The organism is Pseudomonas sp. BTN1, assembly GCF_001907715.1.
GTDB classification, from domain to species: Bacteria; Pseudomonadota; Gammaproteobacteria; order Pseudomonadales; family Pseudomonadaceae; genus Aquipseudomonas; species Aquipseudomonas paracarnis.
In genome coordinates this window covers 1-114,880 of sequence record NZ_MPBM01000036.1, presented here as the reverse complement: position 1 = coordinate 114,880, position 114,880 = coordinate 1, and the positions used below count along the sequence as shown (strand labels likewise).

Genomic DNA, 114,880 nt, shown 5'->3' with positions numbered 1-114,880 from the left:
AGATATAATTCGCCGTCAACAGCTATTTCAGACTTATTCGGATTTGAGCGTAATTCGCGCAAATGCCTTCTTGCCCGCCTGGCAAACGTGAGTGGCGCCCAGCTCGTATATAAAGGTGCGATCAACCACCTCACCATCTATACGCACACCGCCGGCCCCCAAAAGATCACGCGCGACCGCTGAATTCTTCACCAGGCCAGCTTTATTAAGCACAGCGGCAATCGGCATCGCCTCGGCAGCAGTCAGCTCAATCTCGGGCAGATCGTCAGGCAGCTCGCCATCTTTCATGCGATTACCTGCCGCACGGTGAGCGCTGGCCGCAGCCTCCTCACCATGGAAACGCGCAACGATTTCTTCAGCCAGCTTAATCTTCACATCGCGAGGATTAGCGCCCGCCTCGACATCCGCACGCAGCCCATTGATCTCGTCCATCGAGCGGAAGCTCAACAGCTCGAAGTAGCGCCACATCAGCGCATCCGGAATAGATACTAGCTTGCCGTACATCACACCCGGCGCTTCCTGGATACCGACATAGTTACCCAGGGACTTGGACATCTTCTTGACGCCATCCAAGCCCTCCAGCAATGGCATGGTCAGAATGCACTGAGCCTCCTGACCATAGGCGCGCTGCAATTCACGCCCCATCAGCAGGTTGAACTTCTGATCGGTGCCACCCAGCTCGACATCCGCACGCAGCGCCACCGAGTCGTACCCTTGAACCAGCGGGTAAAGGAACTCATGAATGGCGATTGGCTGATTGGTCGAGTAGCGCTTGTCGAAGTCATCGCGCTCGAGCATGCGCGCCACAGTGTACTGGGACGTCAGGCGAATGAAATCTGCCGGCCCCATTTTGTCCATCCAGGTGGAGTTGAACGCCACCTCGGTCTTGGCTGGGTCAAGAATCTTGAATACCTGGGTCTTATAGGTCTCGGCATTATCGAGCACCTGTTCGCGAGTCAGCGGCGGGCGCGTAGCGCTCTTGCCGCTTGGATCACCGATCATCCCGGTGAAGTCACCTATAAGGAAGATGACCTGATGGCCCAACTCCTGGAACTGACGCAGCTTATTAATAAGCACGGTATGACCCAGGTGCAGATCCGGCGCGGTCGGATCAAAGCCAGCCTTGATACGCAGGGGTTGGCCACGCTTGAGCTTTTCGATCAGCTCGGCCTCGACCAACAGTTCTTCCGCACCACGTTTTATCAGCGCTAGCTGCTCTTCAACCGACTTCATAACAGACCCGCAAGGCTCAGATTCAAAAGGGAACCAACCATACAAGATCAGGGACTAATTACAAGTTTTGCCCTGCGCACGGACACCGTTCAGCAAGCCCAGCGTTCGCAAGCTTGCGCCACAGATGATTTGGTTATATTTTATACAGTTATTTCATCTTCATCATGTCATTCATCTTTTCCATTTCATCTTCAAAGTCAAAATTACTTATGACCACTGAACCGTCTAAAGCGCCGCCGCTTTACCCGAAGACCCACCTGCTCGCCGCAAGTGGTATCGCCGCCCTTCTCAGCCTGGCACTGCTGGTATTCCCTTCCAGTGACGTTGAAGCCAAACGAACATCCCTGAGCCTCGATCTGGAAAGCCCAGTTGAACAACTGACACAAGATCAAGACGCTTCCGACGCTCAACAAGCCACAAACACTGCAACTGAGTCACCTTTCGCACAGATCGAAAGCACTCCCGAAGACACCCAGCAAGCCGCCCAGGAAGCACCTGCAGCAGCCGCAGCCAAGAATCCCCAGCATCGCGAAGTCATCGTGGGCAAAGGCGATACACTATCTACCCTGTTCGAAAAGGTTGGGTTGCCTGCCGCCGCTGTAAATGAAGTGCTCGCCAGCGATAAGCAAGCCAAGCAATTCACTCAGCTCAAACGTGGCCAGAAGCTTGAATTTGAGCTGACGCCAGACGGCCAGTTGAACAACCTGCACACCAGCATCAGTGACCTGGAAAGTATCAGCCTGAGCAAAGGCGCCAAAGGCTTCGCATTCAACCGAATCACCACCAAACCCGTCATGCGTTCCGCCTACGTACACGGCGTGATCAACAGCTCCCTGTCGCAATCGGCCGCGCGTGCGGGCCTCTCGCATAGCATGACCATGGACATGGCCAGCGTATTTGGCTACGACATCGACTTCGCTCAGGACATCCGTCAAGGCGACGAATTCGACGTGATCTACGAGCAGAAAGTAGCCAACGGAAAAGTGGTCGGCACTGGCAACATTCTGTCTGCACGCTTCACCAACCGTGGCAAAACCTACACCGCCGTGCGCTACACCAACAAACAGGGCAACAGCAGCTACTACACAGCTGATGGCAACAGCATGCGCAAGGCCTTCATCCGTACCCCCGTTGACTTTGCCCGTATTAGCTCGCGTTTCTCCATGGGCCGCAAGCATCCAATTCTGAACAAAATTCGCGCGCACAAGGGTGTCGACTATGCCGCGCCGCGTGGCACGCCAATCAAAGCGGCAGGCGACGGCAAGGTCTTGTTGGCGGGGCGTCGTGGTGGTTACGGCAATACGGTGATCATCCAGCACGGCAACACGTACCGCACGCTGTACGGCCACATGCAAGGTTTTGCCAAGGGCGTCAAGACTGGCGGCAACGTGAAACAGGGCCAAGTGATCGGTTACATCGGTACCACCGGCCTCTCCACCGGCCCGCACTTGCACTATGAGTTCCAGGTCAACGGCGTACACGTCGACCCACTGGGCCAGAAGCTCCCAATGGCTGACCCGATTGCCAAGGCCGAACGCGCGCGCTTCATGCAGCAGAGCCAGCCGCTGATGGCACGGATGGATCAAGAGCGCTCCACCTTGCTGGCTTCGGCGAAGCGTTAAGGTATGCCGCTCTATATCGGTGTGATGTCCGGGACCAGCCTCGACGGCCTGGATATCGCCCTTATCGAACAAGGCGCGGCGATCAATCTGATCGCCACTCGCTATATCCCAATGCCCGACGCCTTGCGCACAGAACTGCTGAGCCTATGCGCCAGCGGCCCGGATGAAATCGCCCGTTCGGCAATTGCCCAGCAGCAATGGGTGACGCTCGCTGCACAAGGGATCATCGCCTTGCTGGAGCAACAAAACCTCAAGCCTCAGGACATTCGGGCGATTGGTAGTCATGGCCAGACGATTCGCCATGAACCCGCCCGAGGCTTCACCGTTCAGATCGGCAACCCTGCCCTACTCACCGAACTGACAGGCATCACTGTCGTCAGCGACTTCCGCAGCCGCGATGTCGCTGCCGGCGGCCAAGGCGCTCCTTTGGTTCCAGCCTTTCATGAAGCCTTGTTCGGCGAGCAGACGGGCAATCGCGCGGTATTGAATGTCGGCGGGTTCAGCAACCTCAGCCTGATCGAGACGGGCAAGCCTGTCGCCGGTTTCGACTGCGGCCCGGGGAACGTGCTGCTCGATGCCTGGATTCACCTGCAGCGCGGAGAACACTTTGATCGGGACGGGCAATGGGCGGCCAGCGGCAAGGTCCAGCCCCAGCTGCTCAATACGCTGCTCAGCGATCCGTTCTTCATGACCAAAGGCCCGAAAAGCACGGGCCGAGAGGTGTTCAACCTGGCCTGGCTGCAGCAGCACCTTGGCCGTTTGCCCACCTTTGAACCCCAAGACGTACAGGCCACCCTGCTGGAGCTGACGGCCCTGACCATCGTCGAGTCCCTGCAAAGCGCCCAGACTGACACAACAACCTTGCTGATCTGCGGCGGCGGCGCCCATAACGGGGCACTGATGGGCAGGCTGACAACGTTGCTGCCTTCTACCCATGTCAGCACTACAGCGGCCTATGGCGTAGACCCTGACTGGGTAGAGGCAATGGCCTTCGCCTGGCTGGCCCATTGCTGCCTTGAAGGCATTGCCGCCAATCGTCCCAGCGTCACTGGCGCACGTGGGCTTCGAGTGCTTGGCGCGATCTACCCCGCCTGAACCCCAGACAGCAAAACGCCGCTTGGCCCGTAAAAGCCAAGCGGCGTTTTTGTATCTGCTACCGATCAGATCGAGAACGAAGACCCGCAACCACACGTCGTGGTGGCATTAGGGTTCTTGATCACGAAACGCGAGCCTTCCAGACCTTCCTGATAATCCACCTCGGCACCTGCCAGGTATTGGAAGCTCATCGGATCCACGACCAGGCTTACACCCTCGCGCTCAACGATAGTGTCGTCATCGGCCACATCTTCATCGAAGGTAAAACCGTACTGAAACCCTGAACAACCGCCGCCCGTAACGAATACGCGCAGCTTCAAGCGATCATTACCCTCTTCATCGACCAGGCTCTTCACCTTGTGCGCAGCACCGTGGGTGAATTGCAAAGACGTGGGGGTGAAGGACTCAACGCTCATGCTGATAATCTCCCGGCGTAGCGCCGCCATATGCGTAATGGCGGGTATTATCCGCTTCTCCTAGAAAAGCGGTCAACTATTGTTACGGTATATCAATCCGCCCAGCGACCATTAAAAATGCAAAAGGCCCGATCAAAGGGCCTTTTGCGCAACGGTGATCCCGCGTTAAGGCAACATCCCCGCGTGGGACAGGCCCAACTTCTCGTCCAGGCCGAACAGGATATTCATGTTCTGCACCGCCTGGCCCGAAGCGCCCTTGACCAAATTGTCGATCACCGACAACACCACCACCAGGTCGCCATCCTGCGGACGATGCACCGCAATACGGCACACATTGGCACCACGCACGCTGCGCGTTTCCGGATGGCTGCCGGCCGGCATCACATCGACGAACGGCTCATTGGCATAACGTTTTTCAAACAACGCCTGCAGGTCTACCGAGCGATCAGTGACAGTCGCATACAGCGTGGAGTGAATCCCGCGGATCATCGGCGTCAGGTGCGGCACGAAGGTCAGACCCACATCCTGGCCGGCAGCGCGGCGCAGGCCCTGGCGAATTTCCGGCAAGTGACGATGACCTTTTACCGCATAGGCTTTCATGCTTTCCGACGTTTCGGAGTATAGAGAACCGACCGCCGCGCCACGGCCCGCACCACTGACGCCCGACTTACAGTCGGCGATCAGCCGCGACGCATCCGCCAGGCCAGCTTCCAGCAATGGCAGGAGGCCCAATTGCGTCGCCGTCGGATAGCAACCCGGCACCGCAATCAGGCGTGCTTGCTTGATCTGCTCGCGATTGACTTCCGGCAGGCCGTAAACCGCCTCTTCCAACAGCTGCGGCGCACCATGGGGCTGGCCGTACCACTTGGCCCACTCATCGGCGTCTTGCAGGCGGAAGTCTGCCGACAAGTCGATAACCTTGGTACCGGCCGCCAGCAACTCACCGGCCAGAGCATGGGCGACACCGTGAGGCGTGGCGAAGAACACCACGTCGCAGGCACCCAGAGTCTTGGTGTCCGGCACACTGAACGCCAGACCGTCATAGTGGCCTCGCAGGTTCGGGTACATATCGGCCACGGCCAGCCCGGCTTCGGATCGGGAAGTGATGACCACCACCTCAGCTTGCGGATGCTGAGCCAACAGACGCAGCAATTCGACACCGGTGTAACCCGTGCCGCCGACGATACCGACCTTGACCATAAACCTGCCCTCAACGAACCCACTGGAAAGCCGTCGATAATAGGGGCCGTATCGTCCTGCGACAACCGTCAACGTGACGTACGGGCGCATGAGCCACTACTATCTTCGCTACCGTGAACCTGGGAATAACTAAAATGCTCTATCTATGGGTCAAAGCCTTCCATATCGTCAGCATCGTTTGCTGGTTTGCCGGGCTGTTCTACCTGCCGCGCCTGTTTGTCTACCACGCCCAAAGCGAAGACACCGTCAGCAAGGAACGCTTCAGCATCATGGAGCGCAAGTTGTACCGGGGCATCATGGGCCCTGCGATGGTTGCCACACTGGTTTTCGGCATCTGGATGCTGGCCCTCAACCCCGGCATTTTCCAGTCGGGCGCCTGGATCCACGCCAAGTTGACCCTGGTCGTCCTGCTGATTGGCTACCATCACATGTGCGGCGCACAGGTAAAGCGCTTCGCCCGTGGCGAAAACACCCGCAGCCATGTCTTTTATCGCTGGTTCAATGAAGTCCCGGTTCTGATATTGCTGGCTATCGTAATTTTGGTCGTGGTCAAACCGTTCTAACGTCAATTACTCGGGGAACCTCCAATGTCGCTGCCCGCTCTGCTGGAACAACGTCTGCGCCTGCCCGTGGTGGCCGCGCCGATGTTTCTGATCTCTAATCCGCAACTGGTCCTGGCCTGCTGTCGCAACGGGGTAGTTGGGAGTTTCCCGGCGCTCAACCAACGCGAAAGCTGTGGCTTCAAGGCCTGGCTGGAAGAAATCGAAGCGGGCCTGGCTCAGTTGGACAACCCTGCGCCCTATGCCGTGAACCTGATCGTGCACAACAGCAACCCGCGCCTGGAGGCAGACCTGGCGATCTGCGTCGAGCACAAGGTGCCCATCGTCATCACCAGTCTCGGTGCGGTAAAGGAGTTGGTGGACGCGGTTCATAGCTACGGCGGCCTAGTATTTCATGACGTCACTACCCGACGCCATGCCGAGAAAGCCGCTGAAGCGGGTGTTGATGGCCTCATTGCCGTCGCCGCTGGTGCGGGTGGCCACGCTGGCACCTGGAGCCCCTTTTCACTGATTGCCGAAATTCGCCAGTTCTTCGACAAAACCCTACTGCTGGCGGGCTGCCTTAACCATGGGCACGAAATCCTCGCCGCCCAGGTGCTGGGGGCAGACCTGGCATATTTCGGCACGCGCTTTATCGGCACCACCGAAAGCCAGGCACCGGATGCGTATAAGGAGATGCTGCTCACATCGCGCGCCGCCGACATCGTGCACACTCCAGCAGTCTCCGGCGTACCTGCCAGCTTCATGCGCCAGAGCCTGGAAAATGCCGGGTTTGACCTCGCTGCGCTTCAAGGCAAAGGTGAAGTCAACTTCGGTTCCAAGCTCAAGCCATTGAGCGATGAGGCCAAAGCGTGGAAAACTGTATGGTCTGCTGGCCAAGGCGTCGGTGAGATCAATGATGTACCCAGTGTGGATGACCTCGTTGCCCGCCTGGATGCCGAATACCGCAAAGCACGCGAGCACGCCGCGCAACTGCGCTGGCCACGCTGACCCACTGGCAGGCCTGCCGATTGGACAGGCCTGCATACTCTCCCTGATTAAGTGACAAGGATGCCCGCATGAGCGACAGCCGTTTCAAGATTGTGTTTGACGGAGCCTTGCGCCCAGGTGTCGAAAGCACCACCGCCAAGCTGAACCTCGCCGAGTTATTCAAAAGCGATGTTGAAGCGATCGAAAAGCTCTTCACCGGCCGCCCCGTCGCGCTCAAGCGCGACCTGTCCCACCCCGACGCGCAAACTTACCTCACGGCACTGCACAACGCCGGGGTCGACGCTCGCATCGAGGCCGAACAACCTGTGGCATTCAGCCTGGCAGAAACCCACGAAACAAGCTCGTCAACCGCTGACCGCGCCGCCGCCTCACCTTATGCTCCCCCACGCGCTGCCGTTGGCGACGACCTGCCGGAGTTCGCAACCCTCAAGGTCTTCACCATCCACGGGCGCATCGGGCGCCTGCGCTACCTGGCCTGGACGCTGGCACTGACCGTCGCGATGTTGGTGGCAGCGGGCATCATCAGTACGGTGGGCTTCGCGGTGGCGACAGCCTCGCCAACCATCGCCATCATTATTGGCTCACTGCTGGGTTTCGCGCTGTTTGTGGCACTGGTAGTGGTGAGCGTGCAAATCGGCGTGCAGCGCCTGCATGACCTGGGCTGGTCTGGCTGGCTTTACCTGCTCAACCTGGTTCCGCTGGTTAACAGTGTTTTCCCGCTGCTGTTGCTGGTATTGCCAGGCAACACGGGCGCCAACCAATACGGCGCGCCACCACCACGCAACTCCACTGCGGTGAAAATCCTGGCCTCGCTGTGGCTGGCGTTCATTCCCTTGATGCTCATCATCGTCGTCACCCTGGGCATGAACGGCTACCTGGACCAGCTTGAAGCCAACATGGACAGCAGCTACGAAAGCAGCTCCATCACCTCCGATGCAGACGCCGATCAAAGCGCTATCGTTGACGAAGCCGCAGCGCAAAGTGCTGACGATGCAGCCGAACCTGTAGACTCTCCAGAACAGTGAAGAAACGCCCGCCGCCTGTGACGCACTGTCATGGGCCGGCGGCGTTGCGATGGAGAAAGGCATGACCCGTTACGCTCTGATCACCGGCGCCTCCAGTGGCATCGGCCTGGCATTGGCCGAAGCCTTGGCACGGCGTGGCCGTAGCTTGATTCTGGTGGCCCGCCAGCGTGATCAGTTGGAAAGCATTGCATTGGAATTGACCCAACGCTTCGGCGTCGAGGTACTGTTTCGCGCCTGTGATTTGGGCGAGCCGCTGCGCTTGTCCGGCTTTTTGCTGGAGCTCGAAGAGGGTGAGCGACAGATCGACCTGCTGGTCAACTGCGCCGGCATCGGCACCAGCGGGCCGTTCCTGGCCCAGGACTGGATGACCGAGCAGGACCTCATCGAAGTCAACATCCTGGCCTTGACCCGCATGTGCCACGCACTGGGCAATGCCATGGCCCTGCATGGCGGCGGGCAAATCCTCAATGTGGCTTCGGTCGCGGCCTTCCAGCCTGGGCCGTGGATGAGCAGCTACTACGCCAGCAAAGCCTACGTGCTGCACTTCTCCGAAGGGTTGCGCGAGGAATTGAAGACCTGCGGCATCAAGGTTTCAGTGCTGTGCCCTGGCCCTACGCGCACCGCATTCTTCGGCACCGCGCAGATGGATACGGCGAAACTCGACCGCAGCCAGCAACTGATGAGCCCGGAAGAAGTCGCGCTCTACACCGTGCGGGCGCTGGAAAAGAACAAGGCCATCATCATTCCCGGGCGCCGCAATCGTTGGCTGACGTTCAGCCCACGCCTGAGCCCCCGCTGGCTGACCCGCAAAATTGCCGGAGCCATCAACAAGGCCTATTGCCCGCGCTGACGGCCTACGTACACTTACCTCACTTTTCACGATGGAGATACAGCTGTGGATACTGTGTTCACCAAGATCATCAACAGGGAAATACCGGCGAAGATCATCTATGAAGATGACCAAGTCCTGGCTTTTCACGATATCGCCCCCCAGGCACCAGTGCATTTCCTGGTTATCCCGAAAAAACCCATTCGTACCCTCAACGACCTGACCGAGGACGATAAGGCGCTGGCCGGCCATATCCTGTTCACCGCCCAACGCCTGGCCGTGGAACAAGGCTGCGAAAAAGGCTTTCGTGTGGTGATGAATTGCAATGAAGACGGCGGGCAAACCGTTTACCACATCCATATGCACGTGCTGGGTCAGCGCCAGATGAACTGGCCACCGGGCTGAGTGCACAAGGGCAAATTGACTCAGCACAAACGCTGGACGCTCTCTTGCGGTAAACTGGCCGCCGAGATTCTTCCCGGAGGTCAGCATGACTACCCAACGTCACTACTCGCCGATTGACCGTCTGTTGCTGCAAGCCGACATGGCCATGCGCACCCTGCTGCCGTTCAGTGGCCAGCCCTACCGCCCATCGCCCGCCATCGTGCAGCCGGATGTACAGTTGAGCGAGACCGACACCCGTCACGTCGCAGGCCTGATGCGCATCAACCATACCGGTGAAGTCTGTGCCCAGGCGCTGTACCAGGGCCAGGCGCTGACCGCCAAGTTGCCGCAAGTGCGCGTGGCGATGGAGCATGCGGCCGAGGAAGAGATCGACCACCTGGCCTGGTGCGAACAACGCATCCGCCAGTTGGGCAGCCATCCCAGCGTGCTCAACCCACTGTTTTATGGCTTGTCGTTTGGTATCGGCGCGGCTGCCGGGCTGATCAGTGACAAAGTCAGCCTGGGGTTTGTGGCCGCGACAGAACATCAGGTGTGCAAGCACCTGGATGAACACCTGGAGCAACTGCCGGCCGAAGACGAAAAGTCACGGGCCATTCTTGAGCAGATGCGCATTGACGAAGAGCACCATGCAGAAAGCGCGCTGGACGCGGGCGGCTTCCGCTTTCCAGCCCCGGTACGGTTCGGCATGAGCCTGTTGGCCAAGGTCATGACCAAAAGCACTTATCGAATCTGAACCGAAAAAAGGGCGCCCGAAGCGCCCTTTCTTTTGCCTGCTGTAATCAACCCAGCTCGATGATTTCGTAGTCGTGGGTAATGACCACGCCCGCAGCCCCCAGCATGATCGATGCTGAGCAGTACTTCTCTGCCGACAGCTCGATGGCACGCTTGACCTGGGCTTCTTTTAGCGCCCGGCCCTTGACCACGAAATGCATATGGATCTTGGTAAAAACCTTGGGGTCTTCAGTGGCGCGTTCAGCTTCCAGGAAGGCTTCGCAGCTTTCTACGGCCTGGCGGGACTTCTTCAAGATGCTGACCACGTCAAAATTGCTGCAACCGCCCACACCCAGCAGCAACATTTCCATGGGGCGTACACCCAGGTTACGACCGCCGGCTTCCGGCGGACCGTCCATGACCACCACATGGCCGCTGCCCGACTCACCGAGGAACATGGCTTCGCCCGCCCATTGGATGCGTGCCTTCATCGCCCAGACTCCACTGCTAAAAAAGGGTCGCCAGCTTAGCACAGGGCCTTGAAACAACAGCGCTCTGCATAAATTCGATAAATGACAGCGTTTGCCGCTAAATTGGCTAATCGCGACAGAAGGTGTCTGGTAAGCTGGCGCCAAATGAATGGCGCATTGCCATGACTTGTACAGCGTATATCAATGAGATGCCGCTGGATAAAAACAACGCCAACTACACCGCGCAGTCTTTTCGGGATACAACCATGGTTGCTCTTACTCCCACACCCAAGATCAAGAACCTCGACAAGCTGTTGCTGCATTGCCAGCGCCGACGTCATCCGGCCAAGCACAACATCATCTGCGCCGGCGAGCGCTCAGAAACCCTGTTTTTCATCATCAAGGGCTCAGTCACCATCCTGATCGAGGATGAGGATGGCCGTGAGATGATCATTGCCTATCTCAACGCCGGAGACTTCTTCGGGGAGCTGGGTTTGTTTGAACAAGCAGGCAAAGAGCAGGAACGCAGTGCTTGGGTACGAGCCAAAGTTGAGTGCGAAGTGGCCGAAATCAGCTATGCAAAATTTCGCGAATTGGCCCAGCATGATCCGGACATCTTGTACGCCCTGAGCGGTCAGATCGCCCAGCGCCTGCGCGACACCACCCGCAAAGTCGGCGACCTGGCGTTCTTTGATGTCACCGGCCGCGTCGCTCGCTGCCTGTTGGACCTATGCAAGCAACCCGATGCCATGACCCATCCCGACGGCATGCAGATCAAAGTCACGCGCCAGGAGATCGGACGTATTGTCGGGTGTTCACGAGAAATGGTCGGCCGCGTGCTCAAGGACTTGGAAGAACGCAACTTGGTGCACGTCAAAGGCAAGACGATGGTGGTGTTCGGTACCCGTTAAACCGGCAGGAAGCCAGCCAGCATCTGACGGTACAACGTGTCGAGCCGACGGATCGCATCCGGCGCCGTAAACGCTTCGTGCAGTGCGATATGGCTATCGGCGCGAACCCGCTGCTCCAAACCGCAGGCTTGATTGAAGCGGTTGACCGCCGCAATCAATTGCTCACGATCATTCTCCAGCAACATCGCCCCGTGCACCAACCCGACCGGGCGGCCACCGCTTTGTCGCCAACGCTGGGCAGTGCCCACCATTTTGCGGCCATTGAGGTTGACGTTGTAACGGCCGTCGCAAAAGGCACCGTCAATTTCGCCGACGGACGCATCGCCACCCAACTCGATCAACAGATCACAAATCGGTTGGCACAAGCGCTGATAGCCGGTTTCGATGCGCCCCTGGTCGCTTTCACTGCGCGGTGGGGCATAGACCAGGGCGATATTGACCGTGGCGCCGGACTGCGGCACCGGCTCACCACCGGTTTCACGCAGCAATACCGGCCAACCCGCATCGGCCGAAACCTGGCTCGCCACCGCGAATGCCGGCAGCCGGCTCAAACGGCGCGGCATGACCAGTGCTTGGTCACTGGGCTGCCAGAACAGCAATCCGAATGCCTGCTCACCCGCGCAAACGGCTGCCAATAGGTCTTGCTCGGCGGCAAGGCCTGCTTCGACAGTCATGATCACGGGCTGGAGCATCGAACACCTACCTACCTGAATAAACACAAAACCAATGTGGGAGCTGGCTTGCCTGCGATAGCGGTGTGTCAGCTACACAGAGGTTGGCTGACCCGCCGCTATCGCAGGCAAGCCAGCTCCTACAGTTCCGAGCGTATTTCAAATCAGTCTAGTGTCGAACCGCTGATCGTCGTACCGCGCTCCGGGAAGAACAAGCGCTGCAGCTCCGCCCCCGGGTTCTCTGCGCGCATAAACGTCTCGCCCACCAGGAACGAGTACACGCCACTGATTTCCATCAGTTCCACATCGGCGCGGTTGACGATGCCACTCTCGGTAATCACCAGACGATCGCGCGGGATACGCGGCAGCAGGTCGAGGGTGGTTTCGAGGCTGACGTCGAAGGTATGCAGGTTACGGTTGTTGACGCCCACCAGCGGAGTATCGAGGGTCTTCAATGCGCGCTCCAGCTCGTCGCCGTCGTGTACTTCGACCAGCACGTCCAGGCCGACGCTTTTGGCCACGGCCGCCAGCTCGGCCATCTTCACGTCATCCAATGCGGAGACAATCAGCAACACGCAGTCGGCACCCAAGGCTCGGGCTTCAACGATCTGGTACGGGTCCACCATGAAATCCTTGCGGATCACCGGCAACTTGCACGCGGCGCGCGCCTGTTGCAGAAACAGGTCTGAACCTTGGAAGTAGTCGATATCCGTCAGTACGGACAGGCAAGTCGCCCCACCCTTCTCATAACTGGCGGCGATCTCGGCGGGTACAAAGTTCTCGCGAATCACCCCCTTGCTCGGCGAGGCTTTCTTGACCTCGGCGATCACGGCCGGCTGCTTGAGCTTGGCCTGGGCGATCAAGGCATTGGCAAAGCCGCGTGGCGCATCGGCGCTTTTCGCCTGGGCTTCCAACTCGGCCAGGCCCACGCGGGCGCGGCGCTCGGCCACTTCTTCAGCCTTACGGGCCAGGATCTTTTCCAGAACGGTTGGCACACTCATCCTTCATTCTCCATCTTGAATACGGCGGTGAATGCTCCCAGCTCTTCGAGCTTCTCACGAGCCAGGCCGGTGTGCAGCGCATCGTGGGCCAAGGCGACACCTTCCTTGAGACTATAGGCATGGTCGGCGGCGTAAAGTGCTGCGCCAGCGTTGAGCACAATCATTTCCGCAGCTTTCTGACCGTTTTCGGTCTTACGACGCCCCAGAGCATCACGAATCAACTCCAACGAAGCCGCCGGGCTTTCCACCGCCAGGCCGTGCAAGCTCTGGCTTTTCATACCCAGGTCTTCAGGTTCGACCCAATATTCGGTGACCTCGTCGTTCTTCAGCTCCGCCACGAAGGTCGGCGCCGCCAGGCTGAATTCGTCGAGGCCATCCTTGGAGTGCACCACCAGCACATGCTTGCTGCCCAAGCGTTGTAATACTTCGGCCAGCGGCCGGCACAGCGCCTGGCTGAACACGCCCACCACCTGATGCTTCACACCGGCCGGATTCGTAAGCGGGCCGAGCATGTTGAACAGGGTACGCAGGCCAAGGTCCTTGCGCGGGCCGGCAGCGTGCTTCATCGCGCCGTGATGGGACTGAGCAAACATGAAGCCAATGCCAACGCTGTCGATGCAGCGCGCTACTTGCACCGGCGTGAGGTTCAGGTAAATACCGGCAGCTTCCAGCAAGTCGGCACTGCCGCTCTTGCCAGACACTGCGCGGTTCCCGTGCTTGGCGACGGTGCAACCAGCGGCGGCCACCACGAAGGATGAGGCGGTCGACACGTTGAAAATATTCGCACCGTCACCGCCGGTGCCCACTACATCGACGACGCCGTCGAGGGTCTTGAGTTCGACCTTGTCCGCCAGCTCACGCATCACCGACACCGCACCGACGATTTCGTCGATGCTTTCGCTCTTCATGCGCATCGCCATCATAAAAGCGCCGATCTGAGCATCGGTGCATTGACCGGTCATGATCTCGCGCATCACATCGCTCATTTCCGCGGTGCTCAGGTCCAGATGGCCGACGATACGGCTCAGGGCAGTCTTGATATCCATGAAAAGTCCTTAGCGCGTGCCGCCGCTCTGCTTGAGAAAGTTGGCGAACAGCTCGTAGCCCTGCTCGGTCAGGATTGATTCAGGGTGAAATTGCACCCCTTCGACGTTCAGTGTCTTGTGGCGCAGGCCCATGATCTCGTCGACCGAGCCGTCTTCCAATTGGGTCCAGGCGGTCAGTTCCAGGCATTCGGGCAAGGTTTCACGCTTGACCACCAGAGAGTGGTAACGGGTCACGGTCACCGGCAGGTTCAAGCCATGGAATACACCCAAATCCCGATGGAACACCGGGCTGGTCTTGCCGTGCATGACCTCGCGCGCGCGCACCACATCACCGCCAAACGCCTGGCCGATGGACTGATGGCCCAGGCAGACGCCCAGGATCGGCAGCTTGCCGGCGAAATACTGGATAGCTTCCAGAGAGATGCCCGCCTCGGTCGGCGTGCACGGGCCAGGCGAAACCACGATGCGCTCGGGGTTCAGCGCAGCGATTTCAGCAACGGTAAGTTCATCGTTGCGCACCACCTTGACCTCGGCACCCAGTTCGCCCAGGTACTGCACAACGTTGTAGGTAAAGGAGTCGTAGTTATCAATCATCAGCAACATGTGGGTTCAAACCTCTTGAATTCACTGATTTCAAATGACCGCCTTCCAAGCGTGTGACCCGCTGCCAGACGCACGTTCCGGTTGCCAGGGTGAGTTGGCAAGGGGCGTCAGACAACGGGTGAAGAAGGCAAATCGGTACAGGTCCGGCCAGGCCGGCAGAGAAAAATGTCAGGCGCGCCAACGCCAACGGGCGTGTGCCTTGACTACTCGCATCAAGAGTTTGCTGATGATCAACACGGGGAGGGTCTCATTCATACGTTCAGGCACAGTAACGTAGGCTCGCCAGCGGTGCAATATGGAGCCGCAAATACGGGGACGCAACGTAGGTGGATTCCGGATTTCCCTACAGAAAATGCCAGAAATTTTGCTAGTGTTTCACTTCCGACATAAAAACAACCCAATGGAATCTTGCATGCTCAGACCAGCGTTTTTCGCGCCCCTTGCCGGCTGCCTCCTGTCATTGGCCTGCGCCCAGGCGTTCGCAGCCCCGTCACCTTATTCAACCATGGTGGTTTTCGGCGACAGCCTGGCGGATGCAGGCCAGTTTCCCGACGGTTCGGCCGGCGCCACATTGCGCTTTACCAACCGAACCGGGCCGACCTTCCAGGGTGAATACGGCCTGGTCTCATCGACCCTGCTGGGCACGAAACTGGGCGTCGCTCCCAACGACCTGAATGCTTCCACCTCACCGGTTCGCGCAGCCCAGGGTTTGCCAGACGGCAACAACTGGGCAGTGGGTGGCTACCGTACCGACAATATCCTCGACTCCATTACCTCAGTCTCCAATGCTGCGATTCCCCCAGGCAACCCCGGGGGCGGCACTGTGTTGCGCAGTCGGCAGGGCTATCTGCCGGCTAATGGTGGGAGAGCCGACCCGAACGCACTTTACTTCCTTTCCGGTGGCGGCAATGACTTCCTGCAAGGCCGGGTACTCAGCCCCGCTCAAGCGGTCGCCGCCGGCGGCAGGCTGGCGGACAGCGCCCAGGCCCTGCAACAAGCCGGCGCGCGTTACATTATGGTGTGGATGCTACCCGACCTGGGCCTGACGCCGGCCATCAACGGCACCCCACAGCAAGCAGCGACTTCGGCCCTGAGCACTATTTTCAACCAGTCCCTGGTACAGCGTCTGTCACAAGTGGATGCACAGGTTATCCCGCTGAACATCCCGCTGCTGTTGAACGAGGCCTTCGCCGATCCAGCGCGCTTCGGCCTAGCCACCGGGCAGAACCTGACGGGCACCTGCTTCAGCGGTAACAGTTGCACCGCCAACCCAACCTATGGCATCGGCGGCACCAACCCGGACCCAACCAAGCTGATCTACAACGACTCGGTCCACCCTACCGTGGCCGGGCAACGCTTGATTGCCGACTACGCCTATTCGCTACTCGCCGCGCCGTGGGAACTGACCTTGCTGCCGGAAATGGCCCAAGGCACATTGCGCGCCCACCAGGACGAGCTGCGTAACCAATGGCAAGCAGACAACGGCAGCTGGCAAGCCGTCGGCCAATGGCGCGCCATAGTGGCCGGCGGAGGCCAACGCCTGGATTTCGATGATCAGAGCAGCTCGGCCAGTGGCGACGGCAGCGGCTATAACCTGAATATCGGTGGCAGCTACCGGCTCGATGAAAACTGGCGCGTGGGCGTTGCCGCCGGCCTGTATCGGCAGACACTCGAAGCCGGCGCCAATGATTCAGACTACAAGCTCAACAGCTATATGGGCACGGCATTCGCCCAGTATCAGCAGAACCACTGGTGGGCCGATGCCGCATTGACCGGCGGCAAGCTGGACTTCGACAGCCTCAAACGCAAGTTTGCCCTGGGTATCAGCGAAGGCTCGGAGAAAGGTGACACCGATGGCTGGCTCTGGGCCCTGAGCGGCCGCGTGGGGTATGACATCGCCGCGCCGGGCAGCGACTGGCACCTCTCGCCGTTCATCAGCGCCGATTACGCACGGGTTGAAGTCAATGGTTACTCGGAGAAAAGCAGCCGCTCCACCGCCCTGACCTTTGACGATCAACAACGCGACTCCAAGCGCCTGGGGGTCGGCCTGCAGGGCAGCTATCGCATCACGCCACAAACTCAAGTTTTTGGCGAAGTGGCCCACGAGCATGAGTTTGAAAATGACACCCAGAAGGTGAATATTTCGCTCAACAGCGTGCAGGGGATCGACTTCAAGCTCGACGGGTATACGCCTCGCAGTAATTCTGACCGCTTGAGCCTGGGTGTCAGCCACAAGCTGACTCAGGACCTGGCGTTGCGGGCGGCGTATAACGTGAGAAAGGATGACAACTTGACCCAGCAAGGCATCAATGTCGGAGTCAGTCTGGATTTCTAAACAAATCCCAAGACCGGTGAAAAACTAATGTGGGAGCGGGCTTGCTCGCGAATACGGTGTATCAGTCACACATGTATCGACTGACACTCTGTATTCGCGAGCAAGCCCGCTCCCACATTTTTTATTCCAGCTTCAGTCTTGTGGAGTTTGCTCTGCCAATGCCACGGCACGGAACATCGCCCGACGCTTGTTGAGGGTTTCTTCCCATTCAAGGGCCGGCACCGAGTCTGCCACAATCCCGCCACCGGCTTGCACATGCAGCTCGCCGTTCTTGATCACCGCCGTGCGGATCGCAATGGCGGTATCCATATTGCCGTTCCAGGCGAAATACCCGACGGCGCCGCCATAGACACCGCGCTTGACCGGCTCCAGTTCGTCGATAATTTCCATCGCACGGATCTTCGGCGCCCCCGACAATGTGCCCGCCGGCAAAATCGCTCGCAGGGCGTCCATCGCCGTCAGCCCGGCCTTCAGCTCGCCGGTGACGTTGGACACGATATGCATCACATTGGAATACCGCTCGATGACCATCTTCTCGGTCAGTTTCACCGAGCCGATTTCCGAGACACGCCCGGTGTCGTTGCGCCCCAGGTCGATCAGCATCAGGTGTTCGGCAATTTCCTTTTCGTCGCTGAGCAGGTCTTCTTCCAGCGCCACGTCGGCTTCTTCGGTCGCCCCACGGGGGCGCGTGCCGGCAATCGGGCGCACGGTGATCAGGTTGTCTTCAACCCGCACCAGCACTTCCGGCGAACTGCCCACGACGTGGAAGTCGCCGAAGTTGAAGAAGTACATATACGGCGTCGGGTTGAAGCAACGCAGTGCGCGGTACAGGTCAATCGGCGCCGCCTTGAAGTCGATGGACATGCGTTGCGACGGCACCACTTGCATGCAGTCACCGGCAAGGATGTATTCCTTGATGGTATCGACGGCGCGCTCGTAGTCATCCTGGGTAAAGCTGGAGCGGAACACCGGGTCGGCCGCCGGGGGGCGGCTGAGGTCCAGGCCGCGACGCGGGGTGATCGGCTGGCGAAGTTTTTCCAGCAACGCTTCCAGGTTGGCCTGACCTTGTTCGAAGGCATCAGCCTGGGCGGGGTCAGCGAGGACAATCGCATGCATCTTGCCGGCGAGGTTGTCGAACACCACCACCGCGTCGGACACCATCAGCAAAATGTCCGGCACCCCCAGCGGGTCCGGGTTCGGGCATTTGCCCAGGCGTTTTTCCACATAGCGCACGCAGTCATAGCCGAAGTACCCCACCAGGCCGCCATTGAAGCGCGGCAGGCCAGCAATGGTCGGCACGTTGTAGCGCGCCTTGAAGGTTTCGACAAAGGCCAGCGGGTCTTCTACGTCATGGCTTTCGATCTCCACGCCGTCATGGGTGATGCTCACATGATGGTCGTGCACCCGCAGCACCGTGCGGCATGGCAGGCCAATGATCGAGTAACGGCCCCACTTCTCGCCGCCTTGTACCGACTCAAGCAGGTAAGAGTTGGGCTCATCGGCCAGCTTCAGGTAGATCGACAGCGGCGTATCGAAGTCGGCCAGGGTTTCGCAAGCCATGGGGATACGGTTGTAGCCGGCAGCGGCCAAACGCAGGAATTCTTCGCGGGTCATGAGGTGCCTCGTGGTGTGAGGGTCAAGTCAGGTAGGCAAACGTGCCGCACACGCGGCCAGGATCAGTCAGGCGCGCCAACGCCAGCGGGCCAGGGCCTTGATGACTTTCATCCAGAGTTTGCGAGTGACCACCACGATGGAATTTCCAGAAGGGGACGAATCAATGTCGGGCAACGTTATCTCAGCGCCCGCGCCCAAGCAACCGGGGATTAGCAGTCGCAGGTCATCAATGACCAGAGCGGGGGACTCCTCCGCAATCGGCCGGCCATGGTTGTAACCATAACTCAAGGCCACGCACTGCACGCCCGCCGCTTTAGCCGCCAACACATCACTGCGCGAATCGCCGACAAACAGCGACTGAGACGCCGGAATATTGGCCATTTTCATTACGAAAAACAGGGCCGCAGGGTCTGGTTTTTTCTGCGGCAAGGTATCGCCGCCGATAATCCAGCGGAAATAGCGACCGATTTTCATCTGGTCCAACAACGGCGCAACGAAGCGCTCCGGCTTGTTGGTGATCAGGGCCATTTCCACGCCCTGCTTGCTCAACCACTTGAGGGTGTCACGCACGCCGGGGTAAACCACGGTCAGTTCGTGGCTGCTTTCGTAAGCGGCATTGAACAACTCCAAGGCATGTTCTGCCTCGACCTCATCCACGCCCGTGGCATCGATGTCGTTGGCCAGGGCCCGACGCACCAACATCGGCGCGCCATTGCCGACCCACTTGCGCACTGACTCGATGCCTGCCGGTTTGCGCCCCAGCTTGAGCAGCATCTGGTCCACCGCGGCCGCCAGGTCGGGCACCGAGTCGATCAAGGTACCGTCCAGATCGAACATCACCAGCCGTGGCAATTTGCCGGGGAACAACTGCTCAAAACCGCTCATGGACGCGCCAGCGCCAGTTCGGCACGCATCTTGTCAATGACGGCCTGGTAGTCCGGGGCATTGAAAATCGCCGAGCCGGCCACGAAGGTATCGGCACCCGCTGCGGCGATCTCACGGATATTGTTGACGTTAACGCCGCCGTCAATCTCCAGGCGAATGTCACGCCCCGATGCATCGATCAGCGCACGGGCCTCACGCAGCTTGTTCAAGGTGCCAGGGATGAACTTCTGCCCGCCGAAGCCTGGGTTGACGCTCATCAGCAAGACCATGTCGACCTTGTCCATCACGTACTCAAGCACGCTCAGCGGAGTGGCCGGGTTGAATACCAGGCCCGCCTTGCAGCCGCCTTCGCGGATCAGTTGCAAGGTGCGGTCAACGTGCAATGTAGCTTCCGGGTGGAAGGTGATGTAAGTCGCACCCGCCTCGATGAAGTCACCGACGATACGGTCTACCGGACTGACCATCAGGTGCGCATCAATCGGCGCGGTGATGCCGTACTTGCGCAACGCGGCGCACACCATCGGGCCGATGGTCAGGTTGGGTACGTAGTGGTTGTCCATGACATCGAAGTGCACGAAGTCGGCACCGGCGGCCAACACCTTGTCCACTTCCTCACCCAGGCGGGCGAAGTCGGCAGAGAGAATCGATGGAGCAATGACGAAGGGCTGCATGACGCACCTTTTTTGAGCTAAATCACGATGGCGCGCATTGTATACCTCATGCTTTGCTGCGCGCACCGTGACCTATCTCAACGGTTAGTAAGCTGCCCGGTAGATTTTTTCGATATCGGCGGCGCTGAGCTTGCGCGGGTTGTTACGCATCAAGCGTTCAATGCCTGCAGCTTCGCTGGCCATGGCCGGGATGGCGTCCTCGGGCACGCCGAAACTGCGCAGGCCGGACGGGATCTCCACTGCCGCACATAACCGCGTCATCGCCTCTACAGCCTGGTCGGCAGCGTCATTCACACTCAGCCCGGCGATATTGACGCCCATGGCCTGGGCGATGTCCTGCATACGCTCGACGCAGGCCAATTTGTTCCAGTGCATGACATACGGCAGCAACAGCGCATTACTGACGCCATGGGCAATATTGAAGCGCCCACCCAACGGGTACGCCAGCGCATGCACGGCACCGACGCCCGCGTTGCCAAAGGCCATGCCGGCCATCAGGCTGGCGGTGGCCATGTCGTCACGGGCCTGCAGGTTGGCCGGGTTGGCGTAAGCCTTGGGCAACGCGCTGGCAATCAATCTGATCGCACCGATGGCCAGGGCGTCGGTAATCGGCGAGGCATGCAGCGACAGGTAGGACTCGATGGCATGCACCAAGGCGTCCACGCCACTGGCGGCCGTGACACCTCGCGGGCAGGTCAAGGTCATTTGCGGGCTGATCAGCGCGACATCCGGCAGCAAGTAATCGCTGACGATGCCTTTTTTCAGCTGTGCAGCCTTGTCGGACAGTATCGCCACATTGGTCACCTCCGAGCCGGTACCGGCCGTGGTGGGGATGGCGATCAACGGCGGGCCTTTGCGCGGCACCTGATCGACGCCAAACAAGTCCGCCAGCGCGCCGTGATAACCGGCATAGGCCGCCACGCTCTTGGCGATGTCGATGGCACTGCCGCCGCCCACACCGATCAGGCCGTCATGCCCCCCTTCGCGGTACGCATGCATGCAGTCTTCGACGATGGCAATTTCCGGATCGGGCAGCACGCGGTCGAAGATTTCGTAGGCTCGATCACCCAGATGCTCCACGGCCAGCGCCACGGTACCGGACTGGACCAGCGCGGCGTCAGTGACGATCAGTGGGTTATCCACATCCAGGCGCGTGAGTTCGGCAGCCAGTTGTTCGATGGCACCTGCACCGGTCAGCAGTTTGTGGGCGATCTTGAATGAGGAAGTACTCATGTGCGCGGCCTCTTATGAATGATGGGCTGGCACAAGAATAGCTGCCCCTGGCGTGTTGTCTGCCATTCATTGGTTGAATGGCCGCGCCGCGACCATCAAGACAGCTAACAAACCGCCGATAGCCTGTCGATAGCGAGAACCGCGCCTCATACCCCTGACAAATACCGACCAACCCATTAGGCTGCTGGAATCACTTCTGGCCGGGAATCAACGATGCTTTTTCTTCACCGTTCGGCACTGCCAGCATTGTGCCTGTCACTGCTGTTTACCAGCGTCTTGCCTGTTCAGGCCGAGGATGCACCCTCGCCTGCCGTCGAAAAACCGGCTGAACGCCAGGCCTTGCCCGAGCGTAGCCAGCAAGAAGCCAGTGCGCTCGAACGGCAGGTGCCGCAGCAGGAGCAACAGCAATTGCAAGCTGGTAGCGATTCGTTCCTGGCGCTATGGAAACCCGCCAACAGCGCCGAAGCCGAGGGGGTGGTGATTCTCATACCAGGTGCCGGGGAGAACGCGGACTGGCCGCAGGCCATCGCGCCTCTGCGGCGCAAGTTACCGGACGCCGCCTGGGGCACCCTCAGCCTGTCATTGCCTGACGTCAGTGTGGACACCCTGCCGCCACGGCTCATCGAACCGCCGAAAGCGGCGGTCGATACCAGCAGCAAGGAAGGCAGCACCGCTGCCAAGCCGGTCGAACAGGCCGCCAGTGCCGAGGCCGAAGGCACTGACCCGGCGGTGGTGCCGGGGGCGGATGAGCAGGACAAGACCGACGCCAAGCGCATCTTCGACCGTATCGACGCCGCCGTCGCCTTCGCCCAGACCCAAAGCGCCCGCAGTGTGGTGTTGCTCGGCCATGGCACCGGGGCCTGGTGGGCGGCACGCTACCTCAGCGAGAAACAACCCTCCCAGGTGCAGAGGTTGGTGATGGTGGCCGGCAAGACGCCTGCGGCTCGCCAACCGGACCTGCAGCAACTGGCGCCGGCCTTGAAGGTACCCACGGCGGACGTGTTCTATCAAGAGGGCGCCCAGGATCGCAAGAACGCCCTGGAGCGACTCCAGGCGGCCAAGCGCTCGAAGAATGACAGCTATAAGCAGGTGTCGCTCACGGCGTTACCCGGCAATAGCGCGGCGGAGCAAGAGCAGTTGTACCGCAGGGTTCGCGGGTGGCTGAGCCCGAAGGGCAGCGCAGACTGATCACATAGTCGACCATGTCGCACAACGATGTGGCAGGGGCAAGCCCCCTCCCACATGGCGTTGAGTGGCGATAGTCTCAACGAAAATCCCGCCGCTCGCGAATCAGCGCATAGGCGTTATGCAACTCTCGGGTTCGTTCGGTCGCCTCCCGCACTTGCGCGGGGCTGGCACCCGTGCCGGCGATCTTGTCCGGATGGTGACGGCTGAGCAGGCGGCGGTAGGCGCGCTTGATCACCGAAGGCTCAGTGGTTGCCGTCACCCCCAGGATACGCAACGCCTCCTGATAGGCACCGCCACGATTGGCCAATGGCTTGCGCTCCGGCGCGTAATCGGTCGCCAATGCCTGAAGCTGCTGTGGCGTCCAGCCCAACCACTTGCCCCACTGGTCGATCAGGTCGCGCTCGGCAGCATCCGCTCGACCGTCCGCCCACGCCATGCGCCAACAGGCGCGCAGCACGCCTTCCGCCGCATGGGGCTGCGTCTTGAGCACCCGCAGGTAACGGCGAACCCGGTCGCTGCCGGACTTGCCACGGTTGAAGGCGCTGATCGCGCGGCGCTGGGCCGGCTCACTCATGTCCAGTGCGCGCATCTCCTGGCGCGCTTGCTGGATATGCCCATCGACAACCCGGCCATTACTCTTGGCCAGGCGTCCCAGCAGCACAAACAACAGTTCGTCGTTGCGCAAGGCCGGGCGCCCACCCAAGCGTTCACGTAACTGCGCCCAGCTGTGCAGTTGCAGACGGCGATCCAGCGCCTGCCCCAGCAATGCCCCCAACAGAGCCCCCGGGATACTGGCAATGGCAAAGCCAGCCCCGGCGCCGATCAGCGTCCCTGGCCACAACATCCTACTGCCCCGCTGTCAGCAAGGTTTCGACCTGCGCCAATCGCTCCAGCGTCCCTACATCCACCCAGCGTCCTGCCATGTGCTCCCCCGTTACCAAACCTTTGGCCATGGCCTCGCGCAACAGCGGGGCCAGCTTGAAGGCACCGGCGCTGCAACCCGCGAACAATTTAGGGTCGAGCACTGAAATGCCACTGAAGGTCAGGTTATCGGCACCGGGCGCGGCATCATGAAGCACACCGTGATCCAGGTAGAAATCCCCGCCCGAGGGGTGGTGTGCTGGGTTGTCGACCATCACCAAGTGCGCCAGGCCCCGGATCGGCTGCTTGAGGTGGATGAAATCGTAGTCAGTCCAGATATCGCCATTGACCACCAGAAACGGTTCGTCGCCCAGCAGCGGCAACGCCTGGAATATCCCACCCCCCGTTTCCAGCGGTTCACCCTCCGGCGAGTAGCGGATGCGCAGACCGAACTGGGCACCGTCGCCCAGGTAGCTTTCGATCTGCTCGCCGAGCCAGGCGTGGTTGATCACGATCTCGGTAAAGCCGGCTTTCGCCAAGGCTTCAAGGTGATACTCGATCAGCCGCTTGCCGCCGGCTTGCACCAGCGGCTTGGGCGTATGCAGGGTGAGCGGACGCATGCGCTCGCCCTTGCCCGCCGCCAGGATCATCGCCTTCATACGCTGGCCTCGGCAGGTTCGCGCAGGCTGGCGAGTAACTCGCCCAGGTCACTCAACTCGGGTCGGTCGGCCAGCACCGCTTCTATATAAGCAAAGAAACGCGGCACGTCGGCCAGGTAGCGTGGTTTGCCGTCGCGGTGGCAGATACGCGAAAAGATGCCGATAACCTTGAGGTGACGCTGCACGCCCATCAGGTCGCTGGCACGCAGGAACTCCTCAAAGTCGTCCTGTACTGGAATCCCCAACTGTCCGGCACGCTGCCAATAGCCACGCTGCCATTCGCGCACGCGGGCCTGGGGCCAACTGAGGAAGGCGTCCTTGAACAGGCAGGTAATGTCGTAGGTCACCGGGCCGTAGACCGCGTCCTGGAAATCCAGCACGCCAGGGCTTGGCTCACTGATCATCAGGTTGCGCGGCATGTAGTCGCGGTGCACCAGCACCTTGGGCTGGGCCAGGGCGCTGTCGATCAACTGCTGGCTGGCACGTTGCCAGAGGGCTTGTTGCTCAGGGTCGAGGTCGATGCCCAAGTGACGGCGCACATACCATTCCGGGAACAGTTCCAGCTCGCGACGCAATAAAGCCACGTCATAGCTGGGCAACGGTGCATCCATCGGCAATTGCTGGAAAGCCAGCAGCGCGTCGATGGCATCGGCAAATAATTGGTCGGCATTTTCACCGTCAATCACGTCCAGATAGGTTTTTGTGCCTAGGTCATTGAGCAAAAGAAAGCCACGGGGCAAATCTTCTGCATAAATTTTTGGCACATTTATTCCCGATTTCGCGAGCAAATGCGCAATATCGACGAAAGGTTTGCAGTTTTCCTGGGGGGGTGGCGCGTCCATGACGACGAACGTATGGGCACCGCCCTCCCATCGGAAGTAACGCCTGAAACTCGCGTCGCTGCTGGCCGCGGTCAATGTGGCCGGGGGCACGGGGCCCCAGTCCTGAGCGTTGAAAAGAATCGGCAACTGCTCATCCAGCCAGACTTCCAGCTGTTGTAAACGTAGATCGTGCTCGGGCATTACAAGGGTCTCCGACGGCGCTAGCCGTCAAGCGGGGCATGCTTTATTATCACGCATCTTTTTCAGACCATCGAGAGGCGTGCGGCCCAAACCGCGGGCAGATGGCACGCAGGAAGCCCGGACTAATAAGATGGCATTGAAATCCCCCGCGTTTCGTAGAAAATTTCCGTTGCTGGTAACCGGCAGTCTGCTGGCCTTGCAACCTTTCGCCACCTCATTCGTGGTCGCCGCGGAACAGTATGACTGCTCAGTCTCTGCTTCGGGTGCCTGGGATTGTGCGCCGAAGACGGCCGCCGCCCCATTGCCACCGCGCCCGGTGCATGACGGTGCTGCCGTCAGCTCGGCCAACAGCACGCCGCAAGGCAAAGCTGGCGGCAGCGTCGACGCCGAGCCCAAGACCATGCTGGTCACCGAAGCCAAGGGCCGTGGCCTGCGCTCGCGCAGCGCCGACTACAGCCACCTGGACTGGGTACCTCGCGACAAGCTGACCGCAGCACAGTTGGCCGAAACCGGCCCTTACTGCGGCGGCGCGTACATCGAGCCGACTCGTCCTGGCATGAACGACAAGACGAACAAGAGCGATGCGCCGACCTTCATCGGCGCCAAGGCCTCGCGTTACGAGCAGGAGCAGCAAGTCGCTACCCTGGCCGGTGACGTGGTCATGCGCCAGGGCAGCATGCAACTGGAAGCGGACGAAGCCAGCCTGTACCAGGCTGAGAACCGTGGCGAACTAAATGGCAAGGTGCGCCTGCGCGACAACGGCGCCCTGATCGTGGGTGACCACGCTCAAGTCCAGCTCGACACCGGCGCCGCCCAGATCGATAACGCCGAATACGTGATGCACAAGTCACGCATCCGCGGTAACGCGCTGTACGCCAAGCGTGCAGAGAATGCGATCATCCGTCTCAAGGACGGTACGTACACCACCTGCGAGCCGGACAGCAACGCCTGGCAGCTCAAGGGCAACAACATCACGTTGAACCCGGCCACCGGTTTCGGTACGGCGACCAACGCGACGTTGCGGGTCAAGAACATCCCGATCCTGTACACCCCGTACATCTACTTCCCGATCGACGACCGTCGCCAATCCGGCTTCCTGCCGCCGAGCTTCAGCACCGGTGGGGAAACTGGCTTTACGCTGGTAACACCGTACTACTTCAACCTGGCGCCGAACTACGATGCCACGTTGTACCCGCAGTACATGACCAAGCGCGGCATGTTGATGGAGGGCGAGTTCCGCTATCTGACCAAGTCGAGTGAAGGGCAGTTTGGTGGGGCGTACCTCAACGACGATAACGACGAGCGGAAGAACCAGACTGATTACGAAAAGACCCGCTATATGCTCAATTGGCAGCATAAGGGTGGGTTGGATTCACGTCTGACGTCGCAGGTGGATTACACCCGGATCAGCGATCCTTATTACTTCCAGGATTTGAAGTCGTTTGAGGAAGGGGTTGAGAGCCAAGACGCTCTGAACCAGCAGGGATCTTTGACATATCGGGGCGATTCTTATCAGGCCCGTTTGAATGTCCAAGCCTATCAACTGGCGACAATCACTCAGATCACACCGTATGACCGGTTGCCGCAACTCACACTGAATGGCCAACTGCCATTTCATCCGGGCGGGCTGGATTTCAGTTATGAAACCGAAGCCGTACGCTTTGATCGAGACTTGGAGAACGGTAACTTTACGGACGAAAATGGCTTGGTTTCGCGTCGTCTGGATACCAACGTTACCGGCCTGACCCGTGCAAACGGCACTCGTCTGAACCTTGCGCCAGCTGTCTCTTATCCGATGAACTGGTCCTACGGCTTTTTGACGCCGAAGTTGAAGTACGTTTATACCAAGTACGATCTTGACCTTGACGGTACAGGCAAGAGCCAAATGGCTGCAGGAGGTCAAACCTTCAATAGCTCACAGGACCGCTCAGTACCTATTGCAAGCATCGACAGCGGCCTGTACTTCGACCGTAAAACCAATTGGTTCGGCAAAGACTACAACCAGACCCTCGAACCTCGTGCGTTCTACCTCTACGTACCGAATAAAGACCAGACCGAGATCCCTGTCTTCGACACCAGCGAGAACTCGTTCAGCTACTCCTCGTTGTTCCGGGATAACCGCTTCAGCGGTTCCGACCGCATCGGCGACGAAAACAAGCTGTCCTTTGGTCTCACCAGCCGCTGGATTGAAGAGAACGGTTTCGAACGTCAACGCGCTTCCATCGGCCAAGCGGTGTACTTCAAGGATCGTGAAGTTCAATTGCCTGGCATCGACGCCAAGACACGTGATGACGCCCACTCGAACGTATCTCCTGTTGCACTGGAGTACGAGTTCCGCTTCAACCGCGACTGGCGCGCCACAGCCGACTACAACTGGGACACCGAGAGCCATAGCCCTCGCTCCGGCAGCGCGATGTTCCACTACCAGCCGGAAGACAACCCGAACAAGGTCGTCAACCTGGGCTACCGCTATCGCAACGACCAGGTTGTCTACAACCAACTGACCGGTAAATGGCAGTTCGGCGGAGACTTCGGCAGCCCGGGCCAAGAGAACTACGTGAAGGATTACTACAAAATCCAACAACACGACTTCTCGATGATGTGGCCGATTGTTCCCCAGTGGAACCTGATCACCCGCTGGCAGTACGACTATGCCCGCAACCGTACCCTGGAAGCCTTCGGTGGTTTCGAGTACGACAACTGCTGCTGGAAACTGCGCGTCATCAACCGTTACTGGGTTTCCAACGACGAATACACGCAGATCGCCCCTCAGAACGAAAAGGGTGACCACGGGCTCTTCTTCCAGATCGTCCTTAAAGGACTCGGCGGCCTGACCGGCGCCAAGGTAGAGAGCTTCCTCGACAAAGGCATTGAAGGTTATCGTGAACGTGAAGACAAAGCTTTCTGAGTGTTTGCGCCCGCTAGTGCTGGGCGCGCTGTTCCTGGGTACTGTTTCGGCACACGCCGCGGTTCAACAGTTGGATAAAGTAGCGGCCATCGTCGACAACGACGTGATCATGCAGAGCCAGCTGGACCAACGGGTCAAGGAAGTTCAGCAAACCATCGCCAAGCGTGGCGGTGGTGTGCCACCGAGCAGCGTCCTGGAACCCCAGGTGCTGGAGCGTCTGATCGTCGAGAACCTGCAATTGCAGATTGGCGACCGTTCTGGCATCCGTATTTCAGACGAAGAATTGAACCAGGCCGTTGGCACCATCGCCCAGCGTAACAACATGAGCATTGATCAGTTCCGCGCCGCCCTGGCTCGCGATGGTTTGTCCTACGAGGACGCCCGTGACCAGATCAAGCGCGAAATGATCATCAGCCGTGTGCGCCAGCGCCGTGTGGCCGAGCGGGTTCAGGTGTCCGAGCAGGAAGTGAAGAACTTCCTGGCCTCGGACCTGGGCAAGATGCAGCTCTCCGAAGAGTTGCACTTGGCCAATATCCTGATCCCAACCCCGGACGGAGCCAACTCTGAGCAGCTTAATGCCGCCGCCGCTAAAACCCAGGCGATCTATGAGCGCCTGAAAGCGGGTGCAGATTTTGCCCAGATGGCCATTGCTCAGTCCGGCAGCGACAACGCCCTCGAAGGCGGTGACATGGGCTGGCGTAAAGCCGCTCAATTGCCACCTCCGTTTGATCGCGAATTGAGCGCCATGGAAGTCGGTGGCATTACCCAGCCAGCGCGCACCCCGGGTGGCTTCATCATCCTGAAGCTGCTGGAACGTCGCGGCGGCGAGACTTCGCTGAAAGACGAAGTCCATGTTCGTCACATCCTGGTCAAACCGAGCGAAATCCGCACCGAGGCACAAACCAAGGAACTGGCCCAGAAGATCTACGACCGCATTGAAAGCGGTGAAGACTTCGCCACCCTGGCTAAAAGCTTCTCGGAAGACCCAGGTTCTGCCCTTAACGGCGGCGATCTGAACTGGATCGACCCGAAAGCTCTGGTGCCTGAGTTCCAGCAGGTTATGGCCGAGACACCGCAAGGCGTATTGTCCAAGCCGTTCAAGACTCAGTACGGCTGGCATGTGCTGGAAGTGCTTGGCCGTCGCGCCACGGACAACACCACCCAGGCCCGCGAGCAGCAAGCCCTGAGCGTACTGCGTAACCGCAAATACGACGAAGAGCTGCAAACCTGGCTGCGTCAGATCCGTGACGAAGCGTATGTAGAGAACAAGCTGCCAGGCGCCGAGCAAACAGGCACCGACCAGGCACCCCAGTGAAACCCCAGCGTTTCGCGGTGACACCCGGCGAGCCAGCCGGCATTGGTCCAGACCTGTGCCTGCTGCTCGCCTCGCAACCCCAGCCACACCCCCTGATTGCCATTACCAGCCGCGACCTGCTCCTTGAGCGGGCCGCGCAACTGGGTGTGGCCGTCAACCTGCTGGACGTGGCGCCGGGCAAATGGCCCGACCTTCCCGCCCCCGCCGGCAGCCTGTATGTGTGGGACACCCCGCTGCAAGCCAAAGTGGTTGCAGGGCAGTTGAATACGGCCAACGCGGCATTTGTGCTGGAGACGTTGACCCGTGCGGGCCAAGGCTGCATCGACGGCGACTTCGCCGGCATGATTACCGCGCCGGTGCACAAAGGTGTGATCAACGAATCCGGTATCGCCTTTTCCGGCCATACCGAATTCCTCGCGGAACTGACCCATACCGCTCAAGTGGTGATGATGCTCGCCACCCGTGGCCTGCGTGTGGCGCTGGTGACCACCCACTTGCCGCTGCGTGAAATCGCCGATGCCATCACTGCCGAGCGTGTGGAGCGTGTCACGCGCATCCTGCACAGCGACCTGCAACACAAATTCGGCATTGCCCAACCGCGCATCCTGGTCTGCGGGCTCAACCCCCACGCCGGTGAAGGCGGCCACTTGGGCCATGAAGAAATCGACATCATTGAACCGACATTAGAGCGCCTGCGCCAAGAAGGCATGGACCTACGCGGCCCATTGCCTGCAGACACTCTGTTCACCCCCAAATATCTGGAGCACTGCGACGCAGTGCTGGCGATGTACCACGACCAGGGGCTGCCCGTGCTGAAGTACAAAGGCTTCGGCGCCGCAGTCAACGTGACACTGGGCCTGCCGATCATCCGCACTTCCGTCGACCATGGCACCGCCCTGGACCTCGCAGGCAGCGGCAAGATCGATACCGGCAGCCTGCACGTGGCCCTGGAAACCGCCTACCAGATGGCCGAGACCCGTATATGACTGAGCATTACCAACACCGGGCGCGCAAGCGCTTCGGGCAGAACTTCCTGCATGACGCTGGCGTAATCGATCGCATCCTGCGCTCCATCCATGCCAAGCCAGAAGACCGCCTGCTGGAAATCGGCCCAGGCCAGGGCGCGCTGACCCAGGGCCTGCTGGCCAGCGGCGGGCAACTGGACGTCGTGGAACTGGACAAGGACCTGATCCCGATCCTCAACCAGCAGTTCGCCGGCAAAACCAACTTCAACCTGCACCAGGGCGACGCGCTGAAGTTCGACTTCAACAGCCTTGGCGCTGCGCCCAACAGCCTGCGGGTGGTGGGTAACCTGCCGTACAACATCTCCACGCCGCTGATTTTTCACCTGCTGAACAACGCCGGGATCATCCGCGACATGCACTTCATGCTGCAAAAGGAAGTGGTGGAGCGCCTGGCCGCAGGCCCTGGCGGTGGTGACTGGGGCCGCTTGTCGATCATGGTCCAGTATCACTGCCGCGTAGAGCACCTGTTCAACGTCGGCCCGGGCGCGTTCAACCCGCCACCGAAGGTCGATTCAGCCATCGTGCGCCTGGTGCCGCATGCCGTACTGCCGCACCCGGCCAAGGATCACAAACTGCTGGAACGTGTGGTACGCGAAGCGTTCAACCAACGCCGCAAGACCTTGCGTAACACACTCAAAGCCCTGCTGAGCAATGCTGAAATCGAAGCCGCCGGCGTCGACGGCGGCCTGCGCCCCGAGCAACTGGACCTGGCCGCGTTCGTGCGCCTGGCTGACCAGCTTGCCATCCAGCCAGCGCCAACAGCGCAATAGGGTTCAACACCCTCCAATGTGGGAGCGGGCTTGCTCGCGAATGCGGTGGATCAGTTATAGATCAGTTGACTGACGCACCGCATTCGCGAGCAAGCCCGCTCCCACAGGTTTAACCGCGTTACGTTGATAGAGTCGTTTCATCAAGTTCAAGAGCCCAGACAGCATGTCTGGCCTAGTGCCCACCTCTTGGCCTAGACTGACCCGCATCTGCTGTCCTTCGCTTTTAAGGCCTCTTGCATGTCCGATCCTCGCTATCAGATAGACGTCAGCGTCGTCACCCGCTTCCTGGCGGACCAATCGCAACCCGAACATAACCGCTTCGCCTTTGCCTACACCATTACAGTGAAGAACAACGGGCTGGTGCCGGCCAAGCTGCTGTCGCGCCACTGGGTCATCACCGATGGCGACGGCCAGGTCGAGGAAGTGCGCGGGGCAGGCGTTGTCGGCCAGCAACCGTTGATCGACAGCGGCGCCAGCCACACTTATAGCAGCGGCACGGTAATGACCTCCAAGGTCGGCACCATGCAAGGCTCGTATCAAATGAAGGCCACCGACGGCCAACTGTTCGATGCAATCATCAAGCCCTTCCGCCTGGCCGTACCAGGAGCCCTGCACTGATGGCAACGTACGCGGTCGGCGACCTGCAAGGCTGCCTGGACCCTCTCAAGCGCCTGCTGGAGCGCGTAGCCTTCGACCCGGCAAATGATCGCTTGTGGTTGGTGGGAGACTTGGTTAACCGGGGCCCACAGTCCCTGGAAACCCTGCGCTACCTCTATGGCCTGCGTGATTCCTTGGTATGCGTGCTGGGCAACCATGACCTGCATCTGCTTGCGGCCGGCAACAATATCGAGCGCCTCAAAAAAGGCGACACCCTGCGGGAAATTCTCGAAGCCCCAGACCGCGCTCAACTGCTCGACTGGCTGCGCCGGCAAAAACTCATGCACTACGACGAGGATCGCAACATGGCCTTGGTGCATGCCGGTATCCCGCCGCAGTGGACGCTGAAAAAAGCCCTCAAGTGCGCCGCCGAAGTTGAAAGTGCATTGGCTGATGACAACCTGTACACCGCTTACCTCGACGGCATGTACGGCAACGACCCAGTGAAGTGGGACAACGACCTCACCGGCGTGGCCCGCCTGCGAGTCATCACCAACTACTTCACGCGGATGCGCTTCTGCACGGCCGAAGGCAAACTGGACCTCAAGAGCAAGGAAGGCGCCGACACCGCCCTGCCCGGCTACAAGCCCTGGTTCGCCTACAAGGAACGCAAGACCCGAGACACAAAGATCATCTTTGGCCACTGGGCCGCGCTGGAAGGCAAGTGCGATGAACCCGGCGTGTTCGCCCTCGACACCGGTTGCGTGTGGGGCGGTGCCATGACCCTGATGAACATCGACACGGGCAAGCGCCTCGACTGCCAGTGCGAATCGCCCCTTTCCATTACCCTGCCGGCCACCGCCAAGCAATAGGAGCCCGCCATGACCGAATTCAAACGTATCCCTCCCCAAGAAGCACAGACCCTGCGCGAGCAAGGTGCCGTAGTCGTCGACATCCGCGACCAGCCTACTTATGCCGCCGCTCACATCACCGGCGCCCAGCACTTGGACAACGTCAACATCGCCGACTTCATCCGCGCCGCCGACCTCGATGCACCGCTGATCGTCGCCTGCTACCACGGCAATTCCAGCCAGAGTGCAGCCGCGTATCTGATCAGCCAGGGTTTCTCTGACGTCTACAGCCTGGACGGCGGGTTTGAGCTGTGGCGTACGACCTATCCCGCGGAAATTTCTTCGGGCGATTCGCAATAATTTTTTTCACACCCCGCTACCCCGCGTGACGCTTGGGCTTGCGCCGTTTCTGACGAACGGCGCGGCTAAACTAATTGCGCATCGCGCCTTGACCTCCCGGATTCCGAACTATCCTTAAGCGCAGGCCATCCGAATCAGGGGAGAGCCGGTACACCGGCGTACGGGTCATCGGTAGCGTTTCAGGGTGTTCTGGGGGGAAAACAGCCATTGGCGTGCGTCAATGACTGCCAGCATCGACTGATTGATCCGGCGTCGGCTCCACGTATCGAGCGAGGTGACGACGTCATGAGTATCTTTAGCCACTTCCAACAACGCTTCGCGTCCACACAGCAGGAAGAACTCACGCTTCAGGAGTATCTCGAGCTGTGCAAACAGGACCGCAGCACCTACGCTTCTGCCGCCGAACGCTTGCTATTGGCGATTGGCGAGCCAGAACTGGTGGAAACCGCCAATAATTCGCGCCTGTCGCGGATATTTTCCAACAAGGTGATCCGCCGCTATCCGGCCTTTGAAGACTTCCATGGGATGGAAGAATGCATCGACCAGATCGTTTCCTACTTCCGCCATGCCGCCCAAGGCCTGGAAGAGAAGAAGCAGATCCTCTATTTGCTCGGCCCGGTCGGCGGCGGCAAATCGTCCCTGGCGGAAAAGCTCAAGCAATTGATCGAGAAGGTGCCCTTCTATGCGATCAAGGGCTCGCCCGTCTTCGAGTCCCCCTTGGGCCTGTTCAACGCCACGGAAGATGGCGCGATCCTCGAGGAAGACTTCGGTATCCCGCGGCGCTACCTCAACACCATCATGTCGCCCTGGGCCACCAAGCGCCTGGCCGAGTTCGGCGGTGACATCAGCCAGTTCCGGGTGGTGAAACTCTACCCGTCGATCCTCAACCAGATCGGCGTGGCCAAGACCGAACCCGGCGATGAAAACAATCAGGACATTTCGGCACTGGTGGGCAAGGTCGATATCCGAAAACTGGAAGAGTTTCCGCAGAACGATGCCGATGCCTACAGCTATTCGGGCGCATTGTGCCGGGCCAACCAGGGCCTGATGGAGTTCGTGGAGATGTTCAAGGCACCGATCAAGGTGCTGCACCCACTGCTCACCGCTACCCAGGAAGGTAACTACAACAGTACCGAAGGCCTGGGGGCGATTCCATTTACCGGGATCTTGCTGGCTCACTCCAACGAATCGGAATGGCATACCTTCCGCAATAACAAGAACAACGAAGCCTTCATCGACCGGATCTATATCGTCAAGGTGCCGTACTGCCTGCGGGTCAGTGACGAAATCAAGATTTACGACAAACTGCTGTTCAACAGCTCCCTGGCCAAGGCCCATTGCGCCCCCGACACCCTGAAAATGCTTGCCCAGTTCACCGTACTGTCGCGCCTCAAGGAGCCGGAGAACTCCAATATCTATTCGAAGATGCGCGTCTACGACGGCGAAAACCTCAAGGACACCGATCCCAAGGCTAAGTCGATCCAGGAATACCGTGATACAGCCGGTGTGGACGAGGGCATGAACGGTCTGTCGACGCGCTTTGCGTTCAAGATCTTGTCCAAGGTCTTCAACTTCGATCCCCACGAGATTGCCGCCAACCCGGTGCACTTGCTCTATGTGCTGGAACAACAGATTGAACAGGAGCAATTCCAGGCCGAAACTCGTGAGCGCTACCTGCGCTTCCTCAAGGAATACCTGGCGCCGCGCTACATCGAGTTCATCGGCAAGGAAATCCAGACCGCTTACCTGGAGTCCTACAGCGAATACGGCCAGAACATTTTCGACCGCTACGTCCTGTACGCCGATTTCTGGATCCAGGATCAGGAATACCGCGACCCGGAAACCGGCGAAATCCTCAATCGCGTGGCCCTCAACGAAGAATTGGAAAAAATCGAGAAACCCGCCGGCATCAGCAATCCGAAGGACTTCCGCAACGAAATCGTCAATTTCGTACTGCGCGCCCGTGCCAACAACAACGGCAAGAACCCCACTTGGCTCAGCTACGAGAAGCTGCGGGTGGTCATCGAGAAGAAAATGTTCTCCAACACCGAGGACCTGCTGCCCGTCATCAGCTTCAACGCCAAGGCCAGCAAGGAGGATCAGCAAAAACACAACGACTTCGTCACACGCATGGTCGAGCGAGGCTACACCGACAAACAGGTACGACTGCTCTCCGAGTGGTACCTGCGGGTTCGCAAATCGCAGTAAGGCAGCGGCAAGCGCGCACTGCCAGGCATCCGGCCTGGCAGTCGACCGCTTGTCTCTAAGCTTCCAGCCCGCGGCTTGAAGCTTGTAACGTGAAGCTGCCCGGAGGGCTCCCCATGAGCTATGTGATCGACCGACGCCTCAATGGCAAGAACAAGAGCACGGTAAACCGCCAGCGTTTCCTGCGGCGTTACCGTGACCACATCAAAAAGGCGGTAGAAGAGGCCGTCAGCCGCCGTTCCATCACCGACATGGAGCATGGCGAACAAATCAGCATTCCCGGACGGGACATCGACGAACCGGTACTTCACCATGGCCGCGGCGGCAAACAGACCGTGGTGCACCCGGGTAACAAGGAATTCACCACTGGCGAACATATCCAGCGCCCACAAGGCGGTGGCGGCGGCAAAGGCCCGGGCAAAGCCGGCAACTCTGGCGAAGGCATGGATGAATTCGTATTCCAGATCACTCAGGAAGAATTCCTCGAATTCATGTTCGAAGACCTCGAACTGCCCAACCTCGTCAAACGCAACCTGACCGGCACCGATACCTTCAAGACCGTACGTGCAGGGATCAGCAACGAGGGCAACCCGTCGCGCATCAACATCATCCGCACCCTGCGTTCAGCCCACGCACGGCGTATCGCCCTCTCCGGCAGTAGCCGCGCCAAACTCAAGCAGGCCAAGGAAGAGTTGGCACGCTTGAAGCGCGAAGAACCGGATAACTTCGGCGATATCCAGGAAATCGAGGCGGAAATCGAAAAACTCAGCGCGCGCATCCACCGCGTGCCGTTCCTCGATACCTTTGACTTGAAATACAACCTGCTGGTCAAGCAACCCAACCCCAGCTCCAAGGCGGTGATGTTCTGCCTGATGGACGTTTCCGGCTCCATGACCCAGGCCACCAAGGACATCGCCAAGCGCTTCTTTATCCTGCTGTACCTGTTCCTGAAACGGAACTACGACAAGATTGACGTAGTGTTCATCCGCCATCACACCAGCGCGCGAGAGGTGGACGAAGAGGAGTTTTTCTACTCGCGGGAAACTGGCGGCACCATTGTTTCCAGCGCACTGAAGCTGATGCAGGAGATCATGGCCGAGCGCTACCCCGCCAACGAGTGGAACATCTACGCCGCCCAAGCCTCTGACGGCGACAACTGGAACGACGACTCGCCGATCTGCCGGGACATTTTGATCAACCAGATCATGCCGTTCGTGCAGTACTACACTTACGTCGAAATCACCCCCCGTGAGCACCAGGCCCTGTGGTTCGAATACGAGCGCATCGGCGAAGCCTTTGCCGACACGTTCGCCCAGCAGCAACTGGTCTCGGCCGGCGATATCTACCCGGTCTTCCGTGAACTCTTCCAGCGCAGGTTAGTGACATGACCGCCAAAAAAGAGAACAAGCGCCAACCCATTTCCACCGGTTCCGAGTGGACCTTCGAACTGATCCAGGCCTATGACCGGGAAATCAGCCGTATCGCGGCGGGTTATGCCTTGGACACCTATCCCAATCAGATAGAAGTCATCACCGCTGAACAGATGATGGATGCCTATGCCTCGGTGGGCATGCCCCTGGGCTATCACCATTGGTCCTACGGGAAACACTTTCTCAGTACCGAGAAGTCCTACACACGCGGCCAGATGGGCCTGGCCTACGAGATCGTGATCAACTCCGACCCGTGCATCGCGTACCTGATGGAAGAAAACACCATCTGCATGCAGGCGCTGGTAGTGGCCCATGCCTGCTATGGGCATAACAGTTTCTTCAAGGGCAACTACCTGTTTCGCACCTGGACCGATGCCAGTTCGATCATTGATTACCTGGTGTTCGCCAAGCAATACATCATGCAGTGCGAGGAGCGCCACGGTATCGATGCGGTGGAAGACCTGTTGGACTCCTGCCACGCGCTGATGAATTATGGGGTCGATCGCTATAAGCGTCCCTATCCTATTTCCGCCGAAGAGGAACGCCTGCGCCAGAAGGAGCGCGAGGAGCACCTGCAGAAACAGATCAACGACCTGTGGCGCACCATCCCCAAGCGCGCCGACAAGAACAGCGACAAGGACAATGCCCGCTTCCCCGCCGAACCGCAGGAAAACATCCTGTATTTCCTCGAAAAGCACGCACCGCTGCTGGAGCCCTGGCAGCGCGAAATCGTGCGCATCGTGCGCAAGATCGCGCAATATTTTTATCCCCAGCGCCAAACCCAAGTAATGAACGAAGGCTGGGCAACCTTCTGGCATTACACCCTGATGAACGACCTGTACGACGAAGGCCTGGTCACTGACGGCTTCATGATGGAGTTCCTCACGTCCCATACGAGCGTGGTCTTCCAGCCAGGCTTCGACAGCCCGTACTACAACGGCATCAACCCCTATGCACTGGGTTTTGCCATGTACCGCGATATCCGCCGCATGTGCGAGCACCCCACGGAGGAAGACCGCCGCTGGTTCCCGGAAATCGCCGGCAGCGACTGGCTATCGACCATCAAGTTCGCCATGAGCAGCTTCAAGGATGAGAGTTTTATCCTGCAGTACCTGTCGCCCAAGGTGATCCGCGACCTTAAGTTGTTCAGCATCCTGGACGACGACCTCAAGGATGACCTGGTGGTGCCTGCCATCCACGACGAACCCGGCTACCGCATCATTCGCGAAACCCTGGCCGCGCAATACAACCTGGGTAACCGCGAGCCTAACGTTCAGATCTACAGCATTGATGTGCGTGGCGACCGTTCGCTGACCCTGCGTCACCAGCAACACGACCGCAAACCCTTGGGCGAATCCACTGAGGAAGTGCTCAAGCACCTGCATCGGCTCTGGGGTTTTGATATTCATTTGGAAACCCTGCAGGGCGACCAAGTGATGAAGACCCACCATGTACCACCGCGCAGCGATCATAACGACAACGACTATGGCCGCCTGGACATGGCCGTCGTGCATCTCTGAAACAGCAAAGCCTCCATTGGCCAGGCTCAGGCGTTATCCTGTGCCGCTAATGGAGGCTTTTTCATGAAAATCTACAAAGTCGGCGGCGCCGTGCGTGATCGCCTTCTGGGCATCGAGGTCACCGATATAGACCGCGTCGTCGTTGGCGCGACGGCTGAAGAGATGCTCGCCAAGGGTTATAAACCGGTGGGCGCCGATTTTCCGGTGTTTCTCGATCCGAAAAACGGTGACGAATACGCCCTCGCTCGCACCGAACGCAAGAATGGCCGGGGTTACGGTGGCTTTATATTCCATGCGAGCCCCGACGTTACGCTGGAAGAAGACCTGATCCGGCGTGACCTGACCATCAATGCCATGGCGGAGGATGACGAGGGTAACCTGACTGATCCTTATCAGGGACAACGTGATCTTGAAGCGCGTCTTTTACGGCATGTTTCTCCCGCGTTCGCCGAAGATCCCCTCCGCGTACTACGCGTTGCGCGTTTCGCCGCGCGCTATGCGCCTCTCGGCTTCACAGTCGCCCCTGAGACCCTCGAATTAATGCACCAACTCAGTGAGTCCGGCGAGTTGGAGGCCCTTACCCCCGAGCGCAGTTGGAAGGAAATCTCACGGGCGCTGATGGAAGATCAACCCCAGGTATTTATCCAAGTACTGCGTGACTGCGACGCACTGAATACCTTGATGCCGGAGGTGGATGCGCTGTTCGGGGTGCCGCAGCCCGCAGCTCACCACCCGGAAATAGACACCGGCGTGCATACCTTGAGCGTGCTGCAGCAAGCAGCCCTGCACAAGCAACCGCTGAGCGTGCGCTGGGCTTGCCTGCTGCACGACCTGGGCAAAGGCCTGACGCCTGTGGATAAGTTGCCTCAGCATATTGCCCACGAGCAACGCGGCCTGAAGCTGATCAAAGCGGTGAACGAGCGTTTCAAGGTGCCCAGGGATTGCCAGGAGTTGGCGTTGCTGGTGGGGCAATATCATACTCACGGGCATCGCGCGCTTGAACTCAAGGCCTCGACGTTGCTGGAGTTGCTGCAAAGCTTCGACGTGTACCGTCGGCCGCAACGCTTTGAAGAGTTCGTGGCGGCCTGCGAAATGGACGCTCGTGGCCGCGAGGGTTTTGAGCAACGCAGTTATCCACAGGCCGATTATTTGCGCGGAGCGGCAAAGGTGGCACGCGAAGTGCCGGTCGCGCCGCTGCTAGAAAAGGGTTTCAAAGGCCCCGAACTGGGCGAGGCGCTCAAGCGCGAACGGCTCAAGGCGCTTAAAGCCTACAAAGAACAGCAAAAGCCCTTGTAGGAGCGAGCTTGCTCGCGAAGAACCTCAACGATGACGCAGCGCCCTCAGGTTTTTCGCGAGCACGCTCGGCTCCTACAAAAGAGCTTGTGGCGTGAGTGGCTGACCCTGCCACTCGAACGCCACAGGCGCCAATACCTGATCAATTTGCGCGTCTCGCCACAACTCGGCCATTGTCTTGCCCGCCTCCGGGTGCAGACGCTCCGGCGCCATCATCGACAGCGGCCACAACACAAAGGCGTTTTTCAGAATTTCGGCTCGCGGCAAGATCAAGCCATCGAAATTGCCCACCCAATCGCCATACAACAACACATCGATATCCAGCGGCAGGCCTTTGCGGTCGGGCGCGTAGCGGCCGTTGTCGGCCTCGATGGATTTCAACCGGCGATCGAGTTCCATCAACGGCAGGTCGGTATAAGCCGACACCACCAGATTGAAAAACGGCCCACTTTTGATCCCCACCGGCTGGCTTTCGAACACCGCCGAACAGCGCATATCCGTCAAGAAGCCCGCCAACGCATCCAAGCCGGCGCATAGACGAGCCTCGCGGTCGATATTGCTGCCAAGCCCGAGGTAAACCTGAGTCAACGACATCCGCGCTCGATCTCCACGCCCACGCCCTTGGCAGCCGGTACCGCGCCGGGCTTGGTCAACTTGAGGTGCAGCCAGGGAATCTGGAACTCACTCATCAGCACTTCGGCCAGACGCTCGGCAAAGGTTTCCACCAGTTGGTACTGGGAATGCTCGGCAAAGGCCTGGATACGCGCAGACACCCTGGCGTAATCCAGTGCCAGGGTCAGGTCGTCACCTGCCGCAGCTGGGCGATTATCCCAGGCGAAGCTCAGGTCCAGGCGCAGGCATTGCCGGATTCCGCGCTCCCAGTCGTAAGCCCCGATCACGGTGTCGACTTCCAGGCCTTCGATAAACACTCTGTCCAAGCACTTTTCTCCGCAGCACGACAAGGGCGCGATGCCCCGTTAGAATCAGGGCGTCCTCGCCCGGAATAGTTAGCATGTTTTGGTCACTGGCGATTTTCGCCTACCTGCTCGGCTCGCTGTCCTTCGCCATTTTGCTCAGCCGCTTGACGGGAAATCCCGATCCGCGAATGAGTGGCTCAGGCAATGCCGGCGCCACCAATATGTTGCGCCTGGCCGGCAAGAAACTCGCCGTCCTGACCTTGCTGGGCGACGTCTGCAAGGGCCTGCTGCCCGTGCTCATCGCCAGCCTCGTCGGCCTTAGCTTGCAACAGCAAGCCTGGGTGGGCCTGTGTGCCGTCCTGGGCCACCTGTTCCCGTTGTACTTCCGCTTTCGCGGCGGCAAGGGCGTCGCCACGGCGGCCGGCATGCTGCTGGGCATTTACCCCCCTGCGGCGTTACTGGCCATGCTCGCCTGGCTGCTGACGTTCTACCTGACCCGCACCAGCTCGCTGGCCGCGCTGATTGCCACGCCGCTGACCCTGCCGCTGCTGGCCTGGCAGGAACCAGAAGCGCTGCTACCGATGAGCGTGCTGACACTGCTGATCGTCTGGCGCCACCGCGGCAATCTACGCGACCTGTTTGCCGGGCGCGAACGGCATTTTTAAATACCCCGCCTGGACCCGGTGCCCTTGAACCTTACAACGGCGGCAATTGCTCCATCGGCCAGCGCGCCTGCACGCTGATCGCCAGACTTTCGTGCTGCCCGGCCTGCAAGCGCTGGCAACCGGCGTAGGCAATCATCGCGCCGTTGTCAGTGCAGAACTCAGGGCGTGCGTAAAACACGTTGCCATTCATGTCGCCGAGCATTTTTTCCAGGGAACTGCGCAACGCCTTGTTGGCGCTGACGCCGCCTGCGATCACCAGCCGCTTCATGCCCGCCTGTTTCAGGGCGCGCTTGCACTTGATGGTCAAAGTCTCCACCACAGCCTGCTGGAACGCCAGCGCGATGTCGCAACGGGCTTGCTGGCCGTCGTCCCCGGCGCTGACGCTCTGCTGCCAGGTGTTCAAGGCAGAGGTTTTCAAACCGCTGAAACTGAACATCAAGCCAGGACGATCACACATCGGGCGCGGGAAGGTGTAGCGACCGGCAACGCCGTTTTCGGCAAGGCGGGCGATTTCCGGCCCCCCCGGATAATTAAGCCCCATCATCTTCGCGGTTTTGTCGAACGCTTCACCGGCGGCATCGTCCAGCGACTCGCCCAACAGTGTGTATTGACCGATCCCATCCACCTGAACCAGCTGCGTATGCCCGCCCGAAACCAACAAAGCGACGAACGGGAACTCCGGCGGTGTTTTTTCCAGCATGGGCGCCAATAAGTGGCCTTCCATATGGTGCACACCAAGAGCAGGAATACCCCAGGCAAACGCCAGCGCCTGGGCGCAAGAGGCCCCAACCAGCAGGGCTCCGACCAATCCGGGCCCTGCCGTATAGGCAATGGCATCGATCTCGGTTGCCACACAACCGGCCTCATCCAGCACCTGGCGGATCAATGGCAGCATGCGCTTGACGTGATCGCGGCTGGCAAGCTCCGGCACCACGCCGCCATAGGCGCGATGCAGGTCGATCTGACTGAACAGTGCATCGGCCAAAAGCCCGCGTTCACTGTCGTATAGTGCGACTCCGGTTTCGTCGCAGGAGGTTTCAAGTCCCAGTACTAGCATGGGTTTGCGCCTTGTAGAGGCTGAATTCGAAGGCGCGCATAATAGTCGCCACTCCCCCTCCCGACTAGCGGTTTTCGATCAGAGGCTTTGCATTCCGGGCAATGAGGGGTTAACATCCGCAACCCTTAAAAACCGACGACCTCAGCCGCGAATTTTTTGCGACGAGAACGTTGATTCCCGGTAATGAAAGAAGGTAGCTCTGGATGCCAGCCGTCAAAGTAAAAGAGAACGAACCCTTCGACGTAGCTCTGCGTCGTTTCAAGCGCTCCTGCGAAAAAGCCGGTGTTCTGGCTGAAGTTCGTAGCCGCGAATTTTATGAGAAGCCAACTTCTGAGCGTAAGCGCAAAGCAGCAGCCGCTGTTAAGCGTCACGCTAAGAAAGTTCAGCGCGAACAGCGCCGCGCCGTTCGTCTGTACTAATACACAGACGTTCGTAGCAAGCTTCTGCCAAGCCCGGCCCTCAGCCGGGCTGTTGGCATTTGCGGATATCGCTTGATGCTTCACCGTCGACGCCGCACACGCGACCGAGACACTGCTTCACACGTCAGGGCTGGCTCTTTTGCCAGCGGTGCACGTCTCTTCTGACGAGCCTAACAAGGCTACTGACGAGCACACCTATTCTTCAAACAGACGATCAACCGTGTCGGCTGTGCCCATCGATGCGTTTCCGAGGCTGCCATTGGCCAAGACCGGACGCCCGAGCAACATTTCCATGCCGAAGACTGATCAGAAACTACCCTCAGTGAATATTCGGCAGATACACTTCCTGATGCCCCATGCAGACGATGATGATCGAGCCCCCTATACGTGCGCTTGAACACCTCACGGGTCCTCATTTACACGCAGTGATGACGAGAACGCCATGGCCGGGCTGATTCCCCAGAGCTTTATTGACGACCTTCTGAACCGCACCGACATCGTCGATGTTGTCAGCTCACGCGTACAGCTGAAAAAAGCCGGCAAAAACTACACCGCCTGCTGCCCGTTCCATAAAGAAAAAACCCCATCCTTCAGCGTCAGCCCCGACAAGCAGTTCTATTACTGCTTCGGTTGCGGGGCGGGCGGGAATGCCCTGGGTTTCCTGATGGACCACGACAACCTGGACTTCCCCCAGGCTGTCGAGGACTTGGCTAAAGCCGCAGGAATGGAAGTGCCCCGCGAAGAAAGTGGCCGCCCGCACAAACCCCGGCAACCCACCGATTCGCCGCTGTACCCGCTGCTTACCGCTGCCGCCGACTTTTACCGCCAGGCACTCAAGAGCCATCCGCAGCGCAAGGCCGCTGTCGACTACCTCAAAGGCCGCGGCCTCACCGGCGAAATCGCTCGGGACTTCGGTCTCGGCTTCGCTCCGCCGGGCTGGGACAATCTGTATAAACACCTTAGCAACGACACCCTCCAGCAAAAGGCCATGATCGACGCCGGCCTGCTGGTGGAAAACGCCGAGACCGGCAAGCGCTATGACCGCTTCCGCGACCGCGTGATGTTCCCGATCCGCGACAGCCGTGGCCGCATCATCGCCTTTGGCGGCCGCGTGCTTGGTGATGACAAACCCAAGTACCTGAACTCCCCGGAGACCCCGGTGTTTCACAAAGGCCAGGAACTCTACGGCCTGTTCGAAGCGCGCAAGAACAACCGCAACCTCGACGAAATCATCGTGGTTGAGGGTTATATGGACGTGATCGCCCTGGCCCAACAAGGCCTGCGCAACGCGGTCGCGACCCTCGGCACCGCCACCAGCGAAGAACATCTGAAGCGCCTGTTCCGTGTCGTGCCCAGCGTGCTGTTTTGCTTCGACGGCGACCAGGCTGGCCGCAACGCCGCCTGGCGCGCGCTCGAAGCCACGCTGTCGAGTCTGCAGGATGGGCGTCGCGCACGCTTCCTGTTCCTGCCCGAAGGCGAAGACCCGGACACGCTGGTGCGCTCTGAAGGTACCGATGCGTTCCGTGCACGCATCAATCAACATGCACAGCCGCTGGCGGATTATTTTTTCCAGCAACTGACCGAAGAAGCCGACCCGCGCTCCCTGGAGGGCAAGGCCCATATGGCCACCCTTGCGGCGCCGCTGATCGACAAAGTCCCCGGCGCCAATTTGCGCACACTGATGCGCCAGCGCCTGCTGGAGATCACCGGTTTGAGCGGTGAAGCCGTAAGCCAGCTGGTGCACAGCGCCCCGCAAGAGGCGCCGCCAGCCTACGACCCTGGGATGGATTACGACGCCATGCCGGACTATGCCGACTTCCACCAACCTCAGGAGGCCTTCGCGCCCCAGCAGGAATGGACGCCGAAGAAACCCGGCGCCGGCGGCAAGAAGTGGGACAAAAAGCCTTGGAGCAAAAACGGCAAACGCGGTGATCGCGATGAAGCCTACGCGCCACGCACGCCCGTAGCAGTGGAAGCCCCCACACTGATTGCACTGCGCACACTGATTCACCACCCGCAATTGGCCGGCAAGGTTGAAAGTGCCGACCACTTTGCCAACGAGAGCAATACCTATGCTCAGGTGCTTATTGCACTGATCGAAGCCGTGCAGAAAAACCCTAAGCTAAACTCAATCCAGTTGATGGCTCGCTGGCATGGCACGGAACAGGGCCGTTTATTGCGGGCACTGGCGGAAAAGGAGTGGCTAATTGACGGCGACAACCTTGAACAACAGTTTTTAGACACCATTAATAGGTTATCCGCGGGTCAACACACTCAGACCCTCGACGAACTTATCAAGAGAGCAAGGCAGCCGGGATTATCGGCTGAAGAGCAAATTCAGATAGCAAAACAGATGCGCGACCTCTTAAAACAGAATGTTTACGCATCAAACCCGACCTCAGCTGGCGTGTGAGGTCATAGCTCGGGTATAATCCTCGGCTTGTTTTTTGCCCGCCAAGACCTTCAGTGGATAGGGTGTTATGTCCGGAAAAGCGCAACAGCAGTCTCGTATCAAAGAGTTGATACTTCTTGGTCGTGAGCAGGGTTACCTGACTTACGCGGAGGTCAACGACCACCTGCCTGAGGATATTTCAGATCCTGAGCAGGTGGAAGACATCATCCGCATGATTAACGACATGGGGATCAACGTATTCGAAACTGCGCCAGATAAGGATTCCCTTATGCTGGCCGACGCCGATACCGACGAAGCCGCCGCTGAAGAAGCTGCCGCCGCGTTGGCTGCGGTGGAGACCGATATCGGCCGCACGACAGACCCTGTGCGCATGTATATGCGCGAAATGGGTACCGTCGAGCTGCTGACACGCGAAGGCGAGATCGAAATCGCCAAGCGTATCGAAGAGGGCATCCGTGAAGTGATGGGCGCCATTGCGCACTTCCCTGGCACGGTTGACCACATTCTCTCCGAGTACACTCGCGTCACCACCGAAGGTGGCCGCCTGTCTGACGTCCTGAGCGGTTATATCGACCCGGACGACGGCATTGCGCCGCCTGCCGCCGAAGTACCGCCGCCTGTTGATGCGAAAGCCGCAAAAGCGGACGACGACTCCGACGACGACGAAGCTGAAAGCAGCGACGACGAAGAAGAAGCCGAAAGCGGTCCAGACCCGGTCATCGCGGCCCAGCGCTTCGGTGCGGTTTCCGATCAAATGGAAATCACCCGCAAGGCCCTGAAGAAGCACGGTCGTGGCAACAAGCAGGCGATTGCCGAGCTGGTGGCCCTGGCTGAGCTGTTCATGCCGATCAAGCTGGTGCCCAAGCAATTCGAAGGCCTGGTTGAGCGTGTTCGCAGCGCCCTTGAGCGTCTGCGTGCCCAAGAGCGTGCGATCATGCAGCTCTGTGTGCGTGATGCGCGCATGCCGCGTACCGATTTCCTGCGCCAGTTCCCGGGCAACGAAGTTGACGAAAGCTGGAGCGACGCACTGGCCAAGGGCAAGGCGAAATACGCCGAAGCCATCGGTCGCCTGCAGCCCGATATCATCCGTTGCCAGCAGAAGCTGACCGCGCTTGAGACCGAAACCGGCCTGACGATTGCAGAAATCAAAGACATCAACCGTCGCATGTCGATCGGTGAGGCCAAGGCCCGCCGCGCGAAAAAAGAGATGGTGGAAGCGAACTTGCGTCTGGTGATCTCCATCGCCAAGAAGTACACCAACCGTGGCCTGCAATTCCTTGATCTGATCCAGGAAGGCAACATCGGTTTGATGAAGGCGGTGGACAAGTTCGAATACCGTCGCGGCTACAAGTTCTCGACTTATGCCACCTGGTGGATCCGTCAGGCGATCACTCGCTCGATCGCCGACCAGGCCCGCACCATCCGTATTCCGGTGCACATGATCGAGACCATCAACAAGCTCAACCGCATTTCCCGGCAGATGTTGCAGGAAATGGGTCGCGAACCGACCCCGGAAGAGCTGGGCGAACGCATGGAAATGCCTGAGGATAAAATCCGCAAGGTACTGAAGATCGCCAAAGAGCCGATCTCCATGGAAACGCCGATTGGTGATGACGAAGACTCCCATCTGGGTGACTTCATCGAAGACTCGACCATGCAGTCGCCAATCGATGTCGCCACTGTTGAGAGCTTGAAAGAAGCGACTCGCGACGTACTGTCCGGCCTCACTGCCCGTGAAGCCAAGGTACTGCGCATGCGTTTCGGCATCGACATGAATACCGACCACACCCTTGAGGAAGTCGGTAAGCAGTTTGACGTGACCCGTGAGCGGATCCGTCAGATCGAAGCCAAGGCGCTGCGCAAGTTGCGCCACCCGACGCGAAGCGAGCATCTGCGCTCCTTCCTCGACGAGTGATACCAGAACCCCCGGCCCAGGCCGGGGGTTTTGCTTTCTACCGATTGCTTTGCACAGATTAACTGCCTCGCACACCCCGCCCTCGCAATGCCCGTCTACACTCGAGACATTCCCCGTGCCATAACGAGACCGTTATGCCCAGATTGCCGACCGTGATACTGCTGTCGCTGCTGACCTGGACCGCAACGGCTGGCGCGTTGACTCTTACGGATGATGAGCGTAGCTGGTTGGCGGACCATCAGGAGCTGCGCCTAGGCGTGGATGCGTCTTGGCCACCTTTTGAATATCGCGATGAAAATGGCCGATATCAGGGCTTGGCAGCCGATTACGTACGCCTGCTCCAGGACCGCCTGGGTGTGCGTATCAAACTGATCGAACCGGTTAACTGGACTGCGGTGCTTGAACAAGCCCGCAATAATCAGCTCGACCTGCTGCCTGGCATCATGTCCACCCCCGAACGCCAAAACTTCCTGGCGTTCACACGCCCCTATCTCGACTTTCCCATCGTCATCCTGGCCCATGAAGGCGGCGCGAAACCACGCAGCCTCAAGGATCTGTACGGGCTTAAAATTGCCGTGGTGGAAAACTACGCGCCCCATGAATTGCTCCGCACCCACCATCCGGACCTGAATCTGGTCGCCCTGCCCAACGTCAGTTCGACGCTGCAAGCCCTGGCCACCGATGAAGTGGATGCCGTGGTCGGCGACCTCGCCTCCAGCGTCTGGAGCCTGCGCCAACTCAAGCTCGACGGTTTATACGTCAGCGGCGAAACGCCCTACCGCTACCAACTGGCGATGGGTGTCCCGCGGGATGAAAAAATCCTGGTGGGCATCCTGGACAAAGTCCTCGCCGACCTCAGCTCAGCCGAAACGGATGCAATCCAGCAACATTGGGTCGGCAGCTTCACCGATCACCGCACCTTCTGGGCTGACTTGCTCACGTACGGCCTGCCAGCGGTGCTGCTATTGAGTACGGTGCTGGCCATCGTTATTCGGATCAATCGCCGGCTCAGTTCGGAAATTTCTCGCCGGGTCGCCCTTGAACAAGAACTGCGAAGCAGCGAGTACCACTATCGCGGCTTGGTGGAGAGCTTGTCCGCCATCGCCTGGGAAGCAAGCATCAGCGATTTCACCTACAGCTACGTGTCGCCCCATGCCGAAGACCTGCTCGGCTATCCCCGCGCCCACTGGTTGATTCCAGGCTTCTGGCGCAACATCATCCACCCCGCCGACCTGACCCGCGCCGAGGCCTATTGCTATCGGGAAACTCGTGCTAACCGTGATCACAGCATTGATTACCGGGTCATCACCGCTGATGGCCGCTGCCTGTGGGTACGTGACATTGTCAGCCTGATCGAACACGGCCACGAGCCAGTACTGCGCGGCCTGATGATCGACATCAGCGAAGCCAAGCGCACCGAGGAAGCCCTGCAACTGTCCGAGCAGAAATTTGCCTCGGTGTTTCAGCAGTGCCCAGACATCCTGGTGATTGCCCAGTTGTCTGATGGCTGCCTGCTGGAGGTCAACAAGGCATTCGAGGACCAGATTGGGCTGCGCGCCGACGAGGTGGTAGGCAAAACCGCCTCAGATCTTAATATATGGGGCATTCAGGGCGTCGGTCCGGATTTGCTGCAGCGGGTACAGACCACCAGTATCCGTAACCTGGAAATGTCCTTTCTGCGCAGCAATGGTCAGGCATTTACCGGGCTGATCTCAGCTGAGCCGTTCCAACTCGATACCACTGAAGCCCTGGTGGTGGTGGTGCGCGATATCACCGAGCTCAAGGAAACCCAACAGCAGTTGCAAACCTCCGAAGAGAAATTCGCCAAGGCATTCCATGCTTCCCCTGACGGTTTACTACTGAGTCGCCAAAGGGATGGCCTGCTGATTGAAGTGAACGAAGGTTTCAGCCACCTGACCGGCTTCACCAGCGCCTCCTCACTTGACCAATCAACCCTGGACCTAGGCATCTGGGTCGACCTCAACGAACGCAAGCACATGCTGGAGTTGATGCAGCGCGACGGCTTTGTCCGCGATTTCATCTGTCATATCCGTCGTGCCGACGGCCAGATTCGCCTGTGCGAAGTGTCCAGCCGCCCACTGCCGATTGGCGACGAAGATTGCATGCTGACCATCGCCCGGGACATCACCGAACGCCAGTTGATGCAGGAAAAACTGCAGCAGGCCGCCACGGTGTTCGAAAGCACCGCCGAAGGCGTCTTGATCACCGACACACGGCAGAACATCAGCGCCGTCAACCGCGCCTTCACTGAGATAACCGGCTACAGCGAGGTTGAAGCCCTTGGTCATACCCCGCGCCTGCTCGCCTCCGGCCTGCATGACAGCGCGTTCTATGCGGCGATGTGGCACCAGTTGACGGCCCACGGTCATTGGCAAGGAGAGATCTCCAACCGCCGCAAGAACGGCGAGGTGTATCCGAGCTGGCTGACCATCAGCGCCGTGCGTAACCGCGAGCAATTGGTCACCCACTTCGTTGCCGTGTTCGCCGACATCTCCAGCCTCAAGCTGGCCCAGGCACGCCTGGATTATCAGGCCCACCACGACCCATTGACCGGCCTGCCCAACCGCACCCTGTTTGAAAACCGGCTGCAGGCCGCCCTCAACGGCCAGCAGGAAAGTGGTAAACAGGGCGCGGTGTTGTTTCTCGACCTTGATCGCTTCAAACACATCAACGACAGCCTCGGCCACCCGATCGGCGACCTGCTGCTCAAAGACATCGCCGTACGCCTCAAGGAGCAGTTGCGGGACGTAGACACCGTTGCTCGCTTGGGCGGCGACGAATTCATTATCCTGTTGCCCGGCTTGCAACAGGCCAGCGACGCCCAGCACTTGGCGAACAAACTGCTCGACTGTTTTACCCCGCCATTCCAAGCCGGCGAGCATGAGTTCTTTATCAGCGCCAGTATCGGCACCAGCCTGTATCCGCAAGACGGTACCGACGTCGCCACCCTGGTCAAAAATGCCGACGCCGCAATGTATCGCTCCAAGGCCAAGGGGCGTAACCGGGTCGAGCGCTATACCCGCGACCTGACTGCCCAAGCCAATGAACGCGTAGCGCTGGAGCACGAACTGCGCCGCGCCATCGAACGTGAAGAATTGAGCCTGTATTACCAACCCAAGCGCAACCTGGTCACCCAACAACTGATCGGCGCCGAAGCCTTGATCCGCTGGCACCACCCGACTCTGGGCGACGTCCCGCCCGAACACTTTATCGCCTTGGCCGAAGAGAACGGCATGATCCTGCAAATCGGCGACTGGGTACTGGAACAGGCCTGCCGGCAACTGCACGCCTGGCAAGCGGCTTTCGAGGATTTCGGCCCCCTGTCCGTCAACCTCGCAGGCGCGCAACTGCGTCACCCCAACCTGCTATCACGCATCGAACAACTGCTGCACGATTACCGCCTCGAACCCGGCTGCCTGCAACTGGAAATCACCGAAAACTTCATCATGAGCCAAGCCGAAGAAGCGCTCGCGGTGTTGCACCAACTCAAGCGCCTGGGCGTCCAATTGGCGATCGATGATTTCGGCACCGGCTACTCGTCCCTCAGCTACCTCAAACGCCTGCCCCTGGACTTCCTCAAAATCGACCAATCCTTCGTGCGCGGCTTGCCCGACGACCCTCACGATGCAGCCATCGTGCGCGCCATCATCGCCCTCGGCCACAGCATGCAATTCACCATCATCGCCGAAGGCGTGGAGACTCCGGCGCAACAAGCATTCCTCGCAAGCGAGGGGTGTGAACAGATGCAGGGCTACATCGTCAGCCTGCCCCTGCCGCCGGAGCTTTTTGCCGCCAGCTTCCTTCGTACACGGCACAAGGATTTTTCGGATGGCACAGTGAACAAACCATCGCTATAATCCGCGACCTACTGAGGGCCTATAGCTCAGTTGGTTAGAGCAGGGGACTCATAATCCCTTGGTCGTAGGTTCGAGTCCTACTGGGCCCACCACACAAAAAAAGCCGCGCATTGCGCGGCTTTTGCGTATCTGGCATCACGGTTCTTTCAGCCAGGCCAAGCCTGTACCATGCTTGCTCATTGCCCCCGCACTGGAGCCCCCCTTGCCCGCCCTAGACGAAATCGACCGCCAACTGATCGCCGCCCTGCAGCTCAACGCCCGTGAAAGCGTGGCCATGCTCGCCAGGCAGTTGGGCATCGCGCGCACCACCGTCACGTCGCGTCTGGCCCGCCTGGAGAAAACCCAGGTCATCACCGGTTACGGCGTGCGCCTGGGCCAGCGCGTTGCGGATGGGGGGTTGCAAGCTTATGTGGGCATTACCGTGCAACCCCGTTCGGGCAAAGAGGTGTTGCGCAGGCTGAGCGCCATGGCGCAAGTGCAGCAGTTGTGCGCGGTAAGTGGAGAGTTCGACTACGTGGCTTGGCTGCGCACCGATTCGCCGGAGCAACTGGACCAATTGCTGGACCAGATCGGCAGTGTCGACGGCGTGGAAAAAACCACCACCTCGATCATCCTCAGTAACAAATTGGATCGCGGACAACCAATCTGACCACTCAAGTCGTCACATTGACTAAAACTATCGCAATTCGACGACAGATTGCGTCTTATTAACGCGCGCAACGTTCCCTAAACTGGCTGCCATCTTTTCCTATACTCAACGGGCCCTCCTCCCGCCGAGCCGTCAGTAAGGTCAGCCATGAGCATTCCGTCCAGCACCCTCAGCAAGCCCAATCGCCACCCGGGCGACGGTAAGAAACCCATCACCATTTTCGGCCCGGACTTCCCGTTTGCCTTTGATGACTGGATCGAACACCCCGCCGGGCTGGGCAGCATTCCTGCGGCCAATCACGGCGCCGAAGTGGCGATCGTCGGCGCCGGGATCGCGGGCCTGGTTGCGGCCTACGAGCTGATGAAACTCGGGCTCAAGCCCGTTGTGTATGAAGCCTCGAAGATGGGTGGCCGCTTGCGCTCGCAGGCCTTTGAAGGCGCCGAAGGCATCATCGCCGAGCTGGGCGGCATGCGGTTCCCGGTGTCGTCCACGGCGTTCTACCATTACGTGGACAAGCTGGGACTGGAAACCAAGCCCTTTCCCAACCCGCTGACGCCGGCGTCCGGCAGCACTGTGATCGACCTGGAAGGCCAGACTCACTACGCGCAAAAACTCTCCGATTTACCGGCACTGTTCCAGGAAGTCGCCGATGCCTGGGCCGACGCCTTGGAGGCCGGTTCGCAGTTCGGCGATATCCAGCAGGCGATCCGCGACCGCGACGTGCCGCGCCTCAAAGAGTTGTGGAACAAGCTCGTGCCGCTGTGGGATGACCGTACCTTCTACGACTTCGTCGCCACTTCCAAAGCCTTCGCCAAATTGTCGTTCCACCACCGCGAGGTGTTTGGCCAGGTCGGTTTCGGTACCGGCGGCTGGGACTCTGACTTCCCCAACTCCATGCTGGAAATTTTCCGCGTGGTGATGACCAACTGCGATGATCATCAACACTTGATCGTCGGTGGCGTGGCCCAAGTGCCCATGGGCATCTGGCGCCATGTGCCGGAACGCTGCGCCCACTGGCCGGCCGGTACCAGCCTGAGCTCGCTGCATAGAGGTGCGCCACGGGCCGGCGTGAAGCGCATTGCCCACGCCGCCGATGGCCGCTTCGCCGTTACCGACAACTATGGCGACACCCGTGAATACGCAGCGGTGCTGACCACCTGCCAAAGCTGGTTGCTGACCACCCAGATCGAATGCGACGAAACCCTGTTCTCACAAAAAATGTGGATGGCCCTGGATCGCACCCGCTACATGCAGTCATCGAAAACCTTCGTGATGGTTGATCGCCCATTCTGGAAAGACAAAGACCCGCAAACCGGCCGCGACCTGATGAGCATGACCCTCACCGACCGCCTGACCCGGGGCACCTACCTGTTCGATAACGGTGACGACAAGCCGGGGGTGATCTGCCTGTCCTACTCGTGGATGAGCGACGCACTGAAGATGCTGCCCCAGCCTATCGACAAGCGGGTGAAACTGGCCCTCGATGCGCTGAAGAAGATCTACCCCAACGTTGATATCAAGGCGCGCATCATCGGCGACCCGATCACCGTGTCCTGGGAGGCCGATCCGCATTTCCTCGGGGCCTTCAAAGGCGCCTTGCCCGGTCACTATCGCTATAACCAGCGGATGTATGCGCACTTCATGCAGAAGGATATGCCCGCCGAACAACGCGGGATCTTCATCGCGGGTGATGATGTATCGTGGACGCCCGCCTGGGTCGAAGGCGCGGTACAAACCTCGCTCAACGCGGTATGGGGCATCATGAATCACTTCGGTGGCAGCACCCACCCGGAGAACCCAGGCCCAGGCGACGTATTCGATGAAATAGGGCCAATCGCCCTGGCAGAATAAGGAGTTGAGCATGCGTGTCGCCCTGTACCAATGCCCGCCGCTGCCGCTGGATGTGGCCGCTAACCTGCAGCGCCTGCATCAACTGGCCCATGAGGCACACGGCGCCGATGTGCTGGTGCTGCCAGAGATGTTTCTCAGCGGCTATAACATTGGCGCCGAAGCCGTTGGCGCACTGGCAGAGGCACAGGATGGGCCATCGGCGCAGGCGATTGCCGAACTGGCGCAAAGTGCCGGGCTGGCGATCCTGTATGGCTACCCGGAGCGGGCCGAAGACGGCCAGGTCTACAACGCCGTGCAGTTGATCGACGCCCAGGGCAAGCGCCTGTGCAACTACCGCAAGACCCACTTGTTTGGCGATCTTGACCACTCAATGTTCAGCGCCGGCCCCGATGATTTCCCGGTGGTGGAATTGAACGGGTGGAAGGTGGGCATGCTGATTTGCTACGACCTGGAGTTTCCGGAAAACACCCGGCGCCTGGCCCTCGCCGGTGCCGAACTGATTCTGGTGCCCACCGCTAATATGGTGCCGTTCGACTTCGTTGCCGACGTCACCGTGCGGGCGCGAGCCTTTGAAAACCAATGCTTCGTGGCCTATGCCAACTATTGCGGGCACGAAGGCGAGATTCACTACTGCGGGCAAAGCAGCATTGCCGCGCCGGACGGCCAGCGAATTGCCCAGGCCGGCCTGGATGAAGCCTTGATCGTCGGCACCCTGGATCGCCAATCTATTGTCGACGCCCGCGCCGCCAACCACTACCTGCAAGACCGTCGCGCCGAACTCTACGGCGCACTGCACAAGCCCTGACCCATTGGGTTTGCTAGCATAGGCACTTCCCACGCCTCGGAAGTGCCCATGCCTGCGCCGGTTCACCCTCATCCCCTTCACCTGACTCTCGCTAATGGCCTGCGGGTTTGCCTGCGCCATGCGCCACGCTTGAAGCGCTGCGCCGCCGTTTTACACGTGGCTGCCGGCAGCCATGACGTGCCATTGGCCTGGCCTGGCCTGGCGCATTTTCTTGAGCACTTGTTGTTTCTCGGTACCGAACGTTTCCCAGTCGGCGAAGGGCTGATGGCCTACGTGCAGCGCCACGGTGGGCAGGTCAACGCCAGCACCCGTGAGCGCACCACCGAGTTCTTCTTTGAACTGCCGGTGCCGGCTTTTGCAGACGGGCTGGCGCGTTTGGCGGATATGCTGGCTCACCCGCGCCTGGCCCTCGACGATCAACAACGTGAACGCGAAGTGCTGGAGGCGGAGTTCATCGCCTGGTCCCAGGATGCCAAGGCCCAACAGCAAGTGGCGCTGCTGCAAGGCTTGGCGGCGGATCATCCTCTACGAGGTTTTCATGCCGGCAAGCGCGACAGCCTGCCGGTGGAAAGCGACGAGTTTCAGCACGCCTTGCGAGGGTTCCACGCACGCTTTTATCAAAGCGGGCAGATGACCCTGAGCCTCGCCGGTCCACAATCGCTGGCCGACCTGCAGGCCTTGGCCCAGCAGTTCAGTGACCAACTGACGCCCGGCCCATTGCACCCGCAGGCCGCTCCACCGGCCTTGATGCATGGCCCGGCACGCAGCTATCAACACGTCGCCGGCCAACACCTGCATCAGGTTATTACGTGTAACGCGCCACGGGAAGCGCTGGCGTTTCTCTGCACCTGGCTCAACGCCTCGGCCCCCGGCGGGTTGCTCGCTGAACTGCAAGCGCGACGACTGGCCACCGCGCTGCAGGCATCCGTGCTGTACCAATTCGCGGATCAAGCCGTGCTGGATATAAACTTCACCCTCGCCAGCGAACGCGAACCGGCTACGCAGATTGAAGAGTTGCTGCACGACTGGCTGGGTTTCTTCGCACACAGCGACTGGACAGCGTTACGCGAAGAGTTCGCCTTGCTCAATGCTCGCCAGCAACAGGTCCAAGGCGCCCTGGCGTTGGCGCGCAACGATGCCCAAGACCTGTCGGAACAAGGCGTCGTAGCCCTCAAGGCCATGCTCGATTCACTGCACCTCCCCGCCTCCCGGCCCCCTTGGCAACTGCCGCCCAATAACCCCTTGCTTCGTGCGCCCGCCAAGGAAGAACGCGCTGGCCTGATTCGTGGCCAAACCAGCGCCCACCGTGGCTTGCGCACCTTTGCCCAGGATCGCTCACGGGGCCGACGGGAGCTGTCAGCGTTGACCTTCAGCCAGGCGTTGGCGGATGACACTGGCGAAGGCGCGCTGTACCTGCACTGGCGGTTTGACTCGGCGGTACCCACCTGGCTGGAAAGCCTGTTGCAGCCGTTGCGCGAACAGGCACGCCAGGCCGGCGTCGAGTTGTCTTGCGAAACCTGCGCCACGGATTGGCAGGTGAAGATGCACGGCCTCCACGAGCCCATGCCGGCGGTGCTCGAAGCGTTGGCGCGGTGTCTGAGTGACTCGGATGAACCTTTGCCACCGACCGCTCCCGTGCCGATGATCGCCATCCGGGAACTGCTCAAGGCGTTGCCCGCTTGCTGCGCGGGTGTTCAGCCCCAGCCTCAGGAGACGACAGCATCATGGGCTACCGCGCGCTGGCAGGCGCTGGGCGCAGGCCTGCCACCCGCCTGTGAAGCCGCGATCAAAGCCGCAGCGGTCCGGCTGCCTGGGCAACCGGCAAGCGTGCCTTCTACACCTCAGTCCCTTGACGGACGAAAGCGCTGGCACGCAGTCAGCACCGAATCCAGCGAAGCAGCGCTACTGCTATTTTGCCCAACGCCGACTCAATCCCTCGCCGATGAAGCCCACTGGCGGTTGCTCGGGCACGTGCTCCAGGGGCCGTTCTACCAGCGTTTGAGAGTCGAACTGCAAATCGGCTACGCCGTGTTCAGCGGCATCCGACAGATCAACGGCCAAACCGGCCTGCTGTTTGGGGTGCAATCGCCGAGCGCCTCCCTGGACGGCATCGTCCAACAGTTGCAGGCCTTCCTGGGGCAACTGCCGTCGTTGATCGAACGCAGCCCCGACTTGGGTAACCAGGCCCTCGCACAGCAGTTCGCGGCCCAGACGCTGCCCATCAACGAAGCTGCCGACTTGCTGTGGCATGCGCACCTGGCAGGTCATTCGTCGGGTTATCTGGATCAGCTTCAACAGTTGATCCAAGCGTGCACACGCGAGGATGTGCAGCGCGCCGCGCAACAACTCAATGACGCCGCAGGCGGCTGGCAATGCGTGGCCAACGGGCCGCGTATCAGCGACGACTGGCAAGCAGCGCCGTGATCATTGCCAACCCTGCAACAGGCTTTCTCCACCGAGACAGCGCTAACTTGAATAAAATTGCGTAACATTGCGCAGCAATATCTGAACATCTCCAACAGGAGGTGGACTATATGTATTACTTGGTAGTGAACGTCCCATCCCTTGATAGGAGTAAGAATATGACCTGGTCCAAACCTGCTTACACTGATCTGCGTATTGGTTTCGAAGTCACCATGTACTTCGCCAGCCGTTGATTGGCTGAGTGATACAACGCCTCGGTTCGCCCGGGGCGTTTTTGTTTTGAGCTGTGCTTGATGGAGCGATCATGTTTGTCCAGATTCTAGGTTCCGCCGCCGGCGGTGGCTTCCCTCAGTGGAACTGCAACTGCGTGAACTGCGCAGGTTTTCGCGATGGCAGCCTGCGGGCCCACGCGCGTACCCAGTCGTCCATCGCGATCTCCGACGATGGCGTGAATTGGGTGCTCTGCAATGCCTCGCCGGATATCCGCGCGCAACTCCAGGGCTTTGCGCCCATGCAACCGGGCCGCGCCCTGCGCGATACCGGCATCAGCGCAATCATCCTGATGGACAGCCAGATCGACCACACCACTGGCCTGCTGAGCCTGCGCGAAGGCTGCCCGCACCAGGTGTGGTGCACCGACATGGTCCACGAAGACCTGAGCACCGGTTTCCCGTTGTTCACCATGCTGACCCACTGGAACGGTGGCCTGGCCTGGAACCGCATCGAGTTGGACGCCAGCTTCACCATCCCGGCCTGCCCCAACCTGCGCTTCACCCCGCTGCCGTTGCGCAGCGCCGCACCGCCCTATTCGCCGCACCGTTTCGACCCGCACCCCGGTGACAACATTGGCCTGATCGTCGAAGACCTGCGCACCGGCGGCAAATTGTTCTACGCCCCGGGCCTGGGCAAGGTCGACGCACCGCTGCTGGACATCATGGCCGGCAGTGACTGCCTGCTGGTGGACGGCACGATGTGGGACGACGATGAAATGCAGCGCCGTGGCGTCGGCACACGCACCGGGCGTGAGATGGGCCACCTGGCACAGAACGGCCCCGGCGGCATGCTTGAAGTGCTCGAGCAACTGCCCAAACAGCGCAAAGTGCTTATCCACATCAACAACACCAACCCGATCCTCGATGAAGACTCCCCCGAGCGAGCGGAGCTGGTGCGGCGCAATGTCGAAGTGGCTTACGACGGCATGAGCATTGAATTGTAGGAGCGATCGAAATGACCGACACACCGTTGAGCAAGGCTGAGTTCGAAGCCGCCCTGCGCGCCAAGGGCGCCTTCTACCATATCCATCACCCCTACCATGTGGCGATGTACGAAGGCCGCGCCAGCCGTGAGCAGATCCAGGGCTGGGTCGCCAATCGCTTCTACTATCAAGTGAATATCCCGCTGAAAGACGCGGCGATCCTGGCCAACTGCCCAGACCGTGAAATCCGTCGCGAATGGATCCAGCGCCTGCTCGACCACGACGGCGCGCCCGGTGAAGACGGCGGTATCGAAGCCTGGCTGCGCCTGGGCCAGGCTGTGGGCCTGGACCCCGACCAACTGCGTTCCCAAGAGTTGGTGCTGCCCGGCGTACGCTTCGCCGTGGACGCCTATGTCAACTTCGCCCGCCGCGCCAGCTGGCAGGAAGCCGCCAGCAGCTCGCTGACCGAGCTGTTCGCGCCGCAAATCCACCAGTCGCGCCTCGACAGTTGGCCGCAGCACTACCCGTGGATCGACCCGGCCGGTTACGAGTACTTCCGCACCCGCCTGGGCCAGGCCCGGCGCGATGTGGAACACGGCTTGGCGATCACCCTGCAGCACTACACCACCCGCGAGGGGCAGGAGCGCATGCTGGACATTCTCCAGTTCAAACTGGACATCCTCTGGAGCATGCTGGACGCCATGAGCATGGCCTACGAACTCAAACGCCCGCCGTATCACAGCGTGACCGAACAGCGGGTATGGCATAAAGGGATTACCCTATGAGCTTTGATCGCAGCAAAAAACCGACCTGGCGCCAGGGCTATCGCTACCAGTACGAGCCTGCACAGAAAGGCCACGTGTTGCTCTACCCCGAAGGCATGATCAAGCTCAACGACAGCGCCGCATTGATCGGCGGCCTAATCGACGGCGAGCGCGACGTGGCGGCCATCATTGCCGAGCTGGACAAGCAGTTCCCCGGCGTACCGGAGCTGGGTGACGACATCGAGCAATTCATGGAGGTCGCCCGTGCTGAGCACTGGATCACCCTTGCCTGAAAAACCCGCCATCGGCCTACCGCTATGGCTGCTGGCCGAGCTGACCTATCGCTGCCCGTTGCAGTGCCCGTATTGCTCCAACCCGCTGGATTTCGCCGAGCAGGGCAAGGAGTTGAGCACCGAACAATGGATCAAGGTATTTCGCGAAGCCCGTGAAATGGGTGCTGCGCAGCTGGGGTTTTCCGGCGGTGAGCCGCTGGTGCGCCAGGACTTGGCCGAACTGATCGGCGAGGCTCGCAAGCTGGGTTTCTACACCAACCTGATCACCTCTGGCATCGGCCTCACCGAACAAAAAATCAGCGACTTCAAGAAAGCCGGCCTGGACCATATCCAGATCAGCTTCCAGGCCAGTGACGAACAGGTGAACAACCTGCTGGCCGGCTCCAAAAAAGCCTTCGCGCAAAAACTGGAAATGGCCCGAGCCGTGAAAGCCCACGGCTACCCGATGGTGCTGAACTTCGTCACCCATCGGCACAATATCGACAAGATCGACCGCATCATCGAGCTGTGCATTGCGCTGGAAGCAGATTTCGTCGAGCTCGCCACTTGCCAGTTCTACGGCTGGGCACAGCTCAATCGCGTGGGTTTGCTGCCCACCCGCGAGCAACTGGTGCGCGCCGAACGCATCACCAATGAGTACCGCGCCAAGCTGGAAGCCGAAGGCCACCCGTGCAAGCTGATCTTCGTGACACCGGATTATTACGAGGAGCGCCCCAAAGCGTGCATGAACGGCTGGGGCAGCATCTTCCTGACAGTCACACCCGACGGCACCGCCCTGCCTTGTCACGGCGCAAGGCAAATGCCCGTGCAGTTTCCCAATGTGCGCGACCACAGCATGCAGCACATCTGGTACGACTCGTTTGGCTTCAATCGCTTTCGTGGCTACGACTGGATGCCCGAGCCGTGCCGATCATGCGACGAAAAAGAAAAGGATTTCGGCGGCTGCCGTTGCCAGGCCTTCATGCTCACCGGTGACGCCAGCAACGCCGACCCGGTATGCAGCAAATCCGAGCAGCACGGCATCATCCTTCAGGCGCGGGAAGAAGCCGAACAGGCCACCCAGACCATCGAGCAACTGGCCTTTCGCAATGAGCGCAACTCAAGGCTCATTGCAAAAGGCTGAACGCCTCAACGCTTGGCGATGATGTACACCGCGTGGATGATGCCCGGGAAGTAACCGCACAGGGTCAGCAGGATATTCAGCCAGAAGGCACCGCCGAAACCTACTTGTAGGAACACACCCAATGGCGGCAGCAGAATGGCGATGATGATACGAATGATGTCCATGGGTCAGCTCCAGAAAATCGGCTCGTGTGAGCCGTGTAGCTAATCGACCTTGGCGGTTCGTGAGGGTTCAGTGGATTCTGGCATTGGGCCATCTCAGGCCAGAATCTGCAGGCCATGCTTTTGCACGATGCTCAATAATTTGAGCGCCATGCCGCTAGGCCGTTTCTCTCCCGACTCCCATTTTTTGACGGTGGACGCGCTGGTGTTCAGGTAGCGGGCGAACACAGGTTGGCTGACATGGCTGCTTTCACGTAGTTGCTTGATCTGTTCGGCAGGTATTTGGTCTGGCATGGATAAGCACGCCTCATCATATTCTCGCAGAGTGGTTTTGCTGATGGCGCCGACAGCATGAAGTGCCTTGGCTGACTGGTGAATGGACTCAAACGCCTCGCTTTTATACTTCTTGGTCATGATGTATCTCCACAAACTCCTTGAGATCCAGCATTTGCTGAATCTGTGCTTCGTTTAACCTTTCATAAGTTTTGGCCAGTGATCGAAACCAAACAGGTTCGCTCTGCGTAATGTTGCCTTGATCCTTCTTCGCGAACAGCAACTGATAAACCCAATAGTGCCTACCCTTGGCCAATGTGATTGAACGATGTCGATTTTGATTGAGGCGTTTTTTCCAGACACCACCGCCCAGATTATCTGCCTGCCCCCTCAGCATTTCGCCAAACGCCTCCCCCAACTCCGAATCGCAGATCCAGGCTTTGTTGGCCGCCTCGGCAAATCGCCGTGTTTTAAACAACCTGAGCTTCATGGAGGTCCCTTCCCAAAAACATACCACCCAGTGGTATAGATTAAAAGTCGAGCACGCTGTGCCCCATCGGCGGTCCTTGCCGACGTCCGCTAAGAAACCACTGTTCCCAGGGAGGCTCAATCAACGTTTTCACACCAGAAATTACCCAGACAAAAAAACGCCCCCAGCCAAAAGAATCAGGCTGGAGGCGCCGCGTATGCCGCGAGACGGTTCAGGAAACTGGGGTCAAACGGCGATGCCCTTGCGGCATTGCACTTGAGCGGTGCGCACCCGAGAAAAGGCGCGGGCAAGCCGCAGCAGCATTTCGTCGATGTGGGTTTTGCTGATGTTCAGCGCAGGGGTAAAGCGCAGGCAGTCAGGTTGTGAGGCAGTGAGAATCAGGCCTTCGTGCAGCGCGGCCTTGACCACTGCTGCGGCGCAATCGTCCGACAGTGTCAGGCCCCAAAGCAGCCCGTTGCCGCGCAAGGGCCCATGGTCGTAACGGTAGGCCAGCCGGGCAAGGCCTTCTGCCAGGTACAAGCCAGATTCACGTAGGTGCTCGAGAAAGCCGTTCTCCAATAGAGCGTCGAGTACGGCGATACCCGCAGATGCCATCAGTGCATTGCCGTGATGTGTACCGTCCAGCTCGCCCGGTTCGAAGCAACAGGCATTACCACGCGCCACCAGCGCCGCCAAGGGCACACCGCCTCCCAGGCCTTTGCCCAGGGCAATGATGTCGGCGCGCACGCCGTATTGCTGTTCGGCGAGCAGGCTGCCGCAGCGGCCGATACCGGTTTGCACTTCGTCGAAGATCAGCAGGATCCCGAGCTCACGGCACAGGCGTTCGACGCCTTTGAGGTAATGTTCTGTCGCAGGGACGACACCGCCGCCGCTTTGTATCGGCTCCAGCATGATGGCGACGGTCTGCGCATCGACCGCTGCATGCAGGGCCGGCAGATCGTTAAACGGCACCTGGCTGAAACCTGGCAGCTGCGGTTCGAACCGGTTTTCGCAGGCCATGGCCGACGCCGACATCGCCCCAAGGCTCCGGCCGTGGCAGCCATTGCTTACCGTGAGGATGTGGTAAGCGCCGCCACGATGCAGCTGGCCCCACTTGCGTGCCAACTTGATGGCCGCTTCACAGGCTTCGGCACCCGTGTTGAGCAAGTAGGCCTGATCACTGCCGGTGTGGTGGCACAGACGGTCGACGAGGTCCAGTTGCGCGCGGTTGTGCAAACCCAGGCCAGGGTTGATCACGGTATGCATCTGTTCGGCAATGGCGTCGCGCACGGCCTGAGGACTGTGGCCCAGGCTGTTGGCGCCGCCGCCTTGACTGAAATCCAGATAGGCGCGGTCGTCAGCGTCCGAAAGCCAGGAGCCCTGCCCCTGCACAAACACCTGGGGCGGGCGCGCCACAGTGGGCATCAGGCACTGGCTGGAAACCTCTGCACGCGGGGCATGCACAAGCAGGTCATCCAGACTCGGCGCGAAGCGACGGAACAAGTTCACACTTCACCTCCGTTGGCAACCTGACCTTGGTCGATGCCGCCTGCCAATAAGGCCTTCAGATTTTTTGCGTTGCCTATGTAAACGCTATCAACAAAAACGCTGTTCATTGTCCGATCCGGCCCTGTAAGCCCTGCGAATAGGCGCTAGACTAGGCGCCTCGGGGGCCAGCGGCCATTTCGATTTTCCAGCTTTTTCGATAAGCAAACCTTATGGATTTCAAGCAACTGCGTTATTTCGTCGCGGTGTATGAGGAAGGCCATGTAGGCCGTGCCGCGGAGCGTCTGTCGATCTCCCAGCCAGCGTTGTCGCAACAGGTTCGCCAATTGGAACAGAACCTTGATGTAAGTCTGTTCGAACGTAGCAGCAAGCGTCTGCTGCCAACGCTGGCGGCGCACACTTTATACAACCACGCGTTGCCGCTCATTGATGGGATGCAGCAAGCCGTGGAGGCACTGCGCAACTTCAAGGGCCAGGCCATGCGCACCCTGGCCATCGGCGTGCTGCAAACCGTGCACACCAGCCTGGTACCGCAGATGCTTGAGCGCGTGCGCAAGGCCCAGCCCCATCTGGTGGTGCAGATCTACGAGCTGACCGGGCTTGAGATTGAGCGGCGGTTGCTCAATGGCTCACTCGATATCGGCATCAGCTACCTGCCACCCCGTCAGCCGGGCCTGCACGGCGTGTTGCTGTATGAAGACGAGCTGAAGGTGGTGATACCCGAAGATCATCCGTTGCGCGAGTTCAAGAAAGTCTCGCTCAAACAAGCCGCCGAATTACCGATGTTGCTGCTGGGGGAAGAGTTTCAGGTTCGGCAGATCTGGCAAGGCCAACTGTCCAACCTCGGGCGGCGTCCGCAAGTGCAGGCGGAACTCAATACCATGGTGGGCATTCTCGACAGCCTGCCTCACACCCGTTTGGCGACCGTGCTGCCTGGGCGGTCCCAGGATGAACACAACAGCAAGGCGCTGCTGTGGAAACCCTTGAGCGAGCCCAGGGTACCGCTGAAAGTAGGATTGGTATGCCGCGATGTGCAACGCCAGCAGGCGACGGTGGCGTTGCTGCGCACCCTGCTGGAAGACGTGATGAATGCCCCGTCGACAACCGCCTGACTTTTTCGCGGGCAAAAGAAAACCCCGCCGAAGCGGGGCTTTGCAGACTGTTTCCCTGACATCCATTTCACTCCGCCGTCCTGGCAGAATCCTACGTGTCCGTGTTGTTGCTTTGCGCTTCCTGCGCGACGTCCATGTGAAGTAGATTAGCCGTGGATCCAATGTGGCGATAGAGGACGATTAGCAGCACGTCATGTAAGAGAATGCTTACACGCCCTCCTCGCCCTTAAAACAGGGCTTCATCCATCAGGAACAGTGATTCGCTGCCGGCTTTTACCGATGCACTCAACGAGTGGATACGCGGCAACAGTCGGGCAAAGTAGAAACGCGCAGTTCCCAGTTTGCTGGCGTAGAAATCCTCTTCGCCTTCTTTGCCCCACGCCGCCTTGGCCATGCGCGCCCACATATAGGCATAGGCCATGTAGCCGAACGCATGCAGGTATTCCACCGAGGCCGCACCGATTTCATTGGCATTGCTCTTGGCGCGGTCCAGCACCCAGGCCGTCAACTCATCCAGGTTATCCACTGCCGCACTTAGCGGTTTGGTGAATTCGGCCAACTCAGGGCCCGATGCGGCGATGAACTGGCGGATCTCATCAGCGAACAAGGTATAGAACGCACCGCCGCTGCCAACGATCTTGCGGCCCATCAGATCCAGGGCCTGAATGCCGTTGGTGCCTTCGTAGATCTGAGTGATGCGCACGTCACGCACCAATTGCTCCTGGCCCCACTCGCGGATGTAACCGTGGCCACCAAACACCTGCTGGCCAAGTACGGTGGTTTCCAGGCCCAGGTCGGTGAGGAACGCCTTGGCCACCGGCGTCAGCAACGCCACCAGGTTATCGGCACGCTCGCGCGCCTGGGCATCGTCGCTGAACTTGGCGATGTCCAACTGCGTCGCCACGTAGGTGGAGAACGCCCGGCCGCCTTCGTTCGCCGCCTTCATGGTCAGCAACATGCGGCGGACATCCGGATGCACGATGATCGGGTCTGCCGGCTTGTCCTTGGCCTGCGCGCCCAGCGGGGAACGGCTCTGCACACGGTCGCGGGCATATTCAATCGCGTTCTGATAGGACCGCTCACCCGACGCCAAGCCCTGAATGCCAACACCCAGGCGCTCATAGTTCATCATGGTGAACATCGCCGCCAAGCCACGGTTGGGCTCACCGACCAGGTAACCCACGGCTTCGTCGAAGTTCATCACACAGGTAGCGGAGGCCTGGATGCCCATCTTGTGTTCAATGGAGCCGCAATTTACCGGGTTACGCGCGCCCAGGCTGCCATCGGCATTTACCAGGAACTTCGGCACCAGAAACAGCGAGATGCCCTTGGGCCCGGCCGGTGCGTCCGGCAGTTTGGCCAGCACCAGGTGGATGATATTTTCGGTGAGGTCGTGCTCGCCACCGGTGATGAAGATCTTGGTGCCGCTGACCTTGTAGGAGCCGTCCGCCTGAGGCTCGGCCTTGGTGCGGATCATCCCCAGGTCGGTACCGGCATGGGCTTCCGTCAGGCACATGGAACCGGCCCACTCACCGGAATACATCTTCGGCAGGTAGGTGGCCTTGAGTTCTTCACTGGCGTGGGTGTTGATCGATACACAGGCACCGGAGGTCAACATCGGGTACAGGCCGAAAGCCAGGCTCGACGAGTTGATCATCTCTTCAACCTGCGCCGACACGGCCTTGGGCATGCCCATACCGCCGTAGGTCGGGTCGCCGCCCACACCGACCCAGCCGCCTTCGGCGTAGGTGCTGTAGGCCTGGGGGAAACCGTCGGGAGTCGTCACGGCGCCGTCCGCCCAGTGGCAGCCTTGCTCATCGCCGCCGCGGCTGAGCGGGGCAATGGATTTGGCGGTGACCTTGCCCGCCTCTTCCAAAATCGCCTCGACGGTTTCGGCGTCAACGCTGTCTGCCAATGCCGGTAACTGGGCCCAAGTATCAGCGACCTCAAACACTTCGTTGAGGACGAAGCGCATATCACGCAACGGCGCTTTGTAATCAGCCATGGCAAACCTCGTGAGAACGTGAAAAGTAATTCGATAGGATCGGTTTTACAGACCCCGAGTGTACCCGAACAACTTTTCAGACACATAGGGTCCATTCGTGACCATTAAGTATTTATAAGTCACATACAAACCATTGTGGGAACGGGCTTGCTCGCGAATGCGGCGTGTCAGTCGCTACATCTTTGACTGCACTAGCGCATTCGCGAGCAAGCCCGCTCCCACATTTTGACCCCGAGCAATCAGTGACATCTACAGTGCAAAGGCCTGCGCCGGTAAGCTCATCAGGCATTCGCTCCCCGCCTCCACCGCAGCACGGTGCATGGACGTACGCGGCAACAAGCGCTTGAAATAAAAGTCGCAGGTCGCAAGCTTCGCCTGGGCAAACCCTTCGTCATCCTGCGCGTGCGCCGCGATCGCCATGCGCAGCCACAGGTAGGCAAGGATGATGTAACCGCTGTACATCAGGTAATCCATCGCCGCCGCGCCCACTTCGTCAGGGTTTTTCATCGCTGCCGTGCCGACCTTCAGGGTCAGTTCGCCCCATTGCTGGTTCAGTTCATTGAGTTGCGCCACATGGGCCTTGAGTTGCGCATGCTCGGCATTGACCGCGCAGAACTTATGCACAATCTTGGTAAACCCACGCAGCAACTTGCCCTGGCTGCCCAGGACCTTGCGCCCAAGCAGGTCGAGGGCCTGGATGCCGTTGGTGCCTTCATAGATCGGCGCAATCCGTGCGTCACGGGCCAGTTGCTCCATGCCCCACTCTCGAATATAGCCATGGCCACCGAATACCTGCATGCCGTGGTTGGTCACCTCCAGGCCGGTTTCGGTCATGAAGGCTTTACAGATCGGCGTGAGGAAGGCTAACAGGTCCTCGGCTTCCTGGCGTTGGCCAGCGTCGCTGCCCAGGTGCGCGGTATCGAGCAGTTGCGAGGTGAAATAGGTCAACGCGCGGTTGCCCTCGTTGAAGGCTTTCATGGTCAGCAGCATGCGGCGTACATCGGCGTGCACGATGATCGGGTCGGCAGCTTTCTCCGGAGCCTTGGCGCCGGTGAGCGAACGCATTTGCAGGCGGTCGTTGGCATATTTGATCGCGCCCTGGAAGCTCGCCTCGCCGTTGCACAGGCCCTGCATGCCGGTGCCCAGGCGTGCGTGGTTCATCATGGTGAACATGCAGTTGAGGCCCTTGTTCGCCTCGCCAATCAAATAGCCTTTGGCGCCATCGAAGTTCAACACGCAGGTGGCCGAGGCCTTGATGCCCATCTTGTGTTCGATGGAGCCGCAGTGCACCGCATTGCGCTCGCCGGAGTCGGCATGGAACTTGGGCACGATAAACAACGAAATGCCCTTGGTGCCCGCCGGCGCATCCGGCAGTTTGGCCAGCACCAGGTGGATGATATTGGCGCTCATGTCGTGCTCGCCGGCCGAGATGAAGATCTTGCTGCCGGTGACCGCGTAACTGCCGTCTGCCTGCGGTACGGCGCGGGTCTTGATCAAGCCCAGGTCGGTGCCGCAGTGGGCTTCGGTCAGGCACATGGTACCGGTCCATTCGCCGGCGGTGAGTTTGCTCAGGTAAGTGGCTTTCTGTTCGTCGGTGCCGTGGGCGTGGATGGCGGACATGGCACCGTGGGTCAGGCCAGGGTACATGCCCCAGGAGGTGTTGCTGGAACCGATCATCTCGCTCAGCACCAGGCCCAGGGAATGGGGCAGGCCCTGGCCACCGTAGGCTGGGTCTGCCGCCACGCCGTGCCAGCCGCCTTCCACATACTGGGCAAAGGCTTGCTTGAAGCCTTTGGGCGTGGTCACCACGCCATTATCGAAATGGCAGCCCTCTTCATCGCCGCTGCGATTGAGCGGCGCGAGTACGTTTTCGCAGAACCTGGCGCCTTCTTCGAGGATCGCACTGACCATGTCCGGGCTGGCATCCGTGGCGCCCAGGGCCGCGTAGTGGCCGTGGAAATCGAATACGTTGTCGATCAGAAAGCGCATGTCGCGCAGGGGAGCTTTGTACTCAGGCATGGCAATGTCTCCGGCAGCAGATAGGGTTAACCTACTGCCGGCCATGGCCGTGGACAATCACTGTAGCGCTGCTGAATACAGCGCCATTACTCAACCGGCAGCGCTCTCCATGCGCACCGCGCCACGGCGGGTTTGCCCGGCTGCGACCACACAGTTACGCCCCGCGCCCTTGGCGGTGTAAAGCGCCTGGTCGGCGGATTTGAGCACCTCGTCGGGGCTGCGTTGCTCGGCCTGGCGCTCGGCCACGCCGATGCTTACCGTCACCGACACACTGGACGCGCCGCTGCCGGCACGGCGCTGGCGGCCTTGATGATCGTCCTGGGGGCGGTCCGGGTTGCGCAACTTGATGTCGTAGCTGGCGATGATCTCGCGGATCTCCTCCAGGTGCGGCATGCACTCATCCAGAGTCTTGCCGGCAAACACCACGGCAAACTCTTCACCGCCGTAACGGTAGGCCCGCCCGCCTCCATTGACCTTGGACAACTTACTCGCCACCAGGCGCAGCACCTGGTCGCCCACGTCGTGGCCGTGGGTGTCATTGAAACGCTTGAAGTGATCGACGTCGCTCATCGCCAGCACATAGTTGCGACCTAGCCGCTGCATGCGCTCGTTGAGGGCACGGCGCCCCGGCAAGCCGGTGAGTTCATCACGGAACGCCATTTGATACGCCTCGTGCGCCACGCCCGCAGCGATCATCAGCATCACTTGGCTGCACATGATGTTGAGGGTGAACGGCAGGATGAAAGTTTGCGGCAACATCCAGAACATGCCCAGCAGCCCCACCAGTTGTGCGGCGTGCAGCGGGCGCGGCTGGTACCAGTATTGAGCGGCCAGGGTGAGAAAGCCGATCAGGAACATTGGGTACGAGAGTTGGATCAGGCTCATCCAGGCGCCATGCAGCATCGGCCAACGGATCTCCGCCAACCAGCCCAGCAAGGCCTGGGGAAAACTTTGCTCCAGGGCCAGCGCCACACTGCCCACCGCCAGCAGCACCGCACAGCGGGCGACGAAGTCACGAAACAGATGGGTTTTTTCCTGCCACAGCGCATAAATGCTGAACAGCAAGGGCAACAGCAGGCAACACAGGTGGAACACCACCGCAGCGTCTTCACGCACGCGGCCATTGTCGCGGTAGAAGTCGGTCTGGGTGTCCAGCAGGAAATAGGCGACGTACACCGTGACCATCAGGAACAGTTCACGTTGGCGTCGATACACCGCGCAGTAAGCGCCACCGAGCAGCAGAACCAGGGTGGGCAGTACGTTGAACAGCGAGGTGAAGAAGACGCTGAGGTCCTTGACGTACGCAGCCGAGAGCCCAGCCAGCAACAGCAGCAGCGACGGTAGGAAATGGCTGAAACGTACAGCGGACACGCGTGACAAGGGTAAAACTCCGACCCGCAAACAAATAATGGCGCTGTGCTTCTAGGCGGTCAGTTAAGCACAACCGACCGGGCATGTATCACATTGCCATCACTGTAACGGCAGCTCATCGCAATCCCTGAGTGCATTGCTGTGGTTTTTTAGACTCGCGCCTACACACGTACAAAAAAACCGCCGCGTCCCGAAGGAGGCGGCGGTTTTCAGAAGAACCCGGTAAGGCTTAGTAAGCCAGGCCGAAGTCTTCTTCTTTCATGTCCATCAGGTTGTTGGCGCCCGACAGCATGGTTGCCACGTGGGTGCGGGTACGCGGCAGGATGCGCTGGAAGTAGAAGCGCGCAGTCTGCAACTTGGCGGTGTAGAACGCCTCTTCGCTGGTGCCAGCGGCCAGTTTCTCGGCGGCCAGGCGTGCCATGTCGGCCCAGAAGTAAGCCAGGCAGGCGTAGCCGGAGTACATCAGGTAGTCCACCGAGGCAGCACCGACTTCTTCACGGTCTTTCATCGCGGCCATGCCGACCTTCATGGTCAACTCGCCCCACTCTTTATTCAGTGCCGCCAGCGGTGCAACGAATTCTTTAACCGCGTCGTTACCTTCGTTGGCCTGGCAGAACTTGTGCACGATCTTGGTGAAGCCCTTGAGCGCTTCGCCTTGGGTCATCAGCACTTTACGGCCGAGCAGGTCCAGCGCCTGGATGCCGGTGGTGCCTTCGTACAGCATAGAAATGCGGCTGTCGCGAACGTTCTGCTCCATGCCCCACTCAGCGATAAAGCCGTGGCCACCGTAGATCTGCACGCCGTGGTTGGCCGATTCAAAACCGACTTCGGTCATGAACGCCTTGGCGATCGGCGTCATGAAGGCCAGCAGGGCATCCGCCTGTTTCTTGGCTTCGTCGTCGGTACCGTACTTGACGATGTCCACTTGCTTGGCAGTGAAGTACACCATCGCACGGTTACCTTCGGCGAAGGCCTTCATGGTCAGCAGCATGCGGCGTACGTCAGGGTGCACGATGATCGGGTCAGCGGCTTTATCTGGCGCTTTCGGGCCGGTCAGGGAGCGCATTTGCAGGCGATCACGCGCATATTTCAAGCCGCCCTGGAAGCCGATCTCGGCGTGAGCCAGGCCTTGCAGCGCGGTGCCCAGCCGAGCGGTGTTCATAAAGGTGAACATGCAGTTCAGGCCTTTGTTCGCCGGGCCGATCAGGAAACCGGTGGCCGCGTCGAAGTTCATCACGCAGGTGGCGTTGCCGTGGATGCCCATCTTGTGTTCCAGGGAACCACAGGTGACCGCGTTGCGCTCGCCCACCGAGCCATCGGCGTTGGGCAGGAACTTGGGCACGATAAACAGCGAGATGCCTTTGGTGCCAGCCGGTGCATCCGGCAGGCGGGCCAGTACGATGTGGACGATGTTGTCGGCCATGTCGTGTTCACCGGCCGAGATGAAGATCTTGGTACCGGAGACTTTGTAGGAACCGTCAGCCTGAGGCTCGGCCTTGGTGCGCAGCATGCCCAGGTCGGTGCCGCAGTGTGGCTCGGTCAGGCACATGGTGCCGGTCCATTCGCCCGACACCAGCTTGGTCAGGTAAGCGTCTTGCTGCTCGGGAGTGCCGTGCTCGGAAATGGTATTCATCGCGCCATGGGACAGGCCAGGGTACATGCCCCACGACCAGTTGGCTTCGCCGACCATTTCACTCACAGCCAGGCCCAGGGATTCCGGCAGGCCTTGGCCACCGTGCTCCACGTCGTGGGCCAGGCTTGGCCAGCCGCCTTCGACGAATTGTTTGTAGGCCTCTTTGAAACCCGCAGGGGTCTTAACGCCTGACTCACTCCAGGTACACCCTTCGATGTCGCCCACGCGGTTCAACGGTGCCAGTACTTGCTCACAGAACTTGGCGCCTTCTTCGAGGATGGCGTCGACCATGTCCGGGGTAGCGTCCTGGCAAGCCGGCAGGCTCTGATAGTGCGCTTCATAACCGAGCAGTTCGTCACGAACGAAGCGAATATCACGCAAGGGGGCCTTGTAGTCAGGCATAGCGATAAACCTCTGCTGATGTAACTGGGATGAACAACCGCGTGGATTTGTTATGGCGGTCAAACAGGTGTTTGAAACATACGTTTACCACCCAGGGTTGTCAAGCGTCGGCCAGATGCCGTTTGTCTTGACGCGGGTCAGCCAGGCACGGCGAGGCCTGCGGCGGGATGCCTCATGATTTAAGGAAAGCAGAATGTCGCGGAACGACTGTGGGAGCTGGCTTGCCTGCGATGCAGACGCCAGGGTGTATCTATCAGGCAGTATGCGTTGATGCTATCGCAGGCAAGCCAGCTCCCACAGAGAGGAGCGGGCAAGCGATAGAGAAGTTAAGCGTAGGTATCGATCAAGGTACCGAGCATTTCGTCCGAAGCCTTGGCGACTTTCGCCCCCAGCTCGACTTGAAACTTTCCCTGGGCCATTTCCACCATGTTGCTCGCCGAATTGGACGCTTGGGCGCGGTCATTGGCTTGCAGACGGTCGCTTTGCGCGGCCGATGGCTGGGTGGTTCCGGCGCTGGCAATCTTGCCGGCCGCCTGGTCGACACGGTTCTGCCCGGTCTGAATAGTGCTCAGGCCCGAATAAAACGCGCTGCTTCCAGAGATGTCCATGGCGTAAGCCTGCCTTTAGAGAATCGTGAAGCCCGATTGAACCAGACATCCTGGCAAAAGGCCCGTCAAAAACACTAATGGCATATTGCCTTAGCGATAGCCAAAATCAGTCAAGCAGGTCCAGCTCCAAGTACTCGGCCACCGCGGCAGCCCCGGCATGCTTGAGTTTAGGCACTCGCCCCAGGCAAGGCGCGGGCAGGCGCTCAGCCAGGGTGGCGAGGTTTTCTTCCAGACGAGAGGTCTTGGGGTCGATGATATTTGCCACCCAGCCCGCCAGCGGCAAGCCATCCCGTGCGATGGCTTCGGCGGTGAGCAACGCGTGGCTGATGCACCCAAGGCGCACGCCTACCACCAAGATCACCGGCAGCTTGAGCGCCATGGCCAGGTCCGACAGGTTGGCCTGGTCGGCCAAGGGCACGCGCCAACCGCCTGCCCCTTCGATCAAGGTGAAGTCCGCGCCCCGTGCCAGGATCTGCTGCATCGGCTTGAGCAGCGATTGCACCGTGAGCCCGACGCCCGCCTCGCGCGCTGCCAGATGCGGCGCGATAGCTGGCTCGAAGGCCACCGGGTTGACCTCGGCATAACTGAGCGGCACGGAACACTCGGCCAGCAACGCCAACGCATCGGCATTGCGCAGGCCCTGGGCCGTCAGTTGGCAGCCCGACGCCACCGGCTTTCCGGCGGCCGTGCTTTTGCCGCAAAGCCTGGCCGCATGCAACAGGCCGGCGGCGATGGTGGTCTTGCCAACATCGGTGTCTGTACCGGTGATGAAGTAAGCGGCGCTCATAACGGTTTCTCCAGTACGGCATACACCACCTGGTACGTGGCGGGCAGGCCCTGGGCCTGGCGGAACTGCTCGTAGGCCTCTACCAGCGCGACAATCCGCGCACGGCCCGTCAACCCTCCCGGGCGGCCTGGGTTGAGGTTATGGGCGCCCAGTGCCTTGAGTTCATGGGTCAGGCTGCGCACATCCGGGTAATGCAACACATGGGGCTTTCGCTCCAGGCTGATCACGCGCAAACCACTGGCCGCACACAGTTGCTGATAAGCCTCGAAGGTGCGGAAGCGATTGACGTGGACCAGGCCATCCGCCGCCCGCCAACTCTCGCGCAACTCATCCAGGGTGCCTACGCACAGGCTGGCAAAGGCCAGCACGCCACCTGGTCGCAGCACGCGCCGGGCTTCGCTGAGCACCGCATCAAAATGGGCACACCACTGTACCGCGAGGCTGGAGAAGAGCAGCTCAACGCTGTCAGCTGCAAGCGGCAAGCGTTCTGCATCACCGGCTATAAAGTGCGCGGCGCCGCCCAGCGGACGCGCGTGGTTGAGCATGCCCTCGGCAATGTCCAACGCCACACCTTGGCTGCCGGGCAAACGCTTGCCCAATACGCGGCTGAAGTAACCCGTGCCACAGCCCATGTCCAGCCAACGCTGGGGCACCAGGCCGTGCGGCAAGCGGCTGAGCAGTTCATGCCCGACCGCACGCTGCAACTCGGCCACGCTGTCGTAACTGGCCGCCGCACGGGAGAACGAGGCTGCGACCTGGCGCTTGTCCGGCAAGCCCCCAGGCAAGGGCGGGTGGGATAGGTCAGTCATCGACACACTCATGCAAAAAAGCCTGGATAGCCCCGGCTACTCCGTGAGGGTCTTCCAGAAGAAACGCGTGACCGGCCTGTTCAATCAGGCCGATTTCTACATCGGGGAGCAAGGCCAGCAGGTCACTGGCGGCTTCGGCAGGCACCAACCCGTCCAGGCCGGCAAACAGGTGCAACTGCGGCCCGCGAAAAGCCTGCAGGGCCGCCCGCGTATCCAGTTGGGCCAGCAGCTCCAGGCCGGGCATCAAGACGCTGGGGGAGGTATTCGGCGCACCGCTGACCAACAACCGCGACAAGCCGCGCAGGTCTTCGGCACCCTTGGCGCACAACAGGCCAAAACGCTTGAGCGTGACCTGGGAGTCGGCGTGGCAGCCGGCCAGAAATGCATCGAAGGTTTCAGCAGGCATCCCATGGGGCCAGCCGTCATGGGCGACGAAACACGGGTTGCTCGCCAGGGTCAGCAAGCCGCAGCACCGCTCGCCACGGCGCGCCGCCAACTCGGACGCGAGCATGCCGCCCAGCGACCAGCCCCCGAGCCAGGCATTGTCCGGCAGCGTCGCATCGAGTTCATCGAGCCACTCACCGAGTTCGCTGGCTTGCAGCGCCGGCAAGGGTTCGATCTGTACCTGCAAATGCTCGTTCAGGCCGTGCAGCGCAGCGGCCAACGGTTCTAGCGGGGACACACCCAGGCCCCAGCCCGGCAGCAATATCAGTCGATTACGCATGGCCGGGCTCCGAGGCGTCTAACAAGCGAAAACACGCTTGCAACCCATCTAACAATAGCTGCACCTGCGCCTCGCTGTGGGCCGCCGTCAATGTCACCCGTAGACGGGCACTGCCGGCGGGCACGGTCGGTGGGCGAATGGCAGTCACCATCAAGCCACGCTCGCGCAGCATCTGCGACAGGCGCAGTGCCCGGGCGCTGTCGCCAATCAGGATCGGTTGGATCGGCGTAAAGCTGTCCATCAAGCCCAGGCCGATCTGCTCGGCGCCATGACGGAACTGGCGGATCAACGCGTTGAGGTGCTCGCGTCGCCAATGTTCGCTGCGCAGCAGTTCCAGGCTTTTGAGGGTGGCGCAGGCCAGTGCCGGTGGTTGGCTGGTGGTGTAGATATACGGGCGGGCGAATTGGATCAGGCTCTCGATCAAGTCCTCACTGCCGGCCACGAAGGCCCCGGCGGTGCCGAACGCTTTGCCCAAGGTGCCAACCAGCACGGGCACGTCGTCCTGGCTCAAGCCGAAATGCTCGACGATACCGCCGCCATTGGCGCCCAGCGGGCCGAAGCCATGGGCGTCATCCACCATCAGCCAGGCACCTTTGGCCCGGGTTTCACGGGCCAGCGCGGGCAGGTCGGCGAGGTCGCCATCCATGCTGAACACACCGTCGGTGACCACCAAGGTATTGCCGGTGGCTTTCTCCAGGCGCTTGGCCAGGCTGCCTGCGTCGTTATGCAGGTAGCGGTTGAAACGCGCACCGGACAGCAAACCAGCATCCAGCAAGGACGCGTGGTTAAGCCGGTCTTCCAATACCGTATCGCCCTGCCCCACCAGCGCCGTGACCGCGCCAAGGTTGGCCATGTAGCCGGTGGTGAACAGCAAGGCACGCGGGCGACCGGTCAAGTCAGCCAGAGCTTCTTCCAGCTCATGGTGCGGTGTGGCGTGGCCCACCACCAAATGCGAAGCCCCACCGCCCACGCCCCAGCGGGACGCACCGGCGCGCCAGGCTTCGATCACTTGCGGGTGATTGGCAAGGCCCAGGTAATCGTTATTGCAGAAGGCCAACAACGGTTGCCCGTCCACCACCACATGCGGGCCTTGGGGGCTCTGCAGCAAGGGGCGCTGGCGGTAAAGATGGTCGGCACGGCGAACAGCGAGGCGCGCGGCGAGATCGAAAGACATGCTGGCCTCGATTTAACAGGTTCAACTCAATCCACTGGAGGAGCTGGAATGCATTCCAAAGGTGGTTACACCACAGCGTTGTAGAACTGCTCGCTGCTCTTTTGCTCCACCAACGCCTGCTCGATCGCCGCCTGGTGCACTTCATCGGCATGCTCTTCACGGGCTTCGGGCAGGATGCCCAGGCGTGCGAACAGTTGCATGTCCTTGTCAGCCTGGGGGTTAGCGGTGGTCAGCAGTTTGTCGCCGTAGAAGATCGAGTTGGCGCCGGCAAAAAACGCCAGGGCCTGCATCTGCTCGTTCATGGCTTCGCGGCCGGCCGACAGGCGCACGTGGGACTGCGGCATCAGGATGCGCGCCACCGCCAGCATACGGATGAAATCGAAGGGGTCGATGTCATCGGCGTTTTCCAACGGCGTGCCCGCTACCTTCACCAGCATGTTGATCGGCACCGACTCCGGATGCTCCGGCAGGTTGGCCAGTTGGATCAGCAAGTTGGCACGGTCGTCGAGGGACTCGCCCATGCCGAGGATACCGCCCGAGCAGATCTTCATCCCCGAATCACGCACATAGGCCAGGGTTTGCAGGCGCTCGCTGTAGGTGCGGGTGGTGATGATCGAGCCGTAGAACTCCGGCGAGGTGTCGAGGTTGTGGTTGTAGTAGTCAAGGCCGGCCTGGGCCAGCGCTTCGGTCTGGTTCTGGTCGAGGCGTCCGAGGGTCATGCAGGTTTCCAGGCCCATGGCCTTCACGCCTTTGACCATTTCCAGCACGTAGGGCATGTCTTTGGCCGACGGATGTTTCCATGCCGCACCCATGCAGAAACGCGTCGAACCGATGGCCTTGGCACGAGCGGCCTCCTCGAGGACCTTCTGCACCTCCATCAATTTCTCTTTTTCCAGGCCAGTGTTGTAGTGGCCCGACTGCGGACAATATTTGCAATCTTCCGGGCAGGCGCCGGTCTTGATCGACAGCAGGGTCGAGACCTGCACGCGGTTGGCGTCGAAATGCGCGCGGTGCACGGTCTGCGCCTGGAACAACAGGTCGTTGAAGGGCTGCACGAACAGGGCTTTGACTTCAGCTAAAGACCAATCGTGACGCAGGGTGGCAGAGGTGCTGGCGCTCATGGGCGATTCCTTGATTATGCTTTGGCAAGCGCTGTGGGAAGGGCAATATCCACAGGCACGACACGGATGCTCGGCATATTTAAGGAAGATTCATGCACTGTCAACCTGAGCACAAACACCAAGTTTACATCTGGTTAAAAAGAATACAGACCTGTTTGATTTGCGATGAGTGCACCGACTCGGCCGAGGCCGTGTGCAACGTCTGCGAAACAGAATTGCCATGGCTGATGGAACAATGCGAGCGCTGCGCACTGCCCTTGCCCATGGATGGGTTGATCTGCGGCCAGTGCCAAAAACAGCCTCCGGCCTTTCACCAAGTGATCGCGCCATGGACCTATAGCTTTCCAGTGGACACCCTGATCAGCCGCTTCAAACATCAGGCGCGTTGGCCGCTGGGGCATCTGTTGGCGCGCCTGCTGGGGCAGCACTTGCAGCATCGCTTCGATAACGCCGAACTGGAGCGCCCCGACTGCCTGCTACCGGTGCCCATGGCGCGCAAACGCCTGCGCGAACGCGGCTTTAATCAAGCGTTGATGCTGGCCCGCTGGCTCAATCACGCCCTCGACATTCCCTTTAATGAACACGCGCTCTTACGCCCCCATGAAACCGTGGCGCAGCAAGACCTCGATGCCAAGACCCGCAAACGCAACCTGCTCAACGCCTTCGCACTGGCCCCCGGCATCGGAGTTGCCGGGCAACATGTGGCGCTGGTAGACGACGTCCTCACCACCGGCGCCACCGCCCACAGCCTTGCGCGCTTGTTGATAAATGCCGGCGCACGCCAGGTGGACGTGTATTGCCTGGCCCGTACGCCCAAACCCGGCAGCTGACTTGACTCCCCTGCGCCAGCGCGGCAACGTCGGCGCATCTCACCCAAGCGTATCTGCCATGTCTGTGCCCAGCCCTCTCAGCCAACACATCATCCGCCGCCCCCAGCGTATTGCCTTGCTGGGGCATATCGCCGAGCAGGGCTCCATCACCCGTGCGGCCAAGAGTGCCGGGTTGAGTTACAAGGCCGCCTGGGACGCCATTGATGAGCTGAACAATCTGGCGCAAAAACCGCTGGTGCAACGCAGCGTCGGTGGCAAGGGCGGTGGCGGCGCCAAACTGACGCAGGAAGGGGAACGGGTCCTGCGCCTTTATCAGCGCCTGCAACTGCTTCAGGCCGAGATCCTTGGCTCGGACGAAGCGGCCAGCGACTTCAACCTGCTGGGCCGCTTGATGCTGCGCACCAGTGCGCGCAACCAATTGCACGGCCAGGTCAGCACCATAGAGAGCCATGGCCACAACGACATGATCCGCCTGCAATTGGCCGGCGGCCTGCACCTCGACGCACAGATCACCCACGACAGCACCCTGCGCCTGGAACTGCAGACCGGTGTGGAAGTAGTGGCCCTGATCAAGGCCGGGTGGCTTGAATTACTGGCGGAAGGGCAAGCTGAAACACTTGGACACAATTGCCTGGAAGGCAGGATCGAGACCATTCTCGCCGCCGAAGACGGCCCCAGCGAGGTCCGTATTGCCCTGCCCAACGGCCAAGTGTTGTGCGCGCTGGCGCCGCCCGTCGCGCTCAAGGCCATTGATGCAGCGCAGGGCCAGCCGATCCGCGTGCAGTTTGCACCCAGCCATGTATTGCTTGGCACCCCGGTGTAACGGGCGCGCGTCTTCAAGCTGCAACAATTCGGTCACAAGCGCTGCTTAAGGTGTCTGCAAAAACCTTAAGGAGCCTGTGATGAGCCTATTAGAAGAAAACCAAGCCACCGACCTTGAACAGATGGTGGGCCTGACCCGCCGTCGCTTTATCGGCGCAGGCGCCCTGTGCGGCGCCGCGATGTTCCTCGGCGGCAACCTGCTGAGCCGCAGCGCCCTGGCCGTGAATGCCGCTACCGCCAGCCCGTTGCTGGGGTTCACCAGCATCGCCGCCGCCACCAGCGACACCATCACCCTGCCACCGGGCTACAGTGCTTCGGTGTTGATCAGTTGGGGCCAGCCCCTGTACAAGAACGCCCCGGCTTTCGACCCGTCCGGCCATGGCACCGCCAAGGCTCAGGAACAACAGTTCGGCGACAACAACGACGGCATGAGCCTGTTTCCATTCCCCGGTGACGACAACCGCGCGCTGATGGCGATCAACAACGAATACACCAACTATCGCTACCTCTACGCCCACGGCGGCGCGCCACAATCGGCCGAAGACGTGCGCAAGGCCCTGGCCAGCGAAGGCGTGTCGGTGATCGAAGTACGCCGCAAGGGCGACACCTGGCAATTCGTCCAGGATTCACGCTACAACCGGCGCATCCACGGCAATTCGCCGATCCGTTTGAGTGGCCCTGCCGCCGGCCATGACTGGCTGAAAACCACCGCCGACAAGAGCGGCAAAAAAGTCCTCGGCACGTTCCAGAACTGCGCCAACGGCAAGACGCCGTGGGGCACCTACCTGACCTGCGAAGAAAACTTCACCGACTGCTTCGGCAGCAGCAACCCGCAGCAAACCTTCGACGCAGGGCAGAAGCGCTACGGCGTGGTGGCCGCCAGCAAGGACATCAACTGGCATCAGCACGACCCGCGCTTTGATATGGCCAAGAACCCCAACGAACTCAATCGCCATGGTTGGGTGGTGGAAATCGACCCGTTCGATCCGCAATCCACCCCGGTAAAACGCACGGCCTTGGGCCGCTTCAAGCACGAGAATGCGGCCCTCGCCGAAACCCGTGACGGCCGCGCCGTGGTGTACATGGGCGACGATGAACGCGGTGAATTCATCTACAAGTTCATCAGCCGCGATCAGATCAACCACAACAACCCGAAGGCCAACAAAGACCTGCTCGACCACGGCACCTTGTACGTGGCGATCTTCGACGCGGGCGACGGCAACGCCGACCACCCCAAGGGCAAAGGCCAGTGGGTCGAACTCACCCATGGCAAAAACGGCATTGACGCCAGCAGCGGTTTCGCTAACCAGGCCGAGGTGCTGATTCATGCGCGCCTGGCCGCCAGCGTGGTGAAAGCCACACGCATGGACCGCCCGGAATGGATCGTGGTCAGCCCTACCGATGGCCAGGTCTATTGCACCCTGACCAACAACGCCAAGCGCGGCGAAGAGGGCCAGCCGGCGGGCGGCCCCAACCCACGGGAGAAAAACGTCTACGGCCAGATCCTGCGCTGGAAAGCCGACGCCGATAACCACGGTGCCACGGACTTCACCTGGGACCTGTTCGTGGTGGCCGGCAACCCCGGCGTGCATGCCGGTAACCCCAAGGGCGGCTCGTCCAACATCAACCCGCAAAACATGTTCAACAGCCCCGACGGCCTGGGCTTCGACAAAGCCGGGCGCCTGTGGATCCTGACCGATGGCGACTACAGCAACGCCGGCGACTTTGCGGGCATGGGCAATAACCAGATGCTGTGCGCCGACCCGAGCACGGGTGAAATCCGTCGCTTCATGGTGGGGCCGGTGGCGTGTGAAGTGACGGGGATCAGCTTTTCGCCGGACCAGAAAACCTTGTTCGTGGGCATTCAGCACCCAGGGGAAACCGGTGGTTCGACCTGGCCGGAACACCTGCCCAATGGCAAACCCCGGTCTTCGGTGATGGCGATTCGGCGGGATGATGGCGGGATCGTAGGCGCCTGATAGACCGCTATCGCAGGCAAGCCAGCACCCACATTTCGATGTGTAAATACATGCCAGTGTGGGAGCTGGCTTGCCTGCGAAGGCGTCCGCACAGCCACCGGCTATCTATGCTGTTACCATACCCGGCCGGACGCGGCGCCCTGCTGCGCGCAGGAGTTCGCATGGCCCACCCGTTTGAAACACTCACCCCAGACCTGGTGCTCGACGCCGTCGAAAGCATCGGTTTCCTCAGCGACGCGCGGGTTCTGGCGCTCAACAGCTACGAAAACCGCGTGTACCAAGTGGGCATCGAAGACGCCGAACCGCTGATCGCCAAGTTCTATCGCCCCCAGCGCTGGACCAACGAGGCGATCCTGGAAGAACACCGCTTCACCTTCGAACTGGCCGAGTGCGATGTACCGGTGGTCGCCCCCTTGGTCCACAACGGCGAGAGCCTGTTCGAACATGCAGGTTTCCGCTTCACCCTGTTTCCCCGCCGTGGCGGCCGCGCGCCAGAGCCAGGCAACCTCGATCAGCTTTACCGGCTCGGGCAACTGCTGGGGCGTTTGCACGCGGTAGGCTCCACCCGCCCGTTCGAACACCGCGAAGCCCTGGGGGTGAAGAATTTCGGTCACGACTCCCTCACCACCTTGCTTGAAGGCAACTTCATTCCCAAAAGCCTGTTGCCGGCCTACGAGTCCGTGGCCCGCGACTTGCTCAAGCGTGTGGAAGAGGTTTACAAGGCCACGCCGCACAAGAACATCCGTATGCACGGTGACTGCCACCCCGGCAACATGATGTGCCGCGACGAGATGTTCCATATCGTCGACCTGGATGACTGCCGCATGGGCCCAGCGGTGCAAGACCTGTGGATGATGCTGGCTGGCGACCGCCAGGAATGCCTCGGCCAGCTCTCGGAGCTGATGGATGGCTACCAGGAATTCCACGACTTCGACCCGCGCGAACTGGCGCTGATCGAGCCGCTGCGCGCCCTGCGCCTGATGCACTACAGTGCCTGGCTCGCACGACGCTGGGACGACCCGGCGTTTCCCCATAGCTTTCCGTGGTTTGGCAGCGAGCGGTATTGGGGTGACCAGGTGCTGGCGTTGCGCGAGCAACTGTCGGCGCTCAATGAAGAACCGCTGAAGCTCTTCTGACCTGGCCCTGCCTCCTGTGGGAGCTGGCTGTCCATGCTCGCCCCCACGCTCCGCGTGGGCGCGCATCCTGTGACGCTCCGCGTCACGATTTAAAAGCAGACGCAGAGCGTCCAAGGCGGCGTTACCACGCAGAGCGTGGGAACGAGCGTTGTCTGACAAATATCCTTACAATTGCGCTTTGTTAGCTGCCTGAGCAAGGATTCTGCAATGCAAGCCGCCAACCCCCGCAAGGGGTACATCCTGGGCCTGAGCGCCTATGTCATCTGGGGTCTGTTCCCGCTCTACTTCAAAGCCATCGCCAGCGTGCCCGCCGCCGAGATCATCGTGCACCGCGTGTTGTGGTCGGCCCTGTTCGGTGGGCTGTTGCTGATGGTGTGGAAACATCCCGGCTGGTTTCGCGAACTGCGCGACAACCCCAAGCGCCTGGCGATCCTGGCCCTCAGCGGTTCGTTGATCGCCGCTAACTGGCTGACCTATGTGTGGTCGGTGAACACCGGGCGCATGCTTGAAGCGAGCCTGGGTTACTACATCAACCCGCTGGTGAATGTGCTGCTGGGCATGCTGATCCTCGGCGAGCGCTTGCGCCGTTTGCAATGGGTAGCGGTGGGGTTGGCAGCGATAGGTGTGGCGCAGCAGGTGTGGCAAGTCGGTAGCCTGCCGTGGGTGTCGCTGGCGCTGGCGCTGACGTTCGGCTTCTACGGTTTGATCCGCAAGCAGGCGCCGGTCAAGGCGCTGCCAGGGCTGGTGGTGGAAACGTGGATGCTGGTACCCATTGCCGTCGCCTGGTTGTTGTTCAACCCGACCGCCCACAGCGCGCAACTGGCATTCTGGAGCACCTCAGAGGCCTGGTGGCTGGTGGCCGCAGGCCCGGTGACGCTGATTCCCCTGGTGTGCTTCAACGCCGCTGCACGGCATTTGCCCTACACCGCCCTGGGCTTTTTGCAGTATGTGGCGCCGACGCTGGTGTTGCTCGAAGCCGTGCTGTTGTTCGGTGAACACCTGGCGCCGAGCACGCTGATCGCCTTCGCCTTTATCTGGGCCGGGTTGGTGGTGTACAGCCTGGATGCCTGGCTGACCGTGCGTAAACGCTGATCAAATAACGTACAAACCTCTGCAAGCCACGGCTTTCGTGGCTTGTAGCGTTCGACCCCAAGGTTATCCACAACCTGATCCCCGCCATTTGTGCACAAGCCCTTGAAACTGCTCGTTTTTTGCTCAACTTGCGCAGAAGGCCGGCGGACGTGGCCTGGCGTCGGGTCTCTACAGGTTATCCACAGGCCCATGCAAGATTTCCCTGCATAACCTTGTGGATCGTTATTCCTCCTGACGCAACTCCACCATCAAGTCATCGGCCAAGGTTTCCAAAGCCTCTTGCAGGGTTTCCAGCGATAGCGTGGCCGGCACTTGCAACAACGCCTCGGCGTTGAACAGCGGATCACCGCTCATGGGCGCCGGGCGCACATCGGTGCTCAGGCGTTCCAGGTTGACGCCCTGCTGGCTCAGCAGCGCGGTGATCTCACGCACGATGCCCGAGCGGTCATTGCCCACCAGGGTCATCAGGATCGGCTTGGACGCCGATGCCTGGCCGCTGCTGCCCTCACCCACCAACACGCGAATGCCATGGGTGGATAAATCCTCCAATGCCCCCACCAATGCCTGGCGCTGCTCGCTCGGCACGCTCACCCGCAGGATCCCGGCAAACTGCCCGGCCATGTGCGCCATGCGGCTTTCCAGCCAGTTACCACCATGACTGGCAATGTTCTGCGCGATGCGTTCAACCAGGCCGGGTTTGTCGGCGGCGATAATAGTGAGTACAAGATGGTCCATGGCGCAGTCCCTCGGTTGGTTGATCCTCGATTATAGACATGCCGCGTTTAACCAGAAGGGACGCGTGATCGTCAACGTCCATCGCAGGCAAGCCAGCTCCCCCAGACAAATCGTGTACCATTTTTATATTTATCTGGAACAATCCAATAGTTTTTTGAGAACATCTGGTTCTCCGCTGTGACCGTACGACCAAAGTGGGTCGCTAAACGACGTATTTAGTCTAATTTTCACAACCGCAAGTCATCATGTAGTATGCCCAACCGTGCACTACATAATGAAAATCTGATAAAGCGCATAAGCTCCGCAGAGTGAGGCAAGCAATGACTGAACACGTTCAAGTCGGTGGCCTGCAGGTCGCCAAAGTCCTGTTCGACTTCGTGAACAACGAAGCCATTCCCGGTACCGGCATCACTGCCGACCAGTTCTGGGCCGGTGCCGACAAGGTCATCCATGACCTGGCCCCGAAGAACAAAGCCCTACTCGCCAAACGCGACGACTTCCAGGCGCGGATCGATACCTGGCACCAGACCCACGCCGGCCAGGCCCATGACCCGGTGGCCTACAAAGCCTTCCTGCAAGACATCGGCTACCTGTTGCCAGAAGCCGCAGACTTTGAGGCCTCGACCCAAAACGTCGATGATGAGATCGCACGCATGGCCGGCCCACAGCTGGTCGTGCCGGTGATGAACGCCCGCTTCGCCCTCAATGCCTCGAATGCGCGCTGGGGCTCGCTGTACGACGCGCTCTATGGCACCGACGCCATCAGCGAAGCCAACGGCGCCGAGAAGGGCAAGGGCTATAACAAAGTGCGTGGCGACAAGGTCATTGCCTTCGCCCGCGCTTTCCTCGACGAGGCCGCACCGCTCAGCGCCGGCAGCCATGTCGATTCCACCGGCTACAAAATCGTCGATGGCAAGCTGATCGTCAGCCTCAAAGGCGGCAGCAACAGCGGCCTGCGTGACGATGCCCAGTTGATCGGTTTCCAGGGCCCTGCGGCCGAGCCGATTGCGATCCTGCTCAAGCACAATGGCCTGCACTTCGAAATCCAGATCGACGCCAGCACGCCAGTCGGCCAAACCGACGCCGCAGGCGTCAAAGACGTGCTGATGGAAGCCGCGCTGACCACCATCATGGACTGCGAAGACTCTGTGGCCGCCGTCGACGCCGATGACAAAGTGGTGATCTACCGCAACTGGCTCGGCCTGATGAAGGGCGACCTGGCCGAAGAAGTGGCCAAGGGCGGCCAGACCTTCACCCGCACCATGAACCCTGACCGCGTCTACACCGGCGTGGATGGCAGCGACGTGACCCTGCACGGCCGTTCGCTGTTGTTCGTGCGCAACGTTGGCCACTTGATGACCATCGACGCGATCCTCGATAAAGACGGCAACGAAGTACCCGAAGGCATCCTCGACGGCCTGATCACCAGCCTGGCGGCGATCCACAGCCTCAACGGCAACAACACCCGCAAGAACAGCCGTACCGGTTCTGTGTACATCGTGAAACCGAAGATGCACGGCCCGGAAGAAGCCGCGTTCACCAACGAACTGTTCGGTCGCATCGAAGAGGTGCTGAACCTGGCGCGCAACACCCTCAAGGTCGGGATCATGGACGAGGAGCGCCGCACCACGGTCAACCTCAAGGCCTGCATCAAGGCGGCCAGCGAGCGCGTGGTGTTTATCAACACCGGTTTCCTCGACCGTACCGGTGATGAAATCCACACCTCCATGGAAGCCGGCGCGATGGTGCGCAAGGCGGCCATGAAGGCGGAAAAATGGATCGGCGCCTATGAGAACTGGAACGTCGATATCGGCCTGAGCACCGGCCTGCAAGGGCGTGCACAAATCGGTAAAGGCATGTGGGCCATGCCCGACCTGATGGCTTTGATGCTTGAGCAGAAAATCGCCCACCCGTTGGCCGGTGCCAACACCGCCTGGGTACCGTCGCCGACCGCTGCGGCCCTGCATGCGTTGCACTACCACAAGGTTGATGTGTTTGCCCGCCAGGCCGAACTGGCCAAGCGCGAGCGCGCTTCGGTGGACGATATCCTCACCATTCCTCTGGCCAGCAACACCGATTGGTCCGAAGAAGAGATCCGCAACGAACTGGACAACAACGCCCAGGGCATCCTCGGCTATGTGGTGCGTTGGATCGACCAGGGTGTGGGCTGCTCCAAGGTGCCGGACATCAACGATGTCGGCCTGATGGAAGACCGCGCCACCCTGCGCATTTCCAGCCAGCACATCGCCAACTGGCTGCGCCACGGCATCGTCAACGAAGCTCAAGTGATGGACAGCCTCAAGCGCATGGCGCCGGTGGTGGACCGCCAGAATGCCGGGGATGCGTTGTACCGCCCACTGGCTCCGGACTTCGACAGCAACATCGCGTTCCAGGCAGCGGTGGAGTTGGTGATTGAAGGGACCAAGCAGCCCAATGGCTATACCGAGCCGGTGTTGCATCGCAGGCGTCGGGAGTTCAAGGCCAAGAACGGCCTGTAATGGAAAAAAGCCCTGATCGAAAGATCGGGGCTTTTTTATCAGGTGTGTCAGTTAGACCGCGTTGCCTGAATCGCAGGCAAGCCAGCTCCCACAGGGGGATGCATTTCAAATGTGGGAGCCGGGCTTGCCCGCGAAGAGGCCAGGCCAGTCACCCCACACTCAGGGCACCATCCCCAACTCCCGCTTTACCAACTTCGCCAACTTCACGCTATCAATCGGCTTGAGCAAGAAATCCACCACGCTCAAATGCATCGCATCAATCACATCCGGCGCTTCCGCGTCTCCAGACATGATGATGATCGGCAACGCCGCACGGGTGGACTCACGCACCTGGCGGATCAATTCCAGGCCATTGCTGGGCGCCATGCGCAGGTCGGTGATCAGCAAACCGATGGAACTGCTCGTCTTCAACAAATCCCACGCAGCCTCGCCACTTTCGGCAGTCATGCAGCGAATACCATCGAGCCCAAGGATTTCCGCCAGCAATTCACGCGCGTCCTTGTCGTCGTCCACGATCAAAACGCGTTGGGGGGGTAAATCGGGCTCCAGCATCACGGCGCTCAGCGCCTCGCGCTCGGCATCACTCAAAATATCGTGGTCGGACATACGTTTCTCAGCAGTTCTCATCAATCTCCCAGCACACTCGTCAGACATCTGCGGAAGGGCGAACAATGTGCACTTCGTCGGAAAGTTTGCCTAGTGGGCTTTCTACGGGTTTTGGACGATTGTCATGTAAGGTTTTTCCCTAGTTTTGCGCGGTATTCCTCGACCTAGACTTACGTCCAATGGGCACCCACTGCGCAGGAGTCGACCATGCAGCACGATAACGACAAAAACACTGCGGTCACTGTTATGAGTAAAGCTGATGCATTCGCACAGGCGGGTAAAACCGCTGTGTTGCAGAACATCCACGGCACCCTGCAATTCCTGCAACGCTTCCCGCCGTTCAACCAGATGGAACAGGCGCACCTGGCCTTCCTGGTGGAACAGTGCCAACTGCGTTTCTACGGCCCCGGCGACAGCATCCTCAAACCGTCGGGCGGCCCGGTCGAGCACTTTTATATCGTCAAGCAGGGGCGGGTCGTGGGTGAACGGCCAGACTCGGCAGACACCACCTTTGAAATCGCCACCGGCGAATGCTTCCCCCTCGCCGCCTTGCTGGGTGAACGCGCGACCCGTACAGAACACAAAGCCGCTGAAGACACCTTTTGCCTGCAATTGAACAAACCGGCCTTTATCAAGCTGTTCGCGCTGTCCAGCCCGTTTCGTGATTTCGCCTTGCGCGGGGTCAGCAGCCTGCTCGACCAGGTCAACCAGCAGGTACAGCAAAAAGCCGTGGAAACCCTCGGCACCCAATATTCCTTGAATACCCGCCTGGGTGAATTGGCCATGCGCCACCCGGTCACCTGCAGCCCGCACACACCGTTGCGCGAAGCGGTGACCTTGATGCACGAACAGCAAGTCGGCAGCATTGTGATCGTCAACGAACACAAGGCGCCCCTGGGCATCTTCACCCTGCGCGATCTGCGCCAGGTGGTCGCCGATGGCACCAGCGACTTCAGCCAGAGCATTGCCGGGCACATGACCCAGGCGCCGTTTTACTTGAGCCCGGAGCACAGCGCGTTCGACGCGGCCATCGCCATGACCGAACGGCATATCGCCCATGTGTGCCTGGTGCAAGACCAGCGCCTGTGTGGCGTGGTCTCCGAGCGTGACTTGTTTTCCTTGCAGCGTGTGGACCTGGTGCACCTGGCCCGCACCATCCGCAACGCGCCCCGGGTGGAAAACCTGGTGGCGATTCGCGGTGAAATCGGCCAGTTGGTGGAGCGCATGCTCGCCCATGGCGCCTCATCCACCCAGATCACCCACATCATTACGCTGCTCAACGACCACACCGTGTGCCGGGTGATCGAGCTGACCCTCGCGGAAAAAGGCGACCCCGGCGTGCCCTTCAGTTGGCTGTGTTTTGGCAGCGAAGGCCGCCGCGAACAAACGCTGTACACCGACCAGGACAACGGCATCCTGTTCGAGGCCAAGGACGCCGTCGAAGCCGCCGAAAGGCGTGAGCGCTTGCTACCGCTGGCGCAGCACATCAACCAAAGCCTGGCGCTGTGCGGCTTCAGCCTGTGCAAGGGCAATATCATGGCCGGCAACCCCGAGCTGTGCTTGTCCCGCGTGGAGTGGGCGCGGCGCTTCGGCGCGTTCATTCGTGAGGCGACGCCGGAAAACCTGCTGGGCTCAAGCATCTATTTTGACTTGCGCGTGGTGTGGGGCGAAGAGCGCGGTTGCGAGCAACTGCGCCAGGGCATTCTCGATCAGGTGGCGGATAACCGCTTGTTCCAACGCATGCTGGCCGAAAACGCGCTACTACGACGCCCGCCGGTAGGGCGTTTCCGCGAGTTCGTGCTGACCCGCAAAAATGGCGAAAAAGCCACCCTCGACCTCAAGGTGCAGGGCCTTACGCCTTTTGTAGACGGCGCGCGCCTGTTGGCCCTGGCCAATGGCATCCACGCCAACAACACCCTGGAACGCCTGCGCCAGTTGGTGGACAAGGCCGTGATCGAACCCCTGGATGGCGCCGCCTATGAAGAGGCCTACCACTTTATCCAGCAGACCCGCATGCAGCAGCACCAATTGCAGACCCGCGAGAACCTGCCCTATTCCAACCGCGTCGACCCCGACAGCCTCAACCACCTGGACCGGCGCATCCTGCGTGAGTCCCTGCGCCAGGCCCAACGCCTGCAAAGCAGCCTGAGCTTGCGGTATCAGCTATGAGTTTGTTTGGCTGGCTGCGCGCGAAAAAGCCCGGGCTCAACCCCGCGCAACAGCAGCGCCTGGAGCAGTTACCCAAGCCCGCCGAACTGGGCAACGGCCCATTGCGCAGCCAGCGCTGGGTAGTGGTGGACCTGGAAACCAGCGGCCTGAACCTTCACCGCGACCAGGTGCTGTCCATCGGCGCCGTGGTCATCGAAGACGGTGCGGTGGATTTCTCCCAACTGTTCGAACGTACCCTGCAGCGCACCGACACCAAGCTCAGCCCCAGTGTGCTGATCCACGGGCTGGGGCCCAGTGCAATTGCCGCCGGCAGCGACCCGGCCGAGGCGTTGCTGGATTTCATGGCGTTCGTGGGCGACAGCCCTCTGCTGGCTTTTCATGCGCCGTTTGATCAACACATGCTGTGCCGGGCGCTCAAGGACAGCCTGGGGTATCGCCTGGCCCATCCATTCCTGGATGTGGCAGACCTGGCTCCGCTGTTGTGCCCTGAGGCGCATATCCGCGAGGCCGGGCTGGATGATTGGCTCAACCACTTCAGGCTACAGGCTGGCGAACGCCACCATGCCAGCGCCGATGCACTGGCGACGGCGGAGCTGATGTTGATCCTGCTCAGCCGGGCGCGGCAGCAACAGATCGATACGCCCCAGGCGCTGAATGAGCGTTTGGCCCAATGGAAACGACGCAAACAGTCCCCTTCCCTTTAACGCTTCGCGCCCGACGCGGAGCATCGCGGGATGCATTCCTACGCCGAGCGTGGGAACGATCACCCGACAGACGCCAATTGCGCCCACCCTACGCCTCTGACACAATCGCGAATAATTCTCGTTAGTTTAAACCTCTTGTTTATTCGGTGATGCCTTGTCGTCGGTCCAGACCCCACGCAGTGAGCTTGTTGGTGCGTTATATCGCGACCACCGTGGCTGGCTGTTGGCTTGGCTGCGACGCAACGTGGGGTGCCCAAGCCGCGCCGAAGACCTGAGCCAGGACACCTTCATGCGCCTGCTGGGCCGTGACGAGTTGCGCGAGCCCCGCGAACCGCGGGCGTTCCTGGTGGCCATCGCCAAGGGTTTGCTGTTCGACTATTTCCGACGTGCGGCCCTGGAACAGGCCTACCTCACCGAATTGATGCTGATCCCGGAAAGCGAACAGCCTTCGCCGGAAGCCCAGCAACTGATCCTCGAAGACCTCAAGGCCATCGACCGCCTGCTCGGCAAACTGTCGAGCAAGGCCCGCGCCGCGTTCCTCTATAACCGCCTCGACGGCCTGGGCCATGCCGAAATCGCCCAGCGCCTGGGCGTGTCGGTGCCCCGCGTGCGCCAATACCTGGCCCAGGGCATTCGCCAGTGCTACATCGCACTGTATGGCGAGCCGTCGTGACCGCGATCGGCTCCAAACCGGTGTCGTCGCGCGTGCTGGATGCCGCGATTGCCTGGCAACTGTCCCTCGACTCGGGCGACGGCAGCGCGGTGGAACAGGAAGAGTTCAGCAAGTGGCTGGCCAGTGATGAGGAACACGCCCGCGCCTGGCGCCAGTTGGGCATGCTCGACCAGCGTTTCAGCGTGGCCTCGGGCCCGGCTCGGGCGGCGCTGCTGCAGTCGCGCCACGGCATTCGCCAGCGCGTGCGCAAACTGGGCCGGGGCCTGGCCAGTATCGTGCTGGTGTGCGGCCTGGCGCTGTTTGCCGGTGAGCGTTACGTGCCTATTCACTATTGGCTGGCCGACCAGCGCACGGCCACCGGTGAACAGCGCACGCTGAAGCTGGCGGACGGCACGCGGATCAACCTCAACACCCACAGCGCCATTGATGTGCGCTTCGACGAAACACGCCGCTTGATCGTGTTGCAGGCAGGCGAGATTCTCGTCGAAACCGGCCACGACGATTCACGCCCTTTCTACGTGCAAACCCGCGACGGCAGCCTGCGGGCGCTGGGTACTCGGTTTATCGTCAAGCGCGAAGACGACGCTACGCGCCTGAGTGTGTTGCAGTCAGCCGTGGCCGCCCAGCCCGAGGCGTTGCACCACGAACAGGTGTTCAAGGCGGGCCAGCAGGTGCTGATGCGCAGCGACGGCCTTGGCCCGTTGCTGGCCGTCACCCCGGCCACCGATGCCTGGACGCGCGGCATGCTGGTAGTGGACAACGCTCGGCTGGGGGATGTGATCGAGGAATTGGCGCGCTATCGCACCGGCTACCTGGGGGTGGATAACAACGTGGCCGACCTGCGCATCACCGGCAGTTTCCCGCTGCATGACACCACGTTGGCATTGAATGCGCTGTTGCCGACTTTGCCGGTGCAGATCGAGCAGCACACGACGTGGTGGGTGACCGTCAAGGGTAAGCCTTAGGCTTGATCGTTCCCACGCTCCGCGTGGTAATGCAGCCCGGACGCTCTGCGTCCCAGGCCGTGACGCAGAGCGTCACACGAGGCGTTCCCACGCGGAGCTTGGGAACGATCACAGCACACCGCAAAAAATATTTTCACTCATCCCTATCACTTTTCGATTCTCGCTCGGCACCTAGGCAATTGAGAAATATTTCCATTCAGGAGCCGCCCTTATGTCCCGCACGCTAGACACCTTGTTGCGCCCCAGCCTGTTAGCCATGGCGATCGCCCTCAGCGCCCCGCTCGCCAGCACCCCGCTGATCGCCGCCGAACAAGCCTCCAGCGTGCGCGCCTATAACCTGCCCGCTGCGCCCCTGGCCACCACCCTGAACCAGATCGCCAGCCAGGCCGGCCTGGCGCTGACCCTCAACCCCGCACTCGCCGCCGGCAAGACCTCGGCACCGGTCAAAGGCCAGTTCGATGCGCAGGGCGCGTTGCGGGAAGCCTTGCGGGGGACGGGGTTGCAGTTGGAGCAGAGCAGTGCGGGCACTTACACCCTGATGCCGGTCCCGGAGGGCGTCGTTGCCTTGCCGACCACCAACATCACCGGCCAAGGCAGCTATGAAAGCGCTTGGGGGCCGGTGGAGGGATATGTTGCAAAGCGCACCGCCGCCGGCACCAAAACCGATACTGCGCTGGTCGAGGCACCACGCTCGATCTCGGTAGCCACCCGCGAGCAAATGCAGGACCGTAACGTGCAGAACCTCGACGATGCGGTCAAATACATGCCCGGTATTGTGTCTGCCAGCTACGGCAGCGACACCCGTTACGACTGGATGCGCGTACGCGGCTTCGAGCCGACGCAATTCCTCGATGGCCTGCCACTGCCCCGTGGCGTGTACGCCAACCCAAAAGCCGAAACCTGGAACCTCGACCGCCTCGCCCTGCTGCGCGGTCCGGCCTCGTCAGTCTATGGCCAGACCCCTCCGGGCGGCCTGCTGGATATGGTCAGCCGCCGCCCCAGCGCTGAATCGAGCCACGCCATCCAGATGCAATACGGCAGTGACAACTACCGCCAGATCAATTTCGAAAGCACTGGCAAGATCGATGATGAGGGCCAGTTTCTCTACAGCGTTGGCGGCGTGGTACGCGATGCCGGTACCCAGGTCGATCACATCGACAACAAGCGGTACAACATCGCACCGAGCTTGACCTGGAATATCGACACCGATACCAAGCTGACCTTGCTGTCACAGTTCACCCGTGACGATACCGGCACCACCAGCCAGTTCCTGCCGATCCAGGGCACCAAAATCAAATCACCGCTAGGCGAGGTTTCCCACCACAAGAACCTCGGCGACCCGGACTACGACTTCTACGACCGCACCTACTACGCCTTGGGCTACGCGTTCGAGCACCGCTTCAACGATACCTGGCAATTCAAGCAGAACTTGCGCTACACCAAATCCGAATTGGCGTTCCAGCAACTGACGGTAGGCTCGTTTGCCTTCTCCCCCGCCGATGCCAATGGCGACATCAGCCGCTCTTCGACCAATGTGGACGAGGACATCAGCCAGTTCGCGGTGGACAACAACTTCCAGGCTGACTTCGCCACTGGCGACATCTCCCACACCGTGCTGCTGGGCCTGGATCATCAACGCACCGACACCTCGTACCTGGCGATTTTCGGCGACGGTGGCACCACGAACATCTTTAACCCGGTCTATGGCCAGCCGATCGTGCGCCCGGCGCGCTCTACCGCGTTCTACGATTACAACCAGAAAACCGTGCAGACCGGCCTTTACGTGCAGGACCAGATGGCCCTGGACAACTGGCGCCTGACTCTTGGTGGTCGTGAAGACTGGGTGCACCAGGGCACCACCTACTTCAACAAGAACGACGCGACCAATACCGACCGCAGCAAGAATTTCAGTGGCAACGCGGCGCTGAGCTATGTGTTCGACTCGGGCTTTGTCCCCTACCTCTCGTACGCCGAGTCGTTCCAGCCCGCGAGCAACGCCAGCGTCGACCCCCTCCAGTCGTTCAAGCCGACGGAAGGCAAGCAGTGGGAGTTGGGGATCAAATACCAGCCACCCGGCTCCAACACCCTGCTGAGTGCGGCGGTCTACGACCTGACCCAGAAGAACGTGCAAGTCACCAGCTTCCAGTCCGGTGGCGCCTCCATGACCGACCAGACCGGAGAAGTAAAGGTCAAGGGACTGGAGCTGGAAGCCGTGTCTGATGTGACCGAAAACGTCAAGGTCATCGCGGCCTACACCCTGGCCAAGTCCGAAGTGCAAAAAGGTCAGTACAAAGGCAATCGCCTGCAACTGATGCCTAACCAGCAAGCGTCGTTGTGGACCGACTACACCTGGCACACCGGCGCCCTCGACGGTTTCGGTATCGGCTTCGGCGCACGCTACACCGGCAATACCTATGGCGACCAAGCCAATACCTGGGCCGGCAAGGCCGACGCCTACACCGTGTTCGACGGCGCGGTGCATTACGACCTCGGTCGCCTGGACAACAGCCTCAAGGGCGCGTCGGTGAAAGTGAACGCGACCAACCTGTTCAACAAAGACTACATTTCCACCTGCGATGGCTCCTATTGCTACTTCGGCGACCAACGCAGCGTAGTCGCCAGCGCCACCTACCAGTGGTAATCAGCTGAGCTAACCACCAGGCCGCCCAACAGGGCGGCTTTGGTGCATCTGAAGGCTAGACAATGAAAAGCAAAACCATCCGCCGCTGGTCCTTCATCCACACCTGGACCAGCCTGATCTGCACCGTATTCCTGCTGCTGCTCGCCCTCACCGGCCTGCCGTTGGTGTTTCACCACGAGATCGACCACCTGCTGGGCAATGAACCCGAACTGGCGCAGATGCCTGCCGATACGCCCCGGCTCAACCTTGAGCAGCTTGTGGCTAAAGCCCAGGCCCATCGCCCCGGCGACGCCATGCAGTACCTTGCCTGGGACGAAGACGACAAGAACGGTGTGATCGCGATCATGGCCGCCACAGCCGGTACCGAGCCGAATTCGTCGCACACCTTCATGCTCGACGCCCGCACTGGCCAAGCAGTGGAAACCCCCGCAGCCAATGGCGGGCTGACCCTGTTCCTGCTGCGCCTGCATGTGGATATGTTTGCCGGGTTGCCGGGCAAGTTGTTGCTGGCGTTCATGGGCCTTCTGTTTGTGCTGGCGATTATCTCGGGCACGGTGTTGTACCTGCCGTTCATGCGTCGCTTGAAGTTCGCCACGGTGCGCCAGGACAAGTCCACTCGCCTGCGCTGGCTCGACCTGCACAACCTGATCGGCGTGGTCACTTTGACCTGGGCGTTGGTGGTGGGGGTAACCGGCGTGATCAGCGCCTGCGCCGACCTGATCATCGCCGCCTGGCGCCAGGACAGCCTCAGCGCCATGATCGAACCTTACAAGAACGCCCCGCCGCTGACCCAACGCGCGCCCGCCACCGAGTTGTTGAGCATTGCCGCCAAGGCCGCTCCGGGTATGGAGCCAGACTTTATCGCCTTCCCCGGCACGCGTTTTTCCAGCGAACATCACTACGCCGTGTTCATGAAGGGCAGCACCCACCTGACCTCCCATTTGCTGACCCCGGTCCTGATCGACGCCAGCACCCTGGCCGTCACCGCCATCGCCGAACGGCCGTGGTACATGGATGCCATGGGCATGTCCCAACCCCTGCATTTCGGTGATTACGGCGGCATGCCAATGAAGGTCCTGTGGGCGGTGCTGGATGTGCTGACCATCATCGTGCTGGTGAGCGGCATTTACTTATGGATCGTACGGCGCAAGGCGGCCAAGGTATGAAGCCGCGGCAGTCGAATGTCTGGAAGGTCTTTGCCATCCCGCTGGGGATCGGCCTGCTCAGTGCCGCCGGGTTGTTTGCGGCGTTGCTGGGCGATGGGTGGTGGGATTCGTTGAGTTGGATCGGGCTCGGGATACCGGCAATGATGGGGGTATGGGGGTTGGTTAAGCGGCGCGCCTGAGGTCGCTATCGCAGGCAGGCCAGCTCCCACATTTTGACCTGTGAACACAGTCCAATGTGGGAGCTGGCTTGCCTGCGATGAGGCCCGCAAAAACAACGCGGCCCCTCGCCAGGCACCGCACAACCCTCTAGGCTAGCCACACTTCACCTCGAGGAATGCCCATGTCCGCCCCCAGCATGACCTTGTTCCACAACCCCGCTTCGCCCTTCGTGCGTAAAGTGCGCGTGCTGCTGATCGAGACCGGCCAGCAGGATCGTGTGGCCCTGCACGCGTGCCTGCCCACTCCGGTCAACCCGGATGCCGAAGTGCTGCAAGGCAACCCCGTGGGCAAGATCCCGGCCCTGCGCCTGGCCGACGGCTCGGTATTGCACGACAGCCGGGTGATTCTCGATTACCTCGACCACCAGCATGTCGGCAACCCGCTGATCCCCCGCGACGGCTCGGCCCGCTGGCGGCGCCTGACCCTGGCCTCGATGGCTGACGGCATCATGGATGCCGCCGTGCTGGTACGTTACGAGAGCGCCATGCGCCCGCCAGAAAAACACTGGGCTCCCTGGCTGGATGAACAGCGCAACAAGATCCGCCGCGCCCTCGCCGAGCTGGAGCGGGACGCCATTGCCGAACTGGCCAGCCACTTCGACGTCGCCGCCATCAGCGTGGCCTGTGCCCTGGGCTATATCGACTTTCGCCACCCGGATATTCAGTGGCGCTCGGACACTCCCAAGCTCGCCGCCTGGTACGCCGAAGTCAGCCAGCGGGCTTCGATGCAGCAGACCCAACCCCCGGTTTGACCAGCCCCCTGTAGGAGCGAGCTTGCTCGCGAAAATCGTCAACGATAACGCAGGTCATCTGGTTAAACGCGGGGTCCTTGCGTTCTTCGCGAGCAAGCTCGCTCCTACAGTGAAAGGCGGTGTGATTGAGGAAGTTGACCATCCTCGCTTTCATCAACTGATCTTCGCGCAGTCCGATCATTGCCCTTGCTCCGCCTTGCGTTTACCCACCCCGTACCAATCCAGCTTGCGTGTCAGCACCATCACTGTGCCCAACAGGCCAAACAGCAGCAGCGAGCCCATCAACAGTGCGTAATCCTCGGCACTGAGCAAGCCGTACAGCAAGCCATACAACGCCGCCAACCCTGCCGAAAACCCCAGGCCGTGGGCGACGCTGCGCAGCACATGGCATACGTAGAAGCCGATCAACACCACACAGGCGCTGGCGGATATCAGATAGGCCAGGGCAAAGCCCAGATGCTCGGACAACGACAACAGCAGCAGGTAGAAGAACGCCAGCGCGACGCCCACCAGGGCGTACTGGATCGGGTGCACCGCCAGACTCTTGAGCACTTCGAACAGAAAGAAACCAGCGAAGGTCAGCGCGATAAACAACAACGCATATTTGATCGCCCGGTCGCTCTTGAGGTACTGGTCTACCGGGTCGATGAAGTTCACACCAAAGCTGCGGTTGCTGAAGTCCTCACAGCCTTGCCCGTCCAGGCAGTTCTGCAGGGCTTGTTCCAGGTTGGTGGAGAAGAAGGACGTCTGCCAGTTGGCGCTGAAGCCTTGGTCGGTAACTTCACGCTGAGCCGGCAGGAAGTTGCCGATAAAACTCGGGTGCGGCCAGTTGGACGCCAGTGATACCTGGCTGGTCTTGCCCACGGGCACCACTTGCAGTTGTTCGGTGCCTTGCAGGCGCAGGTCGAAGGCGAAGTCCAGCACGGCCGCTTTCCTGCCGTCTTGCGCAGGCAACGTCACATGCACGCCCTCACCCAGCCAGTCCACTTGCGAACCCGGCGAGAACTCCAGGCGCTGATCGCCCAGTTCCAGCTTCAACGCGTTTTCAATACCACGAATATCGCTGATCCCCACCGCCAGAAACGCTGGTTCAAAGCGGTAGTCGGCAAAGTCTTCGGTGATCCCCAACTGCGCCGGCAACTCGAAACGCCCGCTGATACGGTTGTCGGCATGGAACAGCCGCGCCTGGTAAATGCCGCGCGCACGCAGTTCGGTTTGCACTTTGCCGTCGAGCTCAAAACGGTCCGGCAGGAAATACAGACGGCCGCGTTCTTCACGGGTTTCTTCGTAGCGCTTGTTGAGCTTCTCATTGAGTTTCCACTCGCGCACCGTCTTGCGAAACGGCACCACCATCACCGGCCCGGTGAGGCGCTGGGCAAAGCTTGAGCTGCGGGCAATGTCCATCAGTACGCCGTCGCGCAGTTGCTGACGGTCGCTGATGATGCCGTTGATCATCAACAATGGAATCAGCAACAGCAGGATCAGCAGCGCAATCGCGCCCAATTTGAAAAGCAGGTTGCGGTTCATGGGTCTCTCCCTGTTTTGATGGGGAGAGTCTGCCCAGTCGGTATGGGGGATTTATGTGGGCAATGTGGAGACTGTGTGGAGATGCAGCACCGCTTGCACGCCGCCCGGTACGTTGCCGATCTGCAACGAGCCGCCGTGCAGCTTCATCACCTCCTCGACAAAGTTGAGCCCCAGGCCCGTACTTTTGCGCCCGCTGGCCGGGCGCGGCAGCGAGTAGAAACGCTCGCTCAGGCGCGGCAAGGCGTAGTCGGGAATCGCCTGCGCCTGGTTGAACAGGCTGACCTGCACCTCGTGATGCCGCACCAGCGCGCTGAACCTCAGCGTGCCGCCGGGTGGGGTGAAATCCAGAGCGTTGTCGAGCAGGTTGCCCAGGGCCTGGCGCAGCAGGAAAGGTTCGCCAAATACCCGCACATCGGGAGCGATGGCCTGCTCGACGTGCAAGCCGGCGCCTTCGACCCGCGCACATTGAGCCTTCAACACATCCTCAACCAGGGCTGCCAAAGAAATGCTCGACTGCTCTTCCAGACCTTGGCGCTGTTCCACCTGGGCCAGGTTCAACAGGCGCTCGATCAGCTGTTGCAGGCGCGCACTTTCGCTGTCGATATTGCCGACAAACCGCTGCTGCTGCTCACGGCTCATGTCGCCCTGCAACAGCTCCGCCGCACCTCGAATCGCCGCCAGCGGGCTCTTCAATTCATGGGTCAGCGTATGCACGTAGCGCTCTACGTAAGCCTTGCCTTCCAGCTGCGTGCGCATGTGTTCCACGGCGGTGGATAACTGCTTGAGCTCGCCGCCGCGATAATGCGGCAACTCGGCGCGGCGGCCCTCGCTCACGGCTTCGGCATAGGCGGTAAGGCGTCTGAGGGCCGCCGTCAGCCACCACGACAATAGCGCGCCCAGCAGCAGCCCGAGGGTGACCAGCCCGGCGCCGTACCACAGCAGGCGCCGCTCGGTGCGATCCACGTAGGGTTGCAACGAGCTGTTGGGCTTGGCTACGGTGACCACGCCGATGATCTGCCCGTTGTCACGAATCGGCGCCCCCACGTGCATCACCGATGAGGTGGGGTCGTCTGCGTCGCTGCGGGTGGAGCGCGCACCGTATTCGCCGCGCAGGGTCAGGTACACGTCGTTCCATTTCGAATAGTCCTGGCCGACTGCTTCACCGCTGGAGTCGAGCAATACCCTGCCTGTGGCGTCGGTCACGTAGATGCGATGGTTGACCTGGTTTTTCGGCAGGCCCCAGATCGTCGCTCCCGGCTGGCGACTGCCATAAGCCTTGAGCAATTCGGGCCAATGGCTCTGGCCGAGGGTGCCGTTTTTAACGTCTGCACGCAGGATTTCAGCCAGCAGGTTGGCGGTGTCCACTAATGTTTCTTCGGTGGACTGGCGCACGCCGGGGCGGATTTCCTTCATCACGGTGTTGAGCACGAAGTAGCCGGTCAGGCCGATAAACAGCGCATACACCAGGAAAATCCGCAGCCCAAGACGCATCAGCTGTGGCTCGGGCTGTAGCTATAGCCGAGGCCACGATGGGTCTGGATCGGCTCGGCATCCGCCGCCACGCTCCTGAGCTTGCTGCGCAGGCTCTTGATATGGCTATCGATATTGCGCTCATAACCGGCATCAAAGGGTACGCCCACCGCATCCAGCAGTTGTTCGCGGCTGAACACGCGCTCGGGTTGGTCCAGCAGACTTTGCAGCAGGCGGAACTCATGCCGCGTGAGGCTCAAGGGTTGGCCGCGATAGAGAATCTGCATGCGTTCCAGATCCACTTGGAACAGGGTTGGCGCCACACCCGGGCCGACCCGCTTGAGAATCGCCCTGACCCGCGCCGCCACTTCCCGCGGGCTGAAAGGCTTGACCACATAATCGTCGGCACCGATCTCCAACCCCACCACCCGGTCGATCTCCGCATCCCGCGCACTGAGGAACATCACCGGCACTTCACTGAAGCGGCGCAATTGCTTGCAGGTTTCAAAGCCGGTGATGTCCGGCAGGCCGATGTCGAGAATGATCAGGTCAGCCGGGGTCTGGCGCTGATGCTCCAGCGCCGCCTGGCCGAGCGTCAGCCAGGTGGTGGTGAAGCCCTCGCCTTGCAGGGCAAAGATCAGCGTGTCGGCTATCGCCGCTTCGTCTTCGACAATCAGGATGTGCGGCATGGGTTCGATCAGCAGTCCGGTTTGTCCGCAGTGTAGCGACGTGCCGGGTTTACCGCAGCGCCAAATTCACGCAGGGCCTTGGCGCCGATCAGCAGCGGGTAGTTGAAGCTGCTGCGGTCGGTGAGGTTGACCTCGACGGTGCGCTTGACGTCGCCCAGGCACATCTCCAGATCGATCACCGGGCGCTTGGCCACGCTGGCTTCGTCCTTGTCATCGTCTTCGTCGGCGCGGCTCTTGATCTTGCTGACGCGTGATACCTTGTGCTCGTAGACCTTGTTGCCAGCGTCCTTGCCGCCGAGGCGGAAGCGCACCCAGTCGTCGCCATCACGGGTGAAGGTTTCGATGTCACGGGCCGACAGCGAGGCGGTCAGCGCGCCGGTGTCCATCTTGGCCTTGAAGGTTTCGCCGATCTCCGGCAACTGGATGTATTCGTAGCGACCGTAGAGCGTGGGCTCGGCCGCCATGACAGGGACGGCAACCAGAGCGAACGCAGCAAGGAGTAATTTCACGGCAGGATTTCCTCGAAAGAAGTGGGCGGAGTCTAGACCGCAAACACGGCACTTAGTTGGCTGAGCGAGCATATCGCGCACAGTGTGAAACATTCGTGCGGCATTTTGCGATTTGGCCTCTAGACTCACCTTGCTTATCATGGCCCGCCCACAGAATTCCAAAAGTTGCTTATGCGCCGCCTGCTCACCGGCTGTCTGGTTACACTGCTGCTGTTACTCAACACGCTGATCCTGATCGGCCCCTTGATGGTCTTCGCCCTGCTCAAGCTGGTGGCGCCAGGGCGCTCGCGTGACTATGCCTCATGGGCGGTGATGTGGATCGCCGAAACCTGGGCCGAGATCGACAAGCTGATCTTCGCCGCGTGCATCCCCACCCAATGGGATATTCGCGGTGGCGAAGACCTGCGCGGCGATACCTCTTACCTGGTGATCAGCAACCACCAATCCTGGGTCGATATTCCCGCGCTGATCCAGGCATTGAACCGGCGCACGCCGTTCTTCAAGTTCTTCCTGAAAAAAGAACTGATCTGGGTGCCCTTCCTCGGCCTGGCCTGGTGGGCGCTGGATTACCCGTTCATGAAGCGCTACACCAAGGCATTCCTGGCCAAGCACCCGGAGCTGGCGGGGCAGGATCTGAAAATCACCAAAGAGGCCTGCGAGCTGTTCAAGCGTCAGCCGGTGACGGTGGTCAATTACCTGGAAGGCACGCGGTTCAGCGAGGCCAAGCGTGCGCAGCAAAGTTCACCCTTTACTCGACTACTCAAGCCCAAGGCAGGCGGCGTGGCGTTTGTGCTGGCAGCAATGGGTGAACAGCTGGACGCGGTACTCGACGTGACCGTGGCCTACCCACAACAAAAGATTCCAGGGTTCTGGGACCTGATCAGCGGCGCGGTGCCGAAGGTGATCGTGGATATCCGCACCCGCGAGCTGGACCCGGCGTTGTGGCAAGGGGATTACGAGAACGATCCGGCGTTTCGCCAGACCCTCCAGAACTGGGTCAACCAGCTCTGGAGGGAAAAGGACCGTCGAATTCACGAACTGCTGGAAAACAGTGGGGAGCAACGATGACCGCCTGGCCCCGCAAGATGCTACGAAACCTGACTATAGACAGCGGAAAGCGTGCTTTCGGGCAAGGCCGTTGAACAGAGCTGTCGCTGACCAAGCATTATCAATTCCACCCAGCACAATAGAACGAAGCCCAGGCGACAGATCTTCGACATTTTTTTTGAAGCGACTCGCCGATGCTGTGTAGCTGTCAGAGTGAATCCCCATCTCTTCCAGGCGCGAGCGCAACGCTTGATCATCAGCGCCACTGCGTGAAAGAGGAGGCGGACTGAAATAGTTTTTGATGTCTGGAGTTTGTGTCCCGTTGATATTCAAAACGCCACCACTCATAGGTCATTAATGAAACCTTCCAAGGTCGTCGTAAACGAGACCTTGGAAGGTACCTTTATTGTGGTGTCTTGCTTCTTACGGTTCCCTACAACCTTGTGATATTTACCGGTATGACATTTCAGTCTTGCTCGTTATAAAAACGACCTTTGCGCAGGTAACTAGCTACCGGTTCCCCAGGCTTGAGCCAATTTGCCCAATACGGAGCTGCTGGCGCCCTCGCCGCCGAGGTATTTCAGGATTACCGGGGCAAACTGGCCGATCATGCCGCTGTCCATGCCCAAGGCGCTGAAGGCGGTGTTCAAGTCATTGGTGCTTTTCACATTGCCCAATAGGCCGTCCAGGCCGCTGGTCCTGCTGCCGCCGGTTTGGCCGAGCATCCCGCTCAGGGCACCGAGGCTGCCCAATGCGTTATTACCTGACAACTTGTCGAGACCCGGCACAGTGCTGCTCAACTGCGAGAAGTCGTTGCCGCTGAGTTTGTTCTTGGCCAGGCCCAGCATGGCGCCCGTGCCGCCCACTGCTTGCTCGGGGGTGATGTTCAGTTGCGAGGTCAAGGCCGTCAGCAGGTCGGCCGTCTCCGAGGTGGGCGCGGCGGCGGCAGCCTTGTTGTTGCCACCCTGCATGCCGGAAATGGCGTTGGCTGCATCGCCAAGGCTGAAACCTGCTGCGAACACCGGGCCAGCGGCCACGGTCAACAGGCAGGACAGGGCAAAACCGCGTGAAATCTTCATCGAAACAACCTCTGGGTATAGGGGTAAAAGCAGGCGTTGGACTGGGTAACCCGTCGGTTGTTCCGGAGCCCCTCAGGAACCCATCGAGGATAAGCGGGTCCATGAACTGACTATAGAATTTGTCGAGAAGAGACTTATGACTGCGATCCAACCCCCAGTGATTGAGCACAAGCCTGCGTTCTGGAGCCGCCCTCGCCTGTTCATCGGCGCCTGCGTGGTGGTGGTTGCCGGTATCGGCGGCGCGCTCTACACCCAGGACAGCGTCAAATCCGCGGCGACATTGGTGACCACGACCCAACAGCCGGCCGCACAGATCATGGCCCACAAGGACTACCTGGAAGTAGAACCGATTGCCTCCACGGCACCAGCACCGGACCAGAGCCTTGAACTCTGGGCGATTCCCAAAGACGGCACACCGGTGTCCCTTGGACTGTTGCCGGAGGATGGCAAAGGCATCATCGGCCTGAACCCACGCCAACAGGAAACCATCAGCAAGCCGGTGGAATTGATGGTGAGCTCGGAAACCAAAGGTGGTTCAGTGAGTAAACAGCCAACCGGCCCGACCATTTACCAGGGTGCACTGGCTATTCGCTGATCTCCCAAACATCATAAAACTCTTGTGGGAGGGGGCTTGCTCCCGATAACGGCAGTTCAGTCACAACTTTACTGACTGAGCTACCTATATCGTGAGCAAGCCCCCTCCCACATTTGTTTTTCAGTGCCAGAGGCGGTCACATAGACTCTTAAATTCCATTCGAAATAAAATTTAACTTTTTTATAAAAAATCACTCTACCGAACTGTCAATTCTGACAGTAGGCGCTATTGATAGGGCATCCTAAGATCCAGACTCCACTCGCAACTGATACCAGAAGGATTTGAATGATGAAAATCGCATTGACAGTGGGCGCTTTCACACTGCTTGCACTGATGGGGAATGCCTACGCAGGCACGGCAACTTGCCCACCCATCTCGACCATCAAGCAAACAGCAATGGAGGGCGGTGGGTACTCTTACAAGGCGCCTGGCCCCAACGGTCTCACCTGGGAAGGTGAGAACCCGCAAGCAAAACCCAACTACTTGGATGACTCCAAGTTCACTGACGCCAAGTACAAAGACGAAACCAAAGCGGTCATCTGCAGCTATGAGGGAGAGGGTGATGCCGGTGTCAGGGTGACGTTGAAACCCGTCAACGACTGGGCCGCGGCATCGGGCACTCAATGGGATGGCGTCTTCTGCAAAAGTACGGACATTTCCAAATGTTCGTTCACTTACAAATAATGGACTGTTTCACTTAGCAGGATGCGCGCCCACGGGTTTGAGCATTATTTGCAAAGGGAGAAGGGCGACCCAGGGTCGCCCTTTTTCATTTGCCCAACGCTTTACGCCGCACTGAACAACTTATGCGGATCAATCACAAACTTCTTCGGCACACCCGCATCGAACTCGCCATACCCGCGTGGCGCATCATCCAGGCTGATCACCTGCACACCGACGATTTCGGCGATGTTGATACGGTCCCACATGATCGCCTGCATCAGTTGACGGTTGTACTTCATCACGGGCGTCTGCCCGGTATGGAAGCTGTGGGATTTGGCCCAGCCCAGACCAAAGCGGATGCTCAGGCTGCCCATTTTCGCGGCGGCATCGACCGCACCTGGATCTTCAGTCACGTACAGACCTGGGATACCGATCTTGCCCGCCACGCGCACCACGCCCATCAGCGAGTTGAGCACCGTGGCAGGGGCTTCGGCCTTGACGCCGTCGTGGCCGTGGCCGCGTGCTTCAAAGCCCACGCAGTCCACGGCGCAGTCCACCTCCGGCTCGCCGAGCAACGCGGCGATCTGTTCGTGCAGCGGGGTGTCAGTGGACAGGTCGACCACTTCAAAACCCTGGGCCTTGGCGTGGGCCAGACGGATCGAGTTGACGTCGCCGATGATCACCACCGCTGCACCCAGCAAGCGAGCGGAAGCGGCAGCCGCCAGACCCACCGGGCCGGCACCGGCGATATAGACAGTGCTGCCTGGGCCGACGCCGGCAGTAACAGCGCCGTGGTAGCCGGTGGGCAGGATGTCGGAGAGGCAGGTCAGGTCACGGATTTTCTCCATGGCCTTGTCGCGATCCGGCAGTTTCAGCAGGTTGAAGTCGGCGTACGGCACCAGCACGTACTCGGCCTGGCCACCGGTCCAGTCGCCCATGTCGACGTAGCCATAGGCACCACCGGCACGGGCCGGGTTGACGGTCAGGCACACGCCGGTGTGTTGTTCCTTGCACGAGCGGCAGCGCCCGCAAGCAACGTTGAACGGCACGGAGACCAGGTCACCGATTTTCAGGTTCTCTACGTCGCTGCCCTTCTCGATCACTTCACCGGTGATTTCATGCCCCAGCACCAGGCCGGTCTGGGCCGTGGTGCGGCCGCGCACCATGTGTTGGTCGGAGCCGCAGATGTTGGTGGAGACCACGCGCAGGATGACGCCGTGCTCAATCTTCCTGCCGCGCGGGTCCTGCATTTTGGGATAGTCGATTTTCTGTACTTCGACCTTGCCGTTGCCGAGATACACGACACCACGATTACCAGACATGCTTTCACCTCGCTGTTGTTTTTATGGAACTGCGTTGCCCTTGGGGCAGCGCGTTAAGTGCTCGGGTACAGATGCTGTTTCTTGTGTTGCTTGTAAGGGCCTCATCGCAGGCAAGCCAGTTCCCACCGTGGATCGGGTTCACACATCCAGGAATGTGGGAGCTGGCTTGCCTGCGACAGCGATCTAGAGAACGACGGTGCGATTGGCATTCAGGAACACCCGCCGCTCGATGTGATACCCCACCGCCCGCGCCAATGTGAGCCCTTCGATATCCCGCCCCTTGGCAATCAAATCTTCGGGATAGTGGCTGTGATCTACCACCTCCACGCCTTGGGCGATGATCGGCCCTTCATCCAGATCGTTGTTGATGTAATGCGCCGTTGCGCCCACCAATTTCACGCCCTTGTTGTACGCCTGGTGATAGGGCTTGGCGCCCTTGAAGCCCGGCAGCAACGAGTGGTGAATGTTGATGGCCTTGCCGTCCAGCTTGCGGCACAGCTCTGGTGACAGCACTTGCATGTAGCGCGCAAGGATGACCAATTCGGCGCCGGTGTCTTCAATCACCTGCCACACCTGACGTTCCTGGGACGGTTTATCGTTGGGGTCCAGTGGGAAATGGTAGTAGGGAATCTGGTGCCAGTCGGCCAACGGTTTGAGATCAGGGTGGTTGGACACCACCGCGACCACGTCCATCGACAATTGGCCGATGCGCTGGCGGTACAGCAGGTCGTTCAGGCAGTGATCGGCCTTGGAGACCATGATCACCACTTTGGGCCGGTAGTTCGGCGCCGTCAGTTCGAAGATCATGCCAAACGCTTCACCACGGGTCGCCAGACCTGCGCGAAAGGCTTGCTCGTCGAAACCGTCGGGCTGGCGGAACTCCACACGAATGAAAAACCGGCCAGAAAGGCGGTCATCGAACGAATGGTGCTCGGTGACGTAACAGCCCTGCTCGAACAGGTAGCGGGTGACCGCGTCCACCGTGCCGAGCACGCTGGGGCAGTCGGCGGTCAAAATCCATGTATCGGGTGCGCGGCTCATGGGCGATTCCTCAGGCTTGAACGCTCAAACCGAATTCGGCCGAGGCATCCTGCAACCACAACCACCAGTAATCCGAGAAGCTGCGGCGGATCAGCAGTTCCCAGGTGTCTTCAGCCGTATGACGGATCACCAGTTGCGACTTGGCGAACACCGTACCCACGGCTTTGCCAACCGGAAAGTTGTTGGGGTGTACGTCGTAGCTGGTGGACTTCATCAGCACATCGCGCACGTTAGGGCCGCTCAGTTCAAGAATCTGCTGGCCGCCGCTGACGTTGACGATCTGGATATGCAGGTCGCCCAGGGCGGCACGCAGGTTCTGTTCGGCGGCGAATTCTTCACCGCTCGGCACGATCAACAGCCACTCGTCCGGGCCGAGCCACTGAAGGCTGGTTTCACCTTTGAAGACCACACTCAACGGGCCGGGCAGCTCAATGCCGACGGCCTTGTGTACGCCAGCGGCGAAGGCGGCGTCGTGGCCATCGCCACGGATAGTCAGATGGCCGAGGAGTTTCTTTTCACGCACGGTCACGCCGGCATTCTTGCGGCCCTTGCCGACCAGGCTGGCGAGGTCGGCATGGTGCAGCGACGACTCGGCCTTGGCGCCGGTGGTGGGGCGTTGTTGGTAAACATTGGCTGCTGTCATAAAGCACCTGTTCTGAATTCTGTTGATCGTTCCCACGCTCTGCGTGGGAATGCCGCCATGGACGCTCTGCGTCCGCCCTTGGGGCGCAGAGCGCCCCGGAATGCATTCCCACGCAGAGCGTGGGAACGATCAGGTGTCAGACGTTCTGCCGATCACCTTTGGGGTCAAAGAACACCGAAGACACAATCTCGGCTTCGATCACGCTGCCATCCGCTTGCGGCGAGAACACTCGCTCACCGATGCGCTTCAAGCCGCCCTTCACCACACCCATGGCAAACGAATAGCCCAGGGAGTTATGCGCATAACTTGAGGTAACGTGACCCACCATCTTCATCGGAATCGTCTGCTTCGGATCGAACACCAACTGCGCGCCTTCCGGCAGCCACACATTCGGATCAATCGGTTTGAGCCCCACCAACTGCTTGCGCTCTTCACGCACGCAGTCTTCACGGTTCATCCCGCGCCAGCCGATCCACGAGAACGGCTTGGTCCGGCCAACGCACCAGCCCATGTTCAGGTCGTCCGGGGTCATCGAGCCGTCGGTGTCTTGCCCGACGATGATGAAGCCCTTCTCGGCGCGCAGTACGTGCATGGTCTCGGTGCCGTACGGGGTCAGGTTGTACTGTTTGCCGGCCTCGACGATTTTTTCCAGCACGCCCATGGCGTAGTCGGCCTGCACGTTGACCTCATACGACAACTCACCGGTAAACGAGATACGGAACACCCGTGCCGGCACGCCACCCACCAGGCCTTCCTTCCAGGTCATGAACGGGAAACCGTCCTTGTCCAGGTCGATATCGGTGATTTCACTGAGCAGCTTGCGGCTGTTGGGGCCCGACAGGGTCATGGTTGCCCAATGGTCGGTGACCGAGGTGAAGTACACCTTGAGGTCTGGCCATTCGGTCTGTTGGTAGATTTCCAGCCACTGCAATACGCGGGCGGCGCCGCCAGTGGTGGTGGTCATCAGGAAGTGGTTGTCGGCCAGACAGGCAGTGACGCCGTCATCGAACACCATGCCGTCTTCCTTGCACATCAGGCCGTAGCGCGCCTTGCCCACGTCGAGCTTGGTCCAGGCGTTGGTGTAGATACGGTTGAGGAACTCGCGGGCATCCGGGCCCTGAATGTCAATCTTGCCGAGGGTGGACGCGTCCAGCAGGCCGACGCTGTCACGCACCGCCAGGCATTCGCGCTTCACCGCGGCGTGCAGGTCTTCACCGTTGCGCGGGAAATACCATGGGCGTTTCCACTGGCCGACGTCCTCAAACTCGGCGCCGTTCTTCACGTGCCAGGCTTGCAGGGCGGTGTAGCGCACCGGCTCGAAGATATGCCCACAGTGACGGCCCGCTACGGCGCCGAACGTCACCGGCGTGTAGTTGGGGCGGAACATGGTGGTGCCCATCTGCGGGATAGTCACGTTCAACGAACGGGCCGCGATGGCCAGGCCGTTGACGTTACCCAGCTTGCCCTGGTCGGTGCCGAAGCCCAGCGCGGTGTAGCGTTTGACGTGTTCCACTGACTCGAAACCTTCGCGGGTCGCGAGTTCGATGGCGGCCGCGGTGACGTCATTCTGAAGGTCGACAAATTGCTTCGGCGCCCGTGCAGTGGCTTTTTCGTGGGGCACCTGGAACAGCGCCAGGGTCGGTTCTTCCAGACGGCTCAAGGCTTTTGGCAGCGTGCCTTCAACCGGGGCAAAACCGGCTTCGCTGGCCGCACGCACGCCGCCTTCAAAGCCATCGGCGAGGGAATCGCCAAGGCCGTAGACACCGTTGATGCCGCCCACGCACACGCGTTTTTGCGGTGCTTCGCCCGGTACAAACCCGAGGATATCTTCACGCCAGGTCGGTTTGCCGCCCAAGTGCGAGGCCAGGTGCACCACCGGGCTGTAACCGCCGGAGCTGGCGACCAGGTCGCAGTCCAGCCACTCGCCGGGGCTGGTGACTTTATGCGCCTTGACGTCGATGGCTGCCACGCGGGCACCGGTCACGTGCTTACTGCCACGGGCCTCGATCACGGCGCTGCCGGTGAGGATGCGAATGCCTTTGGCGCGAGCTTCTTCAACCAGTGCCCCGCGTGGGTTGTGGCGCGCATCGGCCACCGCGACAACGGTGAGGCCCGCATCGAACCAATCCAGCGCAACGCGGTAGGCATGATCGTTGTTGGTCGACAGCAGCAGCTTTTTACCCGGTGCCACGCCGTAGCGACGCACGTAGGTAGACACCGCACCCGCGAGCATATTGCCCGGCACATCGTTGTTGCCGTACACCAGCGGACGCTCGCACGCACCGGTGGCCAGCACCACACGCTTGGCGCGTACGCGGTGAATACGCTGACGCACCACGCCAATCGGCGCACGGTCTCCCAGGTGGTCGGTCAGACGCTCGTGAATGGTCAGAAAGTTGTGGTCGTGGTAACCGTTGACGGTGGCGCGGGGCAGCAGCACCACGTCCGGCAGGGCTTTCAATTCGGCAATGACGCCGGCAACCCATTCAGTGGCGGGCTTGCCGTCGAGGCTTTCGCGGGAATCGAGCAGCGAACCACCGAACTCTTCCTGCTCGTCGGCGATGATCACCCGAGCACCGCTGCGCGCAGCGGCCAGCGCAGCCGCAAGGCCCGCAGGGCCTGCGCCCACGACCAGCACGTCGCAATGACGGTTGAAGTTGTCGTAGGTGTCCGGGTCGTTCTCGGTGGGCGAGCGACCAAGGCCCGCCGCCTTGCGGATGTACTTCTCGTAGGTCATCCAGAACGATTGCGGGTACATGAAGGTTTTGTAGTAGAAACCCGGCGGCATCAGCTTGCCGCCGACCTTGCCGAGAATCCCCATCATGTCGTTGTTCACGCTCGGCCAGCCGTTGGTGCTGGTAGCAACCAAGCCCTGGTACAGCGCCTGTTGGGTGGCGCGCACGTTGGGGATCTGCGTGGCTTCGGTGGCGCCGATCTGCAGCACCGCGTTCGGCTCTTCGGCGCCGGCGGCAAAGATGCCCCGTGGGCGCGAATACTTGAAGCTGCGGCCAATGATGTCGACACCGTTGGCCAGCAGGGCTGCGGCCAGGGTGTCGCCTTCAAAGCCCTTGTAGCTCTGACCGTTGAACGTAAACGTCAGGACTTTATTACGGTCGATGCGGCCACCGTTGGACAGGCGATTGATCTGGCTCATACCTTCTCTCCAGAGGCCTTGGCGGTGAACTGAGGCTTCTCACCGATCTTGTAGGTTTCAAGAATTTCGTAGGTCACAGTGTCGCGGGTGGCGTTGAAATACTGGCGGCAACCGGCGGCATGGATCCACAGTTCGTGGTGCAGGCCGCGCGGGTTATCGCGAAAGAACATGTAGTCGCCCCACTGCTCGTCGGTGCAGGCATTCGGGTCTAGCGGGCGCGGGATGTGCGCTTGGCCGGACGCGTGGAATTCCTCTTCGGAGCGCAGTTCGCCACAGTGAGGACAGAAGATATGCAACATAGGGAATTTCTCCTGTTAGTGGGCGACGGCCGCAGCGCCGTGTTCGTCGATCAACGCACCGTTGTGGAAACGGTCGATGGAAAAAGGTGCGGCCAGTGGGTGCATTTCACCCTTGGCCAGGCTGGCGGCAAACACGTTGCCTGAGCCTGGGGTGGCCTTGAAGCCGCCCGTACCCCAACCGCAGTTGAAGAACATGTTCGGTACCGGGGTCTTGGAGATGATCGGGCAGGCATCCGGCGTGGTGTCGACGATGCCGCCCCACTGGCGGTTCATGCGCACCCGTGACAGCACCGGGAACATCTCGACGATGGCCTGGATGGTGTGCTCGATCACCGGGTACGAACCGCGCTGGCCGTAACCGTTGTAGCCGTCGATACCGGCGCCGATCACCAGGTCGCCCTTGTCGGACTGGCTGATATAACCGTGCACGGCGTTGGACATGATCACGCTGTCGATAATCGGCTTGATCGGCTCCGACACCAGGGCTTGCAGCGGGTGGGATTCGATCGGCAGGCGGAAGCCCGCCAGCGAAGCCATGTGCCCGGAATTACCGGCAGTCACCACACCGACACGCTTGGCGCCGATAAAGCCCTTGTTGGTTTCCACGCCGATGCACACGCCGTTTTCCTTGCGGAACCCGATCACTTCGGTCTGCTGGATCAGGTCCACGCCCAAGGCATCGGCAGCACGGGCAAAGCCCCAGGCCACGGCATCGTGACGGGCCACGCCGCCGCGACGTTGCACGGTGGCGCCGAGCACGGGGTAACGGGTGTTCTTGGAGCAATCCAGATACGGGATTTCGTCGGCTACTTGCTGGGCATTCAGCAGCTCGCCGTCCACACCGTTGAGGCGGTTGGCGCTCACGCGGCGTTCGGAATCACGGATGTCCTGCAGGGTGTGGCACAGGTTGTACACGCCACGCTGGGAGAACATCACGTTGTAGTTCAGGTCCTGGGACAAACCTTCCCAGAGTTTCATGGCGTGTTCGTACAGGTGCGCCGACTCGTCCCACAGGTAGTTGGAACGCACGATGGTGGTGTTGCGCGCGGTGTTACCGCCGCCCAGCCAGCCTTTCTCGACCACCGCCACGTTGGTGATGCCGTGTTCCTTGGCCAGGTAGTAGGCGGTCGCCAGACCATGCCCGCCGCCGCCGACGATCACTACGTCGTAGACCTTTTTCGGGGTCGGCGTGCGCCACATCTTCTGCCAGTTTTCGTGATGGCTGAGGGAGTGCTTGAAGAGGCCGAAGCCTGAGTAGCGTTGCATAGTCATTACTCCAAAACCGCGCTCAGCGATAAACCGGGAAATCAGCGCACAGGGCAGACACGTGCTTGGCCACGTTGGCCTCGACATCGGCGTCGCCGAGGTTGTCGAGGATGTCGCAGATCCAGCCGGCCAGCTCTACGCACTGCGGCACTTTGAAGCCACGAGTGGTCACCGCCGGGGTGCCGATGCGCAGGCCCGAGGTCACGAACGGCGACTGCGGGTCATTCGGCACCGCGTTTTTGTTGACGGTGATGTGGGCGCGACCCAGAGCGGCATCCGCCTCTTTGCCGGTGAGGCCTTGGCGGATCAGGCTGACCAGGAACAGGTGGTTGTCGGTGCCGCCGGAGACCACATCGTAGCCACGCTTGATGAACACTTCGGCCATGGCCTGAGCGTTATCGATCACTTGCTGCTGGTACGCCTTGAAGCCGGGCTCGAGCGCTTCCTTGAAGCACACGGCCTTGCCGGCGATCACGTGCATCAGCGGGCCGCCCTGGGCGCCGGGGAATACCGCAGCGTTGAGTTTCTTTTCGATTTCTTCGTTGGCCTTGGCCAGGATCAGGCCGCCCCGTGGACCGCGCAGGGTTTTGTGGGTGGTGGTGGTGACCACGTCGGCGTAAGGCAGCGGGTTCGGGTACAGGCCAGCGGCAACCAGGCCGGCAACGTGGGCCATGTCGACGAACAGCAGCGCGCCTACCTTGTCGGCGATCTGACGGAAGCGTGGGAAATCCAGGGTCTTGGAGTAGGCCGAGAACCCTGCCACGACCATCTTCGGCTTGTGCTCGACCGCCAGGCGCTCGACTTCGTCGTAGTCGATCAGGCCGGTGTCGGTGTTGATGCCGTACTGCACCGCGTTATACAGCTTGCCCGAGGATGACACTTTGGCGCCGTGGGTCAGGTGACCGCCGTGGGCCAGGCTCATGCCCAGGATGGTGTCGCCGGCATTGATCAGCGCCAGGTACACGGCGCTGTTGGCGGAGGAACCGGAGTGCGGTTGCACGTTGGCGTAATCGGCGCCGAACAGCTGCTTGGCGCGTTCGATGGCAAGGGCTTCGACCTTGTCCACATGTTCGCAGCCGCCGTAGTAGCGCTTGCCCGGGTAGCCTTCGGCGTATTTGTTGGTAAGGCCACTGCCTTGAGCTTCCATCACGCGCTTGCTGGTGTAGTTCTCCGACGCGATCAGCTCGATATGATCTTCCTGGCGCTGCTCCTCGGCATTCATCGCCGCCAGCAGTGCGTCGTCATATCCCTGGATCTGGTCTTGTTTGCTGAACATCGCGTCTCTCCCAGCCTTTCGTATTGTTGAGGCCCTCGCAGGGCCCTTTGATGCGATGGTAGGGCTGGCGCGTGCGGGCCAAATGCCTGCGCACGCCACGCAAAGGTGCGTTTACGACATGGACTCAAGAATGTGCAAACGCTTGTGTGCGAGCTGGCTTGCCTGCGATGGCATCGCTGCGGTGCAACTGGCAGACCAAGGTGTGTGCATCGCAGGCAAGCCAGCTCCCACAGGGGTTAGGCGATGATCAGGCGGATGAGTAGCAGCAGCAAGAAATGCAGTGGATATAAAGCATAGGCCCAACGCCGCATCGCTGGTGGCGAGACATTTTTGGCATGTCGCAACAAGACCAAACCCACCCATGGCGCAATCAGGCATGTTGCCAACCCCAACAGCGCCACCGGTGTGCCGCTATTCAGCAAAATCTGCCATTGGTTGGCGGCAACACAAACCAAGCCTGGAAGCACACTGAAATACCAAGGGCGACTGAACACCAGCAACATCGCCACGGGCAGCAACACACCGAAAAAACCGAACATCAAATGTGTCGCAAACGCCCCCGCGATACTGAGCGCTAACAGCGCTAATCCTCGATCAAAAAGCGCCTTTTGCTGCCAACCTCGGGCAACCAGCAAACCTAACACCAAAGTCGGCAGCACATTCAACGTATCGGCGTCCTCGATAAATAGCCGATATGGCACTTCGCTGATCACGCTGAACAACAGCAACCAACCCAGGTAGCGCCAATGGCCGGTCACTGGGACGTAACGGACACGATGCACATTGGCCGCAATCGCCAGGCAAAACCATGGAAACGCCAGACGCCCCGGCACGTATAGCCCATCCAGGCTCAGCCCCACATAGCGCAGATGATCGAGCACCATACTCAACAGCGCCAGCCACTTGAGCAGATCCAAAGCGCCATCTCGGACAGGTCCGACAGGCAAGGTGTGAGTACCGTGCATAATTCCCCAACGACTTTGCATTTACAGTGCGTGCGTGCCCCCGGCAATCTTGGGTAAAGTGCGCACCAACATCGACCACAGGAACGGGCCATGACCGACAAGAGCCAACAATTTGCCAGCGACAACTATTCCGGCATCTGCCCGGAAGCCTGGGCCGCCATGGAACAAGCCAACCAGGGCCATCAACGCGCCTACGGCGATGATGAATGGACCCACCGCGCCGCCGACGGTTTCCGCAATCTATTCGAGACCGACTGCGAGGTGTTCTTCGCCTTCAACGGTACAGCTGCCAACTCCCTGGCGCTGTCCTCGTTGTGCCAGAGCTACCATAGCGTGATTTGCTCGGAAACCGCCCACGTCGAAACCGACGAATGCGGCGCGCCGGAGTTTTTCTCCAACGGCTCCAAACTGCTGGTTGCCCGTACCGAGAACGGCAAGCTGACCCCGGAGTCGATCCGCGAAATCGCCCTCAAGCGCCAGGATATCCATTATCCCAAGCCGCGCGTCGTGACCCTGACCCAGGCCACCGAAGTCGGCAGCGTGTACACCCCGGAAGAAATCCGCGCCATCAGCGCCACCTGCAAGGAACTGGGACTGAACCTGCACATGGACGGCGCACGCTTCGCCAATGCCTGTGCATTCCTGGGCTGCTCACCGGCCGACCTGACCTGGAAAGCCGGCGTCGACGTGCTTTGCTTTGGTGGTACCAAAAACGGCATGGCGGTAGGTGAAGCCATCCTGTTCTTCAATCACAAACTGGCTGAAGACTTTGACTACCGCTGCAAACAGGCCGGTCAGTTGGCGTCGAAAATGCGCTTCCTTTCTGCGCCATGGGTGGGCCTGCTGGAAAATGACGCGTGGCTCAAGCATGCACGCCACGCCAACCATTGCGCGCAATTGCTCAGCAGCCTGGTGTCGGATATTCCCGGCGTGGAATTGATGTTCCCGGTACAGGCCAACGGCGTGTTCCTGCAACTCTCGGAACCCGCGATTGCAGCGCTGACCGCCAAGGGCTGGCGCTTCTACACCTTCATCGGCAAAGGCGGTGCGCGCTTCATGTGTGCGTGGGATACCGAGGAAGAGCGTGTGAGGGAATTGGCTGCCGATATTCGGAAAGTAATGAACGCTTAACGTACGAATTCGGCCAGTTGGTACTGGCCGATTGCCGAGACTGTTTTCTGATATTTCCGACCGCTACGTAGCTCGCTTTCATTGTCTAGCCTCTTGTTACCCGCAAGGAAAACGCAGCGATAACTGCCGCCTTTCGGGTTTCATCGCCAGCCGAATAATCGGCCGCAAAGGCACATCAATGGAGAGTTTTATCATGGAATATCAAAGTAATGGCAACACACTGCAAAGCGGCGGCGGCACTAGCACCACGGTCATAGACTGGGACGAGTTCAGGAAACACGCCAAGATCGGGGACACCATTCAGGAGCCCTCAAGAACGTTGACCATCTACGACAAAGCCTACGAATTGACAAACTCAGGCCAGCACTTCGTTGTTCATATCTATGCCCAATAACTGTTGACGCCTAAGCGCCGCGTCGCAGATTCATGGCCTGCGACGCGACGCTGAATCATGATCGTTCCCGCGCTCCGCGTGGGAATGCCTCCTCGGACGCTCCGCGTCCACCCGAAATCAAGGATGAACACGTGGGCAGAAGCCGCTATGTCATCACCGAACCCGAAAAACCCCACTTCCTCACCTGCACTGTCATGGAATGGCTCCCCCTCTTCACCTGCAACTACCTGGTGGACCATCTTCTGGATTGCTGGCGATATCAACAAAGCAACCACGCTTTAAACTTGTTTGGTTACGTCATCCTGGAAAATCACTTGCACTTTATTGCTCAAGCGCCAGATCTGGGAAAGTGCGTCAGCCAATTCAAATCCTTCACCGCCCGAACCATCATTGACGACCTGCAAAGCAAAGGCGCGGAGCGGGTATTGCAGCGCCTGCGTTTCTGCAAGCGTGCACACAAGACAGATCGTGTTTATCAACTGTGGCAGGAAGGCTCACATGCGCAATTGGTTTACAGCGAGGCAGTCATGCGCCAGAAGCTTGATTACATCCATCACAACCCCATAAAGCGAGGCTATGTGGACCTGGCTGAACACTGGCGTTACTCCAGCGCGCGCAACTATGCAGGTATGCCAGGCCTGATCGACATCCAACCTTGGCTCTGAAGATCCGCGTGCCCCTTCATTTGCGACGGGACGCGGAGCGTCCTGGGAGGCGTTACCACGCAGAGCGTGGGAACGAGCATGTGCCTG

At 60.2% G+C, this 114,880-nt stretch carries 105 protein-coding genes, 1 tRNA gene and 1 pseudogene; 59 read left to right on the top strand and 48 right to left on the bottom strand.

The features are described from left to right. Positions 1 to 33: 33 nt before the first annotated feature. Positions 34 to 1,233 carry a tyrosine--tRNA ligase gene (gene tyrS, locus BMH52_RS18545; RefSeq protein ID WP_072435440.1) on the bottom strand — a complete coding sequence of 400 codons (1,200 nt, stop codon included), beginning with the start codon at positions 1,231 to 1,233 and terminating at the stop codon, positions 34 to 36. A 209-nt stretch (positions 1,234 to 1,442) separates the two neighbouring features. Between tyrS and BMH52_RS18540 the strand changes: the two genes are divergently transcribed. Both BMH52_RS18540 and BMH52_RS18535 read left to right on the top strand, forming a co-directional pair. Next, positions 1,443 to 2,855, top strand: coding sequence for a peptidoglycan DD-metalloendopeptidase family protein (locus tag BMH52_RS18540; protein ID WP_014720159.1), 1,413 nt, complete (start codon positions 1,443 to 1,445; stop codon positions 2,853 to 2,855). A gap of 3 nt (positions 2,856 to 2,858) precedes the next feature. Next, positions 2,859 to 3,950, top strand: a complete 1,092-nt coding sequence (locus BMH52_RS18535) for an anhydro-N-acetylmuramic acid kinase (protein ID WP_014720160.1) — start codon at positions 2,859 to 2,861, stop codon at positions 3,948 to 3,950. A gap of 65 nt (positions 3,951 to 4,015) precedes the next feature. On the opposite strand, the gene erpA is transcribed toward BMH52_RS18535, so the two are convergent. Both erpA and argC read right to left on the bottom strand, forming a co-directional pair. Then, a complete protein-coding gene (gene erpA / locus BMH52_RS18530; protein WP_014720161.1) occupies positions 4,016 to 4,366 on the bottom strand; it encodes an iron-sulfur cluster insertion protein ErpA in 351 nt (116 codons plus the stop codon). A 165-nt stretch (positions 4,367 to 4,531) separates the two neighbouring features. Next, complete coding sequence (argC, locus tag BMH52_RS18525) at positions 4,532 to 5,566, bottom strand: N-acetyl-gamma-glutamyl-phosphate reductase (protein WP_072435439.1); 1,035 nt, start codon at positions 5,564 to 5,566, stop codon at positions 4,532 to 4,534. Between the two features lie 134 nt (positions 5,567 to 5,700). Between argC and hemJ the strand changes: the two genes are divergently transcribed. The 6 genes from hemJ (at position 5,701) to coq7 (ending at position 10,108) form a co-directional block, all read left to right on the top strand. Then, positions 5,701 to 6,129, top strand: coding sequence for a protoporphyrinogen oxidase HemJ (gene hemJ / locus BMH52_RS18520; RefSeq protein ID WP_003194674.1), 429 nt, complete (start codon positions 5,701 to 5,703; stop codon positions 6,127 to 6,129). A 24-nt stretch (positions 6,130 to 6,153) separates the two neighbouring features. Continuing rightward, complete coding sequence (locus BMH52_RS18515; RefSeq protein WP_038451719.1) at positions 6,154 to 7,116, top strand: nitronate monooxygenase family protein; 963 nt, start codon at positions 6,154 to 6,156, stop codon at positions 7,114 to 7,116. 68 nt (positions 7,117 to 7,184) lie between these two features. Further along, complete coding sequence (locus BMH52_RS18510) at positions 7,185 to 8,141, top strand: DUF805 domain-containing protein (RefSeq protein WP_032903899.1); 957 nt, start codon at positions 7,185 to 7,187, stop codon at positions 8,139 to 8,141. A gap of 61 nt (positions 8,142 to 8,202) precedes the next feature. After that, positions 8,203 to 8,991 carry an SDR family oxidoreductase gene (locus BMH52_RS18505; RefSeq protein ID WP_003194680.1) on the top strand — a complete coding sequence of 263 codons (789 nt, stop codon included), beginning with the start codon at positions 8,203 to 8,205 and terminating at the stop codon, positions 8,989 to 8,991. Between the two features lie 45 nt (positions 8,992 to 9,036). After that, the gene (locus BMH52_RS18500) at positions 9,037 to 9,375 is read left to right on the top strand and encodes a histidine triad nucleotide-binding protein (RefSeq protein WP_073844603.1); all 339 of its coding nucleotides are present in this window, start codon (positions 9,037 to 9,039) and stop codon (positions 9,373 to 9,375) included. 85 nt (positions 9,376 to 9,460) lie between these two features. Then, entirely contained in the window at positions 9,461 to 10,108 is a 648-nt protein-coding gene (gene coq7, locus BMH52_RS18495; protein ID WP_014720165.1) for a 2-polyprenyl-3-methyl-6-methoxy-1,4-benzoquinone monooxygenase, read from the top strand. Positions 10,109 to 10,154: 46 nt separating this feature from the next. Here coq7 and BMH52_RS18490 read toward each other — a convergent pair whose 3' ends face one another. Next, entirely contained in the window at positions 10,155 to 10,577 is a 423-nt protein-coding gene (locus tag BMH52_RS18490) for an OsmC family protein (protein WP_003194686.1), read from the bottom strand. Between the two features lie 245 nt (positions 10,578 to 10,822). Here BMH52_RS18490 and crp point away from each other — a divergent pair, with 245 nt between their 5' ends. After that, entirely contained in the window at positions 10,823 to 11,467 is a 645-nt protein-coding gene (gene crp, locus BMH52_RS18485; protein ID WP_014720166.1) for a cAMP-activated global transcriptional regulator CRP, read from the top strand. On the opposite strand, the gene BMH52_RS18480 is transcribed toward crp, so the two are convergent. The 4 genes from BMH52_RS18480 to BMH52_RS18465 form a co-directional block, all read right to left on the bottom strand. After that, entirely contained in the window at positions 11,464 to 12,159 is a 696-nt protein-coding gene (locus BMH52_RS18480; protein ID WP_014720167.1) for a lipoate--protein ligase family protein, read from the bottom strand. The genes crp and BMH52_RS18480 overlap by 4 nt on opposite strands. Before the next feature lie 143 nt (positions 12,160 to 12,302). Further along, positions 12,303 to 13,139 (bottom strand): indole-3-glycerol phosphate synthase TrpC, encoded by an 837-nt coding sequence (trpC, locus tag BMH52_RS18475; protein WP_014720168.1) that lies wholly within the window; start codon positions 13,137 to 13,139, stop codon positions 12,303 to 12,305. Further along, entirely contained in the window at positions 13,136 to 14,185 is a 1,050-nt protein-coding gene (trpD, locus tag BMH52_RS18470) for an anthranilate phosphoribosyltransferase (RefSeq protein WP_003194694.1), read from the bottom strand. The genes trpC and trpD overlap by 4 nt, the downstream gene beginning before the upstream one ends. A gap of 9 nt (positions 14,186 to 14,194) precedes the next feature. Then, positions 14,195 to 14,788: an aminodeoxychorismate/anthranilate synthase component II gene (locus BMH52_RS18465; RefSeq protein WP_014720169.1), complete on the bottom strand. Its 594-nt coding sequence runs from the start codon at positions 14,786 to 14,788 to the stop codon at positions 14,195 to 14,197. A 412-nt stretch (positions 14,789 to 15,200) separates the two neighbouring features. Here BMH52_RS18465 and estP point away from each other — a divergent pair, with 412 nt between their 5' ends. Beyond that, positions 15,201 to 17,123 carry an esterase EstP gene (estP, locus tag BMH52_RS18460; protein WP_072435437.1) on the top strand — a complete coding sequence of 641 codons (1,923 nt, stop codon included), beginning with the start codon at positions 15,201 to 15,203 and terminating at the stop codon, positions 17,121 to 17,123. A 132-nt stretch (positions 17,124 to 17,255) separates the two neighbouring features. Here the strand turns inward: estP and trpE are convergent, their stop codons facing one another. The 4 genes from trpE to BMH52_RS18440 all read right to left on the bottom strand — a co-directional run bounded on the left by trpE (position 17,256) and on the right by BMH52_RS18440 (position 21,526). Further along, positions 17,256 to 18,737, bottom strand: a complete 1,482-nt coding sequence (gene trpE, locus BMH52_RS18455; protein ID WP_020302182.1) for an anthranilate synthase component I — start codon at positions 18,735 to 18,737, stop codon at positions 17,256 to 17,258. A gap of 66 nt (positions 18,738 to 18,803) precedes the next feature. Then, positions 18,804 to 19,622 carry a phosphoglycolate phosphatase gene (locus tag BMH52_RS18450; RefSeq protein WP_014720172.1) on the bottom strand — a complete coding sequence of 273 codons (819 nt, stop codon included), beginning with the start codon at positions 19,620 to 19,622 and terminating at the stop codon, positions 18,804 to 18,806. Further along, positions 19,619 to 20,293: a ribulose-phosphate 3-epimerase gene (rpe, locus tag BMH52_RS18445; RefSeq protein WP_003194703.1), complete on the bottom strand. Its 675-nt coding sequence runs from the start codon at positions 20,291 to 20,293 to the stop codon at positions 19,619 to 19,621. Before rpe ends, BMH52_RS18450 begins: the two co-directional genes overlap by 4 nt. An 84-nt stretch (positions 20,294 to 20,377) precedes the next feature. Continuing rightward, positions 20,378 to 21,526 carry an iron-containing alcohol dehydrogenase gene (locus BMH52_RS18440; RefSeq protein ID WP_073844601.1) on the bottom strand — a complete coding sequence of 383 codons (1,149 nt, stop codon included), beginning with the start codon at positions 21,524 to 21,526 and terminating at the stop codon, positions 20,378 to 20,380. A gap of 213 nt (positions 21,527 to 21,739) precedes the next feature. Here BMH52_RS18440 and BMH52_RS18435 point away from each other — a divergent pair, with 213 nt between their 5' ends. Further along, positions 21,740 to 22,714 carry an alpha/beta hydrolase family protein gene (locus tag BMH52_RS18435; protein WP_020302179.1) on the top strand — a complete coding sequence of 325 codons (975 nt, stop codon included), beginning with the start codon at positions 21,740 to 21,742 and terminating at the stop codon, positions 22,712 to 22,714. 76 nt (positions 22,715 to 22,790) lie between these two features. Here the strand turns inward: BMH52_RS18435 and BMH52_RS18430 are convergent, their stop codons facing one another. The 3 genes from BMH52_RS18430 to BMH52_RS18420 are packed head-to-tail and all read right to left on the bottom strand — an operon-like array spanning position 22,791 to position 25,256. Then, positions 22,791 to 23,558, bottom strand: a complete 768-nt coding sequence (locus tag BMH52_RS18430; protein ID WP_014720175.1) for a TerB family tellurite resistance protein — start codon at positions 23,556 to 23,558, stop codon at positions 22,791 to 22,793. 1 nt (position 23,559) lies between these two features. Beyond that, the gene (murU, locus tag BMH52_RS18425; protein ID WP_020302178.1) at positions 23,560 to 24,234 is read right to left on the bottom strand and encodes an N-acetylmuramate alpha-1-phosphate uridylyltransferase MurU; all 675 of its coding nucleotides are present in this window, start codon (positions 24,232 to 24,234) and stop codon (positions 23,560 to 23,562) included. Beyond that, a complete protein-coding gene (locus tag BMH52_RS18420; RefSeq protein ID WP_014720177.1) occupies positions 24,231 to 25,256 on the bottom strand; it encodes an aminoglycoside phosphotransferase family protein in 1,026 nt (341 codons plus the stop codon). Before BMH52_RS18420 ends, murU begins: the two co-directional genes overlap by 4 nt. Before the next feature lie 130 nt (positions 25,257 to 25,386). Between BMH52_RS18420 and BMH52_RS18415 the strand changes: the two genes are divergently transcribed. The 11 genes from BMH52_RS18415 (at position 25,387) to BMH52_RS18365 (ending at position 39,533) form a co-directional block, all read left to right on the top strand. Further along, positions 25,387 to 28,164, top strand: a complete 2,778-nt coding sequence (locus BMH52_RS18415) for an LPS-assembly protein LptD (RefSeq protein ID WP_073844599.1) — start codon at positions 25,387 to 25,389, stop codon at positions 28,162 to 28,164. After that, entirely contained in the window at positions 28,145 to 29,479 is a 1,335-nt protein-coding gene (locus BMH52_RS18410) for a peptidylprolyl isomerase (protein ID WP_137271085.1), read from the top strand. Before BMH52_RS18415 ends, BMH52_RS18410 begins: the two co-directional genes overlap by 20 nt. Next, positions 29,476 to 30,465 carry a 4-hydroxythreonine-4-phosphate dehydrogenase PdxA gene (gene pdxA / locus BMH52_RS18405; protein ID WP_073844597.1) on the top strand — a complete coding sequence of 330 codons (990 nt, stop codon included), beginning with the start codon at positions 29,476 to 29,478 and terminating at the stop codon, positions 30,463 to 30,465. The genes BMH52_RS18410 and pdxA overlap by 4 nt, the downstream gene beginning before the upstream one ends. Then, positions 30,462 to 31,274: a 16S rRNA (adenine(1518)-N(6)/adenine(1519)-N(6))-dimethyltransferase RsmA gene (gene rsmA / locus BMH52_RS18400; RefSeq protein WP_020302176.1), complete on the top strand. Its 813-nt coding sequence runs from the start codon at positions 30,462 to 30,464 to the stop codon at positions 31,272 to 31,274. Before pdxA ends, rsmA begins: the two co-directional genes overlap by 4 nt. Positions 31,275 to 31,511: 237 nt before the next feature. Next, entirely contained in the window at positions 31,512 to 31,892 is a 381-nt protein-coding gene (gene apaG / locus BMH52_RS18395; protein ID WP_003194726.1) for a Co2+/Mg2+ efflux protein ApaG, read from the top strand. Next, a complete protein-coding gene (locus tag BMH52_RS18390; RefSeq protein WP_014720182.1) occupies positions 31,892 to 32,743 on the top strand; it encodes a symmetrical bis(5'-nucleosyl)-tetraphosphatase in 852 nt (283 codons plus the stop codon). Before apaG ends, BMH52_RS18390 begins: the two co-directional genes overlap by 1 nt. 9 nt (positions 32,744 to 32,752) lie before the next feature. Continuing rightward, positions 32,753 to 33,082 carry a thiosulfate sulfurtransferase GlpE gene (gene glpE, locus BMH52_RS18385; protein ID WP_014720183.1) on the top strand — a complete coding sequence of 110 codons (330 nt, stop codon included), beginning with the start codon at positions 32,753 to 32,755 and terminating at the stop codon, positions 33,080 to 33,082. Between the two features lie 285 nt (positions 33,083 to 33,367). After that, a complete protein-coding gene (locus BMH52_RS18380; protein WP_003194732.1) occupies positions 33,368 to 35,290 on the top strand; it encodes a PrkA family serine protein kinase in 1,923 nt (640 codons plus the stop codon). A 113-nt stretch (positions 35,291 to 35,403) separates the two neighbouring features. Beyond that, a complete protein-coding gene (locus BMH52_RS18375) occupies positions 35,404 to 36,675 on the top strand; it encodes a YeaH/YhbH family protein (protein WP_003194735.1) in 1,272 nt (423 codons plus the stop codon). Beyond that, complete coding sequence (locus BMH52_RS18370; protein ID WP_073844595.1) at positions 36,672 to 38,237, top strand: SpoVR family protein; 1,566 nt, start codon at positions 36,672 to 36,674, stop codon at positions 38,235 to 38,237. The genes BMH52_RS18375 and BMH52_RS18370 overlap by 4 nt, the downstream gene beginning before the upstream one ends. Positions 38,238 to 38,300: 63 nt before the next feature. Then, positions 38,301 to 39,533, top strand: coding sequence for a multifunctional CCA addition/repair protein (locus BMH52_RS18365; protein WP_073844593.1), 1,233 nt, complete (start codon positions 38,301 to 38,303; stop codon positions 39,531 to 39,533). A gap of 72 nt (positions 39,534 to 39,605) precedes the next feature. Here BMH52_RS18365 and folK read toward each other — a convergent pair whose 3' ends face one another. Together folK and folB are read right to left on the bottom strand one after the other, a co-directional pair. Further along, positions 39,606 to 40,124: a 2-amino-4-hydroxy-6-hydroxymethyldihydropteridine diphosphokinase gene (gene folK, locus BMH52_RS18360; RefSeq protein ID WP_014720185.1), complete on the bottom strand. Its 519-nt coding sequence runs from the start codon at positions 40,122 to 40,124 to the stop codon at positions 39,606 to 39,608. Continuing rightward, positions 40,115 to 40,468, bottom strand: coding sequence for a dihydroneopterin aldolase (gene folB, locus BMH52_RS18355; RefSeq protein ID WP_014720186.1), 354 nt, complete (start codon positions 40,466 to 40,468; stop codon positions 40,115 to 40,117). The genes folK and folB overlap by 10 nt, the downstream gene beginning before the upstream one ends. A 74-nt stretch (positions 40,469 to 40,542) precedes the next feature. Between folB and plsY the strand changes: the two genes are divergently transcribed. Further along, on the top strand, positions 40,543 to 41,112 hold the full coding sequence (gene plsY, locus BMH52_RS18350) for a glycerol-3-phosphate 1-O-acyltransferase PlsY (RefSeq protein ID WP_014720187.1): 570 nt from the start codon (positions 40,543 to 40,545) through the stop codon (positions 41,110 to 41,112). Positions 41,113 to 41,143: 31 nt separating this feature from the next. On the opposite strand, the gene tsaD is transcribed toward plsY, so the two are convergent. After that, positions 41,144 to 42,169, bottom strand: coding sequence for a tRNA (adenosine(37)-N6)-threonylcarbamoyltransferase complex transferase subunit TsaD (tsaD, locus tag BMH52_RS18345; RefSeq protein WP_003194748.1), 1,026 nt, complete (start codon positions 42,167 to 42,169; stop codon positions 41,144 to 41,146). Positions 42,170 to 42,372: 203 nt separating this feature from the next. On the opposite strand from tsaD, the gene rpsU reads away from it, so the two are divergent. The 14 genes from rpsU to pqqE all read left to right on the top strand — a co-directional run bounded on the left by rpsU (position 42,373) and on the right by pqqE (position 59,898). Next, positions 42,373 to 42,588: a 30S ribosomal protein S21 gene (gene rpsU, locus BMH52_RS18340; RefSeq protein ID WP_002551877.1), complete on the top strand. Its 216-nt coding sequence runs from the start codon at positions 42,373 to 42,375 to the stop codon at positions 42,586 to 42,588. 442 nt (positions 42,589 to 43,030) lie between these two features. Continuing rightward, the gene (gene dnaG, locus BMH52_RS18335) at positions 43,031 to 45,001 is read left to right on the top strand and encodes a DNA primase (RefSeq protein WP_038451740.1); all 1,971 of its coding nucleotides are present in this window, start codon (positions 43,031 to 43,033) and stop codon (positions 44,999 to 45,001) included. A gap of 67 nt (positions 45,002 to 45,068) precedes the next feature. Further along, the gene (gene rpoD, locus BMH52_RS18330; RefSeq protein ID WP_020302171.1) at positions 45,069 to 46,916 is read left to right on the top strand and encodes an RNA polymerase sigma factor RpoD; all 1,848 of its coding nucleotides are present in this window, start codon (positions 45,069 to 45,071) and stop codon (positions 46,914 to 46,916) included. Between the two features lie 134 nt (positions 46,917 to 47,050). Then, entirely contained in the window at positions 47,051 to 50,794 is a 3,744-nt protein-coding gene (locus BMH52_RS18325; RefSeq protein WP_073844591.1) for a bifunctional diguanylate cyclase/phosphodiesterase, read from the top strand. A 15-nt stretch (positions 50,795 to 50,809) separates the two neighbouring features. Then, positions 50,810 to 50,886: transfer RNA gene (locus BMH52_RS18320), tRNA-Ile, on the top strand. 110 nt (positions 50,887 to 50,996) lie between these two features. Beyond that, positions 50,997 to 51,443 (top strand): Lrp/AsnC family transcriptional regulator, encoded by a 447-nt coding sequence (locus BMH52_RS18315; RefSeq protein WP_003194755.1) that lies wholly within the window; start codon positions 50,997 to 50,999, stop codon positions 51,441 to 51,443. 147 nt (positions 51,444 to 51,590) lie between these two features. Next, entirely contained in the window at positions 51,591 to 53,294 is a 1,704-nt protein-coding gene (locus BMH52_RS18310) for an NAD(P)/FAD-dependent oxidoreductase (protein ID WP_014720191.1), read from the top strand. Between the two features lie 10 nt (positions 53,295 to 53,304). Next, positions 53,305 to 54,099 carry a carbon-nitrogen hydrolase family protein gene (locus tag BMH52_RS18305; protein ID WP_019817399.1) on the top strand — a complete coding sequence of 265 codons (795 nt, stop codon included), beginning with the start codon at positions 53,305 to 53,307 and terminating at the stop codon, positions 54,097 to 54,099. A 48-nt stretch (positions 54,100 to 54,147) separates the two neighbouring features. Beyond that, the gene (pqqF, locus tag BMH52_RS18300) at positions 54,148 to 56,523 is read left to right on the top strand and encodes a pyrroloquinoline quinone biosynthesis protein PqqF (protein WP_073844589.1); all 2,376 of its coding nucleotides are present in this window, start codon (positions 54,148 to 54,150) and stop codon (positions 56,521 to 56,523) included. A 158-nt stretch (positions 56,524 to 56,681) separates the two neighbouring features. Beyond that, positions 56,682 to 56,756 carry a pyrroloquinoline quinone precursor peptide PqqA gene (gene pqqA / locus BMH52_RS18295; protein ID WP_003194766.1) on the top strand — a complete coding sequence of 25 codons (75 nt, stop codon included), beginning with the start codon at positions 56,682 to 56,684 and terminating at the stop codon, positions 56,754 to 56,756. A 71-nt stretch (positions 56,757 to 56,827) separates the two neighbouring features. Further along, a complete protein-coding gene (gene pqqB, locus BMH52_RS18290) occupies positions 56,828 to 57,739 on the top strand; it encodes a pyrroloquinoline quinone biosynthesis protein PqqB (RefSeq protein ID WP_014720194.1) in 912 nt (303 codons plus the stop codon). An 11-nt stretch (positions 57,740 to 57,750) separates the two neighbouring features. Further along, on the top strand, positions 57,751 to 58,503 hold the full coding sequence (gene pqqC, locus BMH52_RS18285) for a pyrroloquinoline-quinone synthase PqqC (protein ID WP_019817401.1): 753 nt from the start codon (positions 57,751 to 57,753) through the stop codon (positions 58,501 to 58,503). Beyond that, entirely contained in the window at positions 58,500 to 58,775 is a 276-nt protein-coding gene (gene pqqD / locus BMH52_RS18280; RefSeq protein ID WP_003194772.1) for a pyrroloquinoline quinone biosynthesis peptide chaperone PqqD, read from the top strand. The genes pqqC and pqqD overlap by 4 nt, the downstream gene beginning before the upstream one ends. After that, positions 58,768 to 59,898 carry a pyrroloquinoline quinone biosynthesis protein PqqE gene (pqqE, locus tag BMH52_RS18275; RefSeq protein ID WP_019817403.1) on the top strand — a complete coding sequence of 377 codons (1,131 nt, stop codon included), beginning with the start codon at positions 58,768 to 58,770 and terminating at the stop codon, positions 59,896 to 59,898. The genes pqqD and pqqE overlap by 8 nt, the downstream gene beginning before the upstream one ends. 5 nt (positions 59,899 to 59,903) lie before the next feature. Here the strand turns inward: pqqE and BMH52_RS18270 are convergent, their stop codons facing one another. From BMH52_RS18270 to BMH52_RS18255, 4 genes are all read right to left on the bottom strand, one after another. After that, positions 59,904 to 60,062, bottom strand: coding sequence for a YqaE/Pmp3 family membrane protein (locus BMH52_RS18270; RefSeq protein WP_003194776.1), 159 nt, complete (start codon positions 60,060 to 60,062; stop codon positions 59,904 to 59,906). A gap of 93 nt (positions 60,063 to 60,155) precedes the next feature. Beyond that, positions 60,156 to 60,473, bottom strand: coding sequence for a DNA-binding transcriptional regulator (locus BMH52_RS18265; RefSeq protein ID WP_014720197.1), 318 nt, complete (start codon positions 60,471 to 60,473; stop codon positions 60,156 to 60,158). Further along, positions 60,457 to 60,822, bottom strand: a complete 366-nt coding sequence (locus BMH52_RS18260) for a type II toxin-antitoxin system RelE/ParE family toxin (protein WP_073844587.1) — start codon at positions 60,820 to 60,822, stop codon at positions 60,457 to 60,459. The genes BMH52_RS18265 and BMH52_RS18260 overlap by 17 nt, the downstream gene beginning before the upstream one ends. A 225-nt stretch (positions 60,823 to 61,047) precedes the next feature. Beyond that, positions 61,048 to 62,310, bottom strand: a complete 1,263-nt coding sequence (locus tag BMH52_RS18255) for an aspartate aminotransferase family protein (RefSeq protein ID WP_014720199.1) — start codon at positions 62,308 to 62,310, stop codon at positions 61,048 to 61,050. Positions 62,311 to 62,519: 209 nt separating this feature from the next. Here BMH52_RS18255 and BMH52_RS18250 point away from each other — a divergent pair, with 209 nt between their 5' ends. After that, entirely contained in the window at positions 62,520 to 63,419 is a 900-nt protein-coding gene (locus tag BMH52_RS18250) for a LysR family transcriptional regulator (protein WP_020302165.1), read from the top strand. Between the two features lie 226 nt (positions 63,420 to 63,645). Here BMH52_RS18250 and BMH52_RS18245 read toward each other — a convergent pair whose 3' ends face one another. The 10 genes from BMH52_RS18245 to bioB form a co-directional block, all read right to left on the bottom strand. Further along, positions 63,646 to 65,424: an acyl-CoA dehydrogenase C-terminal domain-containing protein gene (locus tag BMH52_RS18245; protein ID WP_073844585.1), complete on the bottom strand. Its 1,779-nt coding sequence runs from the start codon at positions 65,422 to 65,424 to the stop codon at positions 63,646 to 63,648. Positions 65,425 to 65,673: 249 nt separating this feature from the next. Next, positions 65,674 to 67,443, bottom strand: coding sequence for an acyl-CoA dehydrogenase C-terminal domain-containing protein (locus BMH52_RS18240; protein ID WP_073844583.1), 1,770 nt, complete (start codon positions 67,441 to 67,443; stop codon positions 65,674 to 65,676). Between the two features lie 90 nt (positions 67,444 to 67,533). Then, complete coding sequence (locus BMH52_RS18235) at positions 67,534 to 68,823, bottom strand: diguanylate cyclase (protein WP_014720203.1); 1,290 nt, start codon at positions 68,821 to 68,823, stop codon at positions 67,534 to 67,536. Between the two features lie 220 nt (positions 68,824 to 69,043). Beyond that, positions 69,044 to 70,849 (bottom strand): phenylacyl-CoA dehydrogenase, encoded by a 1,806-nt coding sequence (locus BMH52_RS18230; RefSeq protein WP_014720204.1) that lies wholly within the window; start codon positions 70,847 to 70,849, stop codon positions 69,044 to 69,046. A gap of 326 nt (positions 70,850 to 71,175) precedes the next feature. Then, the gene (locus BMH52_RS18225) at positions 71,176 to 71,457 is read right to left on the bottom strand and encodes a hypothetical protein (protein ID WP_003194792.1); all 282 of its coding nucleotides are present in this window, start codon (positions 71,455 to 71,457) and stop codon (positions 71,176 to 71,178) included. 106 nt (positions 71,458 to 71,563) lie between these two features. Then, positions 71,564 to 72,244, bottom strand: coding sequence for a dethiobiotin synthase (gene bioD / locus BMH52_RS18220; protein ID WP_014720205.1), 681 nt, complete (start codon positions 72,242 to 72,244; stop codon positions 71,564 to 71,566). Next, a complete protein-coding gene (bioC, locus tag BMH52_RS18215; RefSeq protein ID WP_020302161.1) occupies positions 72,241 to 73,053 on the bottom strand; it encodes a malonyl-ACP O-methyltransferase BioC in 813 nt (270 codons plus the stop codon). Before bioC ends, bioD begins: the two co-directional genes overlap by 4 nt. Then, the gene (locus tag BMH52_RS18210) at positions 73,046 to 73,777 is read right to left on the bottom strand and encodes an alpha/beta fold hydrolase (protein ID WP_073844581.1); all 732 of its coding nucleotides are present in this window, start codon (positions 73,775 to 73,777) and stop codon (positions 73,046 to 73,048) included. The genes bioC and BMH52_RS18210 overlap by 8 nt, the downstream gene beginning before the upstream one ends. After that, positions 73,770 to 74,951 carry an 8-amino-7-oxononanoate synthase gene (bioF, locus tag BMH52_RS18205; protein ID WP_014720208.1) on the bottom strand — a complete coding sequence of 394 codons (1,182 nt, stop codon included), beginning with the start codon at positions 74,949 to 74,951 and terminating at the stop codon, positions 73,770 to 73,772. The genes BMH52_RS18210 and bioF overlap by 8 nt, the downstream gene beginning before the upstream one ends. Before the next feature lie 65 nt (positions 74,952 to 75,016). Beyond that, complete coding sequence (bioB, locus tag BMH52_RS18200; RefSeq protein WP_073844579.1) at positions 75,017 to 76,072, bottom strand: biotin synthase BioB; 1,056 nt, start codon at positions 76,070 to 76,072, stop codon at positions 75,017 to 75,019. Between the two features lie 92 nt (positions 76,073 to 76,164). On the opposite strand from bioB, the gene BMH52_RS18195 reads away from it, so the two are divergent. The 5 genes from BMH52_RS18195 to rarD all read left to right on the top strand — a co-directional run bounded on the left by BMH52_RS18195 (position 76,165) and on the right by rarD (position 81,931). Further along, complete coding sequence (locus BMH52_RS18195; protein ID WP_073844577.1) at positions 76,165 to 76,902, top strand: ComF family protein; 738 nt, start codon at positions 76,165 to 76,167, stop codon at positions 76,900 to 76,902. 58 nt (positions 76,903 to 76,960) lie between these two features. After that, positions 76,961 to 77,725 (top strand): TOBE domain-containing protein, encoded by a 765-nt coding sequence (locus BMH52_RS18190; protein ID WP_073844575.1) that lies wholly within the window; start codon positions 76,961 to 76,963, stop codon positions 77,723 to 77,725. Positions 77,726 to 77,804: 79 nt separating this feature from the next. Beyond that, on the top strand, positions 77,805 to 79,703 hold the full coding sequence (locus tag BMH52_RS18185; protein WP_073844573.1) for a PhoX family phosphatase: 1,899 nt from the start codon (positions 77,805 to 77,807) through the stop codon (positions 79,701 to 79,703). 161 nt (positions 79,704 to 79,864) lie between these two features. After that, entirely contained in the window at positions 79,865 to 80,839 is a 975-nt protein-coding gene (locus BMH52_RS18180; protein ID WP_003194811.1) for a serine/threonine protein kinase, read from the top strand. 207 nt (positions 80,840 to 81,046) lie between these two features. After that, entirely contained in the window at positions 81,047 to 81,931 is an 885-nt protein-coding gene (gene rarD, locus BMH52_RS18175; protein ID WP_020302157.1) for an EamA family transporter RarD, read from the top strand. A 222-nt stretch (positions 81,932 to 82,153) separates the two neighbouring features. On the opposite strand, the gene BMH52_RS18170 is transcribed toward rarD, so the two are convergent. Next, entirely contained in the window at positions 82,154 to 82,666 is a 513-nt protein-coding gene (locus tag BMH52_RS18170; protein WP_003194815.1) for a glycine cleavage system protein R, read from the bottom strand. A 320-nt stretch (positions 82,667 to 82,986) separates the two neighbouring features. Here BMH52_RS18170 and BMH52_RS18165 point away from each other — a divergent pair, with 320 nt between their 5' ends. Then, positions 82,987 to 85,164, top strand: a complete 2,178-nt coding sequence (locus BMH52_RS18165; protein WP_019817415.1) for a malate synthase G — start codon at positions 82,987 to 82,989, stop codon at positions 85,162 to 85,164. A gap of 159 nt (positions 85,165 to 85,323) precedes the next feature. Here BMH52_RS18165 and BMH52_RS18160 read toward each other — a convergent pair whose 3' ends face one another. Beyond that, positions 85,324 to 85,770 (bottom strand): response regulator, encoded by a 447-nt coding sequence (locus BMH52_RS18160; protein WP_019817416.1) that lies wholly within the window; start codon positions 85,768 to 85,770, stop codon positions 85,324 to 85,326. Positions 85,771 to 86,016: 246 nt separating this feature from the next. On the opposite strand from BMH52_RS18160, the gene BMH52_RS18155 reads away from it, so the two are divergent. From BMH52_RS18155 to BMH52_RS29635, 9 genes and pseudogenes are all read left to right on the top strand, one after another. Then, the gene (locus BMH52_RS18155; protein WP_072435443.1) at positions 86,017 to 87,939 is read left to right on the top strand and encodes a putative nucleotidyltransferase substrate binding domain-containing protein; all 1,923 of its coding nucleotides are present in this window, start codon (positions 86,017 to 86,019) and stop codon (positions 87,937 to 87,939) included. Continuing rightward, on the top strand, positions 87,936 to 88,643 hold the full coding sequence (locus BMH52_RS18150) for a PolC-type DNA polymerase III (protein WP_073844571.1): 708 nt from the start codon (positions 87,936 to 87,938) through the stop codon (positions 88,641 to 88,643). The genes BMH52_RS18155 and BMH52_RS18150 overlap by 4 nt, the downstream gene beginning before the upstream one ends. 154 nt (positions 88,644 to 88,797) lie before the next feature. Then, positions 88,798 to 89,316 carry an RNA polymerase sigma factor gene (locus BMH52_RS18145; RefSeq protein ID WP_019817419.1) on the top strand — a complete coding sequence of 173 codons (519 nt, stop codon included), beginning with the start codon at positions 88,798 to 88,800 and terminating at the stop codon, positions 89,314 to 89,316. Beyond that, complete coding sequence (locus tag BMH52_RS18140; protein WP_019817420.1) at positions 89,313 to 90,281, top strand: FecR domain-containing protein; 969 nt, start codon at positions 89,313 to 89,315, stop codon at positions 90,279 to 90,281. The genes BMH52_RS18145 and BMH52_RS18140 overlap by 4 nt, the downstream gene beginning before the upstream one ends. 211 nt (positions 90,282 to 90,492) lie before the next feature. Beyond that, positions 90,493 to 92,922 (top strand): TonB-dependent siderophore receptor, encoded by a 2,430-nt coding sequence (locus BMH52_RS18135; protein ID WP_073844569.1) that lies wholly within the window; start codon positions 90,493 to 90,495, stop codon positions 92,920 to 92,922. A gap of 62 nt (positions 92,923 to 92,984) precedes the next feature. Further along, entirely contained in the window at positions 92,985 to 94,088 is a 1,104-nt protein-coding gene (locus tag BMH52_RS18130; protein ID WP_032902316.1) for a PepSY domain-containing protein, read from the top strand. Then, the gene (locus BMH52_RS18125) at positions 94,085 to 94,267 is read left to right on the top strand and encodes a hypothetical protein (protein WP_014720221.1); all 183 of its coding nucleotides are present in this window, start codon (positions 94,085 to 94,087) and stop codon (positions 94,265 to 94,267) included. Before BMH52_RS18130 ends, BMH52_RS18125 begins: the two co-directional genes overlap by 4 nt. Before the next feature lie 161 nt (positions 94,268 to 94,428). After that, the gene (locus BMH52_RS18120; protein ID WP_073844567.1) at positions 94,429 to 95,058 is read left to right on the top strand and encodes a glutathione S-transferase; all 630 of its coding nucleotides are present in this window, start codon (positions 94,429 to 94,431) and stop codon (positions 95,056 to 95,058) included. 22 nt (positions 95,059 to 95,080) lie between these two features. Then, positions 95,081 to 95,170 (top strand): annotated as a pseudogene (locus BMH52_RS29635) (outer membrane lipoprotein carrier protein LolA); the annotation flags it as partial. A 65-nt stretch (positions 95,171 to 95,235) separates the two neighbouring features. Here the strand turns inward: BMH52_RS29635 and creD are convergent. From creD to BMH52_RS18100, 4 genes are read right to left on the bottom strand one after another with little or no spacing between them, the layout of a single operon-like run. Then, the gene (gene creD, locus BMH52_RS18115; RefSeq protein WP_073844565.1) at positions 95,236 to 96,585 is read right to left on the bottom strand and encodes a cell envelope integrity protein CreD; all 1,350 of its coding nucleotides are present in this window, start codon (positions 96,583 to 96,585) and stop codon (positions 95,236 to 95,238) included. Positions 96,586 to 96,636: 51 nt separating this feature from the next. Further along, positions 96,637 to 98,076, bottom strand: a complete 1,440-nt coding sequence (creC, locus tag BMH52_RS18110; RefSeq protein WP_038451771.1) for a two-component system sensor histidine kinase CreC — start codon at positions 98,074 to 98,076, stop codon at positions 96,637 to 96,639. Continuing rightward, positions 98,076 to 98,744 (bottom strand): two-component system response regulator CreB, encoded by a 669-nt coding sequence (gene creB, locus BMH52_RS18105; RefSeq protein WP_019817425.1) that lies wholly within the window; start codon positions 98,742 to 98,744, stop codon positions 98,076 to 98,078. Before creB ends, creC begins: the two co-directional genes overlap by 1 nt. Positions 98,745 to 98,752: 8 nt before the next feature. After that, positions 98,753 to 99,253 (bottom strand): ATP-dependent zinc protease, encoded by a 501-nt coding sequence (locus BMH52_RS18100; RefSeq protein WP_073844563.1) that lies wholly within the window; start codon positions 99,251 to 99,253, stop codon positions 98,753 to 98,755. A 171-nt stretch (positions 99,254 to 99,424) separates the two neighbouring features. Here BMH52_RS18100 and BMH52_RS18095 point away from each other — a divergent pair, with 171 nt between their 5' ends. Next, positions 99,425 to 100,321 (top strand): acyltransferase, encoded by an 897-nt coding sequence (locus BMH52_RS18095; RefSeq protein ID WP_073844561.1) that lies wholly within the window; start codon positions 99,425 to 99,427, stop codon positions 100,319 to 100,321. Positions 100,322 to 100,354: 33 nt separating this feature from the next. On the opposite strand, the gene BMH52_RS28915 is transcribed toward BMH52_RS18095, so the two are convergent. Next, entirely contained in the window at positions 100,355 to 100,633 is a 279-nt protein-coding gene (locus tag BMH52_RS28915; protein ID WP_133633502.1) for a hypothetical protein, read from the bottom strand. A 173-nt stretch (positions 100,634 to 100,806) separates the two neighbouring features. Then, entirely contained in the window at positions 100,807 to 101,379 is a 573-nt protein-coding gene (locus BMH52_RS18090; protein WP_073844559.1) for a DUF2780 domain-containing protein, read from the bottom strand. A 136-nt stretch (positions 101,380 to 101,515) separates the two neighbouring features. On the opposite strand from BMH52_RS18090, the gene BMH52_RS18085 reads away from it, so the two are divergent. Both BMH52_RS18085 and BMH52_RS18080 read left to right on the top strand, forming a co-directional pair. Further along, positions 101,516 to 101,974, top strand: a complete 459-nt coding sequence (locus BMH52_RS18085; RefSeq protein WP_073844557.1) for an anti-sigma factor domain-containing protein — start codon at positions 101,516 to 101,518, stop codon at positions 101,972 to 101,974. Between the two features lie 288 nt (positions 101,975 to 102,262). Beyond that, positions 102,263 to 102,658 (top strand): DUF3757 domain-containing protein, encoded by a 396-nt coding sequence (locus BMH52_RS18080; RefSeq protein ID WP_158068760.1) that lies wholly within the window; start codon positions 102,263 to 102,265, stop codon positions 102,656 to 102,658. A gap of 101 nt (positions 102,659 to 102,759) precedes the next feature. On the opposite strand, the gene fdhA is transcribed toward BMH52_RS18080, so the two are convergent. The 8 genes from fdhA to BMH52_RS18040 form a co-directional block, all read right to left on the bottom strand. Further along, complete coding sequence (gene fdhA / locus BMH52_RS18075) at positions 102,760 to 103,959, bottom strand: formaldehyde dehydrogenase, glutathione-independent (protein WP_014720230.1); 1,200 nt, start codon at positions 103,957 to 103,959, stop codon at positions 102,760 to 102,762. A gap of 183 nt (positions 103,960 to 104,142) precedes the next feature. Continuing rightward, entirely contained in the window at positions 104,143 to 105,000 is an 858-nt protein-coding gene (gene purU, locus BMH52_RS18070) for a formyltetrahydrofolate deformylase (protein ID WP_014720231.1), read from the bottom strand. A gap of 10 nt (positions 105,001 to 105,010) precedes the next feature. Next, on the bottom strand, positions 105,011 to 105,643 hold the full coding sequence (locus BMH52_RS18065; protein WP_003194852.1) for a sarcosine oxidase subunit gamma: 633 nt from the start codon (positions 105,641 to 105,643) through the stop codon (positions 105,011 to 105,013). A 136-nt stretch (positions 105,644 to 105,779) separates the two neighbouring features. Then, positions 105,780 to 108,797 (bottom strand): sarcosine oxidase subunit alpha, encoded by a 3,018-nt coding sequence (locus tag BMH52_RS18060; RefSeq protein ID WP_072435410.1) that lies wholly within the window; start codon positions 108,795 to 108,797, stop codon positions 105,780 to 105,782. Next, positions 108,794 to 109,096, bottom strand: coding sequence for a sarcosine oxidase subunit delta (locus BMH52_RS18055; protein ID WP_003194855.1), 303 nt, complete (start codon positions 109,094 to 109,096; stop codon positions 108,794 to 108,796). Before BMH52_RS18055 ends, BMH52_RS18060 begins: the two co-directional genes overlap by 4 nt. Before the next feature lie 15 nt (positions 109,097 to 109,111). Further along, complete coding sequence (locus BMH52_RS18050) at positions 109,112 to 110,362, bottom strand: sarcosine oxidase subunit beta (protein WP_003176546.1); 1,251 nt, start codon at positions 110,360 to 110,362, stop codon at positions 109,112 to 109,114. 22 nt (positions 110,363 to 110,384) lie between these two features. Next, positions 110,385 to 111,638 (bottom strand): serine hydroxymethyltransferase, encoded by a 1,254-nt coding sequence (gene glyA / locus BMH52_RS18045; RefSeq protein WP_003194857.1) that lies wholly within the window; start codon positions 111,636 to 111,638, stop codon positions 110,385 to 110,387. A gap of 236 nt (positions 111,639 to 111,874) precedes the next feature. Further along, complete coding sequence (locus BMH52_RS18040; protein WP_038451785.1) at positions 111,875 to 112,603, bottom strand: TraX family protein; 729 nt, start codon at positions 112,601 to 112,603, stop codon at positions 111,875 to 111,877. Positions 112,604 to 112,693: 90 nt separating this feature from the next. Between BMH52_RS18040 and BMH52_RS18035 the strand changes: the two genes are divergently transcribed. The 3 genes from BMH52_RS18035 (at position 112,694) to BMH52_RS18025 (ending at position 114,793) form a co-directional block, all read left to right on the top strand. Continuing rightward, complete coding sequence (locus BMH52_RS18035) at positions 112,694 to 113,734, top strand: low specificity L-threonine aldolase (RefSeq protein ID WP_073844553.1); 1,041 nt, start codon at positions 112,694 to 112,696, stop codon at positions 113,732 to 113,734. 193 nt (positions 113,735 to 113,927) lie between these two features. Next, positions 113,928 to 114,128 (top strand): hypothetical protein, encoded by a 201-nt coding sequence (locus BMH52_RS18030; protein ID WP_014720236.1) that lies wholly within the window; start codon positions 113,928 to 113,930, stop codon positions 114,126 to 114,128. 131 nt (positions 114,129 to 114,259) lie between these two features. Then, positions 114,260 to 114,793, top strand: a complete 534-nt coding sequence (locus tag BMH52_RS18025) for a transposase (protein ID WP_072435407.1) — start codon at positions 114,260 to 114,262, stop codon at positions 114,791 to 114,793. Positions 114,794 to 114,880 lie beyond the last annotated feature (87 nt).

Bases quoted from the DNA above. Each gene is read 5' to 3' on its own strand.
- BMH52_RS18040 (WP_038451785.1), bottom strand. From the start codon at position 112,603: ATGCACGGTACTCACACCTTGCCTGTCGGACCTGTCCGAGATGGCGCT.
- BMH52_RS18195 (WP_073844577.1), top strand. From the start codon at position 76,165: ATGCACTGTCAACCTGAGCACAAACACCAAGTTTACATCTGGTTAAAA.
- BMH52_RS18390 (WP_014720182.1), top strand. From the start codon at position 31,892: ATGGCAACGTACGCGGTCGGCGACCTGCAAGGCTGCCTGGACCCTCTC.
- BMH52_RS18125 (WP_014720221.1), top strand. From the start codon at position 94,085: ATGAAGCCGCGGCAGTCGAATGTCTGGAAGGTCTTTGCCATCCCGCTG.
- BMH52_RS18510 (WP_032903899.1), top strand. From the start codon at position 7,185: ATGAGCGACAGCCGTTTCAAGATTGTGTTTGACGGAGCCTTGCGCCCA.
- BMH52_RS18130 (WP_032902316.1), top strand. From the start codon at position 92,985: ATGAAAAGCAAAACCATCCGCCGCTGGTCCTTCATCCACACCTGGACC.
- coq7 (WP_014720165.1), top strand. From the start codon at position 9,461: ATGACTACCCAACGTCACTACTCGCCGATTGACCGTCTGTTGCTGCAA.
- creD (WP_073844565.1), bottom strand. From the start codon at position 96,585: ATGAACCGCAACCTGCTTTTCAAATTGGGCGCGATTGCGCTGCTGATC.
- BMH52_RS18435 (WP_020302179.1), top strand. From the start codon at position 21,740: ATGCTTTTTCTTCACCGTTCGGCACTGCCAGCATTGTGCCTGTCACTG.
- BMH52_RS18250 (WP_020302165.1), top strand. From the start codon at position 62,520: ATGGATTTCAAGCAACTGCGTTATTTCGTCGCGGTGTATGAGGAAGGC.
- glpE (WP_014720183.1), top strand. From the start codon at position 32,753: ATGACCGAATTCAAACGTATCCCTCCCCAAGAAGCACAGACCCTGCGC.
- BMH52_RS18155 (WP_072435443.1), top strand. From the start codon at position 86,017: ATGAGTAAAGCTGATGCATTCGCACAGGCGGGTAAAACCGCTGTGTTG.
- BMH52_RS18420 (WP_014720177.1), bottom strand. From the start codon at position 25,256: ATGCCCGAGCACGATCTACGTTTACAACAGCTGGAAGTCTGGCTGGAT.
- BMH52_RS18095 (WP_073844561.1), top strand. From the start codon at position 99,425: ATGCGCCGCCTGCTCACCGGCTGTCTGGTTACACTGCTGCTGTTACTC.
- BMH52_RS18080 (WP_158068760.1), top strand. From the start codon at position 102,263: ATGAAAATCGCATTGACAGTGGGCGCTTTCACACTGCTTGCACTGATG.
- bioD (WP_014720205.1), bottom strand. From the start codon at position 72,244: ATGAGCGCCGCTTACTTCATCACCGGTACAGACACCGATGTTGGCAAG.
- BMH52_RS18210 (WP_073844581.1), bottom strand. From the start codon at position 73,777: ATGCGTAATCGACTGATATTGCTGCCGGGCTGGGGCCTGGGTGTGTCC.
- rpoD (WP_020302171.1), top strand. From the start codon at position 45,069: ATGTCCGGAAAAGCGCAACAGCAGTCTCGTATCAAAGAGTTGATACTT.
- folK (WP_014720185.1), bottom strand. From the start codon at position 40,124: ATGTCGTTGACTCAGGTTTACCTCGGGCTTGGCAGCAATATCGACCGC.
- BMH52_RS18225 (WP_003194792.1), bottom strand. From the start codon at position 71,457: ATGGACATCTCTGGAAGCAGCGCGTTTTATTCGGGCCTGAGCACTATT.
- BMH52_RS18245 (WP_073844585.1), bottom strand. From the start codon at position 65,424: ATGGCTGATTACAAAGCGCCGTTGCGTGATATGCGCTTCGTCCTCAAC.
- BMH52_RS18450 (WP_014720172.1), bottom strand. From the start codon at position 19,622: ATGAGCGGTTTTGAGCAGTTGTTCCCCGGCAAATTGCCACGGCTGGTG.
- BMH52_RS18265 (WP_014720197.1), bottom strand. From the start codon at position 60,473: ATGACCAAGAAGTATAAAAGCGAGGCGTTTGAGTCCATTCACCAGTCA.
- BMH52_RS18170 (WP_003194815.1), bottom strand. From the start codon at position 82,666: ATGGACCATCTTGTACTCACTATTATCGCCGCCGACAAACCCGGCCTG.
- BMH52_RS18230 (WP_014720204.1), bottom strand. From the start codon at position 70,849: ATGCCTGACTACAAGGCCCCCTTGCGTGATATTCGCTTCGTTCGTGAC.
- rarD (WP_020302157.1), top strand. From the start codon at position 81,047: ATGCAAGCCGCCAACCCCCGCAAGGGGTACATCCTGGGCCTGAGCGCC.
- BMH52_RS18160 (WP_019817416.1), bottom strand. From the start codon at position 85,770: ATGTCCGACCACGATATTTTGAGTGATGCCGAGCGCGAGGCGCTGAGC.
- BMH52_RS18035 (WP_073844553.1), top strand. From the start codon at position 112,694: ATGACCGACAAGAGCCAACAATTTGCCAGCGACAACTATTCCGGCATC.
- tyrS (WP_072435440.1), bottom strand. From the start codon at position 1,233: ATGAAGTCGGTTGAAGAGCAGCTAGCGCTGATAAAACGTGGTGCGGAA.
- BMH52_RS18260 (WP_073844587.1), bottom strand. From the start codon at position 60,822: ATGAAGCTCAGGTTGTTTAAAACACGGCGATTTGCCGAGGCGGCCAAC.
- BMH52_RS18270 (WP_003194776.1), bottom strand. From the start codon at position 60,062: ATGGACATCATTCGTATCATCATCGCCATTCTGCTGCCGCCATTGGGT.
- BMH52_RS18060 (WP_072435410.1), bottom strand. From the start codon at position 108,797: ATGAGCCAGATCAATCGCCTGTCCAACGGTGGCCGCATCGACCGTAAT.
- BMH52_RS18135 (WP_073844569.1), top strand. From the start codon at position 90,493: ATGTCCCGCACGCTAGACACCTTGTTGCGCCCCAGCCTGTTAGCCATG.
- BMH52_RS18310 (WP_014720191.1), top strand. From the start codon at position 51,591: ATGAGCATTCCGTCCAGCACCCTCAGCAAGCCCAATCGCCACCCGGGC.
- BMH52_RS18430 (WP_014720175.1), bottom strand. From the start codon at position 23,558: ATGTTGTGGCCAGGGACGCTGATCGGCGCCGGGGCTGGCTTTGCCATT.
- trpC (WP_014720168.1), bottom strand. From the start codon at position 13,139: ATGAGTGTGCCAACCGTTCTGGAAAAGATCCTGGCCCGTAAGGCTGAA.
- dnaG (WP_038451740.1), top strand. From the start codon at position 43,031: ATGGCCGGGCTGATTCCCCAGAGCTTTATTGACGACCTTCTGAACCGC.
- rsmA (WP_020302176.1), top strand. From the start codon at position 30,462: ATGACTGAGCATTACCAACACCGGGCGCGCAAGCGCTTCGGGCAGAAC.
- trpE (WP_020302182.1), bottom strand. From the start codon at position 18,737: ATGACCCGCGAAGAATTCCTGCGTTTGGCCGCTGCCGGCTACAACCGT.
- BMH52_RS18150 (WP_073844571.1), top strand. From the start codon at position 87,936: ATGAGTTTGTTTGGCTGGCTGCGCGCGAAAAAGCCCGGGCTCAACCCC.
- BMH52_RS18190 (WP_073844575.1), top strand. From the start codon at position 76,961: ATGTCTGTGCCCAGCCCTCTCAGCCAACACATCATCCGCCGCCCCCAG.
- pqqC (WP_019817401.1), top strand. From the start codon at position 57,751: ATGACCGACACACCGTTGAGCAAGGCTGAGTTCGAAGCCGCCCTGCGC.
- BMH52_RS18365 (WP_073844593.1), top strand. From the start codon at position 38,301: ATGAAAATCTACAAAGTCGGCGGCGCCGTGCGTGATCGCCTTCTGGGC.
- BMH52_RS18050 (WP_003176546.1), bottom strand. From the start codon at position 110,362: ATGCAACGCTACTCAGGCTTCGGCCTCTTCAAGCACTCCCTCAGCCAT.
- fdhA (WP_014720230.1), bottom strand. From the start codon at position 103,959: ATGTCTGGTAATCGTGGTGTCGTGTATCTCGGCAACGGCAAGGTCGAA.
- BMH52_RS18120 (WP_073844567.1), top strand. From the start codon at position 94,429: ATGTCCGCCCCCAGCATGACCTTGTTCCACAACCCCGCTTCGCCCTTC.
- purU (WP_014720231.1), bottom strand. From the start codon at position 105,000: ATGAGCCGCGCACCCGATACATGGATTTTGACCGCCGACTGCCCCAGC.
- crp (WP_014720166.1), top strand. From the start codon at position 10,823: ATGGTTGCTCTTACTCCCACACCCAAGATCAAGAACCTCGACAAGCTG.
- BMH52_RS18240 (WP_073844583.1), bottom strand. From the start codon at position 67,443: ATGCCTGAGTACAAAGCTCCCCTGCGCGACATGCGCTTTCTGATCGAC.
- BMH52_RS18165 (WP_019817415.1), top strand. From the start codon at position 82,987: ATGACTGAACACGTTCAAGTCGGTGGCCTGCAGGTCGCCAAAGTCCTG.
- BMH52_RS18375 (WP_003194735.1), top strand. From the start codon at position 35,404: ATGAGCTATGTGATCGACCGACGCCTCAATGGCAAGAACAAGAGCACG.
- rpsU (WP_002551877.1), top strand. From the start codon at position 42,373: ATGCCAGCCGTCAAAGTAAAAGAGAACGAACCCTTCGACGTAGCTCTG.
- glyA (WP_003194857.1), bottom strand. From the start codon at position 111,638: ATGTTCAGCAAACAAGACCAGATCCAGGGATATGACGACGCACTGCTG.
- BMH52_RS18415 (WP_073844599.1), top strand. From the start codon at position 25,387: ATGGCATTGAAATCCCCCGCGTTTCGTAGAAAATTTCCGTTGCTGGTA.
- BMH52_RS18505 (WP_003194680.1), top strand. From the start codon at position 8,203: ATGACCCGTTACGCTCTGATCACCGGCGCCTCCAGTGGCATCGGCCTG.
- murU (WP_020302178.1), bottom strand. From the start codon at position 24,234: ATGAAGGCGATGATCCTGGCGGCGGGCAAGGGCGAGCGCATGCGTCCG.
- BMH52_RS18370 (WP_073844595.1), top strand. From the start codon at position 36,672: ATGACCGCCAAAAAAGAGAACAAGCGCCAACCCATTTCCACCGGTTCC.
- BMH52_RS18440 (WP_073844601.1), bottom strand. From the start codon at position 21,526: ATGAGTACTTCCTCATTCAAGATCGCCCACAAACTGCTGACCGGTGCA.
- rpe (WP_003194703.1), bottom strand. From the start codon at position 20,293: ATGCAGCCCTTCGTCATTGCTCCATCGATTCTCTCTGCCGACTTCGCC.
- BMH52_RS18325 (WP_073844591.1), top strand. From the start codon at position 47,051: ATGCCCAGATTGCCGACCGTGATACTGCTGTCGCTGCTGACCTGGACC.
- BMH52_RS18065 (WP_003194852.1), bottom strand. From the start codon at position 105,643: ATGACAGCAGCCAATGTTTACCAACAACGCCCCACCACCGGCGCCAAG.
- BMH52_RS18515 (WP_038451719.1), top strand. From the start codon at position 6,154: ATGTCGCTGCCCGCTCTGCTGGAACAACGTCTGCGCCTGCCCGTGGTG.
- creB (WP_019817425.1), bottom strand. From the start codon at position 98,744: ATGCCGCACATCCTGATTGTCGAAGACGAAGCGGCGATAGCCGACACG.
- bioF (WP_014720208.1), bottom strand. From the start codon at position 74,951: ATGTCTTTCGATCTCGCCGCGCGCCTCGCTGTTCGCCGTGCCGACCAT.
- pqqF (WP_073844589.1), top strand. From the start codon at position 54,148: ATGCCTGCGCCGGTTCACCCTCATCCCCTTCACCTGACTCTCGCTAAT.
- pqqD (WP_003194772.1), top strand. From the start codon at position 58,500: ATGAGCTTTGATCGCAGCAAAAAACCGACCTGGCGCCAGGGCTATCGC.
- BMH52_RS18185 (WP_073844573.1), top strand. From the start codon at position 77,805: ATGAGCCTATTAGAAGAAAACCAAGCCACCGACCTTGAACAGATGGTG.
- BMH52_RS18380 (WP_003194732.1), top strand. From the start codon at position 33,368: ATGAGTATCTTTAGCCACTTCCAACAACGCTTCGCGTCCACACAGCAG.
- BMH52_RS18030 (WP_014720236.1), top strand. From the start codon at position 113,928: ATGGAATATCAAAGTAATGGCAACACACTGCAAAGCGGCGGCGGCACT.
- BMH52_RS18535 (WP_014720160.1), top strand. From the start codon at position 2,859: ATGCCGCTCTATATCGGTGTGATGTCCGGGACCAGCCTCGACGGCCTG.
- bioC (WP_020302161.1), bottom strand. From the start codon at position 73,053: ATGACTGACCTATCCCACCCGCCCTTGCCTGGGGGCTTGCCGGACAAG.
- creC (WP_038451771.1), bottom strand. From the start codon at position 98,076: ATGCGTCTTGGGCTGCGGATTTTCCTGGTGTATGCGCTGTTTATCGGC.
- BMH52_RS18055 (WP_003194855.1), bottom strand. From the start codon at position 109,096: ATGTTGCATATCTTCTGTCCTCACTGTGGCGAACTGCGCTCCGAAGAG.
- BMH52_RS18490 (WP_003194686.1), bottom strand. From the start codon at position 10,577: ATGAAGGCACGCATCCAATGGGCGGGCGAAGCCATGTTCCTCGGTGAG.
- bioB (WP_073844579.1), bottom strand. From the start codon at position 76,072: ATGAGCGCCAGCACCTCTGCCACCCTGCGTCACGATTGGTCTTTAGCT.
- BMH52_RS18305 (WP_019817399.1), top strand. From the start codon at position 53,305: ATGCGTGTCGCCCTGTACCAATGCCCGCCGCTGCCGCTGGATGTGGCC.
- BMH52_RS18465 (WP_014720169.1), bottom strand. From the start codon at position 14,788: ATGTTGCTGATGATTGATAACTACGACTCCTTTACCTACAACGTTGTG.
- trpD (WP_003194694.1), bottom strand. From the start codon at position 14,185: ATGGATATCAAGACTGCCCTGAGCCGTATCGTCGGCCATCTGGACCTG.
- estP (WP_072435437.1), top strand. From the start codon at position 15,201: ATGCTCAGACCAGCGTTTTTCGCGCCCCTTGCCGGCTGCCTCCTGTCA.
- plsY (WP_014720187.1), top strand. From the start codon at position 40,543: ATGTTTTGGTCACTGGCGATTTTCGCCTACCTGCTCGGCTCGCTGTCC.
- BMH52_RS18085 (WP_073844557.1), top strand. From the start codon at position 101,516: ATGACTGCGATCCAACCCCCAGTGATTGAGCACAAGCCTGCGTTCTGG.
- apaG (WP_003194726.1), top strand. From the start codon at position 31,512: ATGTCCGATCCTCGCTATCAGATAGACGTCAGCGTCGTCACCCGCTTC.
- pqqB (WP_014720194.1), top strand. From the start codon at position 56,828: ATGTTTGTCCAGATTCTAGGTTCCGCCGCCGGCGGTGGCTTCCCTCAG.
- BMH52_RS18090 (WP_073844559.1), bottom strand. From the start codon at position 101,379: ATGAAGATTTCACGCGGTTTTGCCCTGTCCTGCCTGTTGACCGTGGCC.
- tsaD (WP_003194748.1), bottom strand. From the start codon at position 42,169: ATGCTAGTACTGGGACTTGAAACCTCCTGCGACGAAACCGGAGTCGCA.
- BMH52_RS18540 (WP_014720159.1), top strand. From the start codon at position 1,443: ATGACCACTGAACCGTCTAAAGCGCCGCCGCTTTACCCGAAGACCCAC.
- hemJ (WP_003194674.1), top strand. From the start codon at position 5,701: ATGCTCTATCTATGGGTCAAAGCCTTCCATATCGTCAGCATCGTTTGC.
- erpA (WP_014720161.1), bottom strand. From the start codon at position 4,366: ATGAGCGTTGAGTCCTTCACCCCCACGTCTTTGCAATTCACCCACGGT.
- BMH52_RS18480 (WP_014720167.1), bottom strand. From the start codon at position 12,159: ATGCTCCAGCCCGTGATCATGACTGTCGAAGCAGGCCTTGCCGCCGAG.
- argC (WP_072435439.1), bottom strand. From the start codon at position 5,566: ATGGTCAAGGTCGGTATCGTCGGCGGCACGGGTTACACCGGTGTCGAA.
- BMH52_RS18180 (WP_003194811.1), top strand. From the start codon at position 79,865: ATGGCCCACCCGTTTGAAACACTCACCCCAGACCTGGTGCTCGACGCC.